Origin of the sequence: Collinsella sp. AF28-5AC (genome assembly GCF_003457875.1) — a bacterium.
Taxonomy (GTDB): Bacteria; Actinomycetota; Coriobacteriia; order Coriobacteriales; family Coriobacteriaceae; genus Collinsella.
Map to the genome: position 1 here is coordinate 288,358 of NZ_QRTA01000001.1, position 103,129 is coordinate 391,486.

General features: G+C 57.6%; 105 protein-coding genes, 6 tRNA genes and 1 pseudogene (1 of these 112 cut by a window edge). 98 read left to right on the forward strand and 14 right to left on the reverse strand.

Annotated elements, in window-relative coordinates; all coding sequences use genetic code 11:
• The 5 genes from gltX to DWZ01_RS01305 all read left to right on the forward strand — a co-directional run.
• Positions 1-1,375, forward strand: partial view of a glutamate--tRNA ligase gene (gltX, locus tag DWZ01_RS01285; RefSeq protein WP_117847701.1) — the 3' portion only. Its footprint begins 101 nt before the window's first position; the window shows 1,375 of its 1,476 coding nt (coding positions 102-1,476); its start codon lies off the left edge, out of view; it ends in the stop codon at positions 1,373-1,375.
• Between the two features lie 212 nt (positions 1,376-1,587).
• Positions 1,588-3,918: a primosomal protein N' gene (priA, locus tag DWZ01_RS01290; protein ID WP_233504588.1), complete on the forward strand. Its 2,331-nt coding sequence runs from the start codon at positions 1,588-1,590 to the stop codon at positions 3,916-3,918.
• Positions 3,919-3,936: 18 nt separating this feature from the next.
• Positions 3,937-4,473 (forward strand): peptide deformylase, encoded by a 537-nt coding sequence (gene def, locus DWZ01_RS01295; RefSeq protein WP_117847703.1) that lies wholly within the window; start codon positions 3,937-3,939, stop codon positions 4,471-4,473.
• Positions 4,474-4,794: 321 nt separating this feature from the next.
• On the forward strand, positions 4,795-5,715 hold the full coding sequence (gene fmt, locus DWZ01_RS01300; RefSeq protein ID WP_117769649.1) for a methionyl-tRNA formyltransferase: 921 nt from the start codon (positions 4,795-4,797) through the stop codon (positions 5,713-5,715).
• Positions 5,712-7,112, forward strand: coding sequence for an RsmB/NOP family class I SAM-dependent RNA methyltransferase (locus DWZ01_RS01305; protein WP_117769650.1), 1,401 nt, complete (start codon positions 5,712-5,714; stop codon positions 7,110-7,112). Before fmt ends, DWZ01_RS01305 begins: the two co-directional genes overlap by 4 nt.
• Before the next feature lie 140 nt (positions 7,113-7,252).
• Here the strand turns inward: DWZ01_RS01305 and DWZ01_RS01310 are convergent, their stop codons facing one another.
• The 7 genes from DWZ01_RS01310 to glgB form a co-directional block, all read right to left on the reverse strand.
• Positions 7,253-7,489 (reverse strand): FmdB family zinc ribbon protein, encoded by a 237-nt coding sequence (locus tag DWZ01_RS01310; protein WP_055287350.1) that lies wholly within the window; start codon positions 7,487-7,489, stop codon positions 7,253-7,255.
• A gap of 88 nt (positions 7,490-7,577) precedes the next feature.
• Entirely contained in the window at positions 7,578-10,874 is a 3,297-nt protein-coding gene (locus tag DWZ01_RS01315; protein WP_117847704.1) for a 4-alpha-glucanotransferase, read from the reverse strand.
• A gap of 430 nt (positions 10,875-11,304) precedes the next feature.
• Positions 11,305-13,695 carry a glycogen synthase GlgA gene (glgA, locus tag DWZ01_RS01320; protein ID WP_233504589.1) on the reverse strand — a complete coding sequence of 797 codons (2,391 nt, stop codon included), beginning with the start codon at positions 13,693-13,695 and terminating at the stop codon, positions 11,305-11,307.
• A gap of 90 nt (positions 13,696-13,785) precedes the next feature.
• Complete coding sequence (gene glgD / locus DWZ01_RS01325) at positions 13,786-14,913, reverse strand: glucose-1-phosphate adenylyltransferase subunit GlgD (RefSeq protein WP_117583495.1); 1,128 nt, start codon at positions 14,911-14,913, stop codon at positions 13,786-13,788.
• Positions 14,914-14,917: 4 nt separating this feature from the next.
• Positions 14,918-16,066 carry a glucose-1-phosphate adenylyltransferase gene (locus DWZ01_RS01330; protein WP_006233920.1) on the reverse strand — a complete coding sequence of 383 codons (1,149 nt, stop codon included), beginning with the start codon at positions 16,064-16,066 and terminating at the stop codon, positions 14,918-14,920.
• A gap of 108 nt (positions 16,067-16,174) precedes the next feature.
• Entirely contained in the window at positions 16,175-18,601 is a 2,427-nt protein-coding gene (locus DWZ01_RS01335; RefSeq protein WP_117769654.1) for a glycogen/starch/alpha-glucan phosphorylase, read from the reverse strand.
• Between the two features lie 94 nt (positions 18,602-18,695).
• Complete coding sequence (gene glgB / locus DWZ01_RS01340; RefSeq protein WP_117769655.1) at positions 18,696-20,957, reverse strand: 1,4-alpha-glucan branching protein GlgB; 2,262 nt, start codon at positions 20,955-20,957, stop codon at positions 18,696-18,698.
• 331 nt (positions 20,958-21,288) lie between these two features.
• Between glgB and DWZ01_RS01345 the strand changes: the two genes are divergently transcribed.
• From DWZ01_RS01345 to DWZ01_RS01425, 17 genes are all read left to right on the forward strand, one after another.
• Positions 21,289-21,978 carry an HAD family phosphatase gene (locus tag DWZ01_RS01345; protein WP_117769656.1) on the forward strand — a complete coding sequence of 230 codons (690 nt, stop codon included), beginning with the start codon at positions 21,289-21,291 and terminating at the stop codon, positions 21,976-21,978.
• 9 nt (positions 21,979-21,987) lie between these two features.
• Positions 21,988-22,629, forward strand: coding sequence for a thiamine diphosphokinase (locus DWZ01_RS01350; RefSeq protein ID WP_117769657.1), 642 nt, complete (start codon positions 21,988-21,990; stop codon positions 22,627-22,629).
• A 70-nt stretch (positions 22,630-22,699) separates the two neighbouring features.
• Positions 22,700-22,775: transfer RNA gene (locus tag DWZ01_RS01355), tRNA-Ala, on the forward strand.
• Positions 22,776-23,555: 780 nt separating this feature from the next.
• Positions 23,556-24,107 (forward strand): antiterminator LoaP, encoded by a 552-nt coding sequence (gene loaP, locus DWZ01_RS01360; protein WP_233506152.1) that lies wholly within the window; start codon positions 23,556-23,558, stop codon positions 24,105-24,107.
• Between the two features lie 66 nt (positions 24,108-24,173).
• Positions 24,174-24,923 (forward strand): sugar transferase, encoded by a 750-nt coding sequence (locus DWZ01_RS01365; protein ID WP_233506153.1) that lies wholly within the window; start codon positions 24,174-24,176, stop codon positions 24,921-24,923.
• Entirely contained in the window at positions 24,923-25,699 is a 777-nt protein-coding gene (locus DWZ01_RS01370; RefSeq protein WP_199412359.1) for a WecB/TagA/CpsF family glycosyltransferase, read from the forward strand. Before DWZ01_RS01365 ends, DWZ01_RS01370 begins: the two co-directional genes overlap by 1 nt.
• Positions 25,700-26,758: a polysaccharide biosynthesis protein gene (locus DWZ01_RS01375; protein WP_117847707.1), complete on the forward strand. Its 1,059-nt coding sequence runs from the start codon at positions 25,700-25,702 to the stop codon at positions 26,756-26,758. It abuts the gene before it with no gap.
• Between the two features lies 1 nt (position 26,759).
• Entirely contained in the window at positions 26,760-27,977 is a 1,218-nt protein-coding gene (locus DWZ01_RS01380; RefSeq protein WP_117847709.1) for an NAD-dependent epimerase/dehydratase family protein, read from the forward strand.
• A gap of 4 nt (positions 27,978-27,981) precedes the next feature.
• Positions 27,982-29,163 carry a non-hydrolyzing UDP-N-acetylglucosamine 2-epimerase gene (wecB, locus tag DWZ01_RS01385; RefSeq protein ID WP_117847711.1) on the forward strand — a complete coding sequence of 394 codons (1,182 nt, stop codon included), beginning with the start codon at positions 27,982-27,984 and terminating at the stop codon, positions 29,161-29,163.
• Positions 29,164-29,165: 2 nt separating this feature from the next.
• Complete coding sequence (locus DWZ01_RS11005; protein WP_117847713.1) at positions 29,166-29,672, forward strand: DapH/DapD/GlmU-related protein; 507 nt, start codon at positions 29,166-29,168, stop codon at positions 29,670-29,672.
• A 9-nt stretch (positions 29,673-29,681) separates the two neighbouring features.
• A complete protein-coding gene (locus DWZ01_RS01395) occupies positions 29,682-30,779 on the forward strand; it encodes a glycosyltransferase family 4 protein (RefSeq protein WP_117847715.1) in 1,098 nt (365 codons plus the stop codon).
• Positions 30,772-31,782, forward strand: a complete 1,011-nt coding sequence (locus tag DWZ01_RS01400; protein WP_158556969.1) for a glycosyltransferase family 2 protein — start codon at positions 30,772-30,774, stop codon at positions 31,780-31,782. The genes DWZ01_RS01395 and DWZ01_RS01400 overlap by 8 nt, the downstream gene beginning before the upstream one ends.
• On the forward strand, positions 31,779-33,017 hold the full coding sequence (locus DWZ01_RS01405; protein ID WP_117847718.1) for a hypothetical protein: 1,239 nt from the start codon (positions 31,779-31,781) through the stop codon (positions 33,015-33,017). Before DWZ01_RS01400 ends, DWZ01_RS01405 begins: the two co-directional genes overlap by 4 nt.
• A complete protein-coding gene (locus tag DWZ01_RS01410; protein ID WP_117847720.1) occupies positions 33,007-34,056 on the forward strand; it encodes a glycosyltransferase family A protein in 1,050 nt (349 codons plus the stop codon). Before DWZ01_RS01405 ends, DWZ01_RS01410 begins: the two co-directional genes overlap by 11 nt.
• Positions 34,057-34,120: 64 nt before the next feature.
• The gene (locus tag DWZ01_RS01415) at positions 34,121-35,551 is read left to right on the forward strand and encodes a lipopolysaccharide biosynthesis protein (protein ID WP_117847722.1); all 1,431 of its coding nucleotides are present in this window, start codon (positions 34,121-34,123) and stop codon (positions 35,549-35,551) included.
• Positions 35,544-36,569 (forward strand): acyltransferase, encoded by a 1,026-nt coding sequence (locus DWZ01_RS01420; protein WP_117847724.1) that lies wholly within the window; start codon positions 35,544-35,546, stop codon positions 36,567-36,569. Before DWZ01_RS01415 ends, DWZ01_RS01420 begins: the two co-directional genes overlap by 8 nt.
• 499 nt (positions 36,570-37,068) lie before the next feature.
• Positions 37,069-37,272, forward strand: a complete 204-nt coding sequence (locus tag DWZ01_RS01425; protein ID WP_117847725.1) for a hypothetical protein — start codon at positions 37,069-37,071, stop codon at positions 37,270-37,272.
• 356 nt (positions 37,273-37,628) lie between these two features.
• Here the strand turns inward: DWZ01_RS01425 and DWZ01_RS01435 are convergent, their stop codons facing one another.
• Positions 37,629-38,072, reverse strand: a complete 444-nt coding sequence (locus DWZ01_RS01435; protein ID WP_147332603.1) for a hypothetical protein — start codon at positions 38,070-38,072, stop codon at positions 37,629-37,631.
• Positions 38,073-38,506: 434 nt separating this feature from the next.
• Here DWZ01_RS01435 and DWZ01_RS11030 point away from each other — a divergent pair, with 434 nt between their 5' ends.
• From DWZ01_RS11030 to DWZ01_RS01465, 6 genes are all read left to right on the forward strand, one after another.
• A complete protein-coding gene (locus DWZ01_RS11030) occupies positions 38,507-38,947 on the forward strand; it encodes a restriction endonuclease subunit S (protein WP_117769675.1) in 441 nt (146 codons plus the stop codon).
• Positions 38,948-39,087: 140 nt separating this feature from the next.
• Positions 39,088-39,939: a hypothetical protein gene (locus DWZ01_RS01445; protein WP_117847729.1), complete on the forward strand. Its 852-nt coding sequence runs from the start codon at positions 39,088-39,090 to the stop codon at positions 39,937-39,939.
• Positions 39,940-40,048: 109 nt separating this feature from the next.
• Positions 40,049-40,441 carry a hypothetical protein gene (locus tag DWZ01_RS10610; RefSeq protein ID WP_147332604.1) on the forward strand — a complete coding sequence of 131 codons (393 nt, stop codon included), beginning with the start codon at positions 40,049-40,051 and terminating at the stop codon, positions 40,439-40,441.
• A 1,569-nt stretch (positions 40,442-42,010) separates the two neighbouring features.
• The gene (locus DWZ01_RS01455) at positions 42,011-42,205 is read left to right on the forward strand and encodes a hypothetical protein (RefSeq protein ID WP_117847731.1); all 195 of its coding nucleotides are present in this window, start codon (positions 42,011-42,013) and stop codon (positions 42,203-42,205) included.
• A 30-nt stretch (positions 42,206-42,235) separates the two neighbouring features.
• Entirely contained in the window at positions 42,236-42,997 is a 762-nt protein-coding gene (locus tag DWZ01_RS01460) for a TIR domain-containing protein (RefSeq protein WP_117636984.1), read from the forward strand.
• A gap of 169 nt (positions 42,998-43,166) precedes the next feature.
• Positions 43,167-44,240 carry a hypothetical protein gene (locus tag DWZ01_RS01465; RefSeq protein WP_117769678.1) on the forward strand — a complete coding sequence of 358 codons (1,074 nt, stop codon included), beginning with the start codon at positions 43,167-43,169 and terminating at the stop codon, positions 44,238-44,240.
• 340 nt (positions 44,241-44,580) lie between these two features.
• Here the strand turns inward: DWZ01_RS01465 and DWZ01_RS01470 are convergent, their stop codons facing one another.
• A complete protein-coding gene (locus tag DWZ01_RS01470; protein ID WP_117769679.1) occupies positions 44,581-45,735 on the reverse strand; it encodes a hypothetical protein in 1,155 nt (384 codons plus the stop codon).
• A gap of 154 nt (positions 45,736-45,889) precedes the next feature.
• Positions 45,890-46,231 carry a hypothetical protein gene (locus DWZ01_RS01475; RefSeq protein ID WP_035138300.1) on the reverse strand — a complete coding sequence of 114 codons (342 nt, stop codon included), beginning with the start codon at positions 46,229-46,231 and terminating at the stop codon, positions 45,890-45,892.
• 265 nt (positions 46,232-46,496) lie between these two features.
• Here DWZ01_RS01475 and DWZ01_RS01480 point away from each other — a divergent pair, with 265 nt between their 5' ends.
• The 6 genes from DWZ01_RS01480 (at position 46,497) to DWZ01_RS01510 (ending at position 52,453) form a co-directional block, all read left to right on the forward strand.
• Entirely contained in the window at positions 46,497-47,792 is a 1,296-nt protein-coding gene (locus DWZ01_RS01480; protein ID WP_117769680.1) for an ATP/GTP-binding protein, read from the forward strand.
• Positions 47,785-48,462, forward strand: a complete 678-nt coding sequence (locus tag DWZ01_RS01485; protein WP_117847733.1) for an RloB family protein — start codon at positions 47,785-47,787, stop codon at positions 48,460-48,462. The genes DWZ01_RS01480 and DWZ01_RS01485 overlap by 8 nt, the downstream gene beginning before the upstream one ends.
• A 242-nt stretch (positions 48,463-48,704) precedes the next feature.
• A complete protein-coding gene (locus DWZ01_RS01495) occupies positions 48,705-50,054 on the forward strand; it encodes a DUF3825 domain-containing protein (RefSeq protein WP_117769683.1) in 1,350 nt (449 codons plus the stop codon).
• A 138-nt stretch (positions 50,055-50,192) separates the two neighbouring features.
• Positions 50,193-50,267: transfer RNA gene (locus tag DWZ01_RS01500), tRNA-Val, on the forward strand.
• A gap of 442 nt (positions 50,268-50,709) precedes the next feature.
• A complete protein-coding gene (locus tag DWZ01_RS01505; protein WP_117769684.1) occupies positions 50,710-51,864 on the forward strand; it encodes a hypothetical protein in 1,155 nt (384 codons plus the stop codon).
• A 516-nt stretch (positions 51,865-52,380) separates the two neighbouring features.
• Positions 52,381-52,453: transfer RNA gene (locus tag DWZ01_RS01510), tRNA-Ala, on the forward strand.
• Between the two features lie 210 nt (positions 52,454-52,663).
• On the opposite strand, the gene DWZ01_RS01515 is transcribed toward DWZ01_RS01510, so the two are convergent.
• A tRNA-Ile gene (locus tag DWZ01_RS01515) sits at positions 52,664-52,739 on the reverse strand.
• Between the two features lie 625 nt (positions 52,740-53,364).
• Here DWZ01_RS01515 and DWZ01_RS01520 point away from each other — a divergent pair.
• The 20 genes from DWZ01_RS01520 to DWZ01_RS01615 all read left to right on the forward strand — a co-directional run bounded on the left by DWZ01_RS01520 (position 53,365) and on the right by DWZ01_RS01615 (position 70,749).
• Positions 53,365-53,437: transfer RNA gene (locus DWZ01_RS01520), tRNA-Ala, on the forward strand.
• A gap of 75 nt (positions 53,438-53,512) precedes the next feature.
• Positions 53,513-55,546, forward strand: coding sequence for an ABC-F family ATP-binding cassette domain-containing protein (locus DWZ01_RS01525; protein WP_117847735.1), 2,034 nt, complete (start codon positions 53,513-53,515; stop codon positions 55,544-55,546).
• Complete coding sequence (locus DWZ01_RS01530) at positions 55,533-55,829, forward strand: hypothetical protein (RefSeq protein ID WP_164473297.1); 297 nt, start codon at positions 55,533-55,535, stop codon at positions 55,827-55,829. Before DWZ01_RS01525 ends, DWZ01_RS01530 begins: the two co-directional genes overlap by 14 nt.
• A 9-nt stretch (positions 55,830-55,838) precedes the next feature.
• Positions 55,839-56,522 (forward strand): site-2 protease family protein, encoded by a 684-nt coding sequence (locus tag DWZ01_RS01535; protein WP_117769686.1) that lies wholly within the window; start codon positions 55,839-55,841, stop codon positions 56,520-56,522.
• An 84-nt stretch (positions 56,523-56,606) separates the two neighbouring features.
• Positions 56,607-57,419, forward strand: coding sequence for a ScpA family protein (locus DWZ01_RS01540; protein ID WP_117769687.1), 813 nt, complete (start codon positions 56,607-56,609; stop codon positions 57,417-57,419).
• Positions 57,420-57,430: 11 nt separating this feature from the next.
• Entirely contained in the window at positions 57,431-58,159 is a 729-nt protein-coding gene (gene scpB / locus DWZ01_RS01545) for an SMC-Scp complex subunit ScpB (protein ID WP_117769688.1), read from the forward strand.
• Complete coding sequence (locus tag DWZ01_RS01550) at positions 58,146-59,108, forward strand: pseudouridine synthase (protein WP_369832475.1); 963 nt, start codon at positions 58,146-58,148, stop codon at positions 59,106-59,108. Before scpB ends, DWZ01_RS01550 begins: the two co-directional genes overlap by 14 nt.
• A gap of 66 nt (positions 59,109-59,174) precedes the next feature.
• Positions 59,175-59,861 carry a (d)CMP kinase gene (gene cmk / locus DWZ01_RS01555; protein ID WP_117769690.1) on the forward strand — a complete coding sequence of 229 codons (687 nt, stop codon included), beginning with the start codon at positions 59,175-59,177 and terminating at the stop codon, positions 59,859-59,861.
• A gap of 3 nt (positions 59,862-59,864) precedes the next feature.
• Positions 59,865-60,593, forward strand: coding sequence for a lysophospholipid acyltransferase family protein (locus DWZ01_RS01560; RefSeq protein ID WP_117769691.1), 729 nt, complete (start codon positions 59,865-59,867; stop codon positions 60,591-60,593).
• Positions 60,594-60,595: 2 nt separating this feature from the next.
• Positions 60,596-61,495, forward strand: a complete 900-nt coding sequence (locus DWZ01_RS01565; protein WP_199411345.1) for a 4-hydroxy-3-methylbut-2-enyl diphosphate reductase — start codon at positions 60,596-60,598, stop codon at positions 61,493-61,495.
• A gap of 2 nt (positions 61,496-61,497) precedes the next feature.
• Positions 61,498-62,940 (forward strand): DUF512 domain-containing protein, encoded by a 1,443-nt coding sequence (locus DWZ01_RS01570; RefSeq protein ID WP_117769692.1) that lies wholly within the window; start codon positions 61,498-61,500, stop codon positions 62,938-62,940.
• Positions 62,941-62,950: 10 nt separating this feature from the next.
• Positions 62,951-64,285, forward strand: a complete 1,335-nt coding sequence (gene der / locus DWZ01_RS01575; protein WP_117769693.1) for a ribosome biogenesis GTPase Der — start codon at positions 62,951-62,953, stop codon at positions 64,283-64,285.
• The gene (plsY, locus tag DWZ01_RS01580) at positions 64,278-64,961 is read left to right on the forward strand and encodes a glycerol-3-phosphate 1-O-acyltransferase PlsY (RefSeq protein WP_052044181.1); all 684 of its coding nucleotides are present in this window, start codon (positions 64,278-64,280) and stop codon (positions 64,959-64,961) included. Before der ends, plsY begins: the two co-directional genes overlap by 8 nt.
• A gap of 9 nt (positions 64,962-64,970) precedes the next feature.
• Positions 64,971-65,978, forward strand: a complete 1,008-nt coding sequence (locus DWZ01_RS01585) for an NAD(P)H-dependent glycerol-3-phosphate dehydrogenase (RefSeq protein WP_117769694.1) — start codon at positions 64,971-64,973, stop codon at positions 65,976-65,978.
• Between the two features lie 18 nt (positions 65,979-65,996).
• Positions 65,997-66,668 carry a ribulose-phosphate 3-epimerase gene (rpe, locus tag DWZ01_RS01590; protein ID WP_117769695.1) on the forward strand — a complete coding sequence of 224 codons (672 nt, stop codon included), beginning with the start codon at positions 65,997-65,999 and terminating at the stop codon, positions 66,666-66,668.
• Between the two features lie 6 nt (positions 66,669-66,674).
• Positions 66,675-67,853, forward strand: coding sequence for a cysteine desulfurase family protein (locus tag DWZ01_RS01595; protein WP_117769696.1), 1,179 nt, complete (start codon positions 66,675-66,677; stop codon positions 67,851-67,853).
• Positions 67,850-68,659 (forward strand): Nif3-like dinuclear metal center hexameric protein, encoded by an 810-nt coding sequence (locus DWZ01_RS01600; RefSeq protein WP_117769697.1) that lies wholly within the window; start codon positions 67,850-67,852, stop codon positions 68,657-68,659. Before DWZ01_RS01595 ends, DWZ01_RS01600 begins: the two co-directional genes overlap by 4 nt.
• Positions 68,656-69,375, forward strand: coding sequence for a zinc ribbon domain-containing protein (locus DWZ01_RS01605; protein WP_117847737.1), 720 nt, complete (start codon positions 68,656-68,658; stop codon positions 69,373-69,375). The genes DWZ01_RS01600 and DWZ01_RS01605 overlap by 4 nt, the downstream gene beginning before the upstream one ends.
• A gap of 2 nt (positions 69,376-69,377) precedes the next feature.
• Positions 69,378-70,592 (forward strand): bifunctional phosphopantothenoylcysteine decarboxylase/phosphopantothenate--cysteine ligase CoaBC, encoded by a 1,215-nt coding sequence (coaBC, locus tag DWZ01_RS01610; protein WP_233504593.1) that lies wholly within the window; start codon positions 69,378-69,380, stop codon positions 70,590-70,592.
• 80 nt (positions 70,593-70,672) lie between these two features.
• Positions 70,673-70,749: transfer RNA gene (locus tag DWZ01_RS01615), tRNA-Pro, on the forward strand.
• A gap of 520 nt (positions 70,750-71,269) precedes the next feature.
• On the opposite strand, the gene DWZ01_RS01620 is transcribed toward DWZ01_RS01615, so the two are convergent.
• Complete coding sequence (locus tag DWZ01_RS01620) at positions 71,270-72,139, reverse strand: Dam family site-specific DNA-(adenine-N6)-methyltransferase (protein WP_199412360.1); 870 nt, start codon at positions 72,137-72,139, stop codon at positions 71,270-71,272.
• A 162-nt stretch (positions 72,140-72,301) separates the two neighbouring features.
• Between DWZ01_RS01620 and DWZ01_RS01625 the strand changes: the two genes are divergently transcribed.
• Together DWZ01_RS01625 and DWZ01_RS01630 are read left to right on the forward strand one after the other, a co-directional pair.
• Complete coding sequence (locus tag DWZ01_RS01625) at positions 72,302-73,249, forward strand: DUF6273 domain-containing protein (RefSeq protein ID WP_117847739.1); 948 nt, start codon at positions 72,302-72,304, stop codon at positions 73,247-73,249.
• 475 nt (positions 73,250-73,724) lie between these two features.
• Complete coding sequence (locus tag DWZ01_RS01630) at positions 73,725-74,570, forward strand: hypothetical protein (protein WP_147332605.1); 846 nt, start codon at positions 73,725-73,727, stop codon at positions 74,568-74,570.
• Positions 74,571-74,754: 184 nt separating this feature from the next.
• Here the strand turns inward: DWZ01_RS01630 and DWZ01_RS01635 are convergent, their stop codons facing one another.
• Positions 74,755-75,006 (reverse strand): hypothetical protein, encoded by a 252-nt coding sequence (locus DWZ01_RS01635; RefSeq protein ID WP_117847743.1) that lies wholly within the window; start codon positions 75,004-75,006, stop codon positions 74,755-74,757.
• A 107-nt stretch (positions 75,007-75,113) separates the two neighbouring features.
• Entirely contained in the window at positions 75,114-75,572 is a 459-nt protein-coding gene (locus DWZ01_RS01640) for a PBECR4 domain-containing protein (protein WP_117847745.1), read from the reverse strand.
• Between the two features lie 1,199 nt (positions 75,573-76,771).
• On the opposite strand from DWZ01_RS01640, the gene DWZ01_RS01645 reads away from it, so the two are divergent.
• The 42 genes and pseudogenes from DWZ01_RS01645 to DWZ01_RS01860 all read left to right on the forward strand — a co-directional run bounded on the left by DWZ01_RS01645 (position 76,772) and on the right by DWZ01_RS01860 (position 102,960).
• On the forward strand, positions 76,772-78,658 hold the full coding sequence (locus DWZ01_RS01645; RefSeq protein ID WP_158556970.1) for a DEAD/DEAH box helicase: 1,887 nt from the start codon (positions 76,772-76,774) through the stop codon (positions 78,656-78,658).
• A 348-nt stretch (positions 78,659-79,006) separates the two neighbouring features.
• Positions 79,007-79,282 (forward strand): Flp family type IVb pilin, encoded by a 276-nt coding sequence (locus DWZ01_RS11035; protein WP_117847750.1) that lies wholly within the window; start codon positions 79,007-79,009, stop codon positions 79,280-79,282.
• A pseudogene (locus DWZ01_RS11040) lies at positions 79,252-79,446 on the forward strand (hypothetical protein); the annotation flags it as partial. The gene DWZ01_RS11035 and the pseudogene DWZ01_RS11040, both read left to right, overlap by 31 nt.
• 105 nt (positions 79,447-79,551) lie before the next feature.
• A complete protein-coding gene (locus tag DWZ01_RS01660; RefSeq protein ID WP_117847752.1) occupies positions 79,552-80,055 on the forward strand; it encodes a DUF192 domain-containing protein in 504 nt (167 codons plus the stop codon).
• 445 nt (positions 80,056-80,500) lie between these two features.
• On the forward strand, positions 80,501-81,445 hold the full coding sequence (locus DWZ01_RS01665; protein WP_117847754.1) for a BspA family leucine-rich repeat surface protein: 945 nt from the start codon (positions 80,501-80,503) through the stop codon (positions 81,443-81,445).
• 222 nt (positions 81,446-81,667) lie between these two features.
• Positions 81,668-82,609, forward strand: a complete 942-nt coding sequence (locus DWZ01_RS01670; protein WP_117847756.1) for a DUF6273 domain-containing protein — start codon at positions 81,668-81,670, stop codon at positions 82,607-82,609.
• A gap of 60 nt (positions 82,610-82,669) precedes the next feature.
• Entirely contained in the window at positions 82,670-83,167 is a 498-nt protein-coding gene (locus DWZ01_RS01675) for a hypothetical protein (protein WP_117847758.1), read from the forward strand.
• A gap of 434 nt (positions 83,168-83,601) precedes the next feature.
• Complete coding sequence (locus DWZ01_RS01680) at positions 83,602-84,840, forward strand: RNA-directed DNA polymerase (RefSeq protein WP_147332606.1); 1,239 nt, start codon at positions 83,602-83,604, stop codon at positions 84,838-84,840.
• Positions 84,841-84,997: 157 nt separating this feature from the next.
• Entirely contained in the window at positions 84,998-85,354 is a 357-nt protein-coding gene (locus DWZ01_RS01685; protein WP_117847762.1) for a hypothetical protein, read from the forward strand.
• A gap of 21 nt (positions 85,355-85,375) precedes the next feature.
• On the forward strand, positions 85,376-85,795 hold the full coding sequence (locus tag DWZ01_RS01690; RefSeq protein WP_117847764.1) for a single-stranded DNA-binding protein: 420 nt from the start codon (positions 85,376-85,378) through the stop codon (positions 85,793-85,795).
• A gap of 13 nt (positions 85,796-85,808) precedes the next feature.
• On the forward strand, positions 85,809-86,282 hold the full coding sequence (locus tag DWZ01_RS01695) for a hypothetical protein (RefSeq protein ID WP_117847765.1): 474 nt from the start codon (positions 85,809-85,811) through the stop codon (positions 86,280-86,282).
• Positions 86,283-86,332: 50 nt separating this feature from the next.
• Complete coding sequence (locus tag DWZ01_RS01700) at positions 86,333-86,518, forward strand: hypothetical protein (RefSeq protein ID WP_117847767.1); 186 nt, start codon at positions 86,333-86,335, stop codon at positions 86,516-86,518.
• Positions 86,519-86,535: 17 nt separating this feature from the next.
• Entirely contained in the window at positions 86,536-86,721 is a 186-nt protein-coding gene (locus DWZ01_RS01705; protein WP_117847769.1) for a hypothetical protein, read from the forward strand.
• Between the two features lie 69 nt (positions 86,722-86,790).
• Positions 86,791-88,194, forward strand: a complete 1,404-nt coding sequence (locus DWZ01_RS01710; RefSeq protein ID WP_117847770.1) for a flotillin family protein — start codon at positions 86,791-86,793, stop codon at positions 88,192-88,194.
• The gene (locus tag DWZ01_RS01715) at positions 88,194-88,571 is read left to right on the forward strand and encodes a hypothetical protein (protein WP_117758955.1); all 378 of its coding nucleotides are present in this window, start codon (positions 88,194-88,196) and stop codon (positions 88,569-88,571) included. The genes DWZ01_RS01710 and DWZ01_RS01715 overlap by 1 nt, the downstream gene beginning before the upstream one ends.
• A 320-nt stretch (positions 88,572-88,891) precedes the next feature.
• Positions 88,892-89,692: a ParA family protein gene (locus DWZ01_RS01720; protein WP_117847772.1), complete on the forward strand. Its 801-nt coding sequence runs from the start codon at positions 88,892-88,894 to the stop codon at positions 89,690-89,692.
• Between the two features lie 2 nt (positions 89,693-89,694).
• Entirely contained in the window at positions 89,695-90,057 is a 363-nt protein-coding gene (locus DWZ01_RS01725; RefSeq protein WP_118072011.1) for a hypothetical protein, read from the forward strand.
• A complete protein-coding gene (locus DWZ01_RS01730) occupies positions 90,058-90,348 on the forward strand; it encodes a hypothetical protein (RefSeq protein WP_117758952.1) in 291 nt (96 codons plus the stop codon). It abuts the gene before it with no gap.
• Positions 90,349-90,352: 4 nt separating this feature from the next.
• Positions 90,353-90,679: an integration host factor, actinobacterial type gene (gene mihF, locus DWZ01_RS01735; RefSeq protein ID WP_117847774.1), complete on the forward strand. Its 327-nt coding sequence runs from the start codon at positions 90,353-90,355 to the stop codon at positions 90,677-90,679.
• Between the two features lie 410 nt (positions 90,680-91,089).
• Entirely contained in the window at positions 91,090-91,404 is a 315-nt protein-coding gene (locus tag DWZ01_RS01740; RefSeq protein WP_117847776.1) for a hypothetical protein, read from the forward strand.
• 8 nt (positions 91,405-91,412) lie between these two features.
• A complete protein-coding gene (locus tag DWZ01_RS01745) occupies positions 91,413-91,739 on the forward strand; it encodes a hypothetical protein (protein WP_117847778.1) in 327 nt (108 codons plus the stop codon).
• 94 nt (positions 91,740-91,833) lie between these two features.
• On the forward strand, positions 91,834-92,442 hold the full coding sequence (locus tag DWZ01_RS01750; RefSeq protein ID WP_158556971.1) for a hypothetical protein: 609 nt from the start codon (positions 91,834-91,836) through the stop codon (positions 92,440-92,442).
• A complete protein-coding gene (locus tag DWZ01_RS01755; protein WP_117847781.1) occupies positions 92,443-92,673 on the forward strand; it encodes a hypothetical protein in 231 nt (76 codons plus the stop codon). It begins immediately after the preceding gene.
• A 21-nt stretch (positions 92,674-92,694) separates the two neighbouring features.
• Positions 92,695-92,925 (forward strand): hypothetical protein, encoded by a 231-nt coding sequence (locus DWZ01_RS01760; RefSeq protein WP_117843576.1) that lies wholly within the window; start codon positions 92,695-92,697, stop codon positions 92,923-92,925.
• A gap of 13 nt (positions 92,926-92,938) precedes the next feature.
• Positions 92,939-93,943 (forward strand): glycosyltransferase family 2 protein, encoded by a 1,005-nt coding sequence (locus DWZ01_RS01765; protein ID WP_199412361.1) that lies wholly within the window; start codon positions 92,939-92,941, stop codon positions 93,941-93,943.
• 126 nt (positions 93,944-94,069) lie between these two features.
• Entirely contained in the window at positions 94,070-94,507 is a 438-nt protein-coding gene (locus DWZ01_RS01770) for a hypothetical protein (protein ID WP_117847783.1), read from the forward strand.
• A 21-nt stretch (positions 94,508-94,528) separates the two neighbouring features.
• Positions 94,529-95,107 carry a hypothetical protein gene (locus DWZ01_RS01775; RefSeq protein WP_117847785.1) on the forward strand — a complete coding sequence of 193 codons (579 nt, stop codon included), beginning with the start codon at positions 94,529-94,531 and terminating at the stop codon, positions 95,105-95,107.
• 435 nt (positions 95,108-95,542) lie between these two features.
• The gene (locus DWZ01_RS01785; protein WP_117847789.1) at positions 95,543-95,746 is read left to right on the forward strand and encodes a hypothetical protein; all 204 of its coding nucleotides are present in this window, start codon (positions 95,543-95,545) and stop codon (positions 95,744-95,746) included.
• A gap of 265 nt (positions 95,747-96,011) precedes the next feature.
• A complete protein-coding gene (locus tag DWZ01_RS01795; protein WP_117847793.1) occupies positions 96,012-96,569 on the forward strand; it encodes a hypothetical protein in 558 nt (185 codons plus the stop codon).
• A 180-nt stretch (positions 96,570-96,749) separates the two neighbouring features.
• Positions 96,750-97,130, forward strand: coding sequence for a DUF2493 domain-containing protein (locus DWZ01_RS01800; protein WP_158556972.1), 381 nt, complete (start codon positions 96,750-96,752; stop codon positions 97,128-97,130).
• 278 nt (positions 97,131-97,408) lie between these two features.
• On the forward strand, positions 97,409-98,161 hold the full coding sequence (locus tag DWZ01_RS10760; RefSeq protein ID WP_199412362.1) for a DNA/RNA non-specific endonuclease: 753 nt from the start codon (positions 97,409-97,411) through the stop codon (positions 98,159-98,161).
• Between the two features lie 26 nt (positions 98,162-98,187).
• On the forward strand, positions 98,188-98,544 hold the full coding sequence (locus DWZ01_RS01810) for a hypothetical protein (protein ID WP_117847797.1): 357 nt from the start codon (positions 98,188-98,190) through the stop codon (positions 98,542-98,544).
• Positions 98,545-99,123 (forward strand): signal peptidase I, encoded by a 579-nt coding sequence (lepB, locus tag DWZ01_RS01815; RefSeq protein WP_117847798.1) that lies wholly within the window; start codon positions 98,545-98,547, stop codon positions 99,121-99,123. It abuts the gene before it with no gap.
• 176 nt (positions 99,124-99,299) lie between these two features.
• The gene (locus DWZ01_RS01820; protein WP_117843567.1) at positions 99,300-99,509 is read left to right on the forward strand and encodes a hypothetical protein; all 210 of its coding nucleotides are present in this window, start codon (positions 99,300-99,302) and stop codon (positions 99,507-99,509) included.
• Positions 99,510-99,580: 71 nt separating this feature from the next.
• Positions 99,581-99,898: a hypothetical protein gene (locus DWZ01_RS01825; RefSeq protein ID WP_117843566.1), complete on the forward strand. Its 318-nt coding sequence runs from the start codon at positions 99,581-99,583 to the stop codon at positions 99,896-99,898.
• A gap of 143 nt (positions 99,899-100,041) precedes the next feature.
• A complete protein-coding gene (locus tag DWZ01_RS01830; RefSeq protein ID WP_117847800.1) occupies positions 100,042-100,254 on the forward strand; it encodes a hypothetical protein in 213 nt (70 codons plus the stop codon).
• A gap of 45 nt (positions 100,255-100,299) precedes the next feature.
• Positions 100,300-100,623 carry a hypothetical protein gene (locus tag DWZ01_RS01835; RefSeq protein WP_147332607.1) on the forward strand — a complete coding sequence of 108 codons (324 nt, stop codon included), beginning with the start codon at positions 100,300-100,302 and terminating at the stop codon, positions 100,621-100,623.
• 66 nt (positions 100,624-100,689) lie between these two features.
• Complete coding sequence (locus DWZ01_RS01840) at positions 100,690-100,983, forward strand: hypothetical protein (RefSeq protein WP_117847803.1); 294 nt, start codon at positions 100,690-100,692, stop codon at positions 100,981-100,983.
• A 147-nt stretch (positions 100,984-101,130) separates the two neighbouring features.
• Positions 101,131-101,427 carry a hypothetical protein gene (locus DWZ01_RS01845; RefSeq protein ID WP_117847805.1) on the forward strand — a complete coding sequence of 99 codons (297 nt, stop codon included), beginning with the start codon at positions 101,131-101,133 and terminating at the stop codon, positions 101,425-101,427.
• Between the two features lie 190 nt (positions 101,428-101,617).
• Complete coding sequence (locus DWZ01_RS01850) at positions 101,618-102,031, forward strand: hypothetical protein (RefSeq protein WP_117847806.1); 414 nt, start codon at positions 101,618-101,620, stop codon at positions 102,029-102,031.
• Between the two features lie 237 nt (positions 102,032-102,268).
• Positions 102,269-102,508 carry a hypothetical protein gene (locus tag DWZ01_RS01855; protein ID WP_117847808.1) on the forward strand — a complete coding sequence of 80 codons (240 nt, stop codon included), beginning with the start codon at positions 102,269-102,271 and terminating at the stop codon, positions 102,506-102,508.
• 146 nt (positions 102,509-102,654) lie between these two features.
• The gene (locus DWZ01_RS01860) at positions 102,655-102,960 is read left to right on the forward strand and encodes a hypothetical protein (RefSeq protein ID WP_117847809.1); all 306 of its coding nucleotides are present in this window, start codon (positions 102,655-102,657) and stop codon (positions 102,958-102,960) included.
• Positions 102,961-103,129: the final 169 nt, after the last annotated feature.

Below are 103,129 nucleotides of genomic sequence, written 5' to 3' on the forward strand. Positions count from 1 at the left end.
TAACGGCGGCACGTTCATCCTGCGCATTGACGACACCGATCCCACCCGCTCTACCGACGAGAACACGCAGATCATCCTGCGCGCCATGCGTTGGCTGGGCCTGGACTGGGACGAGGGTCCCGAGGTGGGCGGAGACTTTGGCCCCTATGCCCAGACCGAGCGCCTGGACCTGTACAAGCAGGCCGCCCAGAAACTTTGGGACGAGGGCAAGGCCTATCCCTGCTTCTGCACCAAGGAGCAGCTCGACGCCGACCGCAAGGCCGCGCAGGAGCGCAAGGACCCCTTCCAGGGCTATCAGCGTCGTTGCCGCGATCTTGATCCCGAGGAGGCCCGCCGCCGCATCGAGGCCGGCGAGTCCTACGTCCTGCGCATCAAGGTGCCCGTGGACCGCGGCGACGTCGTCATCCACGATGCCGTCCACGGCGAGGTGACCTTCGACGCCAAGGAGCTCGACGACTTTGTCATCTTCCGCTCCGATGGCACGCCCACGTACAACTTCGCGACCGTCGTCGACGACGCCATGATGAAGATCACCCATGTCATCCGCGGCGACGACCACCTGTCCAACACCCCGCGCCAGGTCATGGTCTACGAGGCCCTCGGCGCGCCCGTGCCCACGTTCGCCCACATCTCCATGATCCTGGGCGCCGACGGTAAGAAGCTCTCCAAGCGCCACGGCGCAACTTCGGTGGAGGAGTACCGCGACGCCGGTTACCTTTCCGACGCCTTCGTCAACTACCTGGCGCTGCTCGGCTGGTCGCTCGACGGCGAGACCACGATCATCCCGCGCGATGTCCTAGCCAGCAAGTTCTCGCTCGACCGCATCTCCAAGAACCCGGCGACCTTCGATCCCAAGAAGCTCGATTGGGTCAATGCCGAGTACATCAACGGCATGTCCGACGCGCAGTTTGCCGATGAGATCATGGTCCCCAAGCTGCACGAGGCGGGTCTCATCGAGGGCAACGTCGAGTACGGCGAGGACTGGATTGATGCGCTTGCCGCCATCGTCAAGCCGCGCACCAAGATGCCGACCGACGCCGTGACCGTCGCCGCTCCCATCTTTGCTACGGTCGAGACGCTTGAGTATGACGAGAAGTCCGTCAACAAGGGCCTGGCCAAGGAAGGCATGGGTGCCATTCTGGATGCCGCCAAGGCCGCGCTCGAGGGCGTGGACGAGTGGACGGCTGTCAACATTGACGCCGCGCTTGAGCCGCTTCCCGAGCAGATGGACCTTAAGAAGCGCGTGGTGTTCCAGGCCGTGCGCGTCGCCGTCTGCGGCAACATGGTGAGTCCTCCGCTGGGCGAGACCATGGCGCTCGTCGGCCGCGACGACTGCCTGGCGCGCATCGACCGCGCCCGCACGATGGCGCTGTAATCGCTGCGCAAATGTATGTATCCGAGCCCCGTTCACTCAGAGCGGGGCTCTTGTTTCTGTAGACGTATGGGATAGGAGGTGCTGGGGCCATAGCCGAGCAACTTTCGCTGTTTGGTTCGCCGGAACCAAAACAGGCCCTCGAAAAGCCCGACCGCTCGGCCGAGCAGGCCAAGCCCGAGTCCGCGCCCGAGCCCGTTGCCGCCTACGCGAGCGTGGTCCTCGACATCCCGACCCGTGCGCTGTCCGAGCCATTCGCCTACGGTATCCCCCGGTCCCTTGCCAACGAGGCGCAGATCGGATCCACGGTCCTGGTCCACTTTGGTAACCGTGCTGCCGCAGGCTATATCGTCGATATTGCGCCCGAACTGGGCGACTTGCAAGGCAACATTACCCTCGACACCGCGCGCATCAAGCCCATCGAGACCATCCTCAGCAAACCGCTCTTTGGCGCCGAGTCCGCCCGTATTGCACGTTGGATGAGCCGCGAGTATGTTGCGACGCTTTCCGAGTGCCTGCGCCTGTTCTTGCCTCCGGGCGGAAGCCCGCGCGTGGTCAAGGGCGATGACGGCGTGTGGACCGTTGAGCGCCCTGCCGTTAAACCCATCCAAAACCGCTGGGTCATGCTCACGCCCGAGGGTTTCGACTACACGCCGCCAAAGACCGCGGTCCGTCAGCGTCAGCTCATCGAGGCGCTCCAGTGCGGCCCGGTCACGACGCGCGACCTCAACCTGCTCTATAACAGTATGTCGGCGACCATCAAGGCGCTCGAAAAACGCGGCGTCGTGGTGGTGGAGGAGCGCCGTGCCTGGCGCGGTTGCAGCGAGCAGACCACGCTGTCCTCGGCAAGCGGCAAGGCGCCGGTCTCTCTTACCAACGGCCAGCAACAGGCACTCGCGCAGATTGAGCGCGCCCGTCTGGACGCTCATGGCGACGTGGTGCTGGTCGACGGCGTCACCGGCTCCGGCAAAACCGAGGTCTACCTCTCGGCGATTGAGCGCGTGCTGGCGACCGGCCGTTCGGCCTGCGTGCTCGTGCCCGAGATCTCGCTGACGGCCCAGACCGTCGGCCGCTTCCGTTCGCGCTTTGGCGAGACGGTCGCCGTGTTCCATTCGCGCCTTTCGGCCGGCGAGCGTCTGGACCAGTGGGATATGGTCGCCAGCGGTGCGGCCCGCGTGGTAGTCGGCGCCCGCTCGGCGCTCTTTTGCCCGCTCAGCGACTTGGGTCTCATCATCATCGACGAGGAGCACGAGACCAGCTACAAGCAGGGCTCTAGTCCGCGCTACCATGCGCGCGAGGTGGCGGCCGAGATGGCGCGGCGCTACCGCTGCCCGCTCGTGTTGGGCTCCGCCACGCCCTCGGCCGAGGCCCTCGACCGCTGCCGCCGTGGCACGTATAACGGTGCCACCTGGACGCGCGTCGAGATGCCCGAGCGCCCGGGACACGCCGTGCTGCCGACAGTCCGCATTGCCGACCTGCGCCGCGAGTTCTCGCACGGCAGCCGCTCTATGTTCTCAAAACCCTTGATGGAAGGTCTGGAGCGTGTGGTCGAGCGCCGCGAGAAGGCAGTGCTACTACATAACCGCCGTGGCTTTGCGCCGTTCCTGATGTGCCGCGAGTGCGGCTGCGTCCCAACCTGCAACCACTGCTCCACCGCGCTTACGTATCACGAGCGCACGCACACGCTGCAGTGTCACACCTGCGGATCGTCTTGGCGCGTGCAGCCGTATCCCGCGCCCACGAGTCGTTGCCCCAAATGCGGTAGCCGCTATCTGGCAAAAATGGGCCTGGGCACTCAGCAGATCGAGGACGCGCTGCACCAGATGCTGCCCGAGGATGTCGCCATCATTCGCATGGATGCCGATTCCACGCGCGGCAAGGATGCGCACAAAAAACTGCTCGAGCAGTTCGATGCCGCCGATTGTGCGGTGCTGCTGGGCACGCAGATGATCGCCAAGGGCCTTGACTTTCCCGAGGTCACGCTTGTGGGCGTGGTCAATGCCGACTTTGCCCTCAAGCTGCCGGACTTCCGCGCAGGGGAGCGCGCCTACGACCTGCTGGAACAGGTGGCGGGCCGTGCCGGTCGCGGCGATCGTCCCGGTGAGGTGATCATCCAGACCTACCTGCCCGAGGATCCGGTCATTCGCGCCGTCGCTGAGCACGACCGTTCGATCTTTACCGACTACGACCTGGATCAGCGCCGCGACGCGCTGTACCCGCCGTTTATTCGCCTGGTCAACATTTTGGTGTGGTCGGCGAACCGAGACGACGCGCACGACTACATCGGGCGCATTGCAAAGCTTCTTAAGCGCCGCTGGCATGCCGCCGCGCCAGACTTTTTGCGGGCGGGCAGCGCGGTGCCGCAGGTGCTGGGCCCGGCTTCGTGTGTAATCGAGAGAGCCAAGGACCGTTACCGCTTCCATCTGCTTGTGAAGTCGCCCGTGGGGTACCATGTCTCTGATGATATCGACGCCTGCCTCAAAGAGGCGGGCTCCATGCGCGGCGTGAGCGTGAGCGTTGACGTCGATGCCTATGATTTGATGTAACAACCCGAAAGGATGGCCATGGAAGCCAACGGAATCGTACTGTCGCCCGACCCTCGTCTGCGCCAGGAGTGCGCCGTCATCGAGGAGATCACCCCGGCGATTGAGGCGCTTGCCGAGAAGATGAAGAAGATGATGTTCGACAACGGCGGTTGCGGCCTGGCCGCCCCGCAGATCGGTGAGCTCATTCAGCTCGTCACCATCGACTGCGACTACAGCGACAAGAACGATTACGACCCGTACGTGCTCATCAACCCCGTCATTGTCGAGCAGAGTGACCATTTGGTGCCGTTTAACGAGGGCTGCCTTTCCATCCCCGGCATTAGCTGCGAGATCGAGCGTCCCGATCACGTTGTCGTCGAGGCGTATGACCTGGATGCCAACCTGATTCGCTATGAGGCCACAGGCGACCTGTTCTGCGTGTGCCTGCAGCACGAGATCGATCACCTGCACGGCAATACCATGTTCGAGCGACTCAAGCCGATGCAGAGGATCAAGGCCGTCAAGGAGTACCAGGACGCCCTGGCCCGCGGCGCTCGACCGGGCGAGACGGAGTAGGTTTGTCCGTCCCCGGGGCGCCCCCCTATATCATCCCCTGCTCAAACATTCTCGCTGCGCTGCGAAACTGCGCGCGGGACGATATAGGCGGGCGCCCCGGGGACTACGTTGACGCTGCTTGACTCGCCCGGGTGCCGTCGGGCCAGGGAAGGGCGTCTTCGCTGATAATTGCTTTGTTGGAAGAGCTGCTTTTATTGCGGCTCTTTCTTTGGTTTTGGGTATATTTGTTTTTGTTGAATTGTTCTTGCGGATGGGCCGGGTACTTGGCTTTCCGCTGTTCTTTGTAGCCGTCTCGGCTTTGGTTGAGGGGAGACGTCCTTTATGCGTATTGTGTTTATGGGTACGCCTGATTTTGCTGAGCCTTCGCTGGTTTCGCTTGTTGAGGCTGGGAATGAGATTGCGCTTGTTGTTACTCGTCCTGATGCTGTTCGTGGGCGTGGTAAAAAGTTGGAGCCGTCTCCTGTTAAGGCTAAGGCGCTTGAGTTGGGGTTGCCGGTTGTTGAGGCCAATCGTATGACGCCTGAGGTTGTTGAGGCGCTTCAGGCTGTCCAGGCTGACATTTTCTGCGTGGCTGCTTATGGGTGCATTTTGCCCGATGAGGTGCTGCATATGGCGCCGCTCGGCATTGTGAATGTTCATGCGTCCTTGCTGCCTCGTTGGCGTGGGGCTGCTCCTATTCAGCGTGCGATTCTCGCTGGTGACGAGGTTGCTGGCGTTTCTATCATGCGCATCGGGCATGGCGTGGATACTGGCGCTTATTGTGCTCAGGCTTCCACGTCGGTTGCCGGTAAGCATGCTGAGGCGCTGACCATGGAGCTTGCTGAGCTTGGCGGTAAATTGCTTGCCGATACGCTTCCTTCGCTTTCCGATGGCACCGCCGTGTGGACTGAGCAGGATGAGTCGCTTGTTACCCATGCCGCCAAGATTTCTAAGCAGGAGATGCGTCTTGATCCGCAGATGGGGGCGCTCAATTGCGTGCGTCATGTGCTGGCCTCGTCCGATACCGCGCCTGCCCGATGCGTGATTGCCGGCAAGACCGTGCGCGTGCTCGATGCTGCACCGGCCGATGTCTCGCTTGACGAGGGCGCCGTTGACGTTAAGAACAAGCGTGTTTACCTTGGTCTTTCCGATGGCTCGGTTGAATTGCTCGAGGTTAAGCCCGATGGCAAGCGTGCTATGTCTGCTTCTGCCTGGGCTGCTGGCCTGCAGGGCGCCGATCTTTCGTGGGGTGTTTTGTCATGAGCAAGCTGTCACCCGCGCGCAAGCTTGCGCTCGATGTATTGATGGAGGCCGATCGCCGCGGTATGTATGCACGCGACGTGTTGTCTTCCCGTGCTTCTGCCAAGGCCATTGATCAACGCGATTCCGCGTTTGCCGCTCGCTTGGCGCTCGGTGTTGCCGCCACACAGGGTATTTTGGATGAACTGCTCGATCAGTTTCTCGATAAGCCCAAAAAGGTCGCGCCGCGTGTTCGCATGGCGCTTCGCATCTCGGCCTTCGAGATGCTCTATCTGCATACGCCTGGCCGCGTTGCGGTGAGTCAGGGCGTTGAGCTGGTGCGCAGCGGAGCTAAGTCTGCCGCTGGTTTGGCCAATGCCGTGCTCCATAAGGTCGCGGACAACGTTGAGAACTTTGCCACTGCGTCCGATGTAGATGAGTCTGAGCGACGCTTGGTTCGTCTGTCGCGCCTGATGGGTCTGCCGCGTTGGCTTTGCGCTCGTATTATGGCCTCGTTCGATACCCCAGAGGGTGCGCTCAACTTTGCTGGCAATCTGGCCCCCGCGCCTCTGGCCCTGCATGAGAACGCCTTTGCGAACAAGCCCGATCCGTATATCTCGCAGCTCGTCGCGCCTGTCTTCCCGGGCTGCCATGCCCCGGTTGATGCCCAGGTTACCGTTGCTTCGGGTGTGTTTGAGCGTGCTGCCGCGGTGGCGTCTGATCTCAACGCGCAGCTTATCGCCACGGCTGCCACGCGCCCTGGATGCTGCCTTGAGATTGGTGCCGGTCGCGGTACCAAGACCTATGTGATGATGTGCCAGGCTAAGCGCGCCGGCTATGAGCGTCAGCATACGGCACTTGATCTTCATGACCGCAAGTGCGATCTGAATCTCGCTCGCCTGCATAAGGCCGGTATTCAGGGCGTTCGTACGGTTTCGGGTGATGCCTGTGAGCTTGATGAGGTGCTCACATCGTTTGATGCCATGCTTGGAGAGCCGGTTAAGTTCGACACGGTCTTTATCGATGCGCCGTGCTCGGGCACCGGCACCATGCGCCGTCATCCTGAGATCCCGTGGCGCCTAACCGAGAATGATGTGACGACCGAGTTACCCAAGCTTCAGCTGACGATGCTTAAGGAGGCTTCTGCGCGCGTGGCCGCCGGCGGAGAGCTCATCTATGCCACCTGCTCGGTTTTTGATGAAGAGAACACGCAGGTCGTGGATGCCTTCCTGGCCTCTTCCGAGGGCGCCGACTTTAGCGTCGCACCGCTCTCCGAGGCGCAGATTCTGCAACTCCCTGAGTTCGATCAGGCCAAGAAACTCGTATCCGTACGCCAGAACGATCAAGGCCTCTTCCAAAGCGTGCCGGTAAACGCCGACTCCTACGACGGCCACTTCTGCGCCCGCCTGATTCGCAAGTAACTACTAAGTTGCGTTGAAATAGGGATTGAATAGCGGCATCTACCCGCCAAAAAGTCCTTATTTCACCGCAACTCATAGAGCCACCTATAGCGCAAAGAAACAGCCCCGCGATCGATGTCGGTCGCGGGGCTGTTTGGTTCCTAGTGGCTATGCGGGCAGTTGGCGCAGCAGCCGCTGGTGGCGTTGGTGCTGGAACCACCGCTTCGCTGGTCGGTGTTGTAGAAACCGCTGCCTTCGAACTTAATGCCGCTGGCCGAGAACGTCTTGGATGCCGGGGCACCGCAGCTAGGGCATACGACCTCGGGCGTCTCGGACATGGGGTGCTCAACCTCAAACACGTTGCCGCAGCTCGTGCACTTGTAATCGTAGCGCGCCATAATACTTCCTTTTCAGCACAAAGCGGGCAGATCGCTCTGCCCGCAAAAATTCAAGCAGCTGTAACTGTACCCTATATCGGGGGTTTTATCACGCTTCGCCCCAGAATCTATGGGTGTTGCGCAGGAGCTTCGCAGTTTTCTCCTCGGCTGCCGCAACGTCGGCCTCCCGTGCCTGCCATGTCCAGTTGCCCGTGGCCACGCCCGGCACGTTCATACGTGCATCGTCGCCCAGTCCCAGCACGTCCTGCAGCGGCATCATCACGAGCGGTGCATCGCTTGCCAGGGCATCGCCCATGAGCTCGCTTGCCAATGTAATGCCGCTCGGCTCATCGCCGCCTGCAAAGGAGCGCGTGCACCAGCCGGCAAGTGTCGAGGTGTCGTGCGTCGAGGTGTACAGGATCTTTCCCGGTGTGGGGTGAATTCCGCAACGAACGTCGTAGTCGCTAAACTCCAGCACGTCCATGCCGGGGAAGCCGCAGGTCGATGCCATGGCGCGAACGCCAGGCGTCAGATAGCCCAGATCCTCGGCAATAAAGTTGAGCGGACCCAGCTCGTCATAGGCGGTCTGGAACAGGTCCTTGCCCGGACCTGCCAGCCAGCGACCATCGGCGCAGGCCTTACCGGCGGGAATGCTAAAGTAGCTGTGGAAGCCCAGGAAGTGGTCCAGGCGCACGCGGTCGTAGAGCGAAAACGCACGGCGCAGGCGGTCGAGCCACCAACGATAGCCGTTCTCCTTCATGCGATCCCATCGGAAGGTGGGGTTGCCCCACACCTGGCCCTCGGGCGCAAAGTTGTCGGGCGGCGCGCCCGAAATCTCAATCGCTTTGCCGGTATCGGACAGCCAGAAGTTCTCGGGCTCGCTCCACGCGTCGGCCGAATCGTCCGAAACGTACATCGGGATATCGCCGATGACCTCGATGCCCTTCTTGTGCGCATAGTTCATGAGCTCGCACCAGGCAAGGTCAAAGCGATACTGCATGTACGCCTGCAGCTCGGCCTCGTCGTGGAAGCGCTTGTCATTGATCAGATACTCGTTGTAGCGCGCGACATCTGCCGGCCAATCGTGGCGCGACTCGCCCTCAAAGTACTTCTTAACGGCCATGTAGACGCAGTACTTCTCGAGCCAATCAGCGTTGCGATGTTTAAACGCCGTGTACAGCGGGTCGGCATCCTCGCCGCCGTGAGCCTTCCATGCAGCAAAGTCGGCGGCCAGCTCCTCGTGACTCTCGGGCAGCAGGTCAATATTGCCCGCAAAGGCCGAAGGCCCAGCGTAAGGGGAGCGGAAGAAGTCCGTCGGGTTGACGGGCAGGACTTGCCAGTAGCGCATGCCCATAGCGGCCAGATGGTCGATAAAGCGACGCGTGGGCGCACCGATTGTGCCGGGCTTGCCGTCATCGGTCGGCACCGAGGTGATGTGGCACACAACGCCCGCGCCATGATCGAGCGGCTCCTGCAGACGCTTCTCGGCATGGTGATAGATGATCGAAGAGCCCAGCGGGTACAGGTCGAGCGTGACGGTACCGTTGTGGATCTCGCACTCGTGACCGCTGATCACGTCGCTCGCGCATTCGCCGAGCGCCGGAATCGTCACGCGGTGCGAATTGCGCAGGCTGCGGTTGATGATAACCGTCGCGGCCTCGCCGTCTTTGCCCGTGCGGGTGTAAGCCAAGACTTCGTCGTTGAGCGCAAAGGCCTTGATCTCGCCATCGACCATAAAGGGCAGCGCACGGCGCACGGCAGACGCGTTCTTAACGATGGCCAGTGTGTCGAAGTCATGGAGTTGGTCTTTGGTCGGCAGGGTGCGGCGGTTGCCCGGGTCGGTAAGGCCCTCCAAGCCGTACTCGTCACCGTAATAGATTGAGGGTACACCCGGGAAGGTCATCTGCATGAGCGTCGCCAACCAAAAGCGGCTCTTGGCCAGGCCCATGGAGTTCTCGTCCAGGCGCCATTTGCTGCGCTCGCTCTCGGGCAGCTGCGACTCGTCGGGGCCACCGCCGAGCACCGAGATGATACGCGGACGGTCGTGGCTCGAAAGCAGATTGAGTGCGCAGGCCAGTGCCTCGCGCGGGTAGTTCTCGCGCAGGGTTTCGATATCCTCGGCTGCCTGGTAGGCGTTCTTGTAGCCCATCAAAAAGCCGATAACCATGTCGCGGAAGGGGTAGTCCATGGCGGAGTCGAGCTCCGAGCCCTGCAGATAGCGACGCAGGTGGCCATAGCTGATCTTGTTGGAGGCGTCTTCCCAGACTTCGCCGAGCAGCAGCGCATCGGGCTTCTCGGCGAGCACGGCCTTTTTGATCTCGGCCAGGAAGTCGTCGGAAAGTTCATCTGCCACATCGAGTCGCCAGCCGTGGGCACCGGCGCGCAGCCATTTACGGATCACGCCGTCCTTGCCCAGGAGCCGCTCGCGCACCAGTTCGGAATTCTCGTTGATGGCGGGCATGTTGCCCACGCCCCACCAGCAGTCATACGAACCGTCCTCATGGAAGTAAAATGCATCGCGCCACGGCGAGTCCTCGCTCTGCCATGCACCGACGCCGGGATAGTTGCCGTAGCGGTTAAAGTAGATCGAGTCGTCGCCCGTATGGTTGAAGACGCCGTCCAGGATGATGGAAATGCCGAGCTTCTCGGCCGCCTCGCACAGCTCGGTAAAGTCCTGCTCGGTGCCCAGAATCGGGTCAATCTTGGTGTAGTCGGCCGTATCGTAGCGGTGGTTGCTCGCGGCCTCAAAGATCGGGTTGAGGTAGATGGCCGTAAAGCCCAGCTCGGCAATGCGGGGCAGGTCATTTTGGATACCCTTGAGCGAGCCGCCGTAAAAATCCCAGGTCTTGATGGAGCCGTCTTCGGCACGCTCGTACTCGGGCGGTTCGTTCCAGTCTTCGACCATGCGGCGCTGGATTCCGTTGCGCGGTTTTTCAACTTCGGCAAGCGTGCGCTCGCGCCAGTTTTCATCGCGGGCATAGCGGTCGGGGAAAATCTGGTAGACCATGCCACGCTCGTACCACTCGGGACGAACTTCGCGGTGCTTGTAGACGGTGATCTGGAAGGACGGGACCTCGGCGTAGTTGTAAGTTACGCCCTCGCCACCGGTGCGACCCTGCGGTGCGCCCAGACGGACCTCGGGCTGGCCCTCGATGTTGCAGATAAAGCTGTACCAGATAAGACAGGGCTCGGCGCACTCAAGCTCTACGGTAAATATGCCGTCGCCCTCGTGCGTCATGGGATACAGAGACTCACCGATCTCATCGACCCAGGTGCGCAGCGTAAGCGTTGCCTGGTTGGGGTCGGCATCCTCCAAAATCACCGAGAGCGAAACGGAAGTTCCAGTGGTCACAGCGCCAAACGGAGTGCGAAACTGCGGCAGACGGCTGTTGTGAATCAATCTCATAATTCGGTCCAGTTCAATAGAATCACGGCCTGCGGGCCATGGGCTTTACGCACAGGATATAAGTATATATGTTGCACACAGGCTGTATAAACAACATCCGTTTACCATCGGCGAACGGTTGTCCTAGAAAATCGTTTTACCACCCAAATTATCGCGATATTTAAAAACGTCTATACCGATACTATTTGTATCCAAACAAAAGTACTTCGGTTTACTACGACGAATTGAATGATCTCAACAACAGTCATTTTGGTGATATTAAAACCGCAGCTAGAAGCGTTCTTAATTTCGAAGATTACTCGCCGTGGTCGGCCGGAGCCATTTTGTCGTAGTAAACCGGCCCTCTTTTTAATGCGAAGTTCAACGCAAAAGAGGGCGCCTGGTTGGGGCGCCCTCTTTTGCGTTGAGGATTTAGTTTTAATCGTCCGGATTAGCGGCGCTTGCGGGCGGCCGTTGCCTTGCGGACGGAGGTCTTCTTGGTCGGAGCCTTTTCCTCGGCCGAAACGGCGGGGGAGACCGGGGTCTCCTTGGCGGGCTCGGTCTTTGCCTTAGTCTTGGGAGCGGCCTTAACCTCGGCAGCCTTCGGAGTCGGCTCGGCCTTTACTGCGGGCTTGTCCTCGGCCTTACCCTCTGCCTTGGGAGCTGCAGCCTTGGTCGTGGTCTTCTTGGCCGTCGTCGCGGCGCGTTTGCGCGTGGTGGTCTTGGCGGCCGGCTTTGCCTCGACAGCTGCCTTGGCCTCGGGCTCGGAGGGCGCCTCCTCGACCTTGACGGCGGGCTTTGCAGTAGCCTTCGGGGCCGTCTTCGCGGCGGCCTTCGTCGTAGCGGCCTTGGCCGTCGTCGACTTCGTAGCCGTGGTCTTCTTGGCTGCCGTTGCCTTCTTGGTGGTTGCAGCCGTCTTCTTGGCAGCGGTCTTGGCCGGAGCCTTTGCCGCAGGCTTAGCCTCGGCGGCGGCCTTTACCTCGGGAGCAGCCTCGACCTCGTTGGCCTTCTTGGCAGCGGCGGTCGTGCGCTTGCGCGTGGTCGATGCCTTGGCAGTAGTTGCCTTGGCAGCGGTGGTCTTGCTCGCAGCGGCCTTCGTGGTCGTAGCCTTCTTAGCCGTTGCCTTGCGGGTCGTCGTCTTTTTGGTGGCAGGCTTCGCAGCGGGCTTCACCTCAGGCTCGGGCTCGGGAGCAGCCTCGACCTTCACCTCAGGATCGGCCTTAACGGGCTTAGCTTCAACCGGCTTCTCCTCGGCCTTGGGCTCCTCAGCGGCAGCGGGCTCCTTAACGGTCGCCGCAGGCTCGGCCTCGGCAGTAACCGGCTTCTCCTCAGCCTTGGGCTCCTCGGCCGCAGCCTCCACAGCCGCCGGGCGCTCAATCTCCGGGTGCATAAAGAAGTACAGGTCCAGATACTTGTCGGCCGAGCGCGTCCAGCTAAAGTCCTGGCTCATGGCCTGCGTGACCAGCTGGTTCCAGGCATCGCGGTTGTCCCAGAACAGGCGTGCCGCGCGGAACACCGCGTCGCCCATCTCGTCGCCGTTAAAGTTGGTAAACGAGAAGCCCGTGCCCTCGCCGGTAAACTCGTTGTACGGCTGCACGGTGTCCTTCAGGCCACCGGTCTCGCGCACGATGGGCAGGGTGCCGTAGCGCATGGCGATGATCTGCGACAGGCCGCAGGGCTCAAACTTCGAAGGCATCAGGAACATGTCGGCGGCAGCGTACATGCGCTGCGACAGCGCCGGGTCAAACTCGATGCGCGCGGCCATGGTGCCGGGGTACTTGTCCTGGAAGTAGCGCAGACCGTCCTCGTAGTCGCGGTCGCCGGTGCCCAGCACGGCCACCTGAACGCCGCCGGACAGGATGCGGTCGAGCGCGTACATGACCAGGTCCATGCCCTTCTGGCGCGTCAGACGCGTGACCATCACCATAAGCGGGCGGTCGTCGCGCACCTCGAGCCCCAGTTCCTCCTGCAGCTTGGCCTTGCACACGGCCTTGCCGGAACGGTCGTCAACCGTGTAGTTGGCGGCAATGCGCTTGTCGGTTGCCGGGTCAAAGGCCGCCACGTCAATGCCGTTGAGGATGCCCTGCAGTGCGTAGGAGCGCTCGCGCAGTACGCCGTCCAGGCCCTCGCCAAACTCGGGCGTCTGGATCTCGCCCGCGTAGGTGGGGCTCACCGTGGTGATGGCATCGGCATAGTGCAGCGCGCCCAGCATGTAGTTGATGCTGCAGGCGTCGCAACGCAACTGCGTGGCGGCCGCGGGAATATGCGCCACACCCAGGATGTCCTCCATCACGGTGTCGCTAAACTGGCCCTGGAACGCCACGTTGTGGATCGAGAACACGGTCTTGACGCGGTCGTACAGCGGCAGTCCCTGGTAGAACTCGCGCAAGAACACGGGCGCTAGTGCCGTCTGCCAGTCGTTGCAGTGCAGGATGTCGCACTCAAAGCCCTCGGGCAGGTGCTGCAGGCTCTCGGTGATAGCCTTGGAGAAAAACGCGAAGCGCTCGCCGTCGTCAAAGAAGCCGTACGGATAGTCGCGCGCAAAGTAGCGCTCGTTGTCAACGAACATATAGGTGACGCCGTCGTGCTCAAGCTTCTCGAGCCCGCAGTACTCATTGCGCCAGCCCAGGCTCACGTAAAAGTCGGCAAAGTGCTCCATCTGCGCCTTGTACTCGTCCTTGATGGTGGCGTACTTGGGCACCATCACGATGACCTCGGCGCCGGCGCGCACAAGCGCCGCAGGCAGCGAGCCCGCCACGTCGCCCAGGCCACCGGTCTTAACAAACGGTGCGCACTCGGCCGAGGCAAACACGATCTGCATCTTTTTGCTGGAATCTGCCATATTGTCTCCCATGTTGCAATTCGAGAATAGCCGCCTGGCGCTAACCGGGCGGCTATTCTACCTGTTACGAGCGATGTTGCGGTGCCAACGTTAACGTACGATGGTGGTGTCGGAAGTTAACGGAGCCTTGCCCAGCACCAGGATGTTCTCGGGCGTGCCGCGAAGCTCGGTGTTGGTGGGAACCACGTTGTTCTTGTCCAGAATGGCGTTCTCGACGCGTGCGCCGCTCTTGATGATGCAGCTCTGGTTGATGATCGAGTTAGTCACCGAAGCGCCTTCCTCGACCACGACGCCGCGCGACAGGATCGAGTTGCGCACGGTGCCCTTGATGATGCAACCGGCCGAGATGATCGAGTTGCACGCGTGGCTGCCGGTCGCATAGCGCGAAGGCGGCACGTCGTGAGCCTTGGTCAGGATCGGGCGCTCGGGATCGAAGAGCTGGTCGGCCACGGTCTGGTCGAGCAGGTCCATGCTGCGGCGATACAGTGACTTCTCGCTAAACACGCCCACGACCTCGCCCTTGTACTCGTAGCTGCACACGTCGATGTTGCCAAAGTCGCCCTGGAGTGCCTCGAGCAGGTCCAGATAGTCGGCGGCCTGGTAGTGGTCGATGATCTCGAGCAGCGTATCGCGGTTGACGATGCAGCAGTCCATAGAGGCGTTGTCGCCGTACACGACGCCAGCGCTCACGCCCGTCAGGCGACCGTTCTCGTTAATCTCGAGCTTGGTCTCGTCATCGACGTTGCGCGTGGCCTTGCAGTACACCACGGTCATCTGGGCACCGGAGTTCTCGTGCGCGTCGATGATGGTGTTGAGGTCCATGTTAAAGATGATGTTGGTGCCCATCATCACAACATAGGGCTTGTCCGAGCGCTGGAACAGCGTCTTGTTGGAGATGATGTCACGCAGCAGGAAGCGCATGCCGCCCTTGGTGGTGCCATACGCGTTGCCGGGCACCATGAACAGGCCGCCCTTCTTGCGGTCCAGGCCCCAGTCCTTGCCCGAACCCACGTGGTCGATCAGCGAGCGGTAATTGCCCGGCATGACGACGCCGACGGTCTTAATGCCGGCATTCATCATGTTGGACAGCGGGAAGTCGATCAGGCGGTAGCGGCCCAAAAACGGAACGGACGCGATGGGGCGGTCCTTGAGCAGCACGCTGCCGTAGGTCGAAGAGTAGTTAGCGGTGATATAACCGATGGCCTTGCGATTGATCATCGGATCATTCCCCCTTCCCGATAACGACGTCATTTCCAACGACGGCCGTATCCTTGGTGGTATCGACAGAGCCGAGCTTCACGCCCTCTTCGACCGTGGAGTTCTCGCCCAAAATAGCGCGGCAGATGTGCGCGCCGCTCTTAACGTGCGCACCCGGCAGCAGCACGGAGTCCTCGACCACGGCGCGCTCCTCGATGATGACATCGGTCGAAAGGATCGAGTGGCGAGCGGTGCCGTAGATCTTGCAGCCGTTGGAGACCAGGCAGTCGTCCAGGCGGCCGTCCGGGCCAATGTAGTGCGGCGGACGCGTGGTGATGTTGGACATGATGGGGAAGTGCTTGTCGAACAAATCGAACTCGGGGTTGTTGCCCAGCAGGTCCATCGAGGTCTCGTGGAAGCTGGCGATGGTGCCAACGTCCTTCCAAAAGCCGTGGAACTCGTAGCTGTACAGGCGCTTGCCCTCGCCGAGCAGCTTGGGGATGATGTCCTTGCCAAAGTCGTGGCTCGAGCGCTGGTCTAGAGCGTCCTCCTCGAGCGCCTCGATCAGCACGTCGGCCGAGAAGATGTAGATGCCCATGGACGCGAGATTCGAATCGGGCTTATCGGGCTTCTCGGTGAACTTGGTGATGCGGCCGTCCTCGGGGTCGGTGGTCAGGATGCCAAAGCGGCTGGCCTCCTCCCAAGGCACGGGCATAACGCTCACCGTGAGGTCGGCGTTGTTCTCAATGTGCGTCTTGAGCATCTTGCGGTAGTCCATGCGATACAGGTGATCGCCCGAAAGAATCAGGACGTACTTGGGGTCGTTGGCCTTGATGTAGTCGAGGTTCTGCGTAATGGCGTCGGCCGTGCCCGCATACCAGGCGCCGCCGGTCTGCGTCTCATACGGCGGCAGAATCGACACGCCGCCGTCGCGGCTGTCCAGATCCCAAGCCTCGCCAGAGCCCACGTAGGCATGCAGCAGGTAGGGACGGTACTGCGTCAGAACGCCCACCGTGTCGATGCCCGAGTTGGAGCAGTTGGACAGCGAAAAGTCGATAATGCGGAACTTGCCACCAAAGCTAACCGCCGGCTTAGCGATCTTTTGGGTGAGTGCCCCCAATCGGCTGCCCTGTCCTCCTGCGAGGAGCATCGCGATGCATTCTTTCTTACTCATCGATTTCTCCTTCTGTCATCGATGTTCCTAAACCCATTAGCGACGGGCGCGGCGCAACGTCACGCCCGTCGAGTAATGCCGTGCTGGCATAGGGGAGCTCGTGCGCCTTTACGCGTGCCAGATCTCGTCGCGGTACTCGCGAATGGTGCGGTCGCTCGAGAACCAGCCGCTCGAGGCGGTGTTGAGCAGGGCCTTGCGGTTCCAGGTCTCCTGGTCGCCGTAGCTGCCCGTGAGCTTCTCCCACGCATCCACGTAGCTGCGGAAGTCTGCCATGACCAGGTCGGGGTCGTTGTTGTTCATGAGCTCGTTGTAGATGCTCTCGAAGTTGCCCGAAAGACCCGCAAAGGTGTTGTCCTTGAGCTCGTCCATCACGCGGCCCAGGCGCTCACGGTCGCCGTTGAGGGTATCCCACGCAAAGTAGCTATTGGATGCCCAGAGCTGCTCGACCTCGGGAGCGGTCAGGCCAAAGATAGCCTCGTTCTCGCGTCCGGCCAGGTCGGCGATCTCGATGTTGGCGCCGTCGAGGGTGCCCAGCGTAATGGCACCGTTCATCATGAGCTTCATGTTGGACGTGCCCGAGGCCTCCTTGCCGGCCGTGGAGATCTGCTCCGAGATTTCGGCGGCAGGGTAGATGAGCTGGGCGTTGCTCACACGGAAATTGGGGATAAAGCAGACCTTCATGACCTCGTTGACGCGGGCATCGTTGTTGATGACGTCGGCCACGGAGTTAATGAGGCGGATGGTCTCCTTGGCGAAGGTGTAGCTCGAGGCGGCCTTGCCGCTAAAGATAAAGGTCGTCGGCGTCACGTGGAAATTGGGATCGGCGATGCGACGGTTGTAGATGTCCATCACCTTCATGATGTTCATGAGCTGGCGCTTGTAGGCGTGGAAACGCTTTACCTGAACATCGAAGACGGTGTTGGGGTCAATGACCAGACCGGTTTCGGACTTGACATAGGCGGCCAGGCGCTCCTTGTTGGCGCGCTTGGAGGCACCCACGGCCTTCAGGAACTCGGAGTCGTTCTGGAACTCCTTGAGCTTCTCCAGCTCAAAGGCGTCCTTCAGCCAGCCGTCGCCAATGGCCTCGGTTACGAGCTTGGCATAGGTGGGGTTGGCCTCGGCAAAGAAGCGACGGTGCGAGATGCCGTTGGTCTTGTTGTTGAACTTCTCGGGCGTCAGGGCGTAGAAGTCCTTGAGCACGATGTTCTTGATGATGTCGGAGTGGATCTTGGCCACGCCGTTGACGCTGTGGCTGCAGATCACGGACAGGTTGGCCATGCGAATCTCGCCGTCCCACAGGATGGCGGTCTGGCGCAGACGCTCCTGCCAGCCCTCCTGCGTGGTGTCGAACGACTCGTGCCAACGACGGCTGATCTCGTCGATGATCTGGTACACACGGGGGAGGAGCTTGGAGAACATGCCGATGGGCCACTTCTCCAGGGCCTCGGGCAGGATGGTGTGGTTGGTGTAGCTCACGACCTGCGTCACGATGCTCCAAGCGTCATCCCACTCGAGCTTTTTCTCGTCGATGAGGATACGCATGAGCTCGGGACCGCACATGGCGGGATGCGTGTCGTTGGTGTGGATGGCCACAAACTGCGGCAGCAGCTCCCAGTTCTCGCCGTGCTCCTTCTCAAAGGTGTCGAGCAGGCTGTAGATGCCGGCCGAGACAAACAGGTACTCCTGCTTCAGACGCAGCAGACGGCCGTGCTCGCCGGCGTCGTTGGGGTAGAGGATGGCGCTGATGGCCTCGGCCTCGGCGCGCTCGGCATCGGCCAGGGCATAGTCGCCGCGGTTGAAGGCCTCAAGGTCAAAGTGCTCCTCGACCGGCTCGGCGGCCCAGACGCGCAGCTTGTTGACGGTCTCACCGGCATAGCCCACCACGGGGATGTCATAAGGGACGGCCAGAATGTCCTGCGTGTCCACCGTGCGGTAGAACGTGCGTCCGTTCTCCTCAAAGCCCTCGACGTGGCCGCCAAACTTAATGGTCACGGCCTTGTCCTGACGTCGGACCTCCCAGGGATAGCCGTGGGTGAGCCACTCGTCCGTGGCCTCGACCTGGCTGCCGTTGACGATCTCCTGCTTAAACAGGCCGTAGCGGTAGCGCATGCCGTTGCCGTAGCCGGCGATGCCCTCGGCTGCCATGGAATCCAGGAAGCATGCGGCCAGACGGCCCAGGCCACCGTTGCCCAGCGCCGGATCGGGTTCCTGGTTCTCGATGACGGAAAGGTCGAAGCCCATGTCGTCGAGCGCCTCGGCGACCATGTCGCGCACGCCAAAGTTGAGCAGGTAGTTATCGAGCAGGCGACCGATCAAAAACTCGATCGAGAAGTAGTACACGCGCTTCTTGCCCTCGGCGGTGGCACGGGCGTCGCTCTTGGTGGCAACGGTGCGGGCCTTCTCGGCCACGAGCTTGGCCAGGGCGTTAAAGCGGTCCAGATCGCTGGCGGCCTCGACGCTCTTGCCGCTGATGCTCATGACGGCATCGCGATAGAGCTCGGTAAACTCCTGCTTGTTGTCGAAGATCTTATTCATACGTTCCTTTCCCCCGGGGATGTTTCTCCCGGAACGGTTATGACTTGTATCCTACGCCCCCACGGGACGGGTAATTGCACCCGTAACGCTTTTGTTACGCTTTCTTGGCAGGAGCCTTAACAGCGGCTGCCTTGGCCTTGGAAGCAGTCTTTTTGGTGACCGCCTTCTTGGCCGTGGTGGTCTTGGCCGAAGCCCTGGCAGCGGGCTTGGCAGCCTTCGCCTTTGCCGGAGCCTTCTTAACAGCCGCAGGCTTGGGCTTTACCGAGGACGCACGCTTGCGCGTCGCCTTCTTGGGCTTCTCGACCACGGGCGGCTTATAGCTGCTGGGCCCGCGGCGCTTAAGCACCACGCCTGCCAGGCCGGGCACCTTAATCTCAATGGAGTCCATCTGCCCGTTCCAGGGATAGGGCTCGCTCGAGCAGGTGTAGGGTTCCTCACCGGCATAGCCGCTGCCGCCAAACTCGGGACGGTCGGAGTCAAAGATGACCTCCCAGTCGCCCTCGCGCGGCACTCCCACGCGGAAGCTCTCGTAGCTCGCCGGATCAAAGTTGATCAGGATCACCAAGTCGTCATCGACGTCCTCGCCCTGACGCACAAAGCTCACGATGGACTGTTTGGAGTTGTCCGCGTCGATCCAGGTAAAGCCGTCGTCGGTGTAGCCGCGCTCGTACAGAGCGGGCTCGGCGGTGTACAGGTGGTTGAGCGCCTTGATGAACGCCTGATGATGACGGTGGGTCTCGTACTCCTCGGTCAGGAACCACTGGATGGACTCGTAGTAGCGCCACTCAATAAACTGGCCGATCTCGTTGCCCATAAAGTTGAGCTTGGCACCGGGATGCGTCATCTGGTAGAAGGCCAGCGTGCGCAGTCCGGCAAACTGGCGCCACCAGTCGCCCGGCATGCGGCCGATGAGCGAGCACTTGCCGTGCACGACTTCGTCGTGGCTCAGCGGGCAGATGAAGTTCTCGGTAAAGGCGTACATGATGGAGAACGTGAGCAGGCCGTGGTTGCCGGGGCGCCACGGAAAATCGGTCTGCATGTAGTGCAGGGTGTCGTTCATCCAGCCCATGTCCCACTTGTAGTGGAAGCCCAGGCCGCCGTCCTGCGGCGGATAGGTCACAAGCGGCCACGCGGTGGACTCCTCGGCCATCATCATCACGTCGGGGTAGTGCGCCTCTACAGCGCAGTTGACCTGACGGATAAACGCGCTGGCGTCCAGGTCCTCCTCGGTACCGTACTTGTTGAACTTCTTTTGGCTGGGATCGTCAATGCCAAAGTTGAGGTACAGCATACTGGACACGCCGTCCATGCGAATGCCGTCCACGTGGAAGTTCTCGAGCCAGTACAGCACGTTGGAGACCAGGAAGGAGCGGACCTCGCCGCGGGCGAAGTCAAACTTGTGCGTGCCCCAGTTGGGGTGAATCTCGTGCTCAAACAGCATGTGGCCGTTAAAGGTGGCAAGGCCGTGGGAGTCGGCGCAAAAACCGCCGGGAACCCAGTCCATGATCACGCCGATGCCCGCCTCGTGGCACGCATCGATAAAGTGCATGAGCTGCTGGGGGTTGCCGTAGCGCGACGTGGCGGCGTAGTAGCCGGTCGTTTGGTAGCCCCAGGAGCCATCGAAGGGATGCTCCATAAGCGGCATGACCTCGATATGCGTGTAGCCCATGTCGTGCACGTAGTCCACGAGCTCCACCGACAGGTCGTCGTAGGTGTAGAACTCGCCGCGCTGCGCGGGGAAGGGGTCCATGGGTCCGGGGTAATTGCCGTACTCGTCGGGCTCGCCCTGCGGCGCGTCGCCGTGGCGCTTCCACGAGCCAATATGCACCTCGTAGATGTTGAGCGGCTGCGACATGTGGTTATGGCTGGCGCGGCGCTTGAGCCAAGCGGCGTCATTCCACTTGTAGCCATCGAGGGTCCACAGCACGCTCGCGGTACCCGGAGGGCACTCGGCCTTAAAGGCATAAGGATCGGCCTTGTAAAGCTTCTCGCCCTCGTTGGTCTCGATGAGATATTTATAGAGTTGGCCCTGCTCGGCACCAGGAATAAAGCCTTCCCAAATAGCGCTCGTATGCACGGGCACCAGCGGGTTGGCTTCCTCATCCCAGTCGTTAAATTCGCCAATGACATGGACACTCTTTACGTCGGGCGCCCAAACGCAAAAGCGCCAGCCGCGTGTGCGCTGCTGCGTGTCGGGATGCGCGCCCATCTTTTCCCAGCTGCGCTCCCACATTCCAATGCCAAACAGGTAGACATCGTCCTTGGAGAGCTCCGGTGCGTGCGGGGCGGCTTTACGGGTAGCAGGCTTTTTGGTTGCTGGCTTTAGCTTTGTATCGCTCACGTTTGATCCCATCATGACGCGGCAGCGTGTTGCCTTGGTGACTAGATGCGAAAGGTCCAAGGCTGCACGAATCGAAGGGACGGCGATAGTTCTATGATTCGTTCCACCTCGCGTGCTCGGTGGAACTTTCGGCAGAAACTACGATAACACCTGTACGTTACTTTTATGAACGAAAGAGGGTTTGCGGGGGCGTTTAATCGGTAAGCGCCATGTTTATACCACTTGCAGAATTGACGTGGTAAAACTCTTGACAGTTTTATCAATTAGCGTTTCTAGATTGTTAGGTTGACGTTTGGTAAAACGTTTTTAGCAGGTTGTTTACCCTTTGACATCGAAAGGCTCGTATATGGACCACATCGCCGCCTCAAGTGTCGCTTTTATTTTCGATTGCGACGGCACACTGGTTAACAGCACCCCCGTTTGGGCTTATTCTCAGCCCGAGTTATTGCACCGCCACGGAGTTGACGTGACGGTCGAGGATTTTGCCCAGTTTGAGCATTTGTCGCTCGAGGACGAGTGCCAGGCCTACCACGACACCTGGGGCATTGGTACGAATGGCGAGGAGCTGTATCGCGAGCTGAGCAATATTCTGATTGATGGGTACTCCAAGGTGCCGCCGCGCGAGGGGCTCCTGGCTTTTTTGGAGCAGGCGAAGGCGGCCGGCGTTGCCATGTGCGTTGCTACGTCCACGCCGACCGAACTGGTGCAGTCCGCGCTCGCTGGTGCCGGGCTCGACGCGTACATGGAGTTTGTGACCACCACGGGTGAGGCGGGACGTTCCAAGCAGTTCCCCGATGTGTACGAGCTGGCGCTGCGCCGCCTGGAGGAGCGCCATGGGCACAAGTTTGCGCGCGCTTGGGTGTTTGAGGACGCTGTCTTTGGCCTTAAGAGCTCTGGGGTCGCTGGCTTTAAGCGTGTGGGTATTTATGACCCGCACGGCCGCATGAAGCGCGACGATGTACGCGCCAACTGCGATATCTTTATCGACAGCTACGAGGAGCTGGATCTGGCCCGCGTGCTTTCGTTTGAGGGATAGGCGAGGGCCGTGGCTTGCAAGGTATTAGTGGTCTGCGGCTCGCCCGTGGTGGCGAGCGCGGATCTGTTACGTAGGCTAGCAGGGGAGTGCGACCACGTCGTCGCCGTGGACCGCGGACTCGACGCGCTGCTGGGCGCGGGACTGGGCTGCGATGTGTATGTGGGGGACGCCGACACGGTGAGCGACGCGGGTCGTGCGTTGGTCGATGCCGCCGAAGCCTTTGAAGTAGAACGCCACGACCCGTATAAGGACTATACCGATCTGGCGCTGGCGCTCGATTCCGTCCGTCGTCGCTGGCCGGGTGCCGAAGTAGTTGCGACCTGCGCCACCGGCGGCCGTCCTGATATGGCGCTTTCCGTACTGGGCCTGCTCGCGGGCTACGAGGATGCCCCTGTCTGGATTGCCGAGGACAGGGCGGTCGCCCGCATCCTTCGCGCAGGCGAATCGTGGACCATCGAAGGCGCCGAAGGCAAGACGTTCTCCATCATCGCCATTGCCCCCAACACCGTGGTAAGCGAACACGGCCTAGAATGGGAGCTAGACCACAGCTCCCTGGGCCTGTTGGCCGACACCGGCATCTCTAATGTCGTCAGAAAAACGGCCAAGATCCAAGTTCACACCGGCACCGCCATCGCTTACCTATATCAATAGGCATTTAGAATCTGACCCAAAAAAGTCCTTGCACGCCGCGCCAACTTCCCCTATAGTATCTCCTCGTCACGGGGGCGTAGCTCAGCTGGGAGAGCGCTTGACTGGCAGTCAAGAGGTCAGGGGTTCGATTCCCCTCGTCTCCACCATCGTGAATGCAAAGGCCTTCGGAATTTCGAAGGCCTTTTTTCATGCCAAAAAACCACGCGCCACAAACCCCACCTACGCCAACAAAAAGTTGCACAATTTATTTCACATGTCTGTACATAGTTTGTTACACAAACGCGATTATCAGTGTAGATCGCCGTTCCATTTGGGCTTCAGGAACGCCCCTAATCACCGCCACTACCTTAATAACCTGCATCAATGTGAACAACATCGCAAAACAGCCCCCTTGAACACGCTAAATGAACGAAATGTTGTCCAGTACTGCCCAAATCAGTTTCGCTAACAGCTTGTGCTAGGATACATAACGTTACATGAGTTCAACTGTGCTCACGGCTCCAGCAAGTCGCAAAACGCAGGGTCGATCAGCATCCGGCCGTAACGGCGGTGCCAGAAACACCATGAGCTCCAATATCGATTGCCATGCGCGATTTTGCACTTGCTTTTGCGGGCATTTAATAGTTCGCATTTGGTAATGCATCAAATTGCTACGGCAAACCTCAGCAGTTTTCAGCTGTTTGCGTGCGGTCCAGTTTTGGTACCCGCTTGACTGGTTCGCACGCAGCCAGCTGGAGACGCGGTCATTTTGCGATACACGTCCGCGTCTCTAGCAACTGCATTTGTACATACCGTTCACGGTGGGGCAGAGCCACGTGCTTGTCTAACTGGGCTCAGGGTTTGAATATGGAGCGCCTTAGCGCACAAGCGCCCTGGCGAAGCCATACCCAAACCCCGTGAGCCACACGTAAGACAGCAAGGGGGTGGTGCTCGTGTGGTATGTGATTCAGGTCATTAATGGTCGCGAAGATGTAATGCGCGAGCGCATTGAGCGTATGGTGCCGGCGAGTGCCATGCAGGAGCTCTTTTATCCCCAATTTCAAACTGAGATTAAAGTACACGGCGAATGGGTCAATACGGCCAAGCCGCTCTTTCCCGGTTATCTTATCTGCGACACGACAGATCCCCGCACCGTGCAACAGTATCTGCTGCGCATGGACGACTTTGCCCGGGTGCTTTCCCAGGACGGTCAGTTGTTGCCGTTGGCAAAAGAAGAGGTCCAGCTCATTGGTGGCTTTACGCATAGGGGAGACCGCGTAGTGCCCATGAGTGAGGCCCTAAAAGACGGCGACAAGGTCGTAGTGACGGCAGGTCCGCTGCTGGGCCACGAAGGCCTTATCAAAACCATTAACAGACGCAAGAGCACTGCTTATTTGGAGCTCAACCTGTGCGGCCGACGCGTAACCACCCGCGTTGGCCTTGCCGTGCTTTCGGCCGAGCAGCGCGTAATGCGAAACCTTAAAAAGGCGATCGCCTAGCTGCTGGCGACCGCTACACAGAACAGGAAGGATCCCCGACCTGGGGACAAAGTGTTGGAAGAGAACGTGTCGGATAAAACAAAATATGCAACGGATGCGCCAGCGGGTGCGGCGCTGATTGCTCAGGCCATGGACCAGCGTGAGGGTGCCGGCCGTTACAGGGCCATGCAATCAATCATGGACTGGGATCGCTCGCGCCTGGCCTACCGTGCCGTGAAGCGCACGTTCGACATCGTGTTCAGCGGTGCCGCGCTCGTCCTCATCGCGATCCCCGGCCTCATACTCGCCGCTGCCATCCGCCTGGAGAGCGAGGGGAGCCCCTTCTATAGCCAGATCCGCGTGGGCCAGACCCGACCCGACGGCAGCCTTACCACCTTCCGCATGTGGAAGTTCCGTTCCATGTACAGGGACGCCGACGAGCGCCTCTCCGAGCTCAAGGGGCAGAACGAGATCGCCGGCGCCATGTTCAAGATGAAGGAGGACCCGCGCGTCACCAAGATCGGAAAGTTCATCCGCAAGCACTCCATCGACGAGTTCCCGCAGTTCCTGAACGTGTTCCTCGGCCAAATGTCCGTCGTGGGTCCGCGCCCGCCGCTGCCCAACGAGGTTGCCGAGTACACCGAGTACGACCTGCAGCGCCTGGCCGTAAAGCCCGGCATTACCGGATGGTGGCAGGTTACTGATCGAAACTCAACTGGTTTCGACGGTATGGTCCAGCGAGATCTTGAATACATTGCGAGGCGTGGCATTCTCACCGATTTAAGGATTATCGCCCTCACCGTTATTGAAGTAATCACGGGAAAGGGTGCGTTTTAGTGCTTAAGTCCTATCTTCATTATCCCGAATTAAACCGCGTGCCCGTGATCGATGTCCCGATCACGGGCACCAATATGTCTGAATGCGTCGATTTCATTACTCACAATATCGACGATCTGCATGGCGAGTATATCTGTGTCTCTAACGCCCATACGTCGGTTATGGCCCATGACGATCCCAGCTACTGGACCTGTCAGGCTGAATCCGTTATGTCCGTTCCCGATGGGAAGCCCCTATCGATTGTGGGTCGAAAGACGATCACGTCGATGGGACGAGTGACAGGTCCGGATTTGATGCGCGAGATTTTCAGTATTTCCGCCCAGTACGGATGGAGCCATTACTTCTACGGCAACGAACAGAAAAACCTCGAGGCGCTCATGGAGTCGCTTCAAGAAAAGTATTCGGGCTTGGAAATTGCTGGCATGGAGCCTTCCGTCTTTCGTCCGCTCTCAGATGGCGAGAAACGAGACCTTTCACAACGCATTGCTGATTCTGGCGCCGACTTTGCGTGGATTGCACTTGGTGCTCCGCGGCAGGAAGTCCTCATGCATGAGCTTAAAGGCGGCCCCCAGCCACTAATGATTGGTGTAGGGGGAGCCTTTAACGTTCTCGCCGGCGTGGTGCCGGAGGCACCGATTTGGATGCAGAACCTAAGTCTTGAGTGGCTATACCGCCTGATGCAGGAGCCGAAGCGACTATTCAAACGATATCTCGTTACTAATACCAAATTTCTCTTTTACCAGTTCACGGGCGCTAAACGCAAGGAAGGCAAGTAGATGAAACCCACCACCGCATTCAAAGACAAGACCCTCATGATCACGGGCGGCACCGGCTCGTTCGGCAACACGGTGCTCAAGCACTTCATGGACACCGACCTTGCCGAGATCCGCATCTTCTCGCGCGACGAGAAGAAGCAGGACGACATGCGCCACCGCCTGCAGGAGAAGTCGCCCGAGCTCGCCTCCAAGGTGCGCTTCTTCATCGGCGACGTCCGCAACGCCCAGAGCGTGCGCGACGCCATGCACGGCGTGGACTACATCTTCCACGCCGCCGCCTTGAAGCAGGTGCCCTCCTGCGAGTTCTTCCCCATGGAGGCCGTGCGCACCAACGTCATCGGCACGGACAACGTCCTTCATGCCGCCATCGACGAGGGCGTGGACCGCGTCGTGTGCCTGTCCACCGACAAGGCGGCCTACCCCATCAACGCCATGGGCAAGTCCAAGGCCATGATGGAGTCCATCATCTACGCCAACGCCCGAAACGGCGCCGGCCGCACCACCATCTGCTGCACACGCTACGGCAACGTCATGTGCTCGCGCGGCAGCGTCATCCCTCTGTTCATCGACCGTATCCGCAAGGGCGAGCCGCTCACGGTCACCGACCCCAACATGACCCGCTTCCTCATGAACCTGGACGAGGCCGTCGACCTGGTGCAGTTCGCCTTCGAGCACGCCAACCCCGGCGACCTGTTCATCCAGAAGGCCCCCGCCTCCACCATCGGCGACCTCGCCGAGGCCGTCCAGGAGGTCTTCGGCCGCGTGGGCACCCAGGTGATCGGCACCCGCCACGGCGAGAAGCTCTTCGAGACCCTCATGACCCGCGAGGAGCGCCTGAGGGCCGAGGACATGGGCGGCTACTACCGCGTGGCATGCGACTCGCGCGACCTCAACTACGACAAGTTCGTCGTGGACGGCGAGGTGGAGACCCAGGCCGACGAGTCCTACACCTCCCACAACACCGAGAGGCTCGACGTGGCGGGCACCATCGCCAAGATCAAGACCGCCGAGTACGTGCAGCTGGCCCTGGAGGGCCGCGAGCACGAGGCGGTGCAGTAGGGTGCGCGTCCTCGTCACCGGAGCCAGGGGTTTCGTCGGGAAGAACCTCTGCTGCGCGCTGAAGAACATCCGCGACGGCAAGGACCGCCGCGAGAGATACGCGGGCCTGCTCCCGCTCGAGGTCATGGAATACGACGTCGACTCGACGCCCGGGGAGCTAGAGGAGTACTGCTCCCGAGCGGACTTCGTATTCAACCTGGCCGGAGTCAACCGCCCCAAGGACCAGTCCGAGTTCATGGAGGGCAACTTCGGGTTCGCCTCCACGCTGCTCGACACGCTCGAGCGCCACGGCAACACGTGCCCCGTCATGCTCTCCAGCTCCGCGCAGGCGAGCCTGTCGAGCCGCTTCGAGGGCTCGGTCTACGGCGAGTCCAAGCTCGCGGGGGAGGGCCTGTTCCGGGAGTACTCCGAGCGCACCGGCGCGCCGGTGCTCATCTACCGCTTCCCGAACCTCTACGGCAAGTGGTGCCGCCCGCACTACAACTCCGCCGTGGCCACCTTCTGCGACGCCATAGCCAACGGCCGACCCTACACCGTGAACGACCCCAATGTCGAGCTCGAGCTCCTCTACATTGACGACCTGGTAGACGAGATGCTGGGGGCGTTGCTGGGCCAGGAGCACCGCTGCGGATACGAGGGGCTCGAGCGCGTCGAGGGCGACGGGTTCTGCTACGTCCCCGGGACCGACGTGAGGACCCTGGGCGAGATCGTGTACCTGCTCGGCAGCTTCCGCGACAGCCGCGAGACGCTTTCGGTGCCCGACCTCACCGAGGGCTCCTTCTCCAAGAAACTCTGGAGCACGTTCCTTTCCTACTACGAGCCGGGGCGCTTCGCCTACGGCCTCAAGCCCAACACCGACGATCGCGGCTCGTTCACCGAGTTCCTGCGCACGCCGGAGCGCGGCCAGGTCTCGATTAACGTGAGCAAGCCCGGGATCACCAAGGGCAACCACTGGCACATGAGCAAGTGGGAGCGGTTCCTGGTGGTCTCCGGCACCGCCTCCATCAAGCTGAGGAAGGTGGGGGAGGATGCCGGCGGCAACCCGTTCCCCGTCGACGAGTACGTCGTCTCCGGCTCCGACATGCGCGCCGTGGAGATGGTCCCCGGCTACACGCACTCCATCACCAACCTGTCCGACACCGAGGACCTCGTGACGGTCATGTGGGCCAACGAGCCCTTCGACCCCGAGGACCCCGACACTTACTACGAGGAGGTCTAGCCGCATGGGCAAGGACTATTCCGACATCGCATTCAAGGACGACGGCCGCCTGAAACTGCTGATCATCGTGGGCACGCGCCCCGAGGTCATCCGCCTGTCCGAGGTCATCAAGAAGTGCCGCCGCCACTTCGACTGCCTGCTGGCGCACACCGGGCAGAACTACGACTACACGCTCAACGGCATCTTCTTTCGCGACCTGTCGCTGGACGACCCGGACGTCTACCTGGACGCCGTGGGCGCCGACCTGGGCGAGACCGTCGGCAACATCATCGCCGCAAGCTACAGGCTCATGGACCAGGTGAAGCCAGACGCGTTGCTGATCCTAGGTGACACCAACAGCTGCCTGTCCGCCATCGCGGCCAAGCGCTTACACATCCCCATCTTCCACATGGAAGCGGGCAACCGCTGCAAGGACGAGTGCCTGCCTGAGGAGACCAACCGCCGCATCGTCGACGTGATCTCCGACGTCAACCTGGCCTACTCCGAGCACGCGCGCCGCTACCTCAAGGACACCGGCTGCGCCCCCGAGCGCACCTACGTCACCGGCTCGCCCATGGCGGAGGTCCTGCGTGCCAACCTGGAGAAGATCGAAGCCTCCGACGTCCTCTCCGAGCTCGGCCTGGAGCCCAAGCGCTACATGCTGCTCTCCGCCCACCGCGAGGAGAACATCGACACCGAGGCGAACTTCACGAGTCTGTTCACCGCGATCAACGCCCTGGCCGAGAAATACGACATGCCGATCCTGTACTCCTGCCACCCGCGCTCCCGCAAGCGCCTGGAGGCCACCGGCTTCAAGCTGGACCCGCGCGTGCGCATGCACGAGCCCATGGGCTTCCATGACTACAACTGCCTGCAGATGAACGCCTTCGCGGTGGTGTCGGACTCCGGCACCCTGCCAGAGGAGTCGAGCTTCTTCGCGAGCGTCGGCCGCCCTTTCCCGGCGGTGTGCATCCGCACCTCCACCGAGCGCCCCGAGGCGCTGGACAAGGCCTGCTTCACGCTCGCCGGCATCTCCGAGAAGGGCCTGCTGCAGGCCGTCCATACGGCCATCGAGCTCGACGCCGAGGGGTCGCTGCCCGAGGCGCCCGTGCCTGACTACGCCGACGAGACCGTGTCCACCAAGGTGGTCAAGATCATCCAGAGCTACACCGGCGTGGTGGACAAGATGGTGTGGAGGAAAGCCTAGCTATGGGTCTCGTTTATAGGATTCTCGACGGTATCCCCCGTGCTTACAACAAGCTATTTCTTATGCCCTCGCTACGTCGCTCCTTTGCTGCGTGCGGCAAGAACGTGACTCTTGGTCGCCGCAGCGAGATTGCCGGAGTTGAAAATATCTACATGGGCCACGACGTGTACCTGGGAGCCGGAACAACATTGCTCACAACCCGAGCTAAAATCCGCATCGGCGACTATGTCATGAGCGGTCCAAACCTTACCATCATCACTGGCGACCACCGCATCGATATCCTCGATCGCCCCATGATGAAGCTTACCGATGAGGAGAAGGCCCCCGATAACGACCAAGACGTCGTTATCGGTAACGACGTATGGATGGGCAGCGGCGTAACGATTCTCAAGGGCGTCCATATCTCTGATCACTGCGTAATTGCTGCTGGCGCTGTGGTGACCAAAGACGTGGAACCTGAGTATTCAATCTGGGGGGGTACCCGCTCGCTGCTTAGGTTCGCGGCTTAAAGGATAACGATGGCTTCAGCTAAGAATAAAATACACGCGAAAGTTCTAATGGTTGGTCCCGACCTTTCTTTGCACGGTGGAATTGTTTCTGTCGTGCAGGGTTATCTCGATGGGGGCCTTCCTGAAGTATGTGATGCCTTCGAGTACTTGGGGACGGGTGTCGGTTCCTCAAAGTTCGGTAAGTCTCTCGCATTTGCCCGGGCGTTGTTTCGCTATGCGATGATCATGCCATCCTATGACATTATTCATTTGCACATTAGCGCCCGTGGGTCCTACAAACGTAAGTCAATTATGGCTCGTATGGCCCATAAAGCCGGCAAGTATGTAATACTGCACGACCACGATGGTGAGTTTAAGAAGGCCTTTGAAGAGGGCAGAGATTCCTACCGTCGTGACGTAAGAAAGACTTTTGGTATCGCCGACCGAGTTGTGGTTCTATCGGAAGAGTGGCACGACTACTTTGCGGAAAACGTTTGCGACCTCGATAAGATTGAGGTTGTCCATAATGGTGTTAAAGTACCGGCGCAGCCGTGCTCACCTTGTTCGCGTCAAGATGTCCTATTTTTAGGACGTCTTGACGCGCGCAAGAGCCCTGACGTGCTCTTGCGCGCGTCAAGAAAAATCCTGCCACGTTTCCCGGAGACTAAAATTGTCTTTGGCGGCGACGGCGAAATCGAGAAGAACAAAGCACTCGCCGAGGAGCTTGGCATTGCCGACCGTTGCGAGTTTCACGGCTGGGTCATCGGCGACAAGCGTGAGGCCCTCTTTGAGCGTGCCGCGTTGTTCTGCCTTCCCTCCAAGAACGAGGGGCTGCCCATGAGCGTACTTGAAGCCATGGCGCACGGCATACCGGCTGTTGCCACCGCCGTAGGAGGGGTACCGCAGATCATCGAGGACGGTGTTAGCGGATTCCTCATTGACGTGGATGACGAGGTAGCGCTTTCTGAGAGTTTGGCCTCGCTACTTGCGGAACCTAAGTTACGAGAAGAGCTTGGACGCAATGGCAGGGATAAGGTCGTTCGTAAATTTGGGCTCGACAGGACCCTAGCCCAGGTTGAAGGCATCTACGGAGCGCTTATGCTCGGTAAGGGGACATTTTGTGAGTAACAGCAAACCTTGGCTATCGATCGTGGTGCCCGCATACAACGCAGAGCTCTTTCTCGAGGAATGTGTCTCGAGTTTCGGGCTCGACGAAAACCCCGATGTCGAGGCTATCGTTGTCGATGACGGCTCAACCGATGATACACCAGGGATCTGCGACCGCCTTGCGTCCAGATCTGCGAATGTGAAGGTGATCCACCGTGATAACGGCGGATTACCTTCAGCGCGCAACGCAGGTTGCTTGCGCGCTGAAGGTAATTGGATCTGGTTCGTCGATTCCGATGACGTCATCGCACCCTACGCGCTTGATGTTTTGAGGAAGTGTACCCTTGCGACGGAATGCGACGCCGTTCAGATCCAGTTCCTGAGGTTTCAGGACGGCGAGAAGCCGGCTTGGCCGGCTCCAATGTTGTCCGAAAGCCCTGTTGCCCTCTCATCCGAGGAATATCTGCGCGAGATATACCGCGGCCGCGGACAGCACTATATGTGCTCATTCCTGCTGCGATCGGATGCGCTGCTCGAGAGGAATGACAACGCCGCGGCCGATCGCAGCAGGAATGAGCTCGCGGGATGGCCTTTCCGCGAGGATTTCTCCCTTTATGAGGACGTTGTCTCGATGGAAGAAATACTCAGGCGCATCGACGGCGTTGAGGTCCTCAGGGGACAATACTACGGTTATAGGCAGTCTGCCGGCTCGATGACGCAGAAGCCGAGCAACAAGGCGGCGGACAGCGGCCTTCGCGCGGTTCTCGACCTCTCTGCGCATGACGACGCCGGTGACCCCAGGGGCAAGCTGTCCCTTGAGATTAGTCTCCTATTTAATGCCTACAAGCTCGTCGAATGGCGTGGGACCGAATCCGAGTCTCTGCGTATGCGGTACAAGGCCGAGATCACCTCCCGTGTGAGGGAGGTCGGTGTTTCCCACCTGGGGCTCGACCGCTTCGGGAGGTTTGTACTTATGAGGACGGGGCTACTCGACTACATTTTCAAGAGGAGGTATTGCCGATGAGCGGATTTAACGCATCCGGGCGTGACGACGCATTATCGAGGCGCAGCGTCGGGCTAGACAGCCTTTCGTCCTCCCCCGTCCTACCGATGATTGCGGCGCTGTTCTTCATCCTCACCTTTCTCATCAAGGCTCTCGTAGATGACGCCTTCACCAGGGGCGATATTTCCGCGGGTATTGCTTACACCAAGTATGTCACCGCGGCTATCGCCTGCTTGGCGGCGCTAGCATATGCTCTTAAGAACGGCGAGCGAGTGTTCATCAAAGAGTTCAACGCCCTTGCTTTCATCTTCATTATTTTCACGGCGGTGTCCACTTTTCTGCAGGTTAAGACTGGACACTTTTCCACCGGGGTTCTCCTTGAGCTCTTCAAGTTCGCCATCCCCATCATTCTTGCATACACCATGCTTAACGCTTTGACGCCTCATGCGCTTTACCGATGCATGGTGGCCGTCCTGCTCGTTTCCATTCTCGGCTACCTGTTGTCGCTATCTCATGAGGGGGTGGGCGTTTCCGAGATCCTCGAAGCTAGCTTCATGGATTCAAACAGTGCCTCAGAATCTTCGACCTTTTCTGGGATTTTTCTCGTGCTCACCTTCTACTTTGCCTTCTTCAGGCATAAGAAGGTATGGCTGGTTCTCTCCGCCCTATTCTGCATCCTTACTTTCAAGAGACTTGCAATCGTCGCCGTTCTATTTGCTCCCGTTGTCAGCTTCATCGCGCCTAGGCTCATGAAGATCAAGGTCCCCCGTGGCGCTATAGTTGCCCTAAAGGTCTGCACAGTTCTGGGCGCCTTCCTTTGGACTTGGATGCTACTTCCTGAGCAGCAGTATCTTTTTATTCATCTGTTCGGTGACACGCAGTCGCACTTCTCCATGGGCAGAAGCGATGTGCTTGGTTACTTCTTAAGTTCGGGCTTCGAGAGTTATGGGTACGGCTCCGCCAATGAAGTGGCTAAGGCGGTTTTCGCCGCTCCGTTTGAGATGGACCTAACAAAGATCGCTTTCGAGCTTACCCCGCTGGTCACGGTTCTGTTCGTGTGGCTTTTCTGGGATGTCGCGGGAGATTCCCTCTGGGGCGTCGTCATCATTGGCTACTTCATGATTAACATGATTACGTCGGATTCGTTGACTTCAAACTTTTGTCTCACACTTGCTTACATGACCTGTGGGCTTGTCACGCAGACTTTTGAGCATACAGGGAAATACATGCTGGAGGTTTCTGATAATGCCTTCTAATGGAACGACTACAACGGTTGCGCCTTCCTCCGGCGTGACTATTACCGTCTGCGTGCCCGTCTACAACGTTGAGCGTTATCTTTGTGAGTGCCTAGACTCAATCTTCTCCCAGAACTACGCCGACTTCGACGTTGTCTTGGTCGATGACGGCTCTACCGACAGCAGCGGTGCTATTTGCGATGAATATGCCGCGCGCTATCCGCAGCAGGCCCTCGTTTTCCATAAGGACAACGAGGGCCTGCTGCTCGCGCGCCGCGACGGCTTTGCGCTTGCAGCAGGCGACTACGTTATGTGCGTGGATTCCGACGATGCGCTTGTCCCCGGGGCCCTCGCTTTAGTTGCCGCTACGGCGGCAAAGACGAGAGCGGATGTTGTGCGCTTCGGTTTTACACGGGAGGAGAGCGAGGCCGTACCCGTTGAGTCATCTATCCCTTTCAAACTTTATTCCGCCGAGGAGAAGCCTTCGATATTAAGCGCCCTGTGCCGCTCGACCAGTGGTTCAGAGAACCCGATGTGGTTCAAGGCCATTCGTCGGTCGTGTGTCGGAGTCGATGTGGACTTCTCGAAATTCAAAGGTCTCACGTTTGCTGAGGACTTTCTGCAGACCCTTACCGTATATGATCGCGCTCAGACGTTCTGCTTCATCAATGCCTCTCTTTATTATTATCGCCCAGGTTCCGGAATTACTAGAGCATATGATCCGCATTTCTACTGCGATGTTTGCCGATGTCTCGACGAGGGCGAAGGCTACGCGCGTCGCTGGGAGCGCGAGTACGGCTGTAACGATCTCATGGTCGGTCTCGCCGCTTGCAGGCTTGACTCCGGCGCGCAATATGCTGAATGGATGGCGTCGCAGGGCGATACGGTGGGTCTTGATGACCTCCTCGCCTCTCGTGACTTTGCGCGTTGCCTGACGACATCAGGTGCGGGTAAGTTACTTCGATTTGACCGACGTCTAGTCCTATGGGCATTGAGATGGCGGGCATACCCAATTATAGCTAGCATCGCTATGGCCAGGGCGGCTAAAGCGAGAAGATAGACTGTGTCATGTCAGTTCATTTGAAGACATGCCGCGACATAAGCCTTTTGAATTGGATTTAAAATTGACAAACATTTTTTCAACCGAGGAGCGGGGAGGTATCGCCGGCAACCTGGCATACGCCGTTGTAGCTCAGGGAATAGGCCTGCTCTCGAGCATTCTGACGTCCCTGGTGCTTCCCAAGTTTTTGGGCGTGGAGGACTACGCGTACTGGCAGCTGTTCTTGCTGTACTCATCGTACTCTGGGTTTGCCCTGCTTGGACTCAATGACGGCATTTACCTGCGACTCGGCGGAAAACGCTACTCGGAGGTCAATCACGGGGAGTTGAAGGCGCAGCAGTGTGTCGTCGCAGCCTCGCAGCTGTTAGTTGCTGCCTGTTGCCTGGCCGCCGTCCTAGCCGCTGGTTTCGAACCATACCGGTCCCTCGTGCTCGCGCTGTGCGTTTTTTTCGGATTGCTCACAAACCTGACCCAGTGTCTGCGCTATGTGTTCCAATGCACGAACCTCACGCGTATCTCATCACTCGCCGACCTATTCTCCAAGGGACTTTTCGTCGCGTTCATGATGACGGTTCTCCTCGCGGGCGTTGACTCATCGCTGCCGTTTATCTTGGGCTACATAGCCTGCCAGGCGTTGGCGTTTCTGTATGTACTCATCTGCGCTAGGAGCACCCTACGCAGCAAGGCGGCGTTCAAGGGCGTGCTGCGCACATGCGCCGCCGACGTACGGGCAGGTCTGAAAGTCATGGTAGCCTACTACGCCGACTCGCTGATTGTTGGCTTCACTCGTATGTTGACAGACTGGCAACTGGGGCTTACGGCCTTTGGCAAGTTGTCACTGTCTTTCTCGTTGACGAACTTCGTTCTGGGTTTTATCGGGCAAGTGTCAATGGTGGCGTTTCCCGTGCTCAAGCGTTTGGACGCCGAGGGGCGGAGGGAGAAGTACCTTGCCATTAGGTTGCTGCTGCACACGGCTCTTCCTTGTGCGTACCTTCTCTATGTGCCTGCGAAACTGGTGCTGGGGCTGTGGCTTCCGGCATACAGCAAGAGCCTAGTTTACCTGGCTCTTACTATGCCTCTGTGTGTCTATAGCTGCAAGGCGAACCTGCTGTTCAATACCTACCTTAAGATGGGGCGACGCGAGGGAACACTGTGCACGGTGAACGTTGCTGCCATGATCTTGAACGCGGTGCTGGCCCTTGCGAGCATCGTTGGCTTGGCGAGTGTGGAGCTGGCGACATGCGGGATTGTGGCCTCGGTGGCGCTGCGCGACCTGGCTTTCGAGTTAATCATATCGCGCAGGTTTGGAAATCCCGTGGTGCACTTCTGTGTTTCGGAGGCCTTGATTTCCGCAGGGTTCATGACGGCGTCGTGGTTTTTGGGCGCGTGGAGCTGGCCTGTGGTGCTGCTGATGCTGGTCGCATACCTATGGTGCGATAGAGACGGCGTAAGGCTGGTTATAACGGGGGCGAGAAAGAGGCTCGGGCGTGGGTGAGTTTGCGATGACCAAGGAGCGGGAGCTTGAACTCACGGGACCCGTGAAGGCGCTGGCGATGCTCGTCATTGTCTTGTATCATGCATGCGCTATCTACGGCGGGGTCTGGTTCGGCGAGCCCGCTACGCCGTGCCCCGCGCTGGGCGTATTTGTTCAGTGGCTCTCCACCATGCATGTGCCGCTGTTTCTTCTTGTCTCCGGCTACATTTGGGCGTACATCAAAATGGAGACGGACAAATATGACGATGCGTGCGTAGTTCTCAAGAAGAAAGCCAAACGCCTGCTCGTACCTTACCTCTTTGCGGGCGTCGTGTGGGCGGGTCCTGTCTACTGTTTCTTTTATGGTCCTGTCTCGACTGTCGAGTCATTTGTTCTCGGCAATAACCCCTCGCAGCTGTGGTTCCTGCTGGCGTTGTTCTGGATGTTCGTGTTCGTCGAACTGATGTGGCGCATTAAGCCAGCCTTGTTGTGTAAATGCCCGACGCTGTTAGCATCGGGCATTGTTGCTTACATCTTCGCACGCGCCGTGTACACGCTGCCTCTCGACCTGTTTCAAGTGGCACGGGCCTTCGACTACTTCCCGTGTTTCCTACTTGGCGCGTTGCTGAGACAGACCGACACGTCTCGCTTCTGGCGAATAAAGCCCGCAGCGCTATTTGCAGCCGATGTCGCACTGTTCGTGGCGTGGTACGTCTGCAGCGCCTCGGGGGGGGCTCTCGGTGCGGCCTCGAAAGTCCTACTGTTTATTTTGAGGCTTGTGGGTCCGCTTGTACTCCTGTCGATCTTCGGACACGCCGAGTGGCTGATAGACAAGGTTCACGGAAGCCTATTCGAGAAACACAGCTTCGGAGTGTACCTGTTTCACCAGCAGGTTGACTGGATTCTGCTGAGCCTCATCAACGTACCTGGTGTTCCGCCTTTGGCGATAGTTGTGACGCTGTTTTTCATATCCCTCACTGTGAGTTTGGCGATTAGCATCGTGCTCAAGCGATGGAAGGTAACGGCCAAACTGATCTGAGACGTTGCGGTAGATAATAGGCTCTCGTAACTAATTCGTTATTCGGTATAGACAGCATTCATTTTTTCGATAACCGCCTTACTCTTGCCTCGTACTTTGGTCCCTTGAACGCGATCGGCATATCTCATAGGGCGTCGGTTATTTCGGGCATATAGGATTCGAGAACGCTAGCAATGAAATGCAGCTTACGTTTTTTCTGTTTCCTCGGATTCTATTTGCTTCAGCGCCTTTAGAAGGCAATTGCCAATGAGTCATGTGCATGATACAGCAGGTCCTTCTGGGGCTTGCTGCATCATTCGGTTTACACCGGCGTCGAACTCGACACCGAAGGCGCGCTGCCGATCGCGTCGGAAGTGTTGGTGTAAGGTGACGCCCTTGCGTCCGCTTAACGAAGATCGGCCCTCGTTCTAGATTCGGAAATCACCACAACAGCTATTTCTAGGAAAGGAAGAATACCGCTACGCAAATCTTCTTTGACTCGACGCTGGACATTCTCGCCATGCTCTGGTTCGACGGCGGCGCCATCAACATGCGCGACCTGCTCAGGCGCCTTGCCGAGCAAGTAATGTACGCACGGCTGGTCGCCGTGGTCGACCAGCCGTGCGGAGGTGGGACGAACAGCCGCAACGGCAACCGTGAGAGGTTGCTCGCAACCTGCGTCGGCGCGCCGACGGAGCGCATTCCGAAGCTGCGCTCCGTCTAATTCCGCGCGAGCTTCATCAAGGGCGTCATGAAGCGCATGAAGGCCAAGGGCGTGCCCGTGGTGGTCTAAGAGCCCACGCTGGACGCGCCGGAGTTCTTCGGCTCCGAGGTGACCCACGACCTGGAGGCCTTCAAGGCCGGCTGCGACGTGATCGTCGCCAACCGCTGGAGCGACGAGCTCTCAGACGTGGCGGACAAGGTGTACACGAGGGATCTGTTTAAGAGGGACTAGGGAAGAGGGCGGAACCAGGCTGATCCGCTTCAATCATTCGCTATTTTAACCGCGTCGAGGGCGGGGGTGTTCGGCATTAGCCGATACACCCCCGCCCTTCATTGTTCTTCGCAGGTAAAATTCGCCTAATTCGAGCGATCGCTCAACGTGATTCGTGCCTTGAAACCGGCTCCATATTCTCCCGCCCGTGCCTGGTCATCCAACTTGAAGCCGATGTTATACAGCTTCCCCGACTTCGTCTTCCGAACCAGGCCATGCTCCAACATGAATGCGACAACGCGGAGATGTGCTTCGACGTCGTCCAAGTTCAGGTAGAAGCAGGCGACGCCTCTGCCGTTCTCGATAACGGACTCGAATGAGCTGTGCTTGCATTCCGCGACGACCATTCCGAGGGCCGCCTTGCGGCAGACTTCCTCCGCGAACTCGATATCGTTGAAGTAGAACATCCATTTCCCGCACCTGCTCTCGTCTAGCGCAGGTGCCAGCTCGGTGTCGATGTAGAACGAACACCATGGGTTGTCCACCCTGACGATTCGGCCGTCTTCGCTCAGCATCGTCTTCTCTTCCATCCATGCCTCATATGGTTTGAGGGTGCTTTCGTAGTACGCGATTGTTCTCGGAGAGCACCCCTCGACTTCCTTGTCGGTAAGGAAGAGACCGAGTAGACTCGAGTTGCTGGGCACGCTGCTTTCGGCATGGCTACACATAGTGCTTTCGAGCACTGCTTTTAAGATTGCTTTATCTGCAGATAGTCTAGAACCGGCTACATCTGTGTTAGAACCATATTGATCATCGCTTCCACCGGGGGCTCCTTTCCCCTTGGTTCGATGGAAACAATTCTGAAGTGCAGGCCTATGTTCCGGTAAATGATTATTTAGCTGAACTCGGAGAAGCCCTTTTTGCTCAAACAATTGAAGAGAACAAGCGAGAAAATCATTACCGTTCAGTCGAGTCATTCTGCGAAGTCAAGGGCGGTTAGAGGCTCCCTAAAGGTTCAGAGCTAATTGCAGAGGCAAACTCTCATCCATATATTCGAGTCCGCGACTTAAACAACGCTTCTGTTCTCTTACTCACTTCGGAAATGCTATATATCGACGATGAAACACGATCTAATATTTCGCGCTACGTTGTCAACACTGGCGATCTAATTGTTTCCGTTGTCGGAACGATTGGCCTTACGGCGTATATCGGAAAAACGCTCGATGAGGCAAACCTCACAGAGAATTGCAACAAACTTACTTCGTTTAAAGGCGACTTTGCGGCGTGGTCGTATTTCTTTCTTCGTAGCTCAATGGGCATGGAAGCTATTAGGCTTGGAACTGTTGGTGCCGTTCAGACCAAGCTTGCATTAAAAAACATTAAGTCGATGAACGTCCCGTTTGCTCCAGCTTGTGCAATAGAAAGAACGACTTCGACGCTCAATGGTATTCTTGAGCTCATATAGGCTAATATACTCAAGTCGTAGGCTCTTGGCGAACTGCGTGACGCATTGCTTCCCAAACTCATGTAGGGCGAAATCGACGTCTCTCAGTTTGGCGCTGTTCGGATGGATTAGGTATAGAGCGCTATGGCAGGGGGGCGAAGATGATGATTGTTGTAAATGAATCGGCTGCTGCTTCATATCTATACCTAATGGGATTAACCATAGACGAAGAGCTGCCGCTTACGCAACACCTCACTCTATTGCCGGCCACGTGCAAGGCCTCGCCGGACGACATGATAAATTCTGTGATGAAATATGGCAGCGGAGATGAGACCGATTTAGGTGTCTTGATTGCCGTCCTTAGGAAAACTACAGCTCAGTTGCGCGTTGTTGGAGAGGGCAAAGAGCTTGCAGTTCGAGTTTGGAATGCCCAATCTGCAATAGTTCTATTGTCCGCGCTTTTGAATTGCGAATTGTATTGGCATGTTCAGAGCGATTCGCGGACAGAAGATTTTTCGCCATGCTCGGCAATCAATGTTGTTCTTTCTACAAGGTTGTTCATTCCAAGAAAATTGAAAGTGATCAACGATTCAGAGAAGCAGTGGATAAGACAGCATTATCGGGACGCATGGGAACTGTTTGATAAAAACACGCGATTTGAGACCGCGGTGAATTCCTTGTGGAGCTACAAGCAATCGCTTCGACCTTCAGTTCAAATGGCGATTATATGGGCTGGGATTGAGTCATTGTTTGGAGTCCGGAGCGAACTTGTTTTTCGTGTCAGTACTCTCGCAGCTTTGTTTCTTGGAGGAGGCAAGCAAAAACAGCAAGAAATAAAGAAACTATATAGAGCAAGGTCAGAAGCCGTTCATGAGGGAAAACAACCTTCTGAGTCTTGTGTTTCCGATTCTGCAAAATTATTGCAAGCGCTAATCTTGGAATGCGTCGAACGGGGCTGTTTACCAAATGAGGACGGTTTGCTTTTCGGATTCGAAGAAGGATCGGCTAAATAATCATTTATCGCCCTACGAGTATTTGCAGATGAGACACCGATGCGTTTCAGTTGCATTGCATAGACAAGATAACGAAAAAGCAGCAAATCAAGAATGGCGATTCGCAAACATGGTTTATCCGGAGTTTTCACCAACCGCATCTTTGCGCGCCGCCTCAAATGAAACCCATAATGGAGTTTGGGCCATTCCAGAGTCACTTGCGCAAAGGTATTGCGAGTTTTTGGATCCAGTGATTTTGAGACGTAGCGTCGCCACTCAGACCGCGAACGCTTCATCGATCTGCAACTTCGGCAAAGCAAAAGGCCGAACATATGACCATGTTTTGATTTATCCAGTTGCCGATATGGCCTCTTGGTTGCAAGATGCCTCGACGGATCTGAAGCCGCAAACACGCTCCAAGCTCTATGTTGCAATTACTAGGGCGAGGTTCAGCGCTGGCTTCGTGGTTGCTGACAATAAAATAAATGAGCTTCCAGACACGCTAAGCGTCTGGAAGCCATAAATCAATCACGTGTTTGTTTGTCAGCAAAAGCGGATCCCTACGTGAACCTAAAGACGGCCTTGATCAGTCATCCGTTGAACCTGGAGATGCACTTACCAGTCAACTTCATCCATATCACCCCAATCCTCTGAAACAACTCTCATGTCACCCTTCTCTGGCTGCGTCTCGGTTGCGCCCAGCGCCTATTTGGCTACTTCCGCTTGTATCCTGAGTAATAACCTCCGCTGCTGCAACCAAGGTGGCGAATTGCTGCCTTTGCCATATGGATCTGTATGTAAGTGCTTCGAGGTGATGATGCCGATCTCACTTCAATTCATGGACGCATCGAAATAATAGGGCGGAGTCGCTCTCTCGATCCCGTCTCGCAAACCCGAATAGTTCTGACTTTCCCGTTATCCGGAACATCTGGGGAAGTTCGCGTCCCAGTCCGGAAAACCCAATGCCTGAAACGACGATGCCAAGGGGTTACTCGGTCAGCTTCTTGCATCCGTGCCAGGTCAAGGGAAGGGGCAGCCTGTAGAACGAGGTTGGCTCCATAGGGATCTCCTCGAGCCTTCCGTTGCCCCGCCGAACCCATGAAGTTCCGCTTGCGTCGGTGAAAGCCGTTTCGGGTGCCGTGCGTACTCCCATTCCGTGCCCTTCCGTCGGGAGCCATATGCACCATGCTCCAGGAGGAAGCGTGCCGACGCAGACGCGGTTGGGATAAGCGGGGCGGTTATCCTCACCTTTGAAAGAGGGGCCGGCCCCGCTAATCCCGACGCAGGTGACGATTACGTCGTAGACGGGGGACTCGCTTTCGTTTCGAAGCACGACGAATTGCCAGACGAACCGATTGTCCTCGGGCTGATCAGTTCGGTTTCGATCCCCTTCGTACCATGCCGATATGCGGGATGGCTGATGCCGCTTGATGTCGTCCTCCCTGTTCTTTTTGCTCTGGTTACTTTGCCAGAGTGCGGCAATCAAGGCCCCCAAGGTAACGAGTCCGATGAATGCTTGGACAATCAGATTGGCGATGTCTATATCGATATCAAAAGGCACTGGATGGTCACCAGCTTAGCGTCGTGGGGCGATAAATCTAACTCCGAATAATACGGCTTGATCGATGGTCGACGTTACGTAAACGTCAAAATGGGTTTGTCTTAACAGCCTTATTTTCTTAAGACAAACTTGCCGCAACGCCAATTCAAAGAGTTTGCCGTGACGCAGACAGATGCAGTTGGTTGCTGAAAAGCGTGGTTATTTGGGCAGGATTCGCTTCAAAACGCCCGTCGATTATTACGAACTAATGCAGCCTGTAGGGTGGATGTACTTCGATAAGCAGTAGTCGACATGCTCTGGTTTTGAACGAAAAGTCCCAGAGACAATCGATAACGATTCTTCTTTGATGATGCGAGCGGCGCTACCATTAGCAGCGCCGCTTGTTTTCCGCTCGCAGATAGATCCCGCCATGTTGACCACCGAATGCATCTTGACCGACGTGCTCGTACTCCTATTCGGGCACAGAAATTGGAGGCGCGGCCCCCAGCGTCTACTCAGCGAAATTCGTTAAGAAAGCTGACATCGAACACTGTGAACTCCGTCATCGAATCGAATCTCATTGACTGGGATGCGTTCATTAATGATGACTTTGATGCCTATTTCAAAGCTCGCGTCATGGCTTTGCTGGACGCTATTGAGTTCGCACTGGGCAAGTCCATCTCCGATAGGGGCACCGAGGAAACAGTAAAGAGATTTGGCCGCTCATTGGAAGAAGATGCTTCTTAGCTCCGTTATTGGTTATAGAAAGAAGGCTTAATGTCTGATTTTGAAATTTTGCAGCAGTTGTGCGAAACAGCAGACGAACTTTCAAAGAAATACATCAGCTCTAGTTCGCCTGACTTTAAAGCATGGAAGACAAGGGCGGACAGGCTTTTAATTAGGCGATTTGGAAAAGACAGCTACGAATTTAAAAGCTTTAACAAAATCAGCTACTCGTTGTCTTTCTTCACCTCCGGTACGCCCGACTCGGCTTTCGTTGAAGCCTGTGCGGACGGCCTGCGCAGTGCAAAAGCTGTGCTGGAGACATACCTTGATGAGTTTTCAGACGAAGGGGAAACCGGATCGACTGCAAATGTTGGAGATTATTCGAAGGTATTTATCGTTCATGGTCACAACGGAGAGCTTAGAGAAAGGGTCGCGAGAATCATCGAAAGGCAGGGCCTGACGGCGGTTGTCCTAAACGAGCAGTCAAATCAGGGCAAGACAATCATCGAAAAGCTGGAAATTGAAGGCGATGCAGCAGGAGCGGTATGCCTTTTTACGGCGGACGACGAAGGAAGAGCCCAGGCAGAACAGTCGGAAAAGCCCAGGGCTAGACAAAATGTTGTATTTGAAGCCGGATACTTTATTGGTCGGCTTGGCAGGGAAAACGTTGCAATTCTTGTTGACAAAGGTATCGAGATTCCCTCCGATCTACAGGGCGTCGTTTATACCGGAACAGACAGTTGGGAGTTCGGCCTCTTGAAAGAACTCAAGTCCATGGGATATTCCATCGACTTTAATAAGATGGATATCTAATCTGTTGATCCCTCCTTTCACCGACTGGCAAAACGATTTACACCTAATTGTTGGCACAGCTCAGAGGCATTTTCTTTGTTTACGGCCTGATCTCGCTAAACTAATAGCTGCTGCTACCAGGGCATTTTCTGGTGCACATTCTATTGGCTCTGCGAAGATCGGAGCGGGTATGTTTGCTGCCGAGTCCCACACCAGCCGTCATCACATTGCGATCGCTGCCATGGCCTGCCTATGCGTCTTGCTGGGCGAGCCAACTTGCGCCGCGGGCGCGGAGAGCCTGTTCATCGCGGGCGCGACGCACTACGAGCCGGGCGTGTCGGGCCCCGGCTGGGCCTGGACCGATGCCGGCCATCTGGAGCTTGACGGCTACGCGGGCGAGGCCATCGGCGCAGACGGCGACCTGGTCGTGACGCTTGTGGGGCGCAACTCGGTGACGGAGACGCATGCGCCCGATGCGGACATCACGCTGTGCGGCATGGAGGTGTGGGGCAACCTGACGCTTCGCGGTACCGGGACCCTGACGGCGACGGGCTCGCAGTGCGGGATCCACGTCTCTCAGGCGCTCGCGGTGGACGGCTGCACCGTCGATGCCCGGGCAGACGGGGCCGATATCACGGACGAGGCGGTCGCCGGCGTGATCGCAGGCGACATGGCCGTGCGCGGCGGCGGACGCGTCGTTGCCGCGGGCGCCGGGTCCGGAGCGGGCGTGCGCGCCTACGGCGTGTATCTGCAGGATGCGGGCCTTGGCGATGGTGCGGCCGGCTGTCGGCTTTCCGTCGACGCCTCGTGGCTTGAAGCGGCCGGTGCCGACGGCGGCGTTGCGCGCACGGGCGGGTCGCTTGTGTCCGCACGGTTTGTGACGCCTACTGACGGAGTCTTTGGTGCTGGTGGCGTGGTGGATGCTGCAGGGGTCGTGGCAGCGCACGTGGTGGTTGAGCCCGATGTGGCCACGCCGCCGGCGGAGGAGACCGATGGGGTCGTTGTGCCTGGCGATAGCGTGGATAAGTCTCCCATCGATGCTAACCCCGCTGCCGGAGAGCCCACCACGGGGTCCACGGAAAATCCCGCGCTGAAACCCGCGGCTACGACAACCAAGACCACGGTCGCCAAGACGGTCAAGCCCAAGCCTGCCACCGCAACAACTGTGGCACTCCCCAAGACCGGCGACAACAACTGGATAGCCGCTTCTGCGACGCTTTTCCTGCTGGGGACAGTGCTTCTAGCTGCCGCATGTCGTTGTTGAGATAGCTGCCATTTGGAAGAAAGAGACATCCACAAGGTATAACTATTTGCGTGTTTGTCTATAGGCACCCAATTATCGAAGGCAGAGGCCATACGGACGTGATCATGGGCTGAATCGTGACATGCGACCCAGGTCCACATGAATGAGAAAAGCATTCAATAATGTCGCAGGTTAGACTGAAGGCAACGAAAGGGCACCGGGATCTTTGTCGACCCTGGTGCCCAAGCGAAAGACCATCAGAGTTGCCTCGCAATATTCGACGGTGCTAAAGCGGGCAAATATTAAACCGGACTCATTGGTGAGCTGTATGAGCTGGTTTCTTAGTGACATCCCGGATTGTCTATAAGCAAAAGTCTGGTGTTTCGGAAATGTTGTACCGTACGCCAAAACTGTCAATCTCTTGTTTTAATACAGCCCACTCAATTTCTAAAAGCAGCCGCATAACATCGTAAATTGTCACAATGCCTCGAATCCCCTTGCTCCTCATCCGCACGAGTTCGTAAATCAATTGAACAGAAATCGTTGCTGTATACGGTTCACCGCTTCTATCAAGATTTAATGCTCTTGCAGCATCAATGATCGCGGTGCCAAATAGAAGCTCAGGGCAAATCCCTTCAGCGGGGTTTTCGATTGTGATATTTACCTTATCTGCGCAAAGCTCAATTTCTGTTTCTCCGGCTCTGCTTTGTTTGAGAAAGGGTTCCGTTTTACCTAGACCTAAATATTCCGTTCTTTTAAGACGCTGCCTGCGGCAGCTCTCCTTAAACATATTGTTACGACAATCTATGATGGCGGCATTCGCAATCTGGTCAGTCAGGCATGGGTAAAAACCTATTAGGATCCAATCGACCTCGCAAGATGCCTTGCAAAGGAGATCGTAAATTTCCGCATAAAGTGGGCATTGTCCACTGTCGAGGCGGGCCACTCTTGTTCCATCGTGAATGAATAATCCCTGAAAATCTGAATGAATTTCAATTAAATAGCCCAATTCAATGCGTCCATCATCACCGCTAAGTTCAGTAAGGTGATTGCGGTATTTAGGTAATTTGCGAGCATGACCTGTTTTTCCACCAAACAATCGGGCATCTAGAGAGCGCGTCAGATCGTCACGGCATGCACAGCTTTGATGATATTTTGCCAACGAGACATAGTTTGCGACGATGCTCGCCAATTCCTCCGGCAAAACATCGTCGGCTTCAAGCCTTGGCATTAGCTTTTCGCGCTCAGCTTTCAACGCAGATGTGAGCTCAGCAGATTTTGATTGAGCGTTTCGACCATGTTTGATGTTATGGTCGATTCTAAAATGCTCCAAACCAACAATGGATCCATTTTCGCGGGTAATAACAATATCAGGGCACTCGCTGCCTGCGTTAATAGATCCACACACCTTCAAGGCAGCTTTCTTCTTGTATCCACCCGAGGCCATTGATAGCCTAAGAACATCATTGAACACTTGCTCTTCGTGCGCGTTCTGGTCGCTTTTATTCTTGCTCATGCCGGATCCTCCGCCCTTATAAGTAAAACATAATTCAGCTCGCGCTTTTATAGAAGGTGCGAGGCCCTCGTCACAAGTGAATGAATGACGAGGGCAAACAGGGTTAAGGTATGACCTCCGTGTTACCTTTCAGCCCTACCCAAATTCAAATTTATTATGCTGCTTTATCAATTTGAATAGCGGGGATCCTCGATTTCTTTCTTCCTAAGCTTGTGCTGGTTCCAAAGTCGGTCTGGCCCCTTTTAGATGCAACTTTGTATTTCTCAATCTGAGTTCTATAGCCTTCAATTAGCTCCAATAAAGACTCATCGAGAAACAGCAACATTTCGCTTCCGTCATATCCCTCAGCGGTATCATCCACGAACTTGCATTCTGTTCTCGGCATATCGAAGGTGCACTTTCGGAGAAGGTTCTCAAGTATTTCTAGGCGGCGAACCAGAACGCCTGCATCATCTATAACATCCAGCCAACTGGACCCGTCCTTGCAAAACAACATTTCGTCCCTTTCGTTTTACAGCTCTGATGGACAAAAGAAATCTAAAGCCGCGTGCGGACATCATTAAAAATTGTTCTTAAAAGCAGTGTAGAAAATCAGTTTCAGACATTATGTTGTATGGACTTGCTGAGACCTTTAGTTTGAATCTCAATTTAAAGTAGATATTTGTTCGAAACTAACAAATAATGGTTTTAAAACAATATAATTTTCCTTGTTATTAAAGAATGTCTGCGGTGAATCAACTTTTTTGAAAAGGATTCTGAAGATGATCCTCAATTTTTCATTTAAGAACTTTCAGAGCTTTCGAGATGCTCAACAGTTCTCGTTTGAACCGATTTCGAGCAAAAAGGAACTTGGGCCTGTGCGAGTGGCTGCGGTTTACGGCGCAAACGCGTCAGGCAAATCAAATTTCCTAAATGCTCTTTACTTTGTCTCTTACTTTATTCGTACAGGTTATGCGGCAGGCGATGCGAATTCTCAAATACCCATCGTCCCCTTTTTACTTGACTCGGAATCGCGATCAAGTGACACAGAATTCTCGATAGATTTTATCGCTAGCAACTTAAAGTATGAGTTTTCATTTGGTGTGAACAAAAATGAGGTTACATATGAGAACCTCACTGTGTATCGATCAAAACAGCCGTCCCTTCTCTATGACCGCTCTTCGATAAACGGGGAACAGTCAATTAAATTTGGTAGTACCTTTACAGGTGCAAAAAAACAACTTTGGGATATCACGCGCAATAATTCTTTGTTCTTATCTGCCGCCGCGGCGGCTGGAAGTGATGTAATTCAACCCGCATTCGCAGCCCTTGCCAATGACATCAATCTCTATGATGCAACGCATTATCTTGCAGAGCTCGCCACCATTAAAAAGCTGTTTATCAACGATGACGCACGAGCTCAGATGCTATCTCAGCTCATTAAATATGCTGACATTGGAATTGACGGCATGGATGTCCGTCAATCGGAAGGTGTCATGGGTTTAAAAGACTCACTCATTGGACTAGATGAGATTCCGGAAGAGGCACGTAATAAAATTGCAGAAGACTTTAAATGGTCGTTTGCCTATGATCTGTTCTTCCACCACAAAGGCTCGGGAGATGGCTTTTGGCTGGACTCCGCCCATGAATCGGAGGGCACAAAAGCTGCGCTGGCGTTTTTCTCGGTTGCCTTACGCTCTTTAAGCAGTGGAGCCACAACAGTAATTGACGAGCTTGATTCGAGCCTTCATCCTACGCTCCTGCGCGACTTCGTCTCACTGTTCGCCGATCCCGACACAAATCCAAAGGGCGCGCAGCTAATCTTCTCGACCCATGATGTCACCTTGATGACGCGAACCAGCCCTATGGAAGCGGTGCTTGAACGTGACCAGGTCTGGTTTGTGGAAAAGGACTCTGAAGGTGATTCGCAATTAATTGCTGCGATGGAGTATTCGCCTCGTGCAAATGAGAATCTGGGGCGCAATTACTTAAACGGTGTCTATGTGCCGCTGCCCAACCCAAGTTTTCATCAACTTGTGGCCCAACTCATGAAGGAAGGCGCTGACATAAATGGCTAAGGCAGAAAGGAGAGGGCTTGCTCGCGGCCGCAAAAAGCAAACAAGAGCCAAAAGAAAGCGCCACCTAATTGTGTCTAATGGAAAGGTGACCGAAACCGAATACTTCAACTTCCTTATTAATGAAATGGACGTTCGCGGAAGCGTGCGTTATCGGCATATTGACGGAGACCCCTTGAAGGTCGCCAAGCAGCTCTCGCGAGAGCTCGATTCAGATAAAAAGGCCGTTAAAGCAGGCGAAATCGAAGCATTGAGTTCCGCATGGATCGTAGTCGATTCAGATGAGTTCAGAAACCTAACCGCAGCAGAACGAGAAGCAAAGACAAAAGGAGTTAGGCTCGCGATCTCCAATCCATGCTTTGAAGTATGGCTTATCGATCATGTCTCACCATGCCCGGAAACTTTTGCATCGACGCCACAATGTGAGAAAAGAGCGCGCGACCTTGGCGTTCTAAAATCTACTGACCCCAACAGGTCCTCCGCGTCAAAGTTCAAGTCGGTAAATCTTGAAATAATTGACGGCAACAAGGGCCAGGCTTTGACCAATGCCGCAAAGCACAATACGGATGATAAACGTCGTGCAAGAGAAATGAATCCGGACAACGTTGCCGCCTATCAAGTATGGACAGACTTGCCTGATCTTGTAGATGACGTATTTGGGTCGGGTAACTAGTGTGATTCAACCCGCGTTAGGGGCAGTCTTTTAACTCAAAAAGTTGTAAACGAGGTAGCAATGCTTTGGAGCTATGTTCAGCTAGAAGACGGTACTGGTCGAGCTGCACAAGAAGATCATTCAATAGCGGACGAGGCAAATTCAACATTACCGATTTCGCTCGACGACTCTATGTCAATCGACCATGCAGTTGAGTTAACCATTACGGGCATGCCCAACGCGCTCAGGCTCTTGGAGAACTCATGATGGCGGCTACGCGGCGGAGCGCTCGTCCGTTCGCGCCGCTCGTGCTCGATGATGCCGGTTCGCTCGAAGATATGGCCGCGGCCGCGATGCGCCTGCACAGCACGCTGATGACGGTCGGGCGCTGCTATACAACCGACGCCACAGGCGACCGGGCCGCGCTTGAGCTTGGACGCGTCGAGTCCGTGCTTGCGGGTGCATTCTGTACGATATTCGGTCAATCGCCGGCCGATCGCTTCGCAGACATCTTTGACCAGGTCACCTACGTGGCCGAGCACATGGTCAAGGACCACATCTTTGAAGACGGTAACAAACGAACCAGCCTTGTCTTTGCGTTGTCCGTCTTAAGGTTCGCCGGCACTCCGGTCGAGCTGTCCGACAGCCCCGAGCCCAAAGACAACCAGTACTACGCCTGGATCCAAGACCTCGTATCCGGAAACCGCACGACCAGTGGGCTCGCCGAAGAGCTACGCCGCGGTTGCATTGCGGATATGGCCGACCCGTCGCACGTACAGAATCAAAGCATCCGCACGCCAGCTATGAGATGGATTGGACGCCACATGGAGATCCCCAACACCCTGTGCAGCAATGTATACGACTTCGCGTTTTGCCCCGAGCCCTGCTACGACCGCTTGGCCGACCTCGCCGACCCCGAGGACTGGGGTCCCGGCAACCGCATCCTCAAAAACTACCTGTCGTTTTCGTTTAGCCGCGCAGTATTTTTGACCGAGCGCGACGTGGACCAGACCGCGCCGTCCAACCTGCCGCTGGTGTTCGACGACGACCGATGCCTGTTTAACACCGGCCTGTACACGCGCCGCTACGAGACCATCTACGGCCTGTTTGAGCCCAACACCAAGCCCGACGCGCGCCAGCGCTGGTTTTTGAAGGGCTTCTTTAAGGAGAGCGACCCCATGCTGGTCTCGTTTGAGTACCTGCCGTGCCGCGTGCGCTTTGCCGAGGACCCCTCCGAGCTTGTCTTTGACTACCGCCTGCCCATCCGCTCCAACATCGACCACATTCTGGGCGACGAGGAGAACCTGACGCGCATTCCTGCTAGCCTGATGGGGGAGGACAACTCGCTGCTGCTGCGTCGCGCCTTTGAGGGGGCTGTCGTCGAGGCCGCCCGCCGCGCCGCAGCCAAATATACGCTCGCGGTGCCGCAGTTCTACGGCGGCCGGATCCAGCTACTCCTACCGCTGTGCCTGACCGGCGACAAGCCCGAGCTGGCGCTGACCATCCAACGCGAGGACGGTTTCTACGCCGCGCGCACCTGTCTCACGCTCGACATGGCCTACAACAACGCGCGACTTATCTGCCGCCCCGAAACCTCGTGGATTAAACGATAAAGGGTGATTTAGCTGCGGTTTTGCCGATTGTTTTGGTTGTTTTGACTTGGCTAGCACCCACGAATTTAAAATCGAGGGCAAAAAGTTCTTGGAAAACCTCGCGCGGCTATGTTAGTATCTCTTTTGCCGAAAGGCGACGGGCGATTGGCTCAGGGGTAGAGCATATCCTTCACACGGATGGGGTCACAAGTTCGAATCTTGTATCGCCCACCATCAAAAGCGCAGGTCAGAGGTGTTAAGCTTCTGACCTTTTTCTTTTTGACACCAAGGCTGACACCAAAAGTGACACCAAATTTTTGATTTTTATTAAAATGGGGTCCCGTTTTATATTGAGCATGTCCCCTTCACAATTCCTACACATGTATAAAAGCACCCGTACCGGCTCACGCTAGGTGACGTCATCGCACGTTTTGTGAAAAGCGTCTGCGCTCATTCCTTGAATTCTCTGCGCAATCTACGAGCAATTGTGAAGACTGAGACTAGACGCACGGCTTCACTACCTGCGCATTCCATCAATCGCGCCTGCTTTCATCACAACCCATCCCTCTTTTGGTCAGTGTTTGGTCAGCTTCCGGTACTTACCCGCATGATGCTCACCTAGATAATCAGACCCGTAAGTCACACGGCTCATGCCGGAAGCTAGGGGGAGGTCCACATGGACGAGATTGTCTGCGCAAACACCGCATTCCGTTACTGGCGCTGCCCACCGCAGGTGCGCGATCTCTACCCGCGTCTGCCCAACTCTGAAGACGGCTGGCGCGCCCTATCCCAAGCCCCTTTCGTAACCGACGTCCTCAAGACGCCAGTCATCACAGCAGCATCAACACGAAGCAACCTGCATTCCGAGACAAGACGGACCATCCGATGGAACAGCGCCTATATAGAGAAGGTTTCCATCGACACGGGTATGGGCTTTAGCGTCACAGACCCTCTTAATACGCTATACACCATGACTCGAAGCGTTTCTTCATGCGACTTGGTTCTGGCTATGTACGAGTTCTGCGGATGGTTCTCAGTTTTTAAACCATCGCCCGCGGTCGACATGGCACTTGAGCAGGCAAAATCAGAAGAAGAGCAGTACACCACAGAAAGTCTGTTTGAACTAGACGAAACACAAGACGAGGCCCCATGGAAGCGAGTCTATGCTCGGGCGCACCAGAAGGATAGTGAGAATAATCAAAGTGGGCAGCAGAATAACGGATCCGGAAATAAAGCTAACGGAAAGGGAACATCGCTCTGGATGAGAAAGCCTCTTATTGAAATAGAAGAACTGCACAGATTTGCAGCGAAGGTTAAGGGCGAGATGTGGGGAAAGCAATTCTACGAAGCCGCACAGCAGGTAATGGGTATTGCGGCATCCCCGCTAGAAGTTGCTGGAATCATGTTGCTAAGTCATCCGAGACGTGCCGGCGGAGCGGAGTTTAAAAACATATACGTCAACGACTTAACACCGCTGTCGAATTCAGCTCGGAAAATCGCAGGTCAGAAAGTCTGTTACGGCGATATCGTCATCGTAAACCCAATAACAATGAAGGCTGTGATTATCGAACTTCAAGGAGAGGTTATCCATGGATCGGGCGCTGTGCTTGACCACGATGCCTCTCGAATGACAGCATTGCAAAGCATGGGATACGACGTATTTCTTGTAACTCATGACATGCTCAATGATCACGAACAGCTTGATGCCATCATTCACAGTGTGTGTAAGCGATTGGAGTTGCGCTACAAGCCAAAAACCGAGGCGATGAGATGTGCTGAAACCAGATTACGGGCCAACGTTCTGTGCAATTGGCTTGGTATTGGTAAGTAATAATGGCCTAGTGAGCATTTTTAATACTTTATATGCTGCCAGTAATTAAGTGCCATTTTAAAACAATGCCGGTTTACTACGTTGGATTGAGGGTGGCTGAACACACCGAATTCGCCGCTCATAAAACCGCAGGTAGATAACCTGCCCGTTTTGCGAAAGCAGGCGTGAGGTCGGAAATCCGGGAATCGTCGTAGTAAACCGGTCCGTTTATGAAGCGACCAGCTGGCGCGAGCTACGCACGGTTCAGTAAATTGGCCCGAAGGCGCGGATAGAGGCTCAGACGAAACCCTCCCGCGGAAGCACCGCGGATTGCTTTGTTCTGACCGGTGGCACCTGGGTCGACATGCCGAACCCCGGGAAGGAGGGCGAGCTTGCCGCTGCCCGCGGGGCGCGCCCCGCGGGCTATTTCGGGCATCGTGTGTCTCTTCGGCCCCGCGCCGTTCCACGCACCGTAAAATCTTTTCCAAAATTGTCCTTGCATCGGCGGGGGGGGTCCCGTATAGTACTTCTTCGCACGGGGGCGTAGCTCAGCTGGGAGAGCGCTTGACTGGCAGTCAAGAGGTCAGGGGTTCGATCCCCCTCGTCTCCACCCGAGCATTGAATGAGGCTCTAACGCAAGTTGGGGCCTTTTTTCATATCTATCGATTTACGCCATGTGTTGACTGGGCAGCATCTTGGCGACATACCCATTGTTAATTACGAATATGAATGTTAATAACTTTACGTTTCTGGATGGCAAACCTAGTCTGCAGCGCCAATAACAAAGAGGCCGGGCGTAATGCCCGGCTTCGAAATACTCTGGTGGGCCCTCCGGGATTCGAACCCAGAACCCAGGGATTATGAGTCCCCTGCGCTAACCGTTGCGCCAAGAGCCCTTATGAACGGTGAATGCAATTCTAGCAAAGGCAACTCAGGCCTAATTTCTTCGCTTCACGTCGTGAAATACTACCATGCACGAGCAAGTCGCACAACGCAAGATCAAGTTCGATGCTAAACAACAGCTAATCTAGGCCCGCCGCAGATAAAAAGTGTTTTATAAAAAGTTAAGGCCTTAAATTCAGGGCTCCAAAACATTTCTGCGTGAATTCAACCTGATGCCATTTCAAAACCATGCTGGTTTACTACGACGGATCGGCGACCCCCGAGCACCGCGTGTTCTCCGTTTGCAAAACCGCAGGTAGAAAGCCCGACGGTTACACGAAAAGGCGTGCGTGGTCGAACATTCCTGATTCATCGTAGTAAACCGGCATAGTTCTGAGGCGCAGATGAGGGACGGTTCGCAATCGGACCCGATAATGGGACTGGCGACGCATAGGAAATCCGGTTGCGCGGGGAGGGTCACGTTCCGCGCGCCAATTCGGCCGGCGTACGGGCCGTGCGGGGGTCGGGCGCCCCCGCGGGCTGGCCCGGCCCCGCGGGGGCGCGACGGCGCCCCCGGAAAGTTTTTCCAAAATTGTCCTTGCATCGCCGTCCGAGTTCCCGTATAGTACTTCTTCGCACGGGGGCGTAGCTCAGCTGGGAGAGCGCTTGACTGGCAGTCAAGAGGTCAGGGGTTCGATCCCCCTCGTCTCCACCCGAGCATTGAATGAGGCTCCAACGCAAGTTGGGGCCTTTTTTCATATAGGAACACAAGGTCAAAGGCGGCAGCATGATCCTCCTGGTCGACAAGATCGAAAAAAGCTTCGGCGCGCGCGTCCTCTTTAGCGGCGCGTCCTTCCAGATCAACCCCGGCGAGCGCTTCGCGCTCGTGGGCCCCAACGGAGCCGGCAAAACCACCATGCTCAAAATCATCATGGGCATCGACAGCCCCGACGCCGGCCAGGTCCAGTACGCCAAGGACTGCCAGGTAGGCTACCTAGAGCAGGAAACCAACCTCGAGCACAAGGACACCACCATCCTCGCCGAGGTCATGGCCGCTGCCAAGGAAATCCGCCGCATGGGCGAGCGCGCCAACGAGCTGCAGGCTCAGATCACCGAGCTCTCCGAACAGGGCAAAGACGTCGATGCGCTCCTTAACGAGTACGGCCAGGTCCAGGACCGCTTTGAGCACCTGGGTGGCTACGAGCTCGAGAGCAACGCGCGCAAAATCCTGTCCGGCCTGGGCTTTAAGGTCACCGACTTTGAGCGCCCGTGCTCCGAGTTCTCTGGCGGCTGGCAGATGCGCATCGCGCTTGCCAAGCTCTTCCTGCGCCACCCCGACCTGCTGCTTCTGGACGAGCCCACCAACCACCTGGACCTCGAGAGCGTCCAATGGCTGCGCGGCTTTATCGCCAACTACGACGGCGCCGTCCTCATCGTCAGCCACGACCGCGCCTTCATGGACGCCTGCGTCGACCATGTCGCCGCTCTCGAAAACCGCCGCGTGACCACCTACACCGGCAACTACAGTAGCTACCTCAAGCAGCGCGAGGACAACCTGGAGCAGATGCGTGCCAAGCGCGCCGCCCAGGAGCGCGACATCGCCCACATGCAGGTCTTCGTTGACAAGTTCCGCTACAAGCCCACCAAGGCCGCCCAGGCCCAAGAGCGCATCCGCAAGATCGAGCAGATCAAAAAGGAGCTTGTCATCCTGCCCGAGGGTCACAAGCACATCGACTTTAAGTTCCCCGACCCACCGCGCTCCGGCGACATGGTCGTGGGCTTGGAAGGCGTCTCCAAGTCCTACGGCGACAAGCACATCTACAGCGACATCGACCTCAAACTCTACCGCGGCGAGCATGTGGCACTCGTCGGCCCTAACGGCGCCGGCAAGTCCACCCTCATGAAGATCCTCGCCGGCCTGGAGCCGCCCACCACCGGCACCCGCGACCTGGGAACCAACGTCGGCGTCGCCTACTATGCCCAGCACGCGCTCGAAGGCATGACCGAGTCCAACACCGTCCTGCAAGAGATCGACACCGTCACACCCAAGTGGACCGTGCCGCAACAGCGTAGCCTGCTGGGCGCCTTCCTGTTTAGCGACAACGACTCCATCGAGAAGCAGGTCCGCGTCCTCTCCGGTGGCGAAAAGGCGCGGCTAGCGCTCGCCAAGATGCTCGTGGCCCCCGAGGCGCTCCTGTGCCTGGACGAGCCCACCAACCACCTGGACATCGACTCGGTGGACATGCTCGAGAACGCCCTGCAAAACTTCCCCGGTACCATTGTGCTGATCAGCCACGACGAGCACCTGGTACGCGCCGTGGCCAACCGCATCATCGACATCCGCGATGGTAAGGTCACGGTCTACGACGGCGACTACGACTACTACCTCTACAAGCGCGAGGACCTCGCAGCCCGCGCCGCCGTCGAAGCAGCAGGGGAGAGTACGCCGGCCGCGACCAAGTCCGCTAAGGTCACCGCAGCCCAGCCCGATACGCCCGCCGCTGCTTCCAAGCCTGCCGAGGGCAAAAAGACCAAGGAGCAAAAGCGCGCCGAGGCCCAGGCCCGCGCTGCGCTCAACAAAAAGCTCAAGGGCGTGCGCAACCAGCTCAAGAAGATCGAGGCTGAGCTCGACAAAAAACGCGCCCGCTATGACGAGCTTATGGAATTGATGGCCAGCGAAGAGCTTTATGCCGATCAGGACAAGTTCAACGCCGCGCTGGGGGAATATAACGGCCTTAAGCAAGAGCTGCCCAAGCTCGAGGACGAATGGCTGGAGCTTTCCACCCAGATCGAAGAGGAGACCGCGCGTGAACTCTCGTAAGGCCGCTGCCGTGGCGATGAGCATCATCGCCATCGCCTGTCGCATCTGCGGCATTTTTATGAGCGCGATGACCGTGCTGCTGTGCTTTAGCGGCCTGACCGCCAAGCTGCAGATCGTCGGCTTTGTCGTTGAGCTTTCGCGCGCACTGCCGAGTGCCATCGCCGGCTACGGCGTCATCACCTCGCCCTTTGGCGGCGTGTTCCGCTTAGATTACGCCATCGTGGCCGTCATCCTGTTTGTGGCCGACTACCTGCTCACGCGCGCCTCGCGCCGCGTCCGCTAGGGGATTGTTATGTCCAGCAGCTACTTCATGAACCTGCTCGCCAGCGCGGTCGCCGTCATCGTCGGCATCGTGATCCACGAGAGTGCGCACGCCGCCGCGGCCTGGGCACTCGGCGATAAGACGGCCCGTTCGCGCGGTCGTGTCTCGCTCAACCCGCTCAACCATATCGACCCGTTTGGCACCATCATCTTGCCGCTGCTCATGCTTGCCGCCGGCGGCCCGGTGTTCGCCTTCGCCAAGCCCGTGCCCGTCTACCTCAACAACCTCAAGCACCCCAAGCGCGATGAGGTCCTGGTTAGCGCAGCCGGCCCCGCATCGAACATCGCCCTCGCGTGCCTTGCGGCCGCCCTCATGCACACGGCATACGGCAACCTCTACACCCGCATGTCCTTTGCCCTGGCGTCACAGATCATGAACTTCGGCGCCACGTTTATCGTAGTCAACCTGTCACTCGCGTTCTTCAACCTCATCCCGATCCCACCGCTCGACGGCTCTTCGATCATTGTGCCGTTCCTTAAAGGCAAGGCTCTCAACAACTATTATCGTCTGCAGCAATACGCTATGCCCATCCTCATCCTAGTGCTGTACCTGCTGCCCATGTGGACCGGCATCGACGTGATCGGCCGCTATTTCGACGTTACCGTGTATCCGCTTGCTGAGCAGCTGCTCAACTTCGCAATCGCCGGCATCTAAGGTAAACTTACAGGTCGACCGTGCAAAACGGTCAGAACATGCGCCCAAACCGCGCCGCGAAGGCGCCGTCAAAGGAGGTCGAAGATGTCGTATCGCGTGTCGACGCAGGTCTACAGCGGACCGTTCGACCTGCTGCTGCAGCTGGTAACCCGCCAAAAAGTAGATATCGGCGCCATCTCCATCAGCGAGGTGGCCGAACAGTACCTTGCCGAGGCAGAGCGCATTGAGGCGCTGGACCTGGACGTGGCGAGCGACTTTTTGCTGGTGGCGGCAACCCTTTTGGACATCAAGGCTGCCTCTCTAGTGCCGCAGGAGGCCCCGCGCAAAGTCGATGACGACGATGACGAGTTCGACGAAGACCTCGAGGAGCTCAGCGCGCTCGACGGCGACGCCCTGCGCGAGGTCCTGATCCAGCGCCTAATTGCCTACAAGCAGTTTAAGGGCGCGGCCGCGGCCCTTGGCGCGCGCATGCAGGCCGAAAGCCGCATGCACCCGCGTGTGGCCGGTCCCGACCCGGAGTTCCTAGGCCTTATGCCCGACTACCTTGCCGGCATCACGCTGCGCGGTCTCGCCGTCATCTGTGCCGACCTGGACGGCAAGCGCCAGACTTTCCTGCTGGAGGCCGAGCACGTGGCGCCGCATCGCGTGCCGCTCGACCTGACCGTGGCCTCAGTCGACCGCTTTACCATGGCGCACCAAACCTGCACCTTCCGCGAGCTACTGGACGGCGATGCCACCACCGAGCAGCTCGTTGTCACCTTCCTAGCTATGCTTGAGCTCGCCAAGCGCGGCTCGCTCACGCTGAGCCAGGACGAGATCTTTGGAACCATCCGCATCAACCGCGTCGAGGGTGCCGAGGCCTATGTGCCCGGCGAGGGCCCCGAGCTCACCGAATAGGAGCCGCAACCATGTCAACCCTTTCCACGCTGGAGGCAAACAGCCTCAAAGGCGCCCTCGAGGCGCTGCTGCTGGTGTCGAGCGACCCGGTGAGTGCGCCCGCGCTGGCCGGCGCACTGGATATCGCCCCCGGCGAGTGCGCGTCGCTGCTCGCCGAGCTCAAGGTTGAGTACGAGGAGGCCAACCGCGGCTTTCAGCTGCGCGAGGTCGCCGGCGGCTGGCGCCTGTTTACGCACCCCGCCTACCACGACGTGGTCGAGGCCTATGTGTTGAGCTGGGACACGCAAAAGTTATCGCAAGCGGCACTCGAGACCCTGGCCGTGATCGCATACCACCAGCCCGTGACGCGCGAGGTGGTGAAGGGCATCCGCGGCGTCAATTCCGACGGCGTCATCGCGTCGCTTGTGGACAAGGGTCTGGTGCGTGAGCTCGGCCGCGATCCCCAGCGCGGTCAAGCCATCATCTACGGCACGACCAACGCCTTCTTGGAAAAGTTCGGCCTGCGCTCCACCCGCGACCTGCCCGACCTGGAGCAGTTTGCCCCAGACGAGCAGTCGCGCCAGTTTATCCGCGAGCGTCTGAGCGGCCGCAGTATTCAGTCCACGCTCGAGGAGCAAGCCGAGGACTTAGACGAAGAGCGCGAACTGCTCGATACCGATGTTGTAGATGTTGAGGCAGTCGAGAACTTGGAGACCCTGGTCGTCGACGAGACCTCGGAGGATTTGCATGACGAGGACTAACGAAGTAGGGGAGACGCGCGCCATGGGCAACGCAGTACCCGCCACCGACGCCCAGCCCGTCTATCCGCACACCATGCGCCTGCAGCGCTTTTTAGCGCGCGCGGGCGTGGCGAGCCGCCGTGGCTCGGAGGACCTGATGACCGCCGGCCGCGTGACCGTCAACGGCGAGGTCGCGACCGAACTGGGCACCAAGGTCGACGTCGACCGCGACCATATCGAGGTCGACGGCATGCCCGTCAAGCTCAACCAGGGCGCCGTGTACCTGATGCTCTACAAGCCGACCGGCTACCTCACCACCATGAGCGACCCGCAGGAGCGCCCTTGCGTGGCCGACCTGGTCCCCCGCGACCGCTTTCCGGGACTCTTCCCGGTGGGTCGTCTGGACCGCGACACCACAGGCCTTTTGCTCTTTACCACCGACGGCGACCTGTCGCAGGACCTGCTGCACCCGAGCAAGCACGTCTACAAGACCTACCAGGCGCTCGTGGACGGAGACTTGTCCGACCGCGATCTTACCCCGCTACGTCGCGGCATCGAGCTCGACGACGGCCTGTGCCAGCCGGCAATCTGCCGCGTCATCAACGCGCGCGAGGCAGAGGCCGTGGCTCCGCAAGGCGTCAAGCCCGGCACCACCGCCGTGGAGGTCATCATCCGCGAGGGACGCAAGAACCAGGTCAAGCGCATGCTGGGCAAGATTCACCATCCGGTAATCCGTCTGCATCGCTGCAACTTTGCCGGCCTGGAGCTCGAGGGCGTGGCCAAGGGCTCGTGGCGCGAGCTCACCGACCGCGAGGTGCAGATCCTAAAAAGCGGCGGCATCCCGCCCAAGCAGGCCAGCTCCAAGCGCGTCGCCGCGCCGGCGACCAACACCGCCAGCCGCACGCGTCACCACGGCAGCCACGGCTCCGCGCCCAAGCGCAACACCTACCGCGAGCGCTACACGGGCTAGGCAATCCGCCGCGCCCCAACGCCCGCGAACCATACCAGCACGTCAATCATCGAAAGGAAGCATTGCATGATCGTCGCCATCGACGGCCCCGCCGGTTCCGGCAAGTCCACCATCGCCAAGGAGATCGCCCGCCAGCTGGGCTTTAACAAGCTCGACACGGGCGCCATGTATCGCGCCGTCACCTTCGCCGCGCTCGACCGCGGCATCGATCTGGACGACGAGGCGGCAATCGACGCCCTCGCCGAGCAGATCGAGATCCGCTTTACCAACGGCACCGGTGAGGACACGCGCCTGACCATTGACGGTCAGGACGCTTCAGCCGCCATCCGCACCCCGCAGGTCGACGCCAACGTATCCAAGGTCTCGGCCTACCCGGGCGTCCGCGCCGCCATGCTCATCCATCAGCGCCGCGCCGCCGAGGACCGCGACATCGTCGCCGAGGGTCGCGACATCGGCACCGTCGTGTTCCCCAACGCACAGGTCAAGGTGTTCCTGACTGCCGACCCGCGTGAGCGCGCCCGCCGCCGCGTGCTTCAGCGTCACCAAAACGATGCCCAGCCGCTCACGTCCGAGCAGCTCGAAGCCGAGGTCGACGAGACCCTCGACGCCCTCAAGCAGCGCGACAAGCTTGACAGCAGCCGCGAGGTCGCCCCGCTCGTGCCCGCCGAGGACGCCGTGCACGTCGACTCCACCGCTCACACTATCGACGAGGTCGTCTCGATCATCGAAGACCTCATCAACCAAAGGAGGTAGCCCATGCGCCTGTTTAAACAGACGCCCGAGGATTACTACAACGCCCCCTACGCCGAGTTCCCGGCGCTCATCCGCGGCACCGTTGTCGTGGTCATGGCAATCCTGTGGACCTTCTCCAAGCTCATGTGGCGCTGGAAGGTCGAGGACGCCGACCTGCTGTTTGAGCGCCAGGAAGGCCGCGGTAGCGTAGTCATCTGCAACCACACCTCGATGGCCGAACTCTTGGCCGTGGAGACGGCGCTGTTCTTTGGCGGCCGCCGCATCCGCCCCATCTTTAAGTCCGAATTTGCCAAGTCCAAGATTGTGCGCTGGGCCTTTAGCCGCGTGGGCGGCATCCCCGTGGAGCGCGGTACTGCCGATATGAAGTGCCTGCGCGCCGCCCAGCATGCGCTGCAGCGCGGCGAGGACGTCCTGATCTTCCCCGAGGGCACGCGCATCCGCTCGCGCGAAATCAAGCCCGAGGTCCACGGCGGTTTTGCGCTCATCGCTCAGATGGGCAAGGCACCCGTGAACCCGCTCGCCATCTGCGGCTGGTCCGACATCACGCCCGCGGGCAAAAAGATCATGCGCCCTAAGAAGTGCTGGATCCGCGCCGGCAAGGCCGTCTCGCTTTCCGACGCACCGGCCGGGCTTAAGCGCACGGAGCGCCTGGAATGGTTTGAGTCCGAGGCCATGAGCCGCGTCTACGCCATGCGAGACGAGCTGTGCGACGAGCATCCGGGCAGGTTCTAGCCATGAGCGAGAACGTGACGAACACCTCCGCGACTGCGTCCGACCAGGCAATCGCGCCTTCCATCGAGATCGCCGCCCACGCCGGCACTTGCTATGGCGTACAGCGTGCGCTCGATATGGCGCTGGCCGCCGCGCCGCAGGCAGGGGAGTGCACTCAGGTTCATACCTTGGGTCCGCTTATCCATAACCCCATCGTGGTACGCGAGCTCGCTCAGGCGGGCGTTGGCTTGGCCGAAACCCTGGATGACGCCGCAACCGGCACCGTGATTATCCGCGCCCACGGCGTGGTGCCGCAGGTGATCGATGCTGCCCGCAAGCGCGACCTTACCGTGGTTGACGCCACCTGCCCCTACGTGAAGAAGGTCCATGTGGCGGCCGAGCGCCTGGTGCGCGAAGGCTACCGCGTGATCGTCGTGGGCGAGCCGGGCCACCCAGAGGTCGAGGGTATTCTGGGCCACGCCGGCAATGACGCGCAGGTCGTGAGTTGCGCTGCCGATGCGGACGCGCTGCCGCTCAAGGGCAAGGTAGGCCTCGTCGTGCAGACCACCCAGACCGCGCAGAACCTCGCCGAGGTCGTGGCCGCCATAACCCCGCGCGTGCAGGAGCTGCGTGTGATCAACACCATCTGCGCCGCCACGAGTGAGCGTCAACAGGCAGCAGCCACACTTGCCAACCGCTGCGACTGCATGGTCGTGGTGGGCGGCAAGAACTCGGGCAACACCCGCCGCCTGGCGCAGATTTGCGCAGACGCCTGCGAGCGCACGTATCATATCGAGGAAGCTTCCGAGCTCCAGGCCGCGTGGTTTACCGACGCTCACCACATCGGCATCACCGCCGGAGCTTCCACCCCGCAAGAACACATCGAGCGCGCGGTCACGCGCATCAAGGAGCTTTGCCGCTAATCATGGACCAGACCGTACCCGCATACGCCGCCGAGGTGGCCGATTACGGGCGCAGCCGCGATCCCGAGCCGGGTGAGGGCGCGCTCGTTAAGAACGTGCGTCCCGAATCGCCCGCGTGGGATGTGGGTATCGAGCCGGGCATGCGCGTGCTCACGGTCAACGGTGAGCAGCTTACCGACATGATTGTGTGGCTCTGGGAGGCCGACGATGATACCGTCGACCTCGAGGTTTTCGACCCGCGCGACAACACCGTCACCTCCGTCGAGCTCGACCGCTTCCCAGGAGAGGACTGGGGCCTTGAGTTCGATGGCCCTATCTTCGATGGCATGCGCACCTGTGTGAACGCCTGCGTGTTCTGCTTTATGACGATGCTCCCCAAGGGCGGCCGCTCCACGCTCTATATTCGCGATGACGACTATCGCCTAAGCTTTTTGCAGGGCAACTTTGTTACGCTCACGAACCTCACCGACGAGGACGTGCAAAACGTCATCCAACGCAACATGAGCCCCATGAACGTGTCGGTCCACGCCGTAAGCCCCGACGTCCGCCGCCGCATGATGGGCCGTAACGCCCAGCGCGGCATGGATGTGCTCGAGGCCATCATGGCCGCCGGCATAGAGATTCATGCGCAGATCGTGTTGTGCCCCGGCATGAACGACGGCGAGGAGCTGGAAAAGACCCTGCGCTTTTGCGAGGAGCACGAGCAAATCACCAGCCTGGGCATTGTGCCGCTCGGTTTTACCAAGCATCAGAACCGTTTTAGCTGGTCCTACAGCGACAAACCCGAGCTAGCGCGCGAGACCATCGCCATGATCAGGCCCTTCCAGGATCGTGCCTATGAGCGCTTTGGCCGCCACACCTTCCAGATGAGCGACGAATTCTATCTGGACGCCGGCATCGATCCTCCCGAGGCGGACTTTTACGACGGTTACCCGCAGTACTACGACGGCATCGGCATGATCCGCTCGTATCTGGACGAGACCGACGACGTGCTTGCCGCCGACGCCGAGCGTCTGGCCCGCGTCCGCGCTGGCATCGCCGAGCGCAACCAGCGCCTGCTGTGCCTCTCCGGCGACAGCGCGCGCGACACCGTGGCGCGCTTTGTGGAGTCGCCGTATGGTCTCGCCGGCACTGTCACGGCCATCAAGAACCGCTACTTTGGCGGCAACGTGGACGTGACCGGCCTCATCGTCGCGTGTGACATTCTGGAGCAGCTGCCCCAAGATCTGTCGGGGGTTATGCTCTTTGTGCCTAAGCTCATGTTCAACGCTGACGGCATGACGCTTGACGAGTATCATCGTGACGATTTACTCGCAAGCCTTACCAGTCGCGGCGCCGAGGTTCATGTGGTGTCGACCATGCCGCATGAGCTGCTCGATACCCTGGAGCGCATCCTTGGCATTGTGCCTGCCGACTCTACTAATTCCACTGACCCTACCCATTAAAGGAGAGCAGATGAAACCTATCGTCGCCGTCGTCGGACGCCCCAACGTGGGCAAGTCCACGCTCGTTAACCGCCTGGCCCAGACCTCGGACGCCATCGTCCACGAGTCCCGCGGCGTCACGCGCGACCGCTCGTATCACACGGCCGATTGGAACGGCCGCGAGTTCACCATCGTCGACACGGGCGGTATCGAGCCGCTCAAGAGCGACGATGTCTTTGCCACGTCCATCCGCGACCAGGCCCTCGCCGCCGCCGAGGAAGCCGCCGTCATCCTGTTTGTGGTCGACGGCCGCACCGGCGTCACCGAGGAGGACGAGTCGGTCGCTCGCATGCTCAAGCGCTGCGACAAGCCGGTCTTTCTGCTGGTGAACAAGCTCGATAACCCCGACCGCGAAAATGACAGCATCTGGGAGTTCTATTCGCTCGGCATCGGTGAGCCCACGCCGCTTTCGGCCCTGCACGGCCACGGCACGGGCGACCTGCTCGACGACATCGTGGCCCTGTTGCCCGAGGAGGAGGACGAGGTCGCCGACGAGTTCCCCGATGCGCTGAACGTGGCCATCATCGGCCGCCCCAACGCCGGTAAGTCCTCGCTGTTCAACCGCATCCTGGGCGCCGACCGTTCCATCGTGTCCAACATCGCCGGCACCACGCGCGATGCCATCGACACCGTCGTGGAGCGCAACGGCAAGCACTACCGCATGGTCGACACCGCGGGTATTCGCAAGAAGAGCACCGTGTACGAGAACATCGAGTACTACTCCATGGTCCGCGGCCTGCGCGCCATCGACCGCGCCGACGTGGCGCTGCTCGTCGTCGACGCCTCCGTGGGCGTTACCGAGCAGGACCAGAAGGTCATGGGTCTTGCCATCGAGCGCGGCTGCGCCATCGTGGTGCTGCTCAACAAGTGGGACCTGCTCGACGATGACCGCAAGCGCGAGGCCTGCATGGAGACCGTCGACCGCCGTCTGGGCGTCATGGCTCCCTGGGCCCAGTACCTGCGCATCTCAGCCCTGACCGGCCGTAGCGTCGAGAAGATCTGGTCGATGGTCGACGCGGCCGAAAAGACGCGCTCGCAAAAGATCAGTACCTCACGCCTCAACACGTTCCTCACCGACCTGCGCGAGTTCGGTCATACCGTGGTGGACGGCAAGCGCCGCCTGCGTATGCATTACGTGACCCAGACGGGCGTCAACCCGCCGACGTTCACGTTCTTCGTCAACCACAGTGACCTGGTCAACGACACCTACCAGCGCTACGTGGAGAACCGCATGCGCTCGACCTTCGACTTTGCCGGCACACCCATTCGACTCTTCTTTAGGAAGAAGGAGCAAAAGGATGCATAATCCGATTCTTCTGACCGCCATCTGTGCCGTGGTCTCGTTCTTTATCGGGGCGATTCCGTTTGGCCTGATCCTGGGCCGCGTGTTCAACCACACCGACATTCGCAAGGCGGGCTCCGGCAACATCGGCACCACCAACGCCCTGCGCGTGGCCGGCCCCAAGGTGGCCGCGCTCACGCTGCTGCTCGACTGCCTTAAGGGCGCCATCTGTGTCCTTATCGCGCGTCCGCTCATTGCCGACTTGGGCTATGGCTTCCCCGTGAGCATTATGGCCCCCGGTGCCGCCGGCGACTGGATGCTCGGCGTCATCTGCCTGGCAGCCGTGTGGGGCCATATCTTCTCGCCCTACCTCAACTTCCATGGCGGCAAGGGCATCGCAGTTGGTCTGGGCGTCATCCTCGCTTGGTACTGGCCCATCGGACTTTCGCTGCTGGGCATGTTTATCGTGGCCGTCGCCATCACCAAGTTTGTGTCGGTGGGCTCGCTTGCCGCGGCCATCGGTCTTCCCATCGCTGTCTGCGCGGTCTTTCCGTACAGCAGCCTGGGACTTAAGTTTTGCATGGCGCTGATCGGCATTACTGTGGTGTGGGCGCATCGTGCGAACATCAAAAAGCTCATGACGGGTAAGGAGTCCAAGCTCTCGTTTACCAAGCGCGTCACCGAGCCCGACGATAAGTAGGAGAGAGTCATGAATGTTGCGCTGATTGGCTCCGGCTCCTGGGGAACCGCCGTCGCGGGCCTTGCCGCCGCGCGGGCCGAGCGCGTGACCATGTGGGCCCACAGCGAGCAGACGGCCTCCGGCATTAACGGCGAGCACCGCAACCCCCGCTACCTTGTGGGCTACAAGCTGCCCGGCAACGTCGTCGCCACGACGGACCTGGCGCAGGCGCTCGACGGTGCCGAGGCCATCATCTTTGCCGTTCCTTCGACGCACCTTCGCAGCGTATGTCATCAGGCAGCACCCTTCATCGCCGCCGATACCCCGGTGCTCTGCCTCACGAAGGGCATTGAGCCCGAGTCCGGCCTGCTCATGAGCGAGGTCATTGCCAGCGAGATCGGCAACGAGGCGCGCGTGGCGGCGCTCTCCGGCCCCAACCATGCCGAGGAGATCTGCCGCGGCGGGCTTTCTGCCGCCGTCATCGCCAGCAAAGACCCGCAGATAGGGGAGACCTTTAAGGACCTGCTCCTATCCACGGCCTTCCGCATCTACCTGTCGCAGGACATGACCGGCGTCGAGGTTTGCGGTGCCATGAAAAACGTTATCGCCATCGTGTGCGGCATCTCCGCCGGCACCGGTGCCGGCGACAATACGCTTGCCCTTATCATGACGCGCGGCCTGGCCGAGATCAGCCGTCTGGTGCACGCCCGCGGCGGTCAAGCTATGACCTGCATGGGACTCGCCGGCATGGGCGACCTCATTGCCACCTGCACCTCGGAGCATTCGCGCAACCGCACCTTTGGCTACGAGTTTGCCCACGGCGTGTCACTCAACGAGTATCAGACGCGCACGCATATGGTGGTCGAAGGCGCCGTCGCGGCCCGCAGCGTCAGCGAACTCGCCCGTTCACTGGGCGTAGACATTCCGCTCACCTTTGCCGTGGAGCAAACGCTCTACAACGGTGTTACTTTGGATAGGGCGCTCGAGATTCTTACCGACCGTGTCCCTTCTCAAGAGTTCTACGGACTCACCGACTAGCGCAGAAAGGCTACTACCATGGGTTCCATCAAAATCGCTCCGTCCGTCCTTTCGGCCGATATGGCCAACCTCAAGGGCGAGCTCGACAAGATCGCCGGTGCCGACTACGTGCACTTCGACGTTATGGACGGTCACTTTACCGGCAACCTCACCTTTGGCGTCGACATCCTCAAGGCTGTCAAGCGCTCCACCGATGTACCGGTCGACGCGCACCTGATGGTGTCGAACCCCGACGAGACGGTCGATTGGTACGCCGACGCCGGTGCCGACATGATCACCGTGCACTACGAGGCCTCCACGCACCTGCACCGCACGCTCACGCATCTGCAGCAGCGCGGCGTCAAGGCCGGTGTGGTACTCAACCCCGCCACCCCCGTCTGCGTGCTCGAGAGCATCATCGAAGTTGTCGACATGGTGCTGCTCATGAGCGTGAACCCCGGCTTTGGCGGCCAGAGCTTTATCCCGGGGACTATCGCCAAGCTCCACGAGCTCAAGGCCATGTGCGAGCGCCACGGCGTGTCGCCCATGATTGAGGTCGACGGCGGCATTTCTTCCAAGAACATTGCCGAAGTCGTCAAGGCCGGCGCCAACGTGCTCGTGGCCGGTTCCGCTGTTTTTAAGTCCGAAGATCCCGCCGCTGAGGTTGCGCTGCTGCAGAAGCTGGGCAACGAGGCTGCACAGGAGGCATAAACCCTTATGACCGCAGGTCAAAACCGCATACCCGTGAATCTTGACTATGCCGCCTCGACGCCCATGCGCGCCGAGGCGCTCCTTGCGCAGCGCGAGTACGACGACAGCGAGCTTGCCGGCGTCAACCCCAACTCGCTGCATTCGCTCGGCCGCAAGGCCGCTGCGCGCCTGGAAGTGGCGCGTCGCGAGATCGCCCATAGCTTTGGCGCGCGCGTTCGCCCGTCCGAGATCATCCTTACCAACGGCGGCACCGAGGCCAACCAGCTGGCGCTGCTCGGTCTTGCCGAGGGTGCTCGTCAGCGCGATCGCAAGCGCGATCGTGTAATCGTTTCGGCCATCGAGCACGATTCGATTCTGGACAACCTGCCGCTGCTGCGTGCCGCCGGCTTTACCGTCGACTTGGTGCAGCCCTGCCGCATGGGCTACATTGAGCCTGCCACGCTTGTCGAACTGCTCGGCAACGACGTGGCGCTCGTGAGCATCATGGTTGCCAACAACGAGACCGGCGTGGCGCAGCCCATCCGCGAGCTTGCCGCGGCCGCACATGCTGCCGGCGCCCTGTTTCATACCGATGCCATCCAAGGGTACTTGCATATTCCGCTCGATGTCACCGAGCTGGGCGTCGATGCTATGACCGTTGCCGCGCACAAGATCGGCGGCCCCGTGGCATCCGGCGCGCTCTACCTTAAGAGCCGCACGCCGCTGCGCCCGCGCATCTTTGGCGGCGGACAGGAGGCCGGTCTTCGTGCCGGCACGCAGGACCTGCGTACACAGCTTGCTTTTGCCGCTGCCGCTTCCGCGCTGTTGCCGAACGTGGCCCAGGAGCGCGCGACGCTGCAGGTCTTATCCGATAAGCTCTACGCCACGCTTACGGCTCATCCGCGTATTCATGCCACCATGGGCGACTACGCACAGGCCGATCGTCTGCCGGGCATGGTTTCCATCTACGTCGACGGCATGGACTCCGAGGAGCTCATCATCAAGCTAGACGCCGCCGGCTTTGAGGTATCGGCCGGTTCTGCCTGCTCGAGCGGCAGCATGGACCCGAGCCATGTTCTCAGCGCCATGGGTATTGGCCGCGAGCAGGCCCTGGGTGCACTGCGCATCTCCTTCGATGACCGTGTGAATCCGGGCGATCTGGACGAGTTTGCCCAGACGCTGCTCTCGATCGTGGGTGCCGCATGATCGTCGCCGAGCTTGAACGTGCGCTGCTGGCGCGCTACCCCAAGATGGACGCCGAGGGCTGGGATCATGTTGGGCTATCTGTGGGAGATCCCGCTGCTGAGATCACCGGTGTTGCCTGCGCGCTCGATGCGACCGAAGCTAATGTTCTCCGCGCCCAAGAAGCCGGTGCAAACGTGCTGCTGACGCATCATCCTGTCTATATCAAGGCGCCCGAGGCGTTTTGTCCAGCGGATACCACTCGCCCCCAGTGCAGCGCGGCACTCTATGAGGCGGCCCGTTGCGGCGTGAGCATCATATCGCTCCACACCAACCTGGACCGCTCGCACGAAGCCCGTGTCTGCCTGAGCGAGCTGCTGGGTGCCGCACCCGTGAGCTCACTGGAGCACGTGGACGACCCCGAGGCAACCGGCCTGGGCGCGCTTGCAACGCTCAACGACCCGTACACGCTGCGCGATCTTGCCACCCGTGCTGCCACGGCCTTCGGCAGCGACCCGCGTGTGTGGGGCGAAGCCGATCGCCCGTGCCGCACCGTCGCCATTTTGGGCGGCTCCCTGGGCGACTTTGGAGAGCTCGCCATCGCCGCGAGCGCGGACGTTGTCGTGACGGGCGAGGCGGGATACCACGTGGCGCAAGACCTTGCCTTGCGCGGGCTGTCGGTGATCTTGCTCGGCCACGACCGCTCCGAGGAACCGTTCGTTGATATATTGATGAACTCTGCAGTTGACGCCGGGGTCGACCCCCGTCATGCGATTAAAATACTAAACCCTTGCCAATGGTGGACTGTGACAAAAGGAGAGAACTTATGAGCGCCGGCGCTACGCTACTCAAGCTGCAACAGATCGATTTGGAGCTCGCCCGTAACAAGAGCGAACTTGCCAATATGCCGGAGCTCAAGGAGCTCGCTTCCAAGCGCAAGACCTATGTGAAGCTCAAGTCCGAGATGACCAAGCTCTACGCCCAGCGCAAGGATCTGGACATTGAGCTCGACGATCTCAACACCACCGAGATTCAGACTAACAACGCCATCGAGGCTGCCAAGAAGCGCCACGTCGACGGCTCCGACTACCGCGAGGTTCAGGACCTGGAGAACGAGCTCGCCACCCTGGCCAAGCGTCTGGACAAGATCGAGCACACCCGCAAGGACGTCGTTGTCGCCCATAAGGAGGCGCTCGACCGCGAGGCTCGCGCGCAGGTTATCATCGCCAAGTTCGAGGAGGGCGTGAAGGCAGATACCAAGGCTGCCCGCGCCAAGGCCGCCGACCTCCAGGCACAGATTGATGCCGCCATCAAGGAGCGCACCGCGCTTGCCGCCACACTGCCGACCGACGTGCTCACCGACTACGAGCGCCTGCTCAAGCAGTTCCGCGGCCTGGCCGTCGAGACCATCAAGGGCAACATCCCCACGGTCTGCCACACTGCGCTGCAGGCGTCGTCCATGAGCGACCTCAACCACGACGGCAGTGAGATTACGCACTGCCCGTACTGCCACCGCCTGCTCGTGCTCCCCAGCAAGGAAGCCTAACGATGACGGCGGCACCCAACAATTCAATGCAACTTGAGGGAAAAACGATCCTGCTGGGCATTACCGGCGGGATCGCCGCCTATAAGTCGTGCAATATCGTGCGCCTGCTGCAAAAGCGAGGCGCCCGCGTTAAGGTCGTCATGAGCGAACATGCCACGGAGTTCGTGGGGCCGCTCACCTTCCGTGCGCTCACGGGCGAGCCGGTCGCTGTGGGCCTGTTCGACGACCCCTCCGACCCCATCCACCATATCTCGCTGGCGCAGGAGCCCGATCTGGTGGTCGTGGCGCCCGCGACGGCCAATATCATCGCCAAGATGGCCAACGGCGTCGCCGATGACCTCATCTCCACCACGCTGCTTGCGACGCCGCGACCCATCGTGATCGCACCCGCTATGAACAACGGCATGTGGAAGGCGCCGGCGACGCAGGCCAACATGGCCACGCTGCTCGAGCGCGGTGTCCATGTGGTGGGTCCGGGCAGCGGCTACCTTGCCTGCGGCGACGTGGACACGGGACGCATGAGCGAGCCCGAGGACATCGTAGAGGCTGTCTGTGAGGTGCTCAACCCCGCGCCACAGGACCTGGCAGGTAAGCGCATCGTAATTACCGCCGGTCCCACGCACGAGCCGATCGACCCCGTGCGCTTCATTGGTAACCGTTCATCGGGCAAGATGGGTATCGCTCTGGCGGGGGAGGCCGCACGCCGCGGCGCTGCGGTCACGCTCGTGTTGGGACCGACATCACTCGATGTGCTCCGCGGCGTGGAGTGCGTGCGCGTGCAGACCGCCGCAGAGATGCTCCAGGCGGCCCTGAGCGCCTTCCAGACGGCCGATGCGGCAATTTGTGCGGCCGCCGTCGCCGACTACACCCCCGCGGCCCCTGCGGACCATAAGCTCAAAAAGGCCAACGAGCGCCTGGATCGCATCGAACTGGTCGAGACGGTCGATATTTTGGCCGAGCTCTCGCGCCAGAAGGGCGAGCGATGCGTGATCGGATTTGCGGCCGAGACCGATAACGTCGTGGAGTACGCGCAGCGCAAGCTCGCCCGCAAGGGCTGCGATGCCATTATCGCCAACGATGTCTCGCGCGCCGATTCGGGCTTTGGAACCGATACCAACAAGGCCTGGATTGTGAGCACAACGGGTACGCAAGAGCTTCCCGTGCTAACAAAACCCCAGCTCGCAGATACAATTTTGGACTTGCTTCAAAATTTATAAAAAAGTTCTTGCACAAGTCTAAAGTTTCGGGTTAATATACTCCCTGTTGCGAGCGAGAGCAGAGCAACAAACAAAAGCTTCGGGACGTGGCGCAGCTTGGTAGCGCACTTGACTGGGGGTCAAGGGGTCGCTGGTTCGAATCCAGTCGTCCCGACCAGAAGTTTGCAGGTCAGGCACCTAGTGCCTGACCTTTTTTTATCAGGAATCAACAAGGTAATCAAAAAAGAATCAACGGCTGTTTTTTAGCTAATAAGGACATGCCCATCTACCTGCGGTTTTGTAGAATCGCAGTTTTAATGGATCCCCCCTTCACTTCTATTCCAAATTTCTGAATCTACTGATTCCGCATATGTAATCTATTACGCCTGTATTCTTCTACATACGCGAAACCCATCCGCCTGCGCCTAGCTACTGCGGCTAGTTGCGCCGTGCGCCTATGACGAAACACCTTGAAACGGCGCAATGCGGCTTGACAATCGGACGTCTTTTAGCTTGGGTATGCTTACGAGATCCTTGCCCGCAGCTGATGCCGCCAGAAACGAGCCAGAATCCGAAATACGAGGAGTATAACGGAATTCACCCACCCTCCACGACCGTCTCGTATGTAGCCCCATAAATCGCTCCTGATGGGCTAGGGCGGGGGATTGCGGTATTAGTCACCGCCCTGCGAGGCTCCCTCATTCCGCCTCATAGTTCGTCAGCAGTACCTCGACCACGGGCCTATGCTTACCGTTGACGATATAGGCATGGTCGGTGTAGGAGACGTGGCAATCCGACCAAAGCGAGCCGATGAGCTCATTGCTCCGGTAGTCGTTGTGCGACCACGAGGAAACCATGAACCTGCACCCGCTTTCCATGAGCGAATCGTGCAGCCCCTTTTCCTTCTCCTCGTCCCAGGTGTCGAAATAGGTGCTCGTGAGTCCGATATAGGGCGGATCGCAGTAAATGAGGGATTTGCTAGGAGCGGCATCTATGGCGTCCCCGTAGTCCATGGTCAGAAACTCCCAATCATTCTCGGCGATCTTTGCTTGGACTTGCTCGACCTGGTTCACGATCTTCGTGACGTACGCCTTGGAGAAACGGTTGTCGTTGTGCCCATAGGGGACGTTGTAGCGGTGCTGGCGGTTAAACCTCATGAGGCCGTTGAAGCATGACCGGTTGAGGAAGAGAAAATCGTAAGGGTCATGCGATTCGTTGAACCGGTCGCGGACCTCATAGTAGTAATCCCCCCCCCTCGATTTCAGGCGTGCGCCTTCGGATTCAAGGAACTTCCTACAGCCGGCGGCGGTGAGCTGTCCGTCCTGGATGGACCGATAGAAGTCGATGATATGGACGTTCGTGTCCGAGAACAGTGCCCGCCTCGGGGCGAGGTTGAAGCCGACGACGTCCGAGCCCATGAACGGCTCGACCCAGACCGTCCAGGCAGCGGATGGGGCGCACCGCGCGATCCACGGGACGAGCTTCGTCTTGATGCCCTGTGTCTTGATGGGCGGGACGTGGACCTTCTCGGCGCCCTTCATGTTTTCTGCACCTGCGGACTGAGCCATGGAATTGTCCTCTCAACGGAACTACGTCCCGAGACTTTCCCACGGTTCAGATAACCCAAGTTGACTAATGCCGCTGCGGCACGTTATGCCCTAATCTGTTTGGCCCATAGTAACTTCCTGCATGCAATATCAATCCCCATACGAAGGGAGTGTCGCCTATGCATGCAGCGGCAAATAACCTTCGGGGGGGGGGTATCTCCTAGAAATACCCGCCTCCGAGGACAGTCAATCATCGAGTACGTCCTGATCATCGCCGTCATCTCGCTCGTCGTTGTCTTCGCCGGCCCCGCCGTCGCAGGTGCCATCCGCAATCAGTTCAACCTGGTGGGCAACACGGTGAACAGCGGGACGACAGGCGGCACCGAGGGAGGCGGCGCGTCCGGCGGGGCCGATTCCGCGACCGTCCAGGCGGCCATCGCCAAGGACGCGAAGGACTGGACGCTGGATGAGCAGAAGGCCGTGGCCGAGGACATCGCCGCCAAGGGAGAGGCCTCGCCTGCGTATTCCAAGGCCAAGGCGGTCATGGACGCAGGCACGATATTCTCTACCAAGCTGACGAACGGTCAGACGCTCGCGTACCGTATAGTTGGCATCAACCACGATGACCTTGCGGACGGCTCCGGCAAGGCCGGTTTGACGTTCGAGGCGACAAACGATGCTATGGGCAGACAGCGTATGAACGCCGAGTTTACCAACGCCGGCGGATGGGAGAAGTCGGAGCTCCGCGGCCGCCTCAGCTCCGGCGACCTCTGGGCGCTTTTGCCCTCCGAGCTCCAGTCCAAGGTGAAGGCCGTCACGAAGATGACCGATAACAAGGGCGGCGGCAGCGCCGGCACCCCCTCGGCCACGACCGACAAGGTCTTCCTGCTCTCGACGGCGGAAATCTATGGTGACCTCCAGTCCGATGGCAGCCAGTACGAGTACTACAAATCCAAGCGCGTGACGACGTCGAACCATTACGAGGCTTCATCGTCGAGCAAGTATCACTGGACTCGTTCTGTTGACCCGAACAAATCCACGAGCTTCTATTATGTCCTCGATAGCGGCACCTTGATCAGCTACTACGGCTCGGCGAACGCCTTCCACTTGTTTCCCGCTTTCTGCTTCTAGCCCGTCTAGTGAAAAGCCCGCGTAGCCTGTGCGGGCTTTTCTATTGGCAAGCCAACATGATTGCCGTAGCGGCAACGGCCAATCCGAACTATGCGCCTCCTGTACGTTGACTTAAACAAGGTGAGCAGAAAGGTGTCCTATGGCTTCGAAATGCGCGGGACGGGGCGTGCCGTTCGGATATGACCCACAAACTGATAGGTTTGTATGGTTGAGCTCGGTACCGCTCGACAGGTACGGAGAGCGCTGCGGGCTCGTCTGCCCGTCCTGTGGCGGCAAACTGCAGGCCGTGCGGACTGCGACAAATACGCCTCACCCGTACTACAAGTGCTTCAGGCACTCTTCGCTGTCCTCGTGTGGCGGAGGTTTCGAGTCGCAGCTGCATAGGGCAGTTAAGTCTCTTCTGGCCGACTCGGTCGGCAGGGAGTTCCGCCTCCCGATGGTCTCCTTGGCGGACGCCGCGCCGCACGCGTCGAGGATGAGCGATTCCGGACGATGGGTTCACGATTGGCGGCAGACTTTCGAACAGGACGACCGCTGCGTCTATCCGGAGATCTGGGTGCCGTACTCGGCGAGAAAATGCACCATCGAGGCCGTTGAGCTTGAGACGACTCAGGAAAACGGCCTGCGCCCAGATGCCGTCCTGACACTGAAAGATAGCCGTGGGGATCTCGGCAGGGTTGCGGTTGAAATTCGCGTGGAGCACCAAAAGTCGCTGGAAGACGCAGTAAAGTTTAGCGAGATCGGTCTGGACGTTATCGAGATAAATTTTGGCGGTATCGATTTGACCTCGGAGGATTGCGAATCATTGCTCCAGAGGATCGTATTCGGTGATCTGTCCCCGAGATGTCAGCGAGATAGGCGCCGCGAATGGCTTTGGACTGCAAGGGCTGTATCGGTGCTGGATAATTACCATCCCTATGTAGACCAATCTGGTTTTTCTAAAAGTGAAAGGGCTCAGTTTCCATATATCGGCAGACATGCCCACATTGCCGTGGCAAAGGGTATCGGGAAGCAGGATTGGGGCAATCAGCCTCGCCTGACTTGGGAGGATTTGACTCGTCTATGCGATATCGTAGACGAGATCGATAGGGAGGCGGATTCCGAGGTCGAGGGACCGGAGCTCGATTACTTCGGAACGATTGAAACGGATGCGGAATCGTACGATATGGCTGACGGGCAGGAAGATCAAGCTGTTCAACCAGATGAGAATGCAGCCGATGAATCCGATGGCTCTAACTCTGATTGGTCGAAAGGGAAAACCGACAAGAAACGATGGTGGCAGCGCAATCCCTTGAGCCGTTTCCTGAGCAGGTTCAAATAGCCGCCTTGCTTAAGCGCCATACCGATGACAGCTTGACTGTTAGCTGATATATCCGCCGTTGCATGTACTGACTTCATGTCACTCTAATCGGACTTCCCATAGAGAGGGGATGACCCAATGCACGGGTGCCATCTCAACGGCGGAGGGCTCAGGGGGCAACAGGACACTCGGCCTTCGAGAGTATTTATTTCGAGAGGCTCGTTTCGATTTCCGCGCGGCGGGCGTTGATTCGATTGCACTCCTCGGCATACTCCGTGGCGTATTCCGAAATGTCATAGAGCGATTCGAAATCCTTGTCGAAAAGCCGATCGCATAATTCAGGATATTTATTCTTTAGCGCTACTTCATTTCCGCAGCTCAACAGTATCGAGGCAAGGGAAGAAGAGTGGATTTCGGTGAGATTTTCGTCTAAAAATTCAATGACCGAATAGGACATTTCGTCATTCCTGCGCGAGAGGATGATAGCGATAGGCTCAACCGTGCCAACCGACTTTTCTTGGAGTTCGATATCGCTCAGGAGTTGAAGGCTTGTAGGGGCGAAGGTTACCGGCCCCGATTCTTTGAACCGATGTGAATCGCGCCAATTGCGAAGCCTGCTTTTGATTCGGATATCCAAATCTCAGCGTTAACTTTTGAGCGACGCTTGTTGACTGCACTCACATGTGTTGCGGTGGAACCGAATTCATTTAGGAATTTGGCTGCGATTGTTTTCATCTTAAACTTAGGCGCGATGCTATAGCCGAGGTCTTGGGGTTTAAGATTGCCTGCAATCGCTCGGGCATACACCTCATGAGGTTTGATTCGGCAATTGTGTTTGTCGATGCCCGCGAGATGACTGAAGTTGCCAGCAGAAAATGACACTTCGAGAAAACGAAGTGTCTTTGTACCGAAGCAAATAAGAAAAGATTTGCCATTCAAATTCTTATCGAACTGCTGGGCTAGTGAAATTATTGCTTCAGCTTCTTCCTTGCCGGCTAGACGCCCATAGCTGTTGCTTCTCATGAGGTGCCTCCTTTTTGGGAAAACTACCTCAATCGCTGAAACTGTCGTTATCGGTGCCGCAGTGGCAATATCTACTCTCTAAACAAATAAGGGCGCTTTCGCGCCCTTATTGATTCTCGGTTGCTGCCTGCCAGTCTGCTCTCCTAAACCGAAGTCTAGACGCGGGGGCTTAGGCCCCTAGGCTTGAACGTACTCGAGGTCAAGCTCTCCAGGCGCGTCCACGTACACCGCGCCGAACGTCAGGTTTACCAGCCGAGCCTGGGTTCCTTTCGGAACACCTTCATTATACCCTGGTAAGTCTAGGTGATCAATATCGTTTAGGAGAGATTTCAATCTAATCTCGATTTCGACGTCTCCCCATCCACTCAGTCAAACATGTGGGGCGCCCCAAAAAGGCGCCCCTCAGTAAAGCAAGTTGTTTTCATCACTCATATCGTGAACCCACATCGTCCTATTTATCCCTTCCGCTCCTTCCTGCCCTTCTACCTACCCGCTAGCCCTCTACCTGTGCCGAGCCGCCATATAATCCTCACCGCAGCAATGGTTTATCCGTCGCCCAAATCAACTCGGTCATGACAACCCCAACCAATCATTTCCCCAGCTCATCGCTACCGTCCTCTTCAGACTCCCGATACCGAACCGTCTCCACATCATGTTCAAACTCCACGTAAAATCTACCTGCTTGAAAATCGCCTGCCCGCGCGTCTATCAGCCTGATTAGACCCCAGTCATTCACTCGAACACATCCCCGAACGCGACCCCGCGCTATCTGCCCGCCGCCTCGACATCTACCTCGACAACTGAATATCGCCCGACTGGCTATTCTTGACCTATCCGGTTGCCTGCCGCGCGACCCGACGCCTGATCAGCATCGGTAAGCGCCGAGCGCGGAGGACGTGGCCACTAAGGGCCTGAAAGAGTCCGCAAGTGCTCAAAACTTGGCGAAAGGCGCAAAGGATGACGGAATTCTTCGGATACCGAGTACCCAAGCGGGGTCGATTTAGGCGGTTTTAGCAGACTACGTCTCCTGCCAGCGATTACCCCCGAGAGGGAAAGGATTTCATAGCGTTCCGTAATTCAATGCGACCGATTGCCGCCCGGACAAGGGACCGGACTTCATGGCCACATGCCGCGAGTCCATAAACGCAAATTACCCATACCACGGATTCGCGGCAAGGCCTCCATGGGATAGGAGCCACATGTCCGCGAGCGGTTTGAAATTAAGAGACTACCAAGCGGAATGTATCGATATAATCGACAACCTAGACGGCGGCGCCCATCTGGTGCAGATGGCAACCGGCTTGGGCAAGACCGTCACGTTCGCGAACATCCACAGACACGGCCGAATGCTGATTCTGTCCCATAGGGACGAGCTGGTGGCGCAGCCGGTCAAGTATTTCGATTGCCCCGTGGGAATTGAGAAAGCCGAAAGGCATTCGGATGGCGAGCCAGTCGTCTCCGGTTCGGTACAGACCCTATCGCGCGGCACCCGCCTCGAGCGGAACTTCAAGCCGGGTGATTTCGACCTCATCGTGACTGACGAGGCGCACCACGCCTCAGCACACACCTATCGCAAGATAATCGACTATCTGCAACCCCGTCTCCACATCGGTTTCACGGCGACGCCGAACCGAGGCGACGGTAGGGGACTGGACGATATCTTCGAGGATATCGTCTTCCAGCGTGACCTCCTCTGGGGTATCCGCCGCGGGTACCTCTGCGATATCGACTGCATGCAGGTCGAGGTCGAATGGTCCACCGCTGGCGTGAAGCGCGTGGCGGGAGACTTCCAGTTGAGTGCCCTGAACGATGCCGTGAACCGTCCGAAATCGAACGCGCAGGTCGCCGAGGCATACCGCCGATTCCATCGCGGGCAGACCCTCATGTTCGCCTCATCGGTGCAGCACGCCTATGCGCTTGCCGAGCTCATCGAGGGCGCGGTGGTTGTCGACGGCAAGACCCCGATGGACGAGCGACGTCAGATCATCGAGGACTTCACCGCCCGCAAGATCCCCGTCCTCATCAATTTCGGCGTATTCACCGAGGGTACCGACATGCCCCTCATCGAGACGATCCTACTGGCCCGACCGACGCGAAACTCAACCCTCTATACGCAGATGGTCGGGCGCGGCTTGCGTCTCTACGAGGACCCCGAAACGGGGTACAAGAAACAGAACCTGCTCCTGATAGACTGCGTGGGCGATTCCGACAAGAACGATATCTGCACGGCTCCGAGCCTGATCGGCATCGACCCGAGTGACCTCGATGAGAACGAGAAAAAGGCCGTCCGTGGCCCCCTGTCGGGCATGCGCGACCGTATCGAGGCATCCGAGGACACTCCCGAAGGATGGGTCCTTTCCGTCCGCAAGGTCGACCTCACATCATCGAGCCAGAATATCGCTTGGATTCGCCGCGCAGACGGCTCGAAGGTCATCCGAGGCAAGGGCTGGTCGGTTCGCATGCACGCCCCCGATATCCTCTACCGCGTCACGGTCGATTTCAACGGCAACAACAAGACCGTCCGTGAATATGACGATGAGACTGAAGCCGAGGCCGCAGTTCGACGCTGGTTAGACCACTATCCCGTACCCTCCCAAGACAGATCCCTATGGGATACTGAATCTGTCAAGAAATGGGGCAACAAGCCCGCCTCCAGCGCCCAAATCGGCCAAATCAGGCGCATGCTCGGCGATGATGCCGAAGCGATCGATGTCGAGCACCTAACGAAGCGCGAGGCGGCTGCGGTTCTGGATAACGCATTCGAGAAGCAGGAAAAGGCCTTCGCCGAGATCTATGGTTTGTGTCCCAAGTGCGGTCAGGCTCTAAAACTTACCAAGAACAAGAAATCCTTCACCTGTACGTCGAACCACTGGTCGCTAGACGGATCATGGACGCTGGTTTCGGGATGTGGAACGACCTTCAAGGTGAGAGCCGACGGCCATTGCATAAAACCCGCCGACCTCAAGGCGATTCAAGTGAATGGCTTCTACGTATGGCGCGGTAAGAAATACGCTTTCGAACCCGCTCGAAACCTCGGCAGCTTCAGCAGCATCAGATGCATCGGCGATGCCGACGATGACTCCTGATTGAGCCACGACCCTCACACTCCACAACTCAAACCCTTTCAGTCCTTACGACCGAGCAGCGTCACGTCCCTACTCGATTGGAATGATTTTCAGCAGCATCCTCACTGACTGATTTCTTTAGTCATCTTCCTCAAACTAAACGTGGTGACCCATCAAATCCTTACGCCTAAGCTATACACTTGCAACGGTCAACTGGATTGATTTCCAGTATTTCCCCTCACTAACTGATTCACTTAGTCATCCCTCAATTCCCACCATTGCCGCAGCGGCAAGACAGGCTGCGTCTCCAGTACCGCATCGTACGCTCCCGCATGCAATATCAATCCCCATACGAAGGGAGTGTCGCAAATGCATGCAGCGGCAATTTCGCCTCGGGGGGGGGTCGCTCCTAAGACGACCCGCCTCAGAGGCCAGTCAATCATCGAGTACGTCCTGATCGCGGCCGTCATCGGTTTGGTAGTGATCTTCGCCGGCGCTCAGGTCTCGAGCGCGATCCGAAACCAATTCAACCAGGTGACCAACACGGTCGACTCCGGCACGTCCGGCGATAGCTTCATGAGCGCGGAGGAGAAGGCCTACCGCGAGACGGCACCCAGTACGAGTACTACAAATCCAAGGGTGTGACGGAGAAGAACTATTCCGGTGCTTCTTCGGGCTACGATCACTGGACTCGTTCCGTGCATCCGAACGGCTCCACTTACTTTCACCTTGTCTACGACAACGGTAACTTGTACAACATTGGCCACGCGAAGGACAACTTCTACGTCTTCCCCGCTTTCTGCTTCTAGCCAACCCAACTAGCCCCAAATTGCCGCAACGGCAAATCAGCCTCGCTTGACCCCATGACCTCTATCTTCAAACCATCAAAGACTTTGGTTTGAAAGGATACCTTCATGGCAGATAGTGAGGCTCACCTGTTCGACGCAGCCGGAAACAACATCGGCTCCTACAAACTCGAGGTGATGGACACCTTCTGGAAGCGCTTCATGGGGCTGATGGGGCGCCCCGAGATTCCTATCGGCGATGCCGCATTGTTCCGCAAATGCTCTTCAATCCACATGTTCTTTATGAAGATTCCCCTCGATGTCATATGGTACGGCCCGGCAACGCCAGATAGTCACGCACCTGTCTTGGCGGTATCGAGGGCCATCAAGCCTTGGCAATTGTCGTTCGGCCCGAAGCACACTCAGGGATGCCTCGAAGTGGCTGCCGGTACCGTCCCCATGAACCTCGATTCAATTGAGATCCTAACAGCATCTTCCGGCCGGCCAAAAGCAACCGTGATCCCTCCCGACTACCGAGATGTCGTACGAGATCACATCCAAGTGACCAGATGCTCCGATACCGTGGCTCACCTAGGTGGTGCCACCGCGCTTCTGCATAGCCGTGCCCTTTAGAAATACCTACACGCTACCTAGTCGTTGCTGATGACCAACACAGCTGTCATGGTTCATTCGATTGATTTTCAGGAGTTTATTCTCCCAGGCTGATTTCTTTAGTCATTTCCCTCAATTTGAACAAGCCAAACCATTCAAGCCTTGCGCCTGAGCAACGCAATCAATACGGTCAACCGTATTGATTATCAATATCATCTCTCATTGACTGATTTCTTTAGCCATTCTCAAACCCAGAGTACAGCCGCCATCCTTGCCGCAGCGGCACATCGGTTCCATGCGGCACGTCGCGGGCTACGCTTCCCCATGATTTCAAAGCAAACCGAGAGGAGCCGCACATGAACGCAGCGGAAAATCCTTTCGGGGGGGGGTATCTCCGAGATTTACCCGCCGCCCGAAGGGGCAGTCGACGGTAGAGTGCGTCCTGGTCATCGCGATCATCGTCCTGGTGGTGCTGATCGCGGGGCCGTGGGTCTCGTCCGCCATCAGGAACCAGTTCAACCTCGTGACAGGGGCGATCGGGTCGGGCACCACGGGCGAGAACTTCTACGAGCCCGAGGACATCCCCGACCCCAACAAGGGTACCGCGTTCGCGGTCTACTCAGCCGATGACAATAGCCTCATGTTCTACAAGCGCCGCGGTGTGCCCAAGGCGGGAGACATGTTCAACTACCGCAGGGTGACCGATGTTTACACGGGGTTCGAGACGGGGGCGTATACGCTTGTCGAGACTCCTACCAACCGATATGGCTCGTCGACCGCTCCTTGGGCGACGCATCAATCGCACATTGAGGCGGTCAAGATCGTAGATAATGGCATCGCCCCTAAAAGCGTAAGCGTTTGGTTTTCGAACATGACTAAGCTCAAGTCCGTTGATGTCGCACGGCTTGATACATCCAAATGCACCCAGATGGCCGATACTTTCTTCATGGTGACACAGTTGCAGTCACTCAATCTTTCCTCATGGGATGTCTCGAGTACATACAACTTCAGCTGCATGTTCCAAGAGTGCCATTCGCTAAAGAACCTTGATATTCGAGGTTGGTCTGCGCACCCTGATAAAGCAGGGCTGTTCGGGATGTTTTTCGACTGCTTATCCCTGCAATCCCTCGACCTTTCGGGCTTCGATCTCGCTTCGGCGGCCGATGCCAACAAGATGTTCGGCCATTGCCAATCCTTATCGAAAGTTTCCCTTGGTCTTAATTGGAAATGGGTCATCTGTGATGATGGCGAAGGTACTAACTCATATCTTCCGACTCCCTCAGCCGACACCATCCCCGGTGCCGACGGTAAGTGGTATAGCGTTTCGTCTGGCAGGGGATACACACCGCAGGGCATCCCGAGCAACACTGCCGATACCTACGTTGCGTCTAGGGGTATGCTTTCACGATAGGGGAGACCCTAGATAGTACCCCGCGCGGGCGCACCGTGATACTTCCAGATTTTCCGTTTGACTACCCGTGTAGCTGTGCAGGCAGATAGTTATGTAGTTCGGTAGGCGTGCAGTCCAGCACGGTCGAAAACGCCATTGCCGCAGCGGCAAGACCGCCACAAAACCCCGCGCCACACCTACCCTTGGCTCGTATCTACCAACCCTGAGCGAAGGGAGCCGCATATGCATGCAGCGGCATTTTCGCCTCGAGAGGGCGTATCTCCTAGGAGTGCCCGCCTTCGAGGCCAATCTATCATCGAGTACGTCCTGATTATCGCCCTCATCGGCCTGGTGATCGTGTTTGCAGGCCCAGGTGTAGCCGGCGCCATCCGCAACCAGTTCAACCAGGTTACGAACACGGTCGATTCCGGCACAGACGGCGGCAATTTCATGAGCGCGGAGGAAAAGGCCTATCAGGAGGCCATGAAGACCGTCGTGAACAAGGACGCCAAGGACTGGACGCTCGATGAGCAGAAGGCCGCTGCAACCGACATCGCCAAGAACGGCACGTCCTCGGTTGTCTACGCCAAGGCCAAGGCCGCGATGGACGCGGGGACGAAGTTCTCCACCAAACTGACGGATGGCAAGACGCTCGAATACCGCATCGTCGGTATCAACCATGACGATCTCGCCGATGGTTCCGGCAAGGCGGGCCTGACGTTCGAGGCGACTAATTCTGCACTGGGTTACCAGAAAATGAACGCTACGAATACCAACGCCGGTGGCTGGGAGAAGTCGGAACTCCGCGGCCGTCTCAACAGCGGTGACCTCTGGTCGCTTTTGCCTGCCGAACTACAGTCCAAGGTGAAGGCTGTCAAGAAATTGACCGATAACCAAGCCGGCGGCAAGGCCGGTACTCCCACCGCCACGACCGACAAGGTCTTCCTGCTCTCGGCGACCGAGGTCTGGGGCGATATGCAGTCCGACGGCACCCAGTACGAGTACTACAAATCCAAAGGCGTGACGACGTCGAACTACTCCGGAGCTTCGTCGGGCTACAGTCACTGGACTCGTTCCGTGTCTCCGAGCCACTCCACGTACTTCCGCTATGTCTATTACAGCGGCGACTGGAGCGGCAATTTAGCGACGAACGCCTACTGCGTGTTCCCCGCTTTCTCCTTCTAATCTACGCCCCTGAACCCCTCTGGCATTCGCCGGAGGGGTTCCTTCCCAGTTGGAGGCTCCATGGTTCCCAAAAGTAGACAAACCGAATCGGTCTCGACTGAATATCTTCGACAGGCGCGGATTGTCTGGCGTGAACTCATATCTATAGCCAAGAAACTCCCGAAATCCCGTGCCTTCACCGAGACGCAGTACATCTGCCGCGCTGGTTACGACCTGATGCAGGCAGCCGCCGAGGCTGATGGAATCTACGTTATGACGGTTGAGGAAAGCGCACAGAGGCTTGCCCTTCTGAATGATGCTTACGGGCGGCTTTGTCTCATCGGTATGTTCATCGATGCCTGGCTGGACGATATGCCCCAAGTTATCTATACCGAGCAAGACGCTGGGGGAGCCGAGGTGGGAGTTTCCAAGCCCTTCGTGAAGATGAGTCGGCTCGAATCGCTTGCAGGCACCGTTTCTACCGCCATGAAGGTGACAAAGGGAGCCATAAAGGCAGAGCGTATGCGTCTGAAATCATTTGATTCCAAATCGGATGCAAGTCTGGTTTCTCCCGAGTAGGCTGTTCTCCATCTGGGGTTCATTTTCGTGAATCCCAGATGGTGGGCATCCGTTTTAGCTTCGTCGAGCAACAATCACTGGACTCGTTCCGTGAATCCGAGCAACTCCACGAACTTCCGCTATGTCAATAACAGCGGCGACTGGAACAACAATAAAGCGACGAACACCAACTGCGTGTTCCCCGATTTTCTCCATCTGGTCTGAGTAGCGCACCTCGCGAAAGCGGAATGGTAAAGGAGAAAAGGGGATACCCACCGGTTGGCGCCTTATTCGGCGCTGCGAATACAGGCCCCGGTGATGCAAGATGGGCGGACTTGCCTCTCGAAAGAGACGGCATCTGGATCGCTCCGGCGGTTTTCAGGCACATCGGAATCGGCACCTTGAATCAGGGTGCAGCCGGGGCTTATTGTCAATTTACGGAAGGAGGGAGCTCCTTGAACCGCTCCCAACGGGCAAGGCGGCGCGAACGCCGAGAAAAGCGCCGCCGAGAGCTGAGCCGCGAATCGCTTGCGACGGTGCCGAAAACACCTGAAGACGTTTTCTCTTTCGGAAACCTATATAAGGCGGCTCGAGTATGCGCAAAGGGCACACTATGGAAATCGGCTGCTATGAAGTTCGATAGGTACCGCGCCGTCAACTGCATCCGCCTGCGCGAGAGCTTGCTTGCGGGTAAGTATCGCCGCCAACCCCCAGTCCGTTTCACTCTTTGCGAGCGGGGCAAGATCAGGCACATCGTGGGGCCGCGCTACAAAGATCGCGTCATCCAGCGTTGCCTATGCGATCGCTTTATCGTCCCTATGTTGTCGCGATGTCTCGTCTATTCGAACTCGGCGAGCTTGAAGGGCAAGGGTACCTCCTTCGCACGAAGGCGCTTCGAGCAAGACATGCTTGTTGCACGGGCGAGATTTGGCCCGTACGCTCGGGTTTTCCAATACGACGTCAAGAATTATTTCGGAAGCATCCCCTCGGCTCGGGCGCATGCCGTCCTGTCTGAAATTATCCTGAAGCCCTATCAAGGACGGCCTGAATCGGACTCCATGTCACGCCTTCTCGATATCGCCGCCCTCTATAGCCGCGAATCGGATTTCCTGACATTGGGCAACCAGGTGAACCAGCTTGCGGCGATTGCCTATCTGAACAGGTTGGATCATGCCTTCCACGAGCTTCTCGGGCAAGGCGGGGCGGGTCGCTATATGGATGATGGCTACATTTTTTGCTCTGAAAAAGACTTGCCGCACATCCGCCATCTCTTCTTAGCGAGCCTTGAGTCCCTTGGGCTTCAGCCGAATGCAAAGGCCTGCTTCTCTTCTCGCCTTGATCGGGAATTGGCGTTTCTCAAAATCCGATTCTCTTGTCCTGATGGTCATCCTTGCCGCAGGCTCGCGCGGGTCACCCTAATCCGCTACCGCAGGCACCTCAAGTCCCTCTGCTCGTCTGTGGAATCGCAAGAACTGCCACCGGAGGTCATCAACGCGTCCATCGCGAGCTTCAATGGCGTCCTGTCCGTCTCCACCGCAAGGCACAGACGCACTCTCGAATCGAAAGCCCTGTCACCACTTCGGACATTTATGGACATTCCCGGACAATGTCCTAAAACAGCCCAAAAATGTCCTAAAACGGCCCCAGATGTCCGCAATTGCATACCGTCCGCCGATAACACAGGAAACATATAACGGCGCACCGTTAACTATGTTAGTATCCTAGCTGTCAGGCCGCACCCCAAACGACCTGACGGACAGATAGGATGACGATATGAACACTCTGAGTGAAGGAGGCGGATCCAAATCCGCCTCCGCCCTTTTGCGAAGCGAAAAACCTATAGGAAGCCGAATGTTCTACTTCGAGGACGAGCCGCACGATGACGGCACTTTCGTCCACGAGGCGGTTCAGTCGCTGGTAGGCGAGGTCGTGGATGTCGCTATGCCGTCCCCGTTCAAGGCACGCGGCATGGAAACCGTGCGCATGGAGATTGCCCAAGCATACCCCGCATTTTTCATCGGTCGGCGAGTGAGCGGCCACAAGCGCGGCCTCGTTGTAAGCGTCCGCTATGCCGATATCTCGAGCGGAACCTGTATATCCGACCAGATCTCCACCGCGGTGCGCCGAATTGAGGCATCCCACAGCCGCCCGCAAAGCCATGCGAGTCGCGCGAAGCGTGCGAATTTCATCGCAGACCTTATCGATTAGCGTTTCGAGAGAGGAACCGACATGTCCGATATCAACAACGTTTCCCTGACCGGCCGCCTGACGCGACCTCCCGAGTTGCGCATGACCGCAGGCGGTACACAACTCCTATCGTTCACCCTGGCGTTCAACACCTCGGTGCGCAACAGGCAGACCGGTGAGTGGGACGAAAGGGGCAACTTCATCGACTGCACCATCTTCGGCAAGCGTGCCGAAGCCCTGTCGCGCTATCTCGCGAAGGGCCAGAAAGTCGCAATCGCAGGCGAGCTCCGTTACTCGACATGGGACAAGGACGGTCAGCGCCATTCCAAACTCGATTTGATTGTCGCTAACATCGAGTTCTTGGCAACTCGACAGTCCGCAGCCCAGCCCGCGCAGGCTCCCGCCCCGCAAGCCCCGATGCCTCCCGTCGTCGATCCCTACGATGACGATATCCCTTTCTAGGGACGTGGGTTCATTGCGGTTCAATAAGAATTCGGCAAGCGGGCAGGCGGCAATCGAATTCATCCTATTTGCTATCGTGCTGATTACGGCGCTTGCATTTCTCATCATGACGTATCTGGACAACGGTGGCTTTCGGAACGGACGCGATTCGCCTGACGTCGAGCTGACGCAGACGGGAACCATCGAGGGCAAATATATCGACTCGACCGGCTTCGGCAAGAGCTACTACGTCACCGTCCGAAACGGTAGCCACCAGGCAGACCATGAGGTTTCCCTAGCCGAGTACAACGCCGCAGCGGTCGGTGCGGACTTCCCGATCGAACTGACCGATTCCGATTCCGTGAAAGCCGACGAGGCCCAAGAGCAGGCCGACAACGACCAAGCAGATTCTGCCAAATCCCAGGCGGCTGAACGCCAGAACAATGCCTACTGGCAGTGGTTTTGGACCCACCAGTTGCTCACAAACATGAGCGCGGACGGCGAATAATCGTGAAGCATTCTGAGCCCGAACACCTTCTAGCTTCACAGGAGCGATAGATGCGCGTTATCGAGAAACTTCGCGATATTTGGACGAGATACGGCGGCTGGTTCAAGAGTCTGAGCCCTTACGAGCTGGACGAGTTCATACATAGCGCAGAGATTCTCGTTCTCCTTGGTGGCGTCCTCGCATGTATGGTCACACTTCTCGTGGTTCTGAACGACCTGACCTCGAATTCCTTCTAGTTTCACAGGAGTGCTAAATGCACATCATCAACATACTTCGCGATATTTGGACGCGATACGGCGGCGGGTTCAATAACTTGAGCCGCTCCGAGCAGGTCGAGATCCTGCACGGTGTATGGACCTTCTCGCTCGCTTTCGGTGTTTTCGCCTGCATCGCCATGCTTTTCGTGATGCTCGCACGTCTGATTCAGTTTTTGACGTAATTCCCCTCACAAGCAACTGTTTATCACCGGGCGGCCCTGACAGGACCGCCCTTAAAGAAAGGAAGCTGCATGCTCTTCGAATCTGTAATCTTCGGCCTGCTCCCCATCATCGTCGGCATCTTGGTCGTGGCGATGGTGTTCGAGAGTTGCTGGCGCAAATGCCCGCCGGACAAGCTCATGATCGTCTCCGGTGCCGGTAAGATGCGCAGCGTCTCCGGCAAGGGCACCTTCGTTATCCCGCTCCTCCAGCGCGTCGACACCCTCTCCCTCGGTGCCGTGCAGGTGCAGCTGACCACCGAGAATGAGATCCCCACTCAGGATGCGATTCTCATCCATGCCTGCGCGGTCGCCAACTTCCAGATCGGCCAGACCCCCGAGCTGATCGAGACCGCCTCCAAGAACTACTTGAACATGGATAAGGAGGAGATGACCCGACAGGTCACCGAGGTCATGCTTGGCAAGATGCGTGAGGTCATCGGCCAGATGGATTTGAAGGAGCTCATGCGTGACCGCGAGAGCTTCAACGCCAAGGTCTTCGACGGCTCCAAGGACGACCTCGCCAATTTGGGCCTCGAGCTGCGCACCTTCAACGTACAGGACTTCTCCGATTCCCAGGGCATCATCCGTTCCATGGGCGCCGATCAGGCTGCCGAGATTAAAAAGGAAGCCGAGCTGGCGCAGATCAAGGCGGCCGAGGAGGTCGCCATCCGCCAGAATCAGCTCGACTTGAAGCAGGCCGACCTCAAGAAGCAGGCCGACAAGGCAAAGGCCGAGGCCGATATGGTGAAAGCAACCGTCACGGCCGAGAAACAGCGCGAGCTCTACATCGCCCAGCAGGAAGCCGAGATCGCCGCGGAGACCAAGAAGGTCGAGCTTGCCGAGCGTCAGGCGGACGTGAGGGAGCGCGAGCTGAACGCGACCGTGAAGAAGCAGGCCGAGGCCGACCGCTACGCCGCAGAGCAGGCAGCCGAAGCCGATCTCTACAAGCGCACGAAGCAGGCGGAGGCCGCCCGCATCGAGCGTCAGAACGCCTCCGACGCCGAGCTGTATTCCGCTCAGAAGGACGCCGAGGGTATCAAGGCGAAAGCCACGGCAGAGGCCGAGGCTACGCGCCTGAAGGGCGAGGCTGACGGCGCATCCGAGAAGAGCAGGGGAGAGGGCATCGCTGCCGGCGTGAAGGCCCAGGCACAGGCCTACAACGGCATGGAGAACCCCTATCTGCTCGCCAACCGCTACATCGACATCATGCCCCAGGTGGCCGAGCAGGTCGCGAAGCCGCTGACAGCCGTCGACTCCATCAAGATGTACGGCTCGGGCAACGCCCAGAAGCTCGTAAAGGAGACCACCTCGATTGTCGACCAGGTCGCATCTGGCCTGAAGGACAGCACGGGAATCGACCTGCCGTCCCTGCTGAACGGCCTGATTTCGAGCTCCGATACCGATACCGACCCTGCAGAAAGCCCAGTTGACTGATGGCGGTCCTGCTGGTCGTCTCGGCCTTGCTGCTCGACTTCCTCGGATGCACGATGCCCCTGTCATGGATAGCGGACACCAAGGGCATCAAAGCAGGCGTCTTTCTGATTTGGCTGACACTCGCTATCGTTGCCGTCCTGATGGGATTGCTGCATCGCGATGAGCTGGCGGGGGTGAACCCCCTGTTGACGGCAGGTCTTGAATCAATCTGCCTAGTCTCCGCGATCTATCCCTTGTTCGGTTTCGCTACGAGCTTGGCTCCCTGCGGTACCGCCCAGATCAACACGGTAACCGTCCTTGCCATCTTAGATCTCCTTGTGTCGACCGCAGGATATGTTTCCCTGCTTTTAGGAACGGTCTGGCTCATATTTTTCTAGCTCAAGGGCTATGTGGCTCCGCAGCTGATTTTCTTCCCCCGCAACCCAGACGGTTGCGGGGGCTTTTCTTTGCCGATTGGACCCATCCCACGCAAATACTAACGACGCACCGATAATCCTCAGATAATGCTTGCATTATGCCGATAGGCTGTTATCATATAGTTAAGTCAAAAGCGTGCCCCAAGCGCTGGATGACGGACAGGAAGATGACTAAGCGACATCTATAAATATCGCAAGGTAACGGACGGTACGCCGCCCGTTACCGAGGCTATCTATGTCTGTAATTCCGTTCGGGGTCGCACGAAACCGAAGGGAGTCCGATGATGGGTGCCGATGGCGTGGCGCAGGTCGCAAGGACGATTGCAGTAATCAACAACAAGGGCGGGGTCGGGAAAACCACCGCGAGCAAGGCCCTCTGCGAGGGCATGGCCGAGCGCGGGTTTAACGTTCTTCTGATCGATATGGATGCCCAGGCGAACATCACGACTTGGATGAAGGCCGAGACCGCTCCTGCCGTCCCCACGGTCTTCAATCTGCTCGAGAAGCCCAAGACATCCCTCTCTGATTGCGTCCAGTTCATGGAAGGTTGCGACATCATCGCTGGCGACATCACGATGAAGGATCTCGATTCGGTCCTCTCCCAAGGCCTCGGTCGAGAGTTTCGCCTGAAGCGGGCCTTGGAGCCTGCGATGGACGTCTACGACTACATCGTTATCGATTGCCCCCCGTCCCTCGGTCTTTCTACCTTGAACGCCCTCGTCGCGGCAGATGACGTGGTTATCGTAACCGAGCCGTCGATGTTCTCGATTAACGGTTTTGGCAACGTCTACGACCTCGTCGAGTCCATCAAAGCCGACTATGCGTTCAACCCCGACCTCAATATCGACGGCATCCTGCTCAACAAGTACAGCAAGGACGAGGTCGCATCCCGCGCCGCCGACGAACAGCTTCCCGCGATCGCCGAGCTCGGCCACGCGAAGCTCTACGCGGCGCGCCCGATGAAGCACAAGGCGATTGAGGACGCGGCGAACAACAAGGAGCCGCTGTTCGGCTTCCGCCCCAACGATGCCGCCGTGGCCGAGTTCCGCAAGTTCGTTGACGAATATCTGGGCGGCGAATAGCCATGGGCGCACCATCAAAGAACCGCATGGATCTCACGGCCGACGCGAAGCGTGCCATGCTGAGCCGGCGTTCGGGGAGTCCGTCCGTGCGCTCTGCGGAAACTGCCAAATCGACAGGCCCCTATCCCTTTGGCGATGAATGCGTAAAGGGAATGGCGGCGGCGATCAAGGCCGCGTACTCGAAGGAATACGCTGCGGCTGACTTCCCGCGCCAGACGCAGGTCTCCTTCAAGATTGATTCCAAGGCGGTAGACCGCATGAAGGTCGCAGCCGTCACCCACCACATCCGCATGCGCGATCTTTGGGCGATAGCGACCGATATCGTCATCCAAGCACTCGATGAACTCGATAGGGAAGGAATTTAAATGGACGAGATTGAGGATATTACCGGAACCTCGCTTCGGGATTGGCAGGTCAAGCGGGTCTTGGAACCCAAAGACGCTCTCATTCCGAAGGGCATGAAGACGCTTGCCAAGACGCTTCGCCACGCGGGGCAGCTGCTCGCGGTGGCGACCGCTTCCAACCCCGATGATTCCGGAATTCCTTTCTATGCCTTTATCACCGTCTCCAGCAAGGACCGCTCCGAGATGAAGGCGTTTATCTGCGAGCTGACCCCCGAGCAATACGAAGACCTATTCGAAGATGAAAGCGAGTGACCCTATGTCCGATTCTGCAAACAAGCTGCCCGTCATGACCGATGAACAGCGCCGTGAGAACCTTGAGAAGGCCACAGCCGTCCGAAAAGAGCGCAAGGCCTTACTCGATTTGGTCCGACAGGGTTCCGTCACCTTTGAGCAGGCTTCGGCCGACCCCAAATACTGGCGCATTCCCGTGGTTCGCCTGCTGATCGCCGTCCCAGGCATCGGCAAGGCGAAGGCGACCCAGCTCATGGCCCAAGCTGGCATCGCCCCGAATCGTCGAGTCAAGGGCCTCGGTTGCCGCCAGCGAGACTACATCATCGACCATCCCCCCGCATCCAAGGGTTAAGCCATGCTCTCATTTGCGGTGCTCGTGTATTTCGCGGCGGTCATATCAGTCTATGCTGCCGCCATGGCCCTGCTCCTTTGTCCTTGGCTGGCGAAGGGGCTGCGGCGTCGTCTTCCTCGTATTTGATCGATTCTATTTCATGGGTCGGGTCTCACGCTTTCCCGACACCCCATTTGTTTGACTCCTTTCCTTCCTTTATGTGACACGTGCCTGAGTGGAAGACGGCGCCGCAGCCCCCTCGTCATATAGCTGCCGGCATGCTCGGCGCGACGGACTCTGTTGAATTCCATTACTCCCCACACCCCCTTTTCACCCTCCCTACAGACAATGGTCTTCGACACGCCATAGAGCCCGCCGCGCTGAGCATACCGGCGAGTTTTCCTACCCCTAAAAAAGATTCGTGATCCGATATGAGTCAGCTGACTGCTGTCGATATTTCCGATAGCGACCGATTTGAACTTGCAGAGGTCCTCAAAGAGGAATCCGAATCGAGTTCCGCGCCTCGTCCCCTTGAGGATATCCTGCAGGAGACCTGCGACGACGATTTCGACCCCATGAGCCAACGCAGTTGCTACGAACTGCTTGCAGCGTATATCGCCCGCCCGACGGCGACCATCGTGTCGAAAAACGGACATTCCTCCTGCTCGAGTTGCGGTACCGGCATCCCATATCACACCCGCTTCGCCGCATACTGCCTGGGCTGCGGAGCCGTTTTCAGCATCTAATCGCACGCATGCCGACGCGTAAATACAGGCTGAAGCGGACGGCCTTTATCGGCTGTCACAATACCTCCTACATGGATGTTGACGATGCTGAGCCGTGCACGTTCTGCGGTAGCAGGCAGGTGACGATTTACCCTTTCGGACAGGGAGCCACCTCGTATGTCGAGGGCGTGCGTACGCTGTATCTTTCATCTGCCACCTGCAGATGCCGAGGCTGTACCGCCGAGATTGACGGTCCCCAACGCAAATCGATTATCGAGGGCGAGGACGAATACAACGCCTGTATCGCCGCCCTCAAGACTTGGAACACACGCTATATCGAAAGACGGGAGATTTAAATTGGGACGGCGTGATGAGACGACGAGCGAGCTATCCGAACGCGTTTTGGCTCGCCTGCGTCGCGAATACTCTCTGGTTTCGTCTGAGGTCTGGGTGGACGATGTCCATCGCGTCGATTTCGTCGGTTTCAGACCTGAACGCTTATCGCCGTTTCCCTCATCTATTGAGCGCGGCGAATTTGTCTTCGTCGAGGTCAAATCGTGCATGGCTGATTTCAAGAGCGGACACGGCCTGACGTTCCGGGGCGATGCGAACTGGCTCGTCTGCCCGCCCGATCTCGCCCAGACGCTCTACGAGACTCGGCAGCTCCCCAAGGACGCGGCTGTCTTCTGTCCGGACGCACATGGGCGGCTACTAAAAAAATTCGACCTCAGGATCGGCTCGGGGAGCAGCCGGATTGCATCCGTCTCCGAGCTCCTGTTCCGAATGGTGAACCACAGTGCATACTCCTACCGTACATCGCGCGAGGTCTTTTCGAACGGCTATTGCCCGTGGTGCTCCCCATACAATCCCAAGCCCTTGGGCGATATCGATACCGTCAGCGGGGACATGGACCTGATTGAGGGGATAGGGCTCACGCTCGATGTCAGTGACCAGCATGGGGCGCATTTGACGATTTCCCACGACAACGATATCGACCGTGCATGGATTCCCATCAACTATTGCCCGATTTGCGGGCGAAATTTTCGGAAGGTTAGTTAAATGACCGTTATCCAGTATTGCCGCGAAGAGGCCAAGTGGCGCGATCTCGTGATTATCCGAGCTAACGGATGGGTGAGGTGCTCGGCCTATATCGACCACAAGAATTTATTACGCCTGCCGCTCGATATAGCCGAGGCTGAGGTTGTCGGCGCAGAGCGCGGCTGGATTCGCCTCGCGAACCGGTCAGGCGGTTTAGAGGATGCCCCATGCGTCTATCTCGATATCAAATAGGGAAGTTAAAGGAGGCTGATCATGACCGTTATCGAATACTGCCGACATGAGACCAGGGTCTACGAACTCGTGATTATCCGAGCTGGCGGACGGGTGAGGTGCTCGGCCTATATCGACCACGAGGATTTATTTCGCCTGCCGCTCGATATAGCCGAGGCTGAGGTTATCCGCTCAAAGCGCAGCTATATTGACATCGCTACTCGCGCGGGCGGCGCATGGAGTTCTCCGTGTGTCTATCTCGATATCAAATAGGGGAGTGCTCTGGGTGGATCAAGACGAGATTGCAGTCATCATTCCCTGCTATAACGAGGCCCAGACCATCGGCAAGGTGGTCGACGATTTCAAACGCGAGCTGCCAGCCGCGACGATCTACGTCTATGACAACGACTCGACTGACGCAACGGCTGCAATCGCAATGGGGCACGGCGCGACCGTCCGATTCGAACCTCGCCACGGCAAGGGAAACGTCTGCCGGCAGATGTTCCGAGATATCGATGCCGCCTGCTACCTCATGGTGGATGGCGATGATACCTACCCTGCTCAAGCAGCGAAAGCCCTTTGCGAGCCGATTCTAGCCGGGCAGGCCGATATGGTCGTCGGCGACAGGCTATCCAACGGGACGTACGCCAAGGAGAATAGGCGTGCGTTCCATGGCTTTGGCAACGATTTGGTCCGCGCCATGATCAAGTGGATTTACGGCTACCAATACGCCGACGTCATGACGGGCTACCGTGCCATGTCCAAACCCTTCGTCAAGGCGTTCCCCGTTCTTTCAGACGGCTTCCAGATTGAGACCGAGCTATCCATACACGCCGTTGACCGCCGTTGGCGCATTCAAAGTATTCCGATTGACTATCGGGACCGACCCGAGGGATCGGAGTCGAAGCTGAATACCCTGTCCGACGGCATTAAGGTCGTCGCAATGGTCGGCACCCTTTTCAAGGACTATCGGCCCCTGAAGTTCTTTTCCCTGATCGCGCTTTTATTCTTCATCGTGGGGATTGCGCTAGGTGTCCCCGTCATTCACGAGTTCGTTGCAACCGGGGTCGTGCCCCGCTTCCCGACTGCGATTCTCGCGGCGGCATTGATGTTCCTCTGCGCTCTTTCGCTCGCCACCGGCTTTATTCTCGATGCCGTGGCGAAGTCGGATCGCAGGCAGTGGGAGCTTGAGGTCTACCGGTCATTTCCCAATCCCCATGAAGGCACGTCCGATAGACCGTGGTGGGCAATCCAATTTCAACCCCGAGACAATCGGCACCCGCTCCCATAGGTACGGCTTACCGGTTATATTCAAATTGATTTACGCTCTGCCGATAATCGTTCCAAAAGTTTGCTATAATAACTATAGTTAATGCGAACGTTCCCCAAGCGTTCCAATGGACAGGATGTAGCCGAAATGAATATCTACGAATCGCCCGCGCATTTGCCCGATTTAGACACTCGAATCCACTTCGCCGCAAGGCTCCGCCACAACTCGCACTGTCATTTCGCGGCGGGTATACCCATCTTTCCCGCTGCAATCGGCGGCATCATTGAGGAGACGGTCGCCGACGAGATGCCCTTTGCCGATGAGGATACGCTGGGCATGCTTGCGAACCTGATTGACCCCGGCATCTGCGAGAACCTCAACGGGCCGCAGACCGGACACTTCACGTGCTCCGCTTGCGGGGCGGACGGCCCGCTCGGCAAGGTTCGCCTGCCCGATGATAGTTGCAAGAACGGATGGAGGGTCGAACTCATAAAGAGCTGCCCCTACTGCGGACGCAAGGTCGTGGCCCCCAAAGGGACGCTTTTTCAGGTAATTCCGGACGGCACTAAAGCCCATCGAGATTGATTTGCGAGGACGAGACTCTATATGGATGACCTAACCAACGTGAACCGCGAGATGGCCGCCGCGCTCCGCGCCCTAGCCCTCGCAGGCCCCAGGCCTGTCAGTGAATATGTCAATGTTCCCGCTGCGCTGTCTAAGCTGGGCATTGAATGCCATCACGCCGAAGGGGAGCTTCTCATCGACAGGCGCGACGCGCTCACACTCGCAGACTATATCGATCGCCCCGTAGGTGATTCCGGCTTCGCAAGGCAGATTCGTCGTGATATCGCCATGTCCCTCCGCTATGCAGTCTCGGACGCAGTCTTCGAGGAAATATCGGACGGCGATACTTTGGGCCGCCGAGGCCTGTTGGATCTTTGCGACCTTGCCAAGGCTCTCGACTTGGACGTGAAGTACTACAACGAGGAATACCCCGCGGTCGAGCAATGTGCCGCAAGAGACTTGGCCGACAAGATTGACGTGCAGACATGTAGATACGTTCGCGAGCGGGTTGGCGTATGGATTTGCGACAAATGCGGCCACGATGAGGGGAAGTACGGCGCCCATTCCTACCGCCACTGCCCCATCTGCGGTCGAGTAATTGAGAAGACGGTAGGAAAATGATATTGGATAGTCCGTCTGCCATGACATCTCAGGAATGTCGCTACTTATGGGAAATCCTCAAATTGACGTATGCGGACATCGAGCCATATGACCTCGATGCCCTTCAAGGATATATCGCTCTCGAGTGTGCCGAATCATGTCGCAAGGGTAAGACTCCGCGCTACACGATTCCTCGGCGCAAGAACGATAGCCTCTGCTACAAGATGAACCCCGATGGAGGCATCGCGAAAGCATATCTGAAAATCGACTGTCCCGGTCAGTGGAGCGGTCGCGAGGCGGTGAGTTTCAACTCCGACGGCTTCATAGGCTTCTGCGGCTGGGCTGACTCGCAGAATAGCCAACCGTTTTACCGAGCCTGGCGTGAATGGTGCTGCAGATATATGGCCTACAGGTACGAGGATGGTCGGCTTGTCGAGATAGTGGATGGACTGGAAAATGTTGAATACTGATGATGAGAATCGTATTCGAGGCTCGCATGGCAATGCCGTTGTCGTCGACCCCACCGAGCTCATCGACCTTGCCGAATACCTTGAATCGATAACGTCGGTGGTCTACTGGGAGGGCAAGTCTATCTGCGGGACGGGAAACGACGTTTCCAACCGTCTGCGGGAGATTGTCTCCCAATCCAGACCCTGTTGAGAGGAGAAAGTCTTGGATATACTCCCACGCCCTTTCTGCGGCAATTCTGACATAGAACCGAGCCGCTACGACGTCGATATGTATGACGGCACGGACGGCGTTACTGTCTACGACGTCCGCATGATAATGAACTGCGGCGAGTGCGATATGCATATGATTGGCCCAGACGGCATTGACGACTCAATCGACGATGCTGAGGACACCGCGCGGATTCTGTTGATTCGCAAATGGAACGCAAGATGGACCCCGAGCGTTAGGGGCGCGGATGAATTGGTTTAGATACGTATTTCTTGCACTGATTCTCGTCTGCGCAGTCAGTTTACTTAGTCTGCTCGCACCCGATTTAAAATCATCCGATAGACGTTTCCGCATATATATCGCATCGGTCGTTGCCGTGGGTGCGATCATCTGCGTTCTGTTTCAGGCTCTAGTTCCGACAAGTATTGAATCGGCTGGTGAGAAAACTGAGATTGCAGGGACCCACTCCCTTGCCTCGCTCAAGACGGAATCTAGCCTATCGGGCGCAACGGCGCTTTCTTTCGGATATCTTACCTCAACCGATGAGTACGTCCTGATGGTGAAGCAAGATGATAAGGGTTATCGGAGAAGATGCTACCCTGCCGAAACGGTGGTAGTGTACGAGGACGCGGACGCCGAGGATGCGAGAGTCGAGACGGTCAATAGCTATGAAATCGTCCGTTTAAACTATGCATTGCCCATAGTTGGCGAATGGTCGCGCAATCAGTTGTTTTTCAGCAGGCAGGAGACACGAATACACGTCCCGCAAGGTAGCATCACCCAGGGTGAGTATGATTTCTCTTAGTGCGCCGGCAGCGTGATCGGGCGTTTTCTAAGGCGGTCGTGAGATCGCTTTTTTTGATGTTCTTTTGCCGCATTGATCTTGTTTTCCTGCTCGTATTCAACTATACTATATGACTGAAGCGGGACGTCTTCCGTCCCGCAATCCCATATGGAGGGATGTTTCCAAATGACATTCCATTGCATGATAATCGGGAGCAGGGGCTATACCGACTACGACGCTTTCAAGGCGAAGTGCGATGCCCTTCTCGCCGACAAGACCGATATCGAGATCGTTTCGGGCGGCTGCTCGGGTACCGATGCCTTGGCCGAGCGCTACGCCCATAGCCACGGCTACCCGTTGCAGATTTTCCCTGCCGATTGGTCCCGATATGGGAAACGAGCAGGTTACGCAAGGAACCGCGAGATGCATGCCTACATCTCGACCTTTGCCGAGCGCGGCGTCATTGCCTTTTGGGACGGTACGAGCAAAGGCACCGCCCAAAGTTTCGCCCTCGCCAAGGAGTTCGGCAACCCAATCAGGGTAGTCAGAATCGCTGATCCTCAAGGTTCCCTGGCCCCATAATCTCATAGATGTTTTCAGTCGCTTGGTCGTTATATTCACTGAATACTGTCGGCACGCCGTTTTCTCTGCTAAAATCAACGTCAGTTAATGCGCTTCCCCAAGGCGCCGAAGACAGGAGAACAATCGATGCGGCCCTGATAGGACTTATCAGGCTGTACCGTATTTTTAGACAGCGCTGATCCTGCCTAAATAATGCTCAATCGGTCGGGGAGACGCATCCGTACTTGGATACGAAAGGATGCGAGGCAAATGACCCGACATACCGAAAAGAGCTGCCCGTGAAAATCTCCAATGCGAAAGTCAGACGGCTGCTAGAGTTCGGCATCGCGCTCGCCTTTGCCGTAGGCACCTCGTTTTTGGCTCAAGGCGCTGGATTCTTCGGTGTTTTCACTGCCAATCAGTTCGTGACGTCCTCTCAGACTCCCAATGGCACCTCAACCTCAAATAATCCGATTTCGATTCCCGAATACACGGGCAACCCCTCGGTAGCCCTTTCGGACACGAGTGGCCTATCTGCTAAATCGGCACCCTCCGATCCAGTCCTCCCGGATCTCGATTCGACCGGTCGATGCGGCTCCGTGGAGATGGTCATCTCCCTCGAGACGGCTCCCGCACGAGGGGAGAAGCGCGGCTCGATTGGAATGGTGAGACCCTCCGGTTGGCACACGGTTCGCGATGATTCCCTTGACGGAAAGTACCTGTACAACCGTTGCCACCTGATAGCGTGGTGCCTGTCCGGCTTGAACGCCGAGAAGCGCAATCTGATTACGGGAACCCGCTACATGAACGTCGAGGGAATGCTGCCCTATGAGATGCAGGTGAGCGACTTCATCTTTGCCGGCGGTGGGCGTGTCTACTACAAGGTGACCCCCGATTTCCGTGACGGCGAATTGGTTGTCCGTGGTGTCCGCATCCAAGCGTACTCCTTGGCGGATAAGGGCAAGAGCATCGATTTCGACGTCTACTGCTATAACGTGCAGCCTGGCTACAGGATTGATTACGCCACGGGCGAAGCGACGAAAGTAAATTGATTTGATTTCAGAATGGAGATTCATACATGTACACGACGGTGACTTTTATGGGGCGCGACGTGACTGCCAATACGGAGGATGAGCTCCCGATCAAGAACCACCTTCCTGCTGACCTAGGGGCGAGCTTCCGCACGCTGAACCAGTGGCTCAATCGCGGATTCGCGCCAAAAGCGGACGCCGTTGGATATAGGATGCATCCTTCGGTCATGGCTCGGAGAACGTACGTCTATTTCCATGAATCGGATGTTGAGGACGATTGCGGTCACAGCCCAGCCGACTCGGCCAGCTACCTCAATGAGAAACAGATGGTGGAGAGCGCCTTGAAGGAAAGCACGGGCGCAGGCGGCTTGACTGCAATCGGGATGAAAGGCCTTATGGACTAGGTGGATATTTTGGAAGAGTCTGAAAACGAGACGCGCCTACCTATTCCATGGGGTGCCGTTATCTACGCCGCGATAATCCTAGCGGCTATCGGCACGGTTCTACTGATAAGGTCGTTCGTTATTGAGCCGTTCAGCATCCCCACCGAATCGATGTGCGATACGCTTCGAGTCGGCGATAGCGTGCTAGCTGAGAAGATTACCCTGGAGTTGGGTGAAACCGCCTCGGCGGGGGACGTTATAGTCTTCGAGAACTCCGAGAAGGGCTCCGAGAAAGACGTCCTGTGCAAGCGTGTCATCGCCTGCGCCGGGCAGACGGTCGATATGAAAAACGGTTCGGTCTATATCGATGGGAAGAAAATCACCGAGGACTACGCGAAGGGCGATTCCTATCCCCTGTATCTTGGAAAGGGCAAGCATATATCCTATCCCTATGAGATCCCCGAGGGCGAAATCTGGGTTATGGGAGACAACAGGGAAAACTCCGCAGATTCCCGCTATTTCGGCCCGATATCAGAGGACAGCGTGATAGGCATCTGCGTCATGCGCTACCTGCCTTGGAACCGTATCGGCCTCCTTTGAGACATATAGTTTGCCATTTAGTCATACTCAAAAGGGCATCCTTTAATGGATGCCCTTTTCGTAGATCTCTTTGTTATTATTCTCATTTTGATCTTGTATCCCCGCCAACATTCAACTATACTATATGTCATCAAGCGGAACGAAAGGCGTTCCGCACACCGGAAGGGAGATACCCTATGGATCGCAAACTGGACGACTTCCTCTTCTACTTCCCGAGGATTGTCATGGCGCTCATCGGCGCGGCGGCGTTTGCTTTCGGTGCATGGTTCAGCCAGTTCTACTACCTCTATCTGAACTGCATCGTATTGCCCATCTCTTGGGCTATTGCCGCATACGGCATCGAGTGCGCCAGCCAAGTAGTCAAAGCCTACCGCTGCTCGCTGTAACCGCCGACAGGGGGAGTGCAACGGCGCTCCCCACCTTATCGACTCTTACCCTACAGAGAAAGGAAACAACAATGACTGAGGAAATGATGAGCCTGGATGAGGTTGCAAAGGAATGCAAGGAAGCGGCTGAATATTTGGCGAGCCAGCCCGGTGAAGGCTATGATCTCGACACGCTCATGAGGGACAAGAACCTTGAATTCGAAGAATCCTTGTCTAAAGCCGAGAAGCGTCTCATTCGCGCGAATGAAATCGAGAACCTTGAATGCCTCGCCGCGCACCTCGAGCGCCTGCCGAGGCATTGTTTCCATGGCAATCAGATGACCGGATTCGGCAATTATATTTCGGCCATCATCTACGATGCCGTGGAGGTCCTCAAGGATAACAGCTAGCTCCGAACAAAAGGCGGTCGCGAGATCGCCTTTTGTTCGTGTCTTTTACCTTGACCGATCTTGCTTCCCTGCTCATACTCAACTATACTATATGTCAATAAGCGGGATGAAAGGCATCCCGCAAACCCTTTTGGAGGTACCCAATGACTGCCTACACGGATGAGCTTCTCGAGCGCAAATGGCGCGAGTTGGGAAACGTTCCGATTGACTACACCCCTGACGAGCCGGACGGCGTTTTGGGGACGGATTGGTTCATCTTCGAGCAGGGCGAACCGCTAGTCGAAGGTGTCTGGCGCTGGTTCGATTCCCACTACACCGCAGGTATCGGTGCCTTGATGTTCGGAACCGACGAGTAGATTGAAGGCCGTGTGCGCTCTGGCGCACACGGGTAAAAGGAGGATATGATGCAACCGAATCGAAAGGAAATCGAGACGATTGCCAGGGTTCGAGGCTTGAACCACGAGGCGCATCGCATGATCGGTAAGATTAAAGTGCTTGAGGAACCTGAGGAGGGTGTTTTTCGAGATCGCATCCTTGTGAACTACGGGCGGATGCGTCTGGCCATGGAGAGAATCGGGCTTTTGCTTGAGGTCAGGTTGCACTCCAAGGACCGTGATTTTGGGGAGTATATATTCCAGAAGGTGGAGCATGACTTGGATATTCTGGAAGACCAGATCGCCGTCTTGGACACCCTAATCGACCTTTGGCAGATACAGGAGTTTTAAAGGGCATCTGGTTTAGTGGGCGCTCATCCATCTCCATGAACGCCTTGTATTGGAAAGGAAACAGGCATGAAGAAAGTCTTTAAGTTCACTGAAACTCGTTCTTGGTACTTTGAGCTCGATGTTGACGATGGAGCACAGGTCGAGGAGGCATTGGCGGCATTGGTTGGAACCGAGGGTTTTAATTATTATCTGACCGACCGCGCCGAGGATGAATATAAGAGCGAGTGGGATGAACTATCAGCAGGCGAAAAACGCACATGCTGCGATCATGCTACTGAGTATTTTCGAAAGGTCGCGGATAGGGAACTCGAGGGAGAGGCTCGAGATATGGTTTTGAAATCGCTGTGCGAAAGCGAATAGGACGTACTGTAAGCAACGGCTATTTCCGCTGCTGCTTCCGTGCCATTTTCCCAAACAGATCTTGCATCCCGTCAGAAATACAACTATACTATATATCAACAAGCGGAACGATAGGCGTTCCGCAAACCCGAGTGAAAGGGATTCCAAATGGCAAATACGAATAATTATTCCAACTACATGACCAGGCTGGATGACGGCGTGATACGCCCGATGACGGTCAAGGAATTGGCAATCAGGCTGGAACAGTTGATGTCTGCCGACAAGGGTGTTGCCGAGATGCCTGTTGGCCTTTCTGTCGATTCTGAGGGAAACGGCATCTATGTCCCCCGTGTTTTTGTGCCGGAGAAGTCAGAGGGTGGCAATCCGATGGACGATGTGGTCGGTGTCATTGCCGAAGATGATTGCGCCTTTTATCGCGTTCCCAAGTGCGTCTTGATTGGATAGGCCGCGCGTCGGCGCTGGGTAAAAGGTTTCAGGGGGCGATTGGCGACGGTTGCCCTTTTTCAATCTCCGCTGAGCAATTAATTCCAACTTTTTTCTCGATTTGAACTTGCATCCCTATCCATATTCAACTATACTATATGCCAAGAAGCGGGATGAAAGGCATCCCGTAAACCAGTAAGGAGATATCCCTATGAGCTGCTACGTCGTTTCCGATCTCACGATTTCCGCAATCGTCGCCGCAATGGCAGACACCGATTTCGAGCCGGCGAGCTTGAAGGACGAGAAGTCGGGCGTCAAGTACAACCCCGCGACCTGCGGCCAGATTGTCGGGCAGATGCTTCTCGATGCCAATTACGTTTCCGTCAACGAGTACTACGGCAAGCATACCCGCGCCCATGAGTTCAAGCTCACGCAGAAGCAGGACGGGAAGCCCTTCACCCTCGGCGAGAAGTACGGCTGCATCGAGTGCTATGAGTATCAGGCCTGCCAGCAGCCTGGATACGATAATTCGGAGATCCGCGACGCACTCGATTACGCAAAGGACGACTTGGCCCGCAAGATGCTTAAAAAACTCGGTGAGGAGTTTGTCTGGGGTCTTGAGTAACTTAGCATCGAATAAAGGGCGGCCGCAAGGTCGCCCTTTTCCGTGCCATTTTTCCCATGATAGCGGCTCCCGAAGCCGCTATTTCCATGCCTTTTTCCCAGACGATAGCGACCGTAAGGTCGCGATATTATCCGAAAGTATTTCCAAATAGATCTTGCGCTCCACTCCATACTAAACTATAATATATGACAATAAGCGGGATGAAAGGCACCCCGCAAACCCGAGGGGAGATACCCCATGAAAAACTTCACCATCAAGGTCACCGAGCATCGTGAAGGTCTGGTCGTCGTCGAAGGCAAGGACGAGAACGATGCCCTGGAGCGTTTGGGCCGGATCATCGAGAGCGATGCCTTCTGGAATGACTTCGAGAACTGCGGCGAGTATTCGCTCGAAACTGAGGTCGAGCTCGATGACAGCTGCGATGACCCTATCGCCGAGTGGAACGACGAAAGCTACCGCGATCTGTTTGGCAATTAGTCCCAACAAAAGGGCATCGATCTATCCGATGCCCTTTTCATCCTATTTTCCCTGTTGATCTTGCATCTCTATCCATATTCAACTATGCTATATGTCAACAAGCGGGACGAACGGCGTCCCGTAAGCCCCAGAGGAAGGAACTTCAAATGTCCAACATGAACGATATTTCCAGGTACGTGACCAGGGTGGACGACGGCCTGATCCGTCCCATGACGGTGCGCGAGCTGATGTCCAGGCTGAACGAACTGATTTCTATCGACAAGTCTATCGCGAGGATGCCTGTGGGATTGTCAACTGACGCGGAGGGCAATATGATTTATGTTCCCCGTGTTTTCATACCGAATGACTCGGAGAAAAACGATGGATACACATCCTTTGCCGATCTTGTCGGCGTGCTTACCGACGAGGACTGCGCTTATTACCGTGTTCCCAAGTGCGTTGTGATTGGATAGGTGGGATACACGAGGACTGCATAGATAGTCTAGAGGGCGATCGGTAACGCTCGCCCTCTTCCGTTAGATACACAACCTTGAACCCTTGAGTTCTATTCGATTACTCCCAAAACTTTGGTTGATTTTCAATCTCAACGCAACAGCCTGAACGGGCCCCGCGTTTCCGCAG

Coding starts and splice junctions, on each gene's coding strand:
- def (WP_117847703.1), top strand. CDS start 3,937: ATGGAAGCCAACGGAATCGTACTGTCGCCCGACCCTCGTCTGCGCCAG.
- fmt (WP_117769649.1), top strand. CDS start 4,795: ATGCGTATTGTGTTTATGGGTACGCCTGATTTTGCTGAGCCTTCGCTG.
- DWZ01_RS01305 (WP_117769650.1), top strand. CDS start 5,712: ATGAGCAAGCTGTCACCCGCGCGCAAGCTTGCGCTCGATGTATTGATG.
- DWZ01_RS01310 (WP_055287350.1), bottom strand. CDS start 7,489: ATGGCGCGCTACGATTACAAGTGCACGAGCTGCGGCAACGTGTTTGAG.
- DWZ01_RS01315 (WP_117847704.1), bottom strand. CDS start 10,874: ATGAGATTGATTCACAACAGCCGTCTGCCGCAGTTTCGCACTCCGTTT.
- glgA (WP_233504589.1), bottom strand. CDS start 13,695: ATGGCAGATTCCAGCAAAAAGATGCAGATCGTGTTTGCCTCGGCCGAG.
- glgD (WP_117583495.1), bottom strand. CDS start 14,913: ATGATCAATCGCAAGGCCATCGGTTATATCACCGCTAACTACTCTTCG.
- DWZ01_RS01330 (WP_006233920.1), bottom strand. CDS start 16,066: ATGAGTAAGAAAGAATGCATCGCGATGCTCCTCGCAGGAGGACAGGGC.
- DWZ01_RS01335 (WP_117769654.1), bottom strand. CDS start 18,601: ATGAATAAGATCTTCGACAACAAGCAGGAGTTTACCGAGCTCTATCGC.
- glgB (WP_117769655.1), bottom strand. CDS start 20,957: ATGATGGGATCAAACGTGAGCGATACAAAGCTAAAGCCAGCAACCAAA.
- DWZ01_RS01345 (WP_117769656.1), top strand. CDS start 21,289: ATGGACCACATCGCCGCCTCAAGTGTCGCTTTTATTTTCGATTGCGAC.
- DWZ01_RS01375 (WP_117847707.1), top strand. CDS start 25,700: ATGAAACCCACCACCGCATTCAAAGACAAGACCCTCATGATCACGGGC.
- wecB (WP_117847711.1), top strand. CDS start 27,982: ATGGGCAAGGACTATTCCGACATCGCATTCAAGGACGACGGCCGCCTG.
- DWZ01_RS11005 (WP_117847713.1), top strand. CDS start 29,166: ATGGGTCTCGTTTATAGGATTCTCGACGGTATCCCCCGTGCTTACAAC.
- DWZ01_RS01395 (WP_117847715.1), top strand. CDS start 29,682: ATGGCTTCAGCTAAGAATAAAATACACGCGAAAGTTCTAATGGTTGGT.
- DWZ01_RS01405 (WP_117847718.1), top strand. CDS start 31,779: ATGAGCGGATTTAACGCATCCGGGCGTGACGACGCATTATCGAGGCGC.
- DWZ01_RS01410 (WP_117847720.1), top strand. CDS start 33,007: ATGCCTTCTAATGGAACGACTACAACGGTTGCGCCTTCCTCCGGCGTG.
- DWZ01_RS01425 (WP_117847725.1), top strand. CDS start 37,069: ATGCTCTGGTTCGACGGCGGCGCCATCAACATGCGCGACCTGCTCAGG.
- DWZ01_RS01435 (WP_147332603.1), bottom strand. CDS start 38,072: ATGGAAGAGAAGACGATGCTGAGCGAAGACGGCCGAATCGTCAGGGTG.
- DWZ01_RS01445 (WP_117847729.1), top strand. CDS start 39,088: ATGATGATTGTTGTAAATGAATCGGCTGCTGCTTCATATCTATACCTA.
- DWZ01_RS10610 (WP_147332604.1), top strand. CDS start 40,049: ATGGTTTATCCGGAGTTTTCACCAACCGCATCTTTGCGCGCCGCCTCA.
- DWZ01_RS01460 (WP_117636984.1), top strand. CDS start 42,236: ATGTCTGATTTTGAAATTTTGCAGCAGTTGTGCGAAACAGCAGACGAA.
- DWZ01_RS01465 (WP_117769678.1), top strand. CDS start 43,167: ATGTTTGCTGCCGAGTCCCACACCAGCCGTCATCACATTGCGATCGCT.
- DWZ01_RS01470 (WP_117769679.1), bottom strand. CDS start 45,735: ATGAGCAAGAATAAAAGCGACCAGAACGCGCACGAAGAGCAAGTGTTC.
- DWZ01_RS01475 (WP_035138300.1), bottom strand. CDS start 46,231: ATGTTGTTTTGCAAGGACGGGTCCAGTTGGCTGGATGTTATAGATGAT.
- DWZ01_RS01480 (WP_117769680.1), top strand. CDS start 46,497: ATGATCCTCAATTTTTCATTTAAGAACTTTCAGAGCTTTCGAGATGCT.
- DWZ01_RS01485 (WP_117847733.1), top strand. CDS start 47,785: ATGGCTAAGGCAGAAAGGAGAGGGCTTGCTCGCGGCCGCAAAAAGCAA.
- DWZ01_RS01495 (WP_117769683.1), top strand. CDS start 48,705: ATGATGGCGGCTACGCGGCGGAGCGCTCGTCCGTTCGCGCCGCTCGTG.
- DWZ01_RS01505 (WP_117769684.1), top strand. CDS start 50,710: ATGGACGAGATTGTCTGCGCAAACACCGCATTCCGTTACTGGCGCTGC.
- DWZ01_RS01525 (WP_117847735.1), top strand. CDS start 53,513: ATGATCCTCCTGGTCGACAAGATCGAAAAAAGCTTCGGCGCGCGCGTC.
- DWZ01_RS01535 (WP_117769686.1), top strand. CDS start 55,839: ATGTCCAGCAGCTACTTCATGAACCTGCTCGCCAGCGCGGTCGCCGTC.
- DWZ01_RS01540 (WP_117769687.1), top strand. CDS start 56,607: ATGTCGTATCGCGTGTCGACGCAGGTCTACAGCGGACCGTTCGACCTG.
- scpB (WP_117769688.1), top strand. CDS start 57,431: ATGTCAACCCTTTCCACGCTGGAGGCAAACAGCCTCAAAGGCGCCCTC.
- DWZ01_RS01550 (WP_369832475.1), top strand. CDS start 58,146: ATGACGAGGACTAACGAAGTAGGGGAGACGCGCGCCATGGGCAACGCA.
- cmk (WP_117769690.1), top strand. CDS start 59,175: ATGATCGTCGCCATCGACGGCCCCGCCGGTTCCGGCAAGTCCACCATC.
- DWZ01_RS01560 (WP_117769691.1), top strand. CDS start 59,865: ATGCGCCTGTTTAAACAGACGCCCGAGGATTACTACAACGCCCCCTAC.
- DWZ01_RS01565 (WP_199411345.1), top strand. CDS start 60,596: ATGAGCGAGAACGTGACGAACACCTCCGCGACTGCGTCCGACCAGGCA.
- DWZ01_RS01570 (WP_117769692.1), top strand. CDS start 61,498: ATGGACCAGACCGTACCCGCATACGCCGCCGAGGTGGCCGATTACGGG.
- der (WP_117769693.1), top strand. CDS start 62,951: ATGAAACCTATCGTCGCCGTCGTCGGACGCCCCAACGTGGGCAAGTCC.
- plsY (WP_052044181.1), top strand. CDS start 64,278: ATGCATAATCCGATTCTTCTGACCGCCATCTGTGCCGTGGTCTCGTTC.
- DWZ01_RS01585 (WP_117769694.1), top strand. CDS start 64,971: ATGAATGTTGCGCTGATTGGCTCCGGCTCCTGGGGAACCGCCGTCGCG.
- rpe (WP_117769695.1), top strand. CDS start 65,997: ATGGGTTCCATCAAAATCGCTCCGTCCGTCCTTTCGGCCGATATGGCC.
- DWZ01_RS01595 (WP_117769696.1), top strand. CDS start 66,675: ATGACCGCAGGTCAAAACCGCATACCCGTGAATCTTGACTATGCCGCC.
- DWZ01_RS01600 (WP_117769697.1), top strand. CDS start 67,850: ATGATCGTCGCCGAGCTTGAACGTGCGCTGCTGGCGCGCTACCCCAAG.
- DWZ01_RS01605 (WP_117847737.1), top strand. CDS start 68,656: ATGAGCGCCGGCGCTACGCTACTCAAGCTGCAACAGATCGATTTGGAG.
- coaBC (WP_233504593.1), top strand. CDS start 69,378: ATGACGGCGGCACCCAACAATTCAATGCAACTTGAGGGAAAAACGATC.
- DWZ01_RS01620 (WP_199412360.1), bottom strand. CDS start 72,139: ATGGCTCAGTCCGCAGGTGCAGAAAACATGAAGGGCGCCGAGAAGGTC.
- DWZ01_RS01625 (WP_117847739.1), top strand. CDS start 72,302: ATGCAGCGGCAAATAACCTTCGGGGGGGGGGTATCTCCTAGAAATACC.
- DWZ01_RS01630 (WP_147332605.1), top strand. CDS start 73,725: ATGAGCGATTCCGGACGATGGGTTCACGATTGGCGGCAGACTTTCGAA.
- DWZ01_RS01635 (WP_117847743.1), bottom strand. CDS start 75,006: ATGTCCTATTCGGTCATTGAATTTTTAGACGAAAATCTCACCGAAATC.
- DWZ01_RS01640 (WP_117847745.1), bottom strand. CDS start 75,572: ATGAGAAGCAACAGCTATGGGCGTCTAGCCGGCAAGGAAGAAGCTGAA.
- DWZ01_RS01645 (WP_158556970.1), top strand. CDS start 76,772: ATGTCCGCGAGCGGTTTGAAATTAAGAGACTACCAAGCGGAATGTATC.
- DWZ01_RS11035 (WP_117847750.1), top strand. CDS start 79,007: ATGCATGCAGCGGCAATTTCGCCTCGGGGGGGGGTCGCTCCTAAGACG.
- DWZ01_RS01660 (WP_117847752.1), top strand. CDS start 79,552: ATGGCAGATAGTGAGGCTCACCTGTTCGACGCAGCCGGAAACAACATC.
- DWZ01_RS01670 (WP_117847756.1), top strand. CDS start 81,668: ATGCATGCAGCGGCATTTTCGCCTCGAGAGGGCGTATCTCCTAGGAGT.
- DWZ01_RS01675 (WP_117847758.1), top strand. CDS start 82,670: ATGGTTCCCAAAAGTAGACAAACCGAATCGGTCTCGACTGAATATCTT.
- DWZ01_RS01685 (WP_117847762.1), top strand. CDS start 84,998: ATGTTCTACTTCGAGGACGAGCCGCACGATGACGGCACTTTCGTCCAC.
- DWZ01_RS01690 (WP_117847764.1), top strand. CDS start 85,376: ATGTCCGATATCAACAACGTTTCCCTGACCGGCCGCCTGACGCGACCT.
- DWZ01_RS01700 (WP_117847767.1), top strand. CDS start 86,333: ATGCGCGTTATCGAGAAACTTCGCGATATTTGGACGAGATACGGCGGC.
- DWZ01_RS01705 (WP_117847769.1), top strand. CDS start 86,536: ATGCACATCATCAACATACTTCGCGATATTTGGACGCGATACGGCGGC.
- DWZ01_RS01710 (WP_117847770.1), top strand. CDS start 86,791: ATGCTCTTCGAATCTGTAATCTTCGGCCTGCTCCCCATCATCGTCGGC.
- DWZ01_RS01715 (WP_117758955.1), top strand. CDS start 88,194: ATGGCGGTCCTGCTGGTCGTCTCGGCCTTGCTGCTCGACTTCCTCGGA.
- DWZ01_RS01720 (WP_117847772.1), top strand. CDS start 88,892: ATGATGGGTGCCGATGGCGTGGCGCAGGTCGCAAGGACGATTGCAGTA.
- DWZ01_RS01725 (WP_118072011.1), top strand. CDS start 89,695: ATGGGCGCACCATCAAAGAACCGCATGGATCTCACGGCCGACGCGAAG.
- DWZ01_RS01730 (WP_117758952.1), top strand. CDS start 90,058: ATGGACGAGATTGAGGATATTACCGGAACCTCGCTTCGGGATTGGCAG.
- mihF (WP_117847774.1), top strand. CDS start 90,353: ATGTCCGATTCTGCAAACAAGCTGCCCGTCATGACCGATGAACAGCGC.
- DWZ01_RS01740 (WP_117847776.1), top strand. CDS start 91,090: ATGAGTCAGCTGACTGCTGTCGATATTTCCGATAGCGACCGATTTGAA.
- DWZ01_RS01745 (WP_117847778.1), top strand. CDS start 91,413: ATGCCGACGCGTAAATACAGGCTGAAGCGGACGGCCTTTATCGGCTGT.
- DWZ01_RS01755 (WP_117847781.1), top strand. CDS start 92,443: ATGACCGTTATCCAGTATTGCCGCGAAGAGGCCAAGTGGCGCGATCTC.
- DWZ01_RS01760 (WP_117843576.1), top strand. CDS start 92,695: ATGACCGTTATCGAATACTGCCGACATGAGACCAGGGTCTACGAACTC.
- DWZ01_RS01770 (WP_117847783.1), top strand. CDS start 94,070: ATGAATATCTACGAATCGCCCGCGCATTTGCCCGATTTAGACACTCGA.
- DWZ01_RS01775 (WP_117847785.1), top strand. CDS start 94,529: ATGGATGACCTAACCAACGTGAACCGCGAGATGGCCGCCGCGCTCCGC.
- DWZ01_RS01785 (WP_117847789.1), top strand. CDS start 95,543: ATGTTGAATACTGATGATGAGAATCGTATTCGAGGCTCGCATGGCAAT.
- DWZ01_RS01795 (WP_117847793.1), top strand. CDS start 96,012: ATGAATTGGTTTAGATACGTATTTCTTGCACTGATTCTCGTCTGCGCA.
- DWZ01_RS01800 (WP_158556972.1), top strand. CDS start 96,750: ATGATAATCGGGAGCAGGGGCTATACCGACTACGACGCTTTCAAGGCG.
- DWZ01_RS01810 (WP_117847797.1), top strand. CDS start 98,188: ATGTACACGACGGTGACTTTTATGGGGCGCGACGTGACTGCCAATACG.
- DWZ01_RS01820 (WP_117843567.1), top strand. CDS start 99,300: ATGGATCGCAAACTGGACGACTTCCTCTTCTACTTCCCGAGGATTGTC.
- DWZ01_RS01825 (WP_117843566.1), top strand. CDS start 99,581: ATGACTGAGGAAATGATGAGCCTGGATGAGGTTGCAAAGGAATGCAAG.
- DWZ01_RS01830 (WP_117847800.1), top strand. CDS start 100,042: ATGACTGCCTACACGGATGAGCTTCTCGAGCGCAAATGGCGCGAGTTG.
- DWZ01_RS01835 (WP_147332607.1), top strand. CDS start 100,300: ATGATGCAACCGAATCGAAAGGAAATCGAGACGATTGCCAGGGTTCGA.
- DWZ01_RS01840 (WP_117847803.1), top strand. CDS start 100,690: ATGAAGAAAGTCTTTAAGTTCACTGAAACTCGTTCTTGGTACTTTGAG.
- DWZ01_RS01845 (WP_117847805.1), top strand. CDS start 101,131: ATGGCAAATACGAATAATTATTCCAACTACATGACCAGGCTGGATGAC.
- DWZ01_RS01850 (WP_117847806.1), top strand. CDS start 101,618: ATGAGCTGCTACGTCGTTTCCGATCTCACGATTTCCGCAATCGTCGCC.
- DWZ01_RS01855 (WP_117847808.1), top strand. CDS start 102,269: ATGAAAAACTTCACCATCAAGGTCACCGAGCATCGTGAAGGTCTGGTC.
- DWZ01_RS01860 (WP_117847809.1), top strand. CDS start 102,655: ATGTCCAACATGAACGATATTTCCAGGTACGTGACCAGGGTGGACGAC.